General features: G+C 43.0%; 96 protein-coding genes and 1 tRNA gene (1 of these 97 running past the window's edge). 45 read left to right on the forward strand and 52 right to left on the reverse strand.

What is annotated here, in order from left to right:
• From VK179_05205 to VK179_05215, 3 genes are all read right to left on the reverse strand, one after another.
• On the reverse strand, positions 1-627 hold the full coding sequence (locus VK179_05205; protein ID HLO58115.1) for a hypothetical protein: 627 nt from the start codon (positions 625-627) through the stop codon (positions 1-3).
• Positions 628-747: 120 nt separating this feature from the next.
• The gene (locus tag VK179_05210) at positions 748-2955 is read right to left on the reverse strand and encodes a tetratricopeptide repeat protein (GenBank protein HLO58116.1); all 2208 of its coding nucleotides are present in this window, start codon (positions 2953-2955) and stop codon (positions 748-750) included.
• 365 nt (positions 2956-3320) lie between these two features.
• Positions 3321-5513, reverse strand: coding sequence for a cellulase family glycosylhydrolase (locus VK179_05215; protein ID HLO58117.1), 2193 nt, complete (start codon positions 5511-5513; stop codon positions 3321-3323).
• A gap of 377 nt (positions 5514-5890) precedes the next feature.
• On the opposite strand from VK179_05215, the gene VK179_05220 reads away from it, so the two are divergent.
• Positions 5891-6535 carry a MarC family protein gene (locus VK179_05220; GenBank protein ID HLO58118.1) on the forward strand — a complete coding sequence of 215 codons (645 nt, stop codon included), beginning with the start codon at positions 5891-5893 and terminating at the stop codon, positions 6533-6535.
• 76 nt (positions 6536-6611) lie between these two features.
• Here VK179_05220 and VK179_05225 read toward each other — a convergent pair whose 3' ends face one another.
• The 3 genes from VK179_05225 to VK179_05235 form a co-directional block, all read right to left on the reverse strand.
• A complete protein-coding gene (locus VK179_05225; GenBank protein ID HLO58119.1) occupies positions 6612-11111 on the reverse strand; it encodes an ELWxxDGT repeat protein in 4500 nt (1499 codons plus the stop codon).
• Positions 11108-13870, reverse strand: a complete 2763-nt coding sequence (locus tag VK179_05230) for a PKD domain-containing protein (GenBank protein ID HLO58120.1) — start codon at positions 13868-13870, stop codon at positions 11108-11110. Before VK179_05230 ends, VK179_05225 begins: the two co-directional genes overlap by 4 nt.
• 124 nt (positions 13871-13994) lie before the next feature.
• A complete protein-coding gene (locus VK179_05235; GenBank protein ID HLO58121.1) occupies positions 13995-15017 on the reverse strand; it encodes an LLM class flavin-dependent oxidoreductase in 1023 nt (340 codons plus the stop codon).
• A gap of 192 nt (positions 15018-15209) precedes the next feature.
• Here VK179_05235 and VK179_05240 point away from each other — a divergent pair, with 192 nt between their 5' ends.
• Together VK179_05240 and VK179_05245 are read left to right on the forward strand one after the other, a co-directional pair.
• Positions 15210-16346, forward strand: a complete 1137-nt coding sequence (locus VK179_05240) for a methyl-accepting chemotaxis protein (protein HLO58122.1) — start codon at positions 15210-15212, stop codon at positions 16344-16346.
• A gap of 338 nt (positions 16347-16684) precedes the next feature.
• Entirely contained in the window at positions 16685-17308 is a 624-nt protein-coding gene (locus tag VK179_05245; GenBank protein ID HLO58123.1) for a porin family protein, read from the forward strand.
• A 169-nt stretch (positions 17309-17477) separates the two neighbouring features.
• Here the strand turns inward: VK179_05245 and VK179_05250 are convergent, their stop codons facing one another.
• The 5 genes from VK179_05250 to VK179_05270 all read right to left on the reverse strand — a co-directional run bounded on the left by VK179_05250 (position 17478) and on the right by VK179_05270 (position 23589).
• On the reverse strand, positions 17478-17942 hold the full coding sequence (locus VK179_05250) for a hypothetical protein (GenBank protein HLO58124.1): 465 nt from the start codon (positions 17940-17942) through the stop codon (positions 17478-17480).
• Between the two features lie 127 nt (positions 17943-18069).
• Positions 18070-18570, reverse strand: a complete 501-nt coding sequence (locus VK179_05255) for a hypothetical protein (protein HLO58125.1) — start codon at positions 18568-18570, stop codon at positions 18070-18072.
• Between the two features lie 91 nt (positions 18571-18661).
• Positions 18662-20605 carry an alpha-L-arabinofuranosidase C-terminal domain-containing protein gene (locus VK179_05260; GenBank protein HLO58126.1) on the reverse strand — a complete coding sequence of 648 codons (1944 nt, stop codon included), beginning with the start codon at positions 20603-20605 and terminating at the stop codon, positions 18662-18664.
• A gap of 147 nt (positions 20606-20752) precedes the next feature.
• Positions 20753-22693, reverse strand: coding sequence for an SPFH domain-containing protein (locus tag VK179_05265; protein HLO58127.1), 1941 nt, complete (start codon positions 22691-22693; stop codon positions 20753-20755).
• 212 nt (positions 22694-22905) lie between these two features.
• Positions 22906-23589, reverse strand: coding sequence for an outer membrane beta-barrel protein (locus tag VK179_05270; GenBank protein HLO58128.1), 684 nt, complete (start codon positions 23587-23589; stop codon positions 22906-22908).
• Positions 23590-23733: 144 nt separating this feature from the next.
• On the opposite strand from VK179_05270, the gene VK179_05275 reads away from it, so the two are divergent.
• Both VK179_05275 and VK179_05280 read left to right on the forward strand, forming a co-directional pair.
• On the forward strand, positions 23734-25038 hold the full coding sequence (locus VK179_05275; protein HLO58129.1) for a T9SS type A sorting domain-containing protein: 1305 nt from the start codon (positions 23734-23736) through the stop codon (positions 25036-25038).
• Between the two features lie 33 nt (positions 25039-25071).
• Positions 25072-25953 (forward strand): PorP/SprF family type IX secretion system membrane protein, encoded by an 882-nt coding sequence (locus VK179_05280; GenBank protein ID HLO58130.1) that lies wholly within the window; start codon positions 25072-25074, stop codon positions 25951-25953.
• A 35-nt stretch (positions 25954-25988) separates the two neighbouring features.
• Here VK179_05280 and VK179_05285 read toward each other — a convergent pair whose 3' ends face one another.
• Positions 25989-26819: a hypothetical protein gene (locus VK179_05285; GenBank protein ID HLO58131.1), complete on the reverse strand. Its 831-nt coding sequence runs from the start codon at positions 26817-26819 to the stop codon at positions 25989-25991.
• A 186-nt stretch (positions 26820-27005) separates the two neighbouring features.
• Here VK179_05285 and VK179_05290 point away from each other — a divergent pair, with 186 nt between their 5' ends.
• From VK179_05290 to VK179_05315, 6 genes are all read left to right on the forward strand, one after another.
• A complete protein-coding gene (locus tag VK179_05290) occupies positions 27006-27485 on the forward strand; it encodes a T9SS type A sorting domain-containing protein (GenBank protein HLO58132.1) in 480 nt (159 codons plus the stop codon).
• Between the two features lie 6 nt (positions 27486-27491).
• On the forward strand, positions 27492-28829 hold the full coding sequence (locus VK179_05295; GenBank protein ID HLO58133.1) for a hypothetical protein: 1338 nt from the start codon (positions 27492-27494) through the stop codon (positions 28827-28829).
• 208 nt (positions 28830-29037) lie between these two features.
• The gene (locus tag VK179_05300; GenBank protein ID HLO58134.1) at positions 29038-31158 is read left to right on the forward strand and encodes a carboxypeptidase-like regulatory domain-containing protein; all 2121 of its coding nucleotides are present in this window, start codon (positions 29038-29040) and stop codon (positions 31156-31158) included.
• A gap of 11 nt (positions 31159-31169) precedes the next feature.
• The gene (locus tag VK179_05305) at positions 31170-31811 is read left to right on the forward strand and encodes a hypothetical protein (GenBank protein HLO58135.1); all 642 of its coding nucleotides are present in this window, start codon (positions 31170-31172) and stop codon (positions 31809-31811) included.
• Positions 31812-32294: 483 nt separating this feature from the next.
• Positions 32295-33326, forward strand: coding sequence for a histidine kinase (locus VK179_05310; GenBank protein ID HLO58136.1), 1032 nt, complete (start codon positions 32295-32297; stop codon positions 33324-33326).
• Positions 33323-34078 (forward strand): LytTR family DNA-binding domain-containing protein, encoded by a 756-nt coding sequence (locus tag VK179_05315; protein ID HLO58137.1) that lies wholly within the window; start codon positions 33323-33325, stop codon positions 34076-34078. Before VK179_05310 ends, VK179_05315 begins: the two co-directional genes overlap by 4 nt.
• Here the strand turns inward: VK179_05315 and VK179_05320 are convergent.
• Together VK179_05320 and VK179_05325 are read right to left on the reverse strand one after the other, a co-directional pair.
• Positions 34068-35312 (reverse strand): amino acid permease, encoded by a 1245-nt coding sequence (locus tag VK179_05320; protein ID HLO58138.1) that lies wholly within the window; start codon positions 35310-35312, stop codon positions 34068-34070. The genes VK179_05315 and VK179_05320 overlap by 11 nt on opposite strands.
• Before the next feature lie 92 nt (positions 35313-35404).
• The gene (locus VK179_05325; protein HLO58139.1) at positions 35405-36862 is read right to left on the reverse strand and encodes a hypothetical protein; all 1458 of its coding nucleotides are present in this window, start codon (positions 36860-36862) and stop codon (positions 35405-35407) included.
• A 230-nt stretch (positions 36863-37092) separates the two neighbouring features.
• Between VK179_05325 and VK179_05330 the strand changes: the two genes are divergently transcribed.
• Positions 37093-37329: a hypothetical protein gene (locus VK179_05330; GenBank protein HLO58140.1), complete on the forward strand. Its 237-nt coding sequence runs from the start codon at positions 37093-37095 to the stop codon at positions 37327-37329.
• Between the two features lie 405 nt (positions 37330-37734).
• On the opposite strand, the gene VK179_05335 is transcribed toward VK179_05330, so the two are convergent.
• The 4 genes from VK179_05335 to VK179_05350 form a co-directional block, all read right to left on the reverse strand.
• Positions 37735-40128 (reverse strand): ABC transporter permease, encoded by a 2394-nt coding sequence (locus tag VK179_05335; protein HLO58141.1) that lies wholly within the window; start codon positions 40126-40128, stop codon positions 37735-37737.
• Positions 40129-40209: 81 nt separating this feature from the next.
• Complete coding sequence (locus VK179_05340; GenBank protein ID HLO58142.1) at positions 40210-40938, reverse strand: hypothetical protein; 729 nt, start codon at positions 40936-40938, stop codon at positions 40210-40212.
• Between the two features lie 70 nt (positions 40939-41008).
• Entirely contained in the window at positions 41009-42169 is a 1161-nt protein-coding gene (locus VK179_05345; GenBank protein ID HLO58143.1) for a T9SS type A sorting domain-containing protein, read from the reverse strand.
• A gap of 64 nt (positions 42170-42233) precedes the next feature.
• On the reverse strand, positions 42234-42464 hold the full coding sequence (locus tag VK179_05350) for a T9SS type A sorting domain-containing protein (GenBank protein HLO58144.1): 231 nt from the start codon (positions 42462-42464) through the stop codon (positions 42234-42236).
• Between the two features lie 72 nt (positions 42465-42536).
• Here VK179_05350 and VK179_05355 point away from each other — a divergent pair, with 72 nt between their 5' ends.
• Positions 42537-43376, forward strand: a complete 840-nt coding sequence (locus tag VK179_05355; GenBank protein HLO58145.1) for an alpha/beta hydrolase — start codon at positions 42537-42539, stop codon at positions 43374-43376.
• A 4-nt stretch (positions 43377-43380) separates the two neighbouring features.
• Here the strand turns inward: VK179_05355 and VK179_05360 are convergent, their stop codons facing one another.
• Entirely contained in the window at positions 43381-43959 is a 579-nt protein-coding gene (locus VK179_05360) for a hypothetical protein (GenBank protein ID HLO58146.1), read from the reverse strand.
• A 128-nt stretch (positions 43960-44087) separates the two neighbouring features.
• Between VK179_05360 and VK179_05365 the strand changes: the two genes are divergently transcribed.
• Positions 44088-45452, forward strand: coding sequence for a DUF4038 domain-containing protein (locus tag VK179_05365; protein HLO58147.1), 1365 nt, complete (start codon positions 44088-44090; stop codon positions 45450-45452).
• A gap of 5 nt (positions 45453-45457) precedes the next feature.
• Here the strand turns inward: VK179_05365 and VK179_05370 are convergent, their stop codons facing one another.
• The 5 genes from VK179_05370 to nudC form a co-directional block, all read right to left on the reverse strand.
• Positions 45458-45907, reverse strand: a complete 450-nt coding sequence (locus tag VK179_05370) for an SRPBCC domain-containing protein (protein HLO58148.1) — start codon at positions 45905-45907, stop codon at positions 45458-45460.
• Positions 45908-46069: 162 nt separating this feature from the next.
• On the reverse strand, positions 46070-47065 hold the full coding sequence (locus VK179_05375) for a glycoside hydrolase family 5 protein (protein HLO58149.1): 996 nt from the start codon (positions 47063-47065) through the stop codon (positions 46070-46072).
• Between the two features lie 59 nt (positions 47066-47124).
• Positions 47125-48546, reverse strand: coding sequence for an aminotransferase class V-fold PLP-dependent enzyme (locus VK179_05380; GenBank protein HLO58150.1), 1422 nt, complete (start codon positions 48544-48546; stop codon positions 47125-47127).
• 215 nt (positions 48547-48761) lie between these two features.
• Positions 48762-49919 carry a T9SS type A sorting domain-containing protein gene (locus VK179_05385; GenBank protein ID HLO58151.1) on the reverse strand — a complete coding sequence of 386 codons (1158 nt, stop codon included), beginning with the start codon at positions 49917-49919 and terminating at the stop codon, positions 48762-48764.
• 38 nt (positions 49920-49957) lie between these two features.
• Entirely contained in the window at positions 49958-50791 is an 834-nt protein-coding gene (gene nudC, locus VK179_05390) for an NAD(+) diphosphatase (GenBank protein ID HLO58152.1), read from the reverse strand.
• 144 nt (positions 50792-50935) lie between these two features.
• Between nudC and pepF the strand changes: the two genes are divergently transcribed.
• A complete protein-coding gene (gene pepF, locus VK179_05395) occupies positions 50936-52810 on the forward strand; it encodes an oligoendopeptidase F (protein ID HLO58153.1) in 1875 nt (624 codons plus the stop codon).
• A 229-nt stretch (positions 52811-53039) separates the two neighbouring features.
• On the opposite strand, the gene VK179_05400 is transcribed toward pepF, so the two are convergent.
• Genes VK179_05400 through VK179_05410 form a run of 3 tightly spaced genes read right to left on the reverse strand, consistent with a single transcriptional unit; the run spans position 53040 to position 54504 of the window.
• A complete protein-coding gene (locus VK179_05400; GenBank protein ID HLO58154.1) occupies positions 53040-53492 on the reverse strand; it encodes a hypothetical protein in 453 nt (150 codons plus the stop codon).
• 40 nt (positions 53493-53532) lie between these two features.
• A complete protein-coding gene (locus VK179_05405; GenBank protein ID HLO58155.1) occupies positions 53533-53925 on the reverse strand; it encodes a hypothetical protein in 393 nt (130 codons plus the stop codon).
• Positions 53926-53934: 9 nt separating this feature from the next.
• On the reverse strand, positions 53935-54504 hold the full coding sequence (locus VK179_05410; protein ID HLO58156.1) for an RNA polymerase sigma factor: 570 nt from the start codon (positions 54502-54504) through the stop codon (positions 53935-53937).
• 173 nt (positions 54505-54677) lie between these two features.
• Here VK179_05410 and VK179_05415 point away from each other — a divergent pair, with 173 nt between their 5' ends.
• A complete protein-coding gene (locus VK179_05415; protein ID HLO58157.1) occupies positions 54678-55028 on the forward strand; it encodes a hypothetical protein in 351 nt (116 codons plus the stop codon).
• 47 nt (positions 55029-55075) lie between these two features.
• On the opposite strand, the gene VK179_05420 is transcribed toward VK179_05415, so the two are convergent.
• The 3 genes from VK179_05420 to VK179_05430 all read right to left on the reverse strand — a co-directional run bounded on the left by VK179_05420 (position 55076) and on the right by VK179_05430 (position 57295).
• On the reverse strand, positions 55076-55753 hold the full coding sequence (locus VK179_05420) for a sigma-70 family RNA polymerase sigma factor (GenBank protein HLO58158.1): 678 nt from the start codon (positions 55751-55753) through the stop codon (positions 55076-55078).
• 21 nt (positions 55754-55774) lie between these two features.
• Positions 55775-56155 (reverse strand): hypothetical protein, encoded by a 381-nt coding sequence (locus VK179_05425; protein HLO58159.1) that lies wholly within the window; start codon positions 56153-56155, stop codon positions 55775-55777.
• 81 nt (positions 56156-56236) lie between these two features.
• Complete coding sequence (locus tag VK179_05430) at positions 56237-57295, reverse strand: septation protein IspZ (protein HLO58160.1); 1059 nt, start codon at positions 57293-57295, stop codon at positions 56237-56239.
• A gap of 84 nt (positions 57296-57379) precedes the next feature.
• Between VK179_05430 and VK179_05435 the strand changes: the two genes are divergently transcribed.
• A complete protein-coding gene (locus tag VK179_05435; protein HLO58161.1) occupies positions 57380-58696 on the forward strand; it encodes a PQQ-binding-like beta-propeller repeat protein in 1317 nt (438 codons plus the stop codon).
• A 38-nt stretch (positions 58697-58734) separates the two neighbouring features.
• Here the strand turns inward: VK179_05435 and VK179_05440 are convergent, their stop codons facing one another.
• Positions 58735-59709: a glycoside hydrolase family 43 protein gene (locus VK179_05440; protein ID HLO58162.1), complete on the reverse strand. Its 975-nt coding sequence runs from the start codon at positions 59707-59709 to the stop codon at positions 58735-58737.
• A gap of 100 nt (positions 59710-59809) precedes the next feature.
• Here VK179_05440 and VK179_05445 point away from each other — a divergent pair, with 100 nt between their 5' ends.
• The gene (locus tag VK179_05445) at positions 59810-60589 is read left to right on the forward strand and encodes an alpha/beta hydrolase (protein ID HLO58163.1); all 780 of its coding nucleotides are present in this window, start codon (positions 59810-59812) and stop codon (positions 60587-60589) included.
• A 45-nt stretch (positions 60590-60634) separates the two neighbouring features.
• Entirely contained in the window at positions 60635-61108 is a 474-nt protein-coding gene (locus tag VK179_05450) for a nuclear transport factor 2 family protein (protein ID HLO58164.1), read from the forward strand.
• Positions 61109-61114: 6 nt separating this feature from the next.
• Here VK179_05450 and VK179_05455 read toward each other — a convergent pair whose 3' ends face one another.
• From VK179_05455 to VK179_05470, 4 genes are all read right to left on the reverse strand, one after another.
• Positions 61115-61504, reverse strand: a complete 390-nt coding sequence (locus VK179_05455; GenBank protein ID HLO58165.1) for a VOC family protein — start codon at positions 61502-61504, stop codon at positions 61115-61117.
• A 68-nt stretch (positions 61505-61572) separates the two neighbouring features.
• The gene (locus VK179_05460; protein ID HLO58166.1) at positions 61573-61746 is read right to left on the reverse strand and encodes a hypothetical protein; all 174 of its coding nucleotides are present in this window, start codon (positions 61744-61746) and stop codon (positions 61573-61575) included.
• 450 nt (positions 61747-62196) lie between these two features.
• A complete protein-coding gene (locus VK179_05465; protein ID HLO58167.1) occupies positions 62197-63507 on the reverse strand; it encodes a hypothetical protein in 1311 nt (436 codons plus the stop codon).
• Between the two features lie 29 nt (positions 63508-63536).
• A complete protein-coding gene (locus tag VK179_05470; protein HLO58168.1) occupies positions 63537-65963 on the reverse strand; it encodes a bifunctional YncE family protein/alkaline phosphatase family protein in 2427 nt (808 codons plus the stop codon).
• A 258-nt stretch (positions 65964-66221) separates the two neighbouring features.
• Here VK179_05470 and VK179_05475 point away from each other — a divergent pair, with 258 nt between their 5' ends.
• From VK179_05475 to VK179_05490, 4 genes are all read left to right on the forward strand, one after another.
• Entirely contained in the window at positions 66222-66755 is a 534-nt protein-coding gene (locus VK179_05475) for a hypothetical protein (protein HLO58169.1), read from the forward strand.
• 4 nt (positions 66756-66759) lie between these two features.
• A complete protein-coding gene (locus tag VK179_05480; protein ID HLO58170.1) occupies positions 66760-67731 on the forward strand; it encodes a DUF4407 domain-containing protein in 972 nt (323 codons plus the stop codon).
• Between the two features lie 70 nt (positions 67732-67801).
• Positions 67802-68197: an ACT domain-containing protein gene (locus VK179_05485; protein HLO58171.1), complete on the forward strand. Its 396-nt coding sequence runs from the start codon at positions 67802-67804 to the stop codon at positions 68195-68197.
• A 208-nt stretch (positions 68198-68405) separates the two neighbouring features.
• Positions 68406-69827 (forward strand): serine hydrolase domain-containing protein, encoded by a 1422-nt coding sequence (locus tag VK179_05490; protein ID HLO58172.1) that lies wholly within the window; start codon positions 68406-68408, stop codon positions 69825-69827.
• Between the two features lie 57 nt (positions 69828-69884).
• On the opposite strand, the gene VK179_05495 is transcribed toward VK179_05490, so the two are convergent.
• The gene (locus tag VK179_05495; GenBank protein ID HLO58173.1) at positions 69885-70598 is read right to left on the reverse strand and encodes a fibrobacter succinogenes major paralogous domain-containing protein; all 714 of its coding nucleotides are present in this window, start codon (positions 70596-70598) and stop codon (positions 69885-69887) included.
• Between the two features lie 494 nt (positions 70599-71092).
• Between VK179_05495 and VK179_05500 the strand changes: the two genes are divergently transcribed.
• From VK179_05500 to VK179_05520, 5 genes are read left to right on the forward strand one after another with little or no spacing between them, the layout of a single operon-like run.
• Positions 71093-73894, forward strand: a complete 2802-nt coding sequence (locus tag VK179_05500; GenBank protein HLO58174.1) for an aconitate hydratase — start codon at positions 71093-71095, stop codon at positions 73892-73894.
• Positions 73895-73944: 50 nt separating this feature from the next.
• Positions 73945-75183 carry a TolC family protein gene (locus VK179_05505; GenBank protein ID HLO58175.1) on the forward strand — a complete coding sequence of 413 codons (1239 nt, stop codon included), beginning with the start codon at positions 73945-73947 and terminating at the stop codon, positions 75181-75183.
• A complete protein-coding gene (locus tag VK179_05510; protein ID HLO58176.1) occupies positions 75180-76097 on the forward strand; it encodes an efflux RND transporter periplasmic adaptor subunit in 918 nt (305 codons plus the stop codon). The genes VK179_05505 and VK179_05510 overlap by 4 nt, the downstream gene beginning before the upstream one ends.
• Before the next feature lie 5 nt (positions 76098-76102).
• Positions 76103-79153, forward strand: a complete 3051-nt coding sequence (locus tag VK179_05515) for an efflux RND transporter permease subunit (GenBank protein ID HLO58177.1) — start codon at positions 76103-76105, stop codon at positions 79151-79153.
• Positions 79143-79811 (forward strand): hypothetical protein, encoded by a 669-nt coding sequence (locus VK179_05520; protein HLO58178.1) that lies wholly within the window; start codon positions 79143-79145, stop codon positions 79809-79811. Before VK179_05515 ends, VK179_05520 begins: the two co-directional genes overlap by 11 nt.
• A 37-nt stretch (positions 79812-79848) precedes the next feature.
• On the opposite strand, the gene VK179_05525 is transcribed toward VK179_05520, so the two are convergent.
• Positions 79849-80127: a DUF4242 domain-containing protein gene (locus VK179_05525; GenBank protein HLO58179.1), complete on the reverse strand. Its 279-nt coding sequence runs from the start codon at positions 80125-80127 to the stop codon at positions 79849-79851.
• Positions 80128-80544: 417 nt separating this feature from the next.
• Between VK179_05525 and VK179_05530 the strand changes: the two genes are divergently transcribed.
• From VK179_05530 to VK179_05560, 7 genes are all read left to right on the forward strand, one after another.
• On the forward strand, positions 80545-81024 hold the full coding sequence (locus VK179_05530) for an RNA polymerase sigma factor (protein ID HLO58180.1): 480 nt from the start codon (positions 80545-80547) through the stop codon (positions 81022-81024).
• Positions 81021-81602, forward strand: coding sequence for a hypothetical protein (locus tag VK179_05535; protein ID HLO58181.1), 582 nt, complete (start codon positions 81021-81023; stop codon positions 81600-81602). The genes VK179_05530 and VK179_05535 overlap by 4 nt, the downstream gene beginning before the upstream one ends.
• Positions 81592-82464, forward strand: coding sequence for a DUF4097 family beta strand repeat-containing protein (locus VK179_05540; protein ID HLO58182.1), 873 nt, complete (start codon positions 81592-81594; stop codon positions 82462-82464). Before VK179_05535 ends, VK179_05540 begins: the two co-directional genes overlap by 11 nt.
• Before the next feature lies 1 nt (position 82465).
• Positions 82466-83134, forward strand: coding sequence for a hypothetical protein (locus VK179_05545; protein ID HLO58183.1), 669 nt, complete (start codon positions 82466-82468; stop codon positions 83132-83134).
• Positions 83135-83138: 4 nt separating this feature from the next.
• Entirely contained in the window at positions 83139-84203 is a 1065-nt protein-coding gene (locus tag VK179_05550; GenBank protein HLO58184.1) for a hypothetical protein, read from the forward strand.
• 421 nt (positions 84204-84624) lie between these two features.
• On the forward strand, positions 84625-85533 hold the full coding sequence (locus VK179_05555; GenBank protein ID HLO58185.1) for a T9SS type A sorting domain-containing protein: 909 nt from the start codon (positions 84625-84627) through the stop codon (positions 85531-85533).
• 414 nt (positions 85534-85947) lie between these two features.
• Positions 85948-86571: a hypothetical protein gene (locus VK179_05560; protein HLO58186.1), complete on the forward strand. Its 624-nt coding sequence runs from the start codon at positions 85948-85950 to the stop codon at positions 86569-86571.
• A gap of 200 nt (positions 86572-86771) precedes the next feature.
• Here the strand turns inward: VK179_05560 and VK179_05565 are convergent.
• A tRNA-Glu gene (locus VK179_05565) sits at positions 86772-86843 on the reverse strand.
• Between the two features lie 56 nt (positions 86844-86899).
• Positions 86900-87457: a hypothetical protein gene (locus VK179_05570; protein ID HLO58187.1), complete on the reverse strand. Its 558-nt coding sequence runs from the start codon at positions 87455-87457 to the stop codon at positions 86900-86902.
• A gap of 182 nt (positions 87458-87639) precedes the next feature.
• Here VK179_05570 and VK179_05575 point away from each other — a divergent pair, with 182 nt between their 5' ends.
• Entirely contained in the window at positions 87640-87903 is a 264-nt protein-coding gene (locus VK179_05575; protein HLO58188.1) for a hypothetical protein, read from the forward strand.
• A gap of 66 nt (positions 87904-87969) precedes the next feature.
• On the opposite strand, the gene VK179_05580 is transcribed toward VK179_05575, so the two are convergent.
• The 7 genes from VK179_05580 to prmC all read right to left on the reverse strand — a co-directional run bounded on the left by VK179_05580 (position 87970) and on the right by prmC (position 96793).
• Positions 87970-88410 (reverse strand): DUF4190 domain-containing protein, encoded by a 441-nt coding sequence (locus VK179_05580; GenBank protein HLO58189.1) that lies wholly within the window; start codon positions 88408-88410, stop codon positions 87970-87972.
• Positions 88411-88596: 186 nt separating this feature from the next.
• Positions 88597-90738: a methylmalonyl-CoA mutase gene (gene scpA, locus VK179_05585; protein HLO58190.1), complete on the reverse strand. Its 2142-nt coding sequence runs from the start codon at positions 90736-90738 to the stop codon at positions 88597-88599.
• A gap of 6 nt (positions 90739-90744) precedes the next feature.
• On the reverse strand, positions 90745-92622 hold the full coding sequence (locus VK179_05590; GenBank protein HLO58191.1) for a methylmalonyl-CoA mutase family protein: 1878 nt from the start codon (positions 92620-92622) through the stop codon (positions 90745-90747).
• Between the two features lie 63 nt (positions 92623-92685).
• Positions 92686-94071, reverse strand: coding sequence for a class II fumarate hydratase (gene fumC / locus VK179_05595; protein ID HLO58192.1), 1386 nt, complete (start codon positions 94069-94071; stop codon positions 92686-92688).
• A gap of 113 nt (positions 94072-94184) precedes the next feature.
• Positions 94185-95216 (reverse strand): peptide chain release factor 2, encoded by a 1032-nt coding sequence (gene prfB / locus VK179_05600; protein HLO58193.1) that lies wholly within the window; start codon positions 95214-95216, stop codon positions 94185-94187.
• Positions 95217-95339: 123 nt separating this feature from the next.
• Entirely contained in the window at positions 95340-95792 is a 453-nt protein-coding gene (locus tag VK179_05605; GenBank protein HLO58194.1) for a regulatory protein RecX, read from the reverse strand.
• A 143-nt stretch (positions 95793-95935) separates the two neighbouring features.
• Entirely contained in the window at positions 95936-96793 is an 858-nt protein-coding gene (gene prmC / locus VK179_05610) for a peptide chain release factor N(5)-glutamine methyltransferase (protein HLO58195.1), read from the reverse strand.
• 22 nt (positions 96794-96815) lie between these two features.
• On the opposite strand from prmC, the gene ribD reads away from it, so the two are divergent.
• The 3 genes from ribD to VK179_05625 all read left to right on the forward strand — a co-directional run bounded on the left by ribD (position 96816) and on the right by VK179_05625 (position 103537).
• Positions 96816-97868: a bifunctional diaminohydroxyphosphoribosylaminopyrimidine deaminase/5-amino-6-(5-phosphoribosylamino)uracil reductase RibD gene (gene ribD, locus VK179_05615; GenBank protein HLO58196.1), complete on the forward strand. Its 1053-nt coding sequence runs from the start codon at positions 96816-96818 to the stop codon at positions 97866-97868.
• Positions 97869-97982: 114 nt separating this feature from the next.
• Positions 97983-100334 carry a tetratricopeptide repeat protein gene (locus tag VK179_05620; protein ID HLO58197.1) on the forward strand — a complete coding sequence of 784 codons (2352 nt, stop codon included), beginning with the start codon at positions 97983-97985 and terminating at the stop codon, positions 100332-100334.
• Between the two features lie 14 nt (positions 100335-100348).
• Positions 100349-103537, forward strand: coding sequence for a two-component regulator propeller domain-containing protein (locus tag VK179_05625; GenBank protein ID HLO58198.1), 3189 nt, complete (start codon positions 100349-100351; stop codon positions 103535-103537).
• Here the strand turns inward: VK179_05625 and dxs are convergent.
• Positions 103534-105459: a 1-deoxy-D-xylulose-5-phosphate synthase gene (dxs, locus tag VK179_05630; GenBank protein ID HLO58199.1), complete on the reverse strand. Its 1926-nt coding sequence runs from the start codon at positions 105457-105459 to the stop codon at positions 103534-103536. The genes VK179_05625 and dxs overlap by 4 nt on opposite strands.
• 139 nt (positions 105460-105598) lie before the next feature.
• Between dxs and VK179_05635 the strand changes: the two genes are divergently transcribed.
• The 3 genes from VK179_05635 to pyrH all read left to right on the forward strand — a co-directional run bounded on the left by VK179_05635 (position 105599) and on the right by pyrH (position 108121).
• On the forward strand, positions 105599-106591 hold the full coding sequence (locus tag VK179_05635; GenBank protein HLO58200.1) for an OmpA family protein: 993 nt from the start codon (positions 105599-105601) through the stop codon (positions 106589-106591).
• Between the two features lie 71 nt (positions 106592-106662).
• On the forward strand, positions 106663-107226 hold the full coding sequence (frr, locus tag VK179_05640; protein HLO58201.1) for a ribosome recycling factor: 564 nt from the start codon (positions 106663-106665) through the stop codon (positions 107224-107226).
• Positions 107227-107407: 181 nt separating this feature from the next.
• Positions 107408-108121: a UMP kinase gene (gene pyrH, locus VK179_05645; GenBank protein ID HLO58202.1), complete on the forward strand. Its 714-nt coding sequence runs from the start codon at positions 107408-107410 to the stop codon at positions 108119-108121.
• A gap of 207 nt (positions 108122-108328) precedes the next feature.
• On the opposite strand, the gene tsf is transcribed toward pyrH, so the two are convergent.
• The 4 genes from tsf to rplM form a co-directional block, all read right to left on the reverse strand.
• Complete coding sequence (gene tsf, locus VK179_05650; protein HLO58203.1) at positions 108329-109153, reverse strand: translation elongation factor Ts; 825 nt, start codon at positions 109151-109153, stop codon at positions 108329-108331.
• A gap of 20 nt (positions 109154-109173) precedes the next feature.
• On the reverse strand, positions 109174-110052 hold the full coding sequence (gene rpsB, locus VK179_05655) for a 30S ribosomal protein S2 (protein HLO58204.1): 879 nt from the start codon (positions 110050-110052) through the stop codon (positions 109174-109176).
• A gap of 94 nt (positions 110053-110146) precedes the next feature.
• A complete protein-coding gene (rpsI, locus tag VK179_05660) occupies positions 110147-110533 on the reverse strand; it encodes a 30S ribosomal protein S9 (GenBank protein ID HLO58205.1) in 387 nt (128 codons plus the stop codon).
• A 5-nt stretch (positions 110534-110538) separates the two neighbouring features.
• On the reverse strand, positions 110539-110991 hold the full coding sequence (gene rplM, locus VK179_05665) for a 50S ribosomal protein L13 (GenBank protein ID HLO58206.1): 453 nt from the start codon (positions 110989-110991) through the stop codon (positions 110539-110541).
• 164 nt (positions 110992-111155) lie between these two features.
• Between rplM and VK179_05670 the strand changes: the two genes are divergently transcribed.
• Positions 111156-112763: an O-antigen ligase family protein gene (locus VK179_05670; GenBank protein ID HLO58207.1), complete on the forward strand. Its 1608-nt coding sequence runs from the start codon at positions 111156-111158 to the stop codon at positions 112761-112763.
• Here the strand turns inward: VK179_05670 and VK179_05675 are convergent.
• Positions 112735-113268, reverse strand: a complete 534-nt coding sequence (locus VK179_05675; protein HLO58208.1) for a hypothetical protein — start codon at positions 113266-113268, stop codon at positions 112735-112737. The genes VK179_05670 and VK179_05675 overlap by 29 nt on opposite strands.
• Positions 113269-113466: 198 nt before the next feature.
• Between VK179_05675 and VK179_05680 the strand changes: the two genes are divergently transcribed.
• Positions 113467-114546, forward strand: coding sequence for a family 20 glycosylhydrolase (locus VK179_05680; protein ID HLO58209.1), 1080 nt, complete (start codon positions 113467-113469; stop codon positions 114544-114546).
• Positions 114543-115343: the 5' portion of a DUF5009 domain-containing protein gene (locus tag VK179_05685; GenBank protein ID HLO58210.1), read on the forward strand. 366 nt of this gene lie beyond the right edge of the window; only the first 801 of its 1167 coding nucleotides appear in the window; it begins with the start codon at positions 114543-114545; the stop codon falls past the right edge of the window. The genes VK179_05680 and VK179_05685 overlap by 4 nt, the downstream gene beginning before the upstream one ends.

A 115343-nucleotide genomic window follows, 5' to 3' on the forward strand; every position in this document is an offset into this window, starting at 1 on the left:
TTATTTAAAGAAAGGACGGATTTCGTTATTTATTAATTTATTGATGAGGCCTCTCTTGGTATTCATATCCATTGACATCATGGTATTCACTTCCTTTGTCTTCAAAAGCACTTCACCATTTTGCGGATTGATAAATAATGCCCTTCCGAATGTGTCGCCTAATCCGCCAAAGACATAATCAAACCGCAATATAAAATCTGCCTCCTCTTTTTTATTTGTCACAACCCAATAGCCCCACTTCTCTAACCCATTTTTAGCATGCAACACAGAATTCTCATCCTTCGACTCAATATAGACTTTATTTCCTTTTTTAGTCATATCATTTAAAATCTCATCCTTTCGCAACCCCTGATATTTATCTTCCTTGACCGCTCTTTGATTTTTGAATGCTTCAATTTCATTATTCTGATAACGTATATATGAGATTTCACTAATATGAATGACATATTCCGGACCATCGGGATTACTGCTTTTCTTATACCTGACTGTTGAATTATCAATCAGTAATACCTTGCCAATAATTTTTTCACCATTTGTCTTATTGATTGTGTCCTGCGCTTTCACAGGAAAAAAGGCAAAAATAAGGGTAGTACCGAGTACCCATTTAAGTAATACTATTTTGGTCATGTTTTTAGGTTTTGGGTATACTAAGATAGCAAAAAAGGCTTATGAAGAGTCTGTTAGTCTGTAGTCTGTTAGTCTGTTAGAAATTAGCCTGGCAAGGGTTCATATTCACCGCCCACCTTATCAAACCTTGACGCCCAGAACCAATATATCATCAATTTGATTTTCGCTGCCTTTCCAATCTTCATAATGCTTTTCCAATGCGGCTTTTTGCCGGTCTATCGGAAGATTGTTTATTTCGGTGATGATTTCCTGAAAACGCCTTGATTTCATTTTATCACCATGATCACCCCCGAACTGTGAATAAAAACCATCCGAAAAAATATAAAAGGTGTCGCCTTTCTTTACCTGTATGACATGATCGGTGAAAGGCTTTTCTTTAAGATAGATTCCTGCCGGCTGCCTGTCAGCTTTATATTCGATGAATTCGGAAGGCTGGCCTGGCTCCGCGTTTCGGAACAACCATAACGGACTGTAAGCCCCGGCATAATTCAACAGGTTTGTTTCCTGGTCAAGGATACACAGCGCAATATCCATTCCTTCACTTTGTTCACCTTTGCGACCTGTTTGCTGAAGTGCCGATTTTACCTGGGATCTGAGCGCTTCAAGGATTTGAGCCGCCCCATTCTTTTCGTGCTTTTGTATCAGTTCATTCAGGATGGCTATGCCCAGCATGCTCATAAACGCACCGGGAACGCCATGGCCTGTACAATCTGCCGCAATAATGAAAACTTTACGACCCGAATTCTTAACCAGGTAAAAATCGCCGCTTACTATATCACGCGGCATAAACAGGATAAAGCTTCCGGGTAAAAATTGATTGATATACTCATAAGAAGGCATCACTGCCGTCTGAATATATTGCGCGTATGAAATGCTGTCGGTTATTTTCGTATGATCCTTTTCTATCTGTTCTTTCTGTATCGTGATTTCATGATTTGCATCCACAAGAAAGTTTGCCTGTTTCTGAATCTCTTCACGCTGCCTTTTTATTTCTTCATTCTTTTGTGTCAGAATTTTGTTGTCTTTCTTTTTTATCTGCAATGCCTTATAGGATATCAGCAGGATTAACAACAATACCAATATCCCGCCGATGAGGATCTTACTCCTGATGGATGCCAATACCTTGTCACGATTGAGTATCTCAATTTCCTTCTGGTTTTTTTCGGTTTGATATTTTATTTCCAACTCATTGATGGAACGCTGATTTTCGCTCGTATATATACTGTCACTATAAATTTTATGTATCCGGAAATTCTCCAGAGCATTTTTATAGTTTCCTATGGCCATATCCACATCGGCCAGTAAGGAATAAACCTGCATGGTGGTTTCAATGATGCCGGTTTTTTTGGATAATTGCAGCGCTTCATTAAAATTTTTTCTTGCATCTGCATACTTCTTCTTATATAAGCTAATATTTCCCAACCCGATTTTTGAATTGCAGATACGTTGTTCATCCTTTAACTCTAAGGCTACCGCCAAAGCCCTTTTATAATAAAAGTCAGAACTGTCAAGGGCCATATTCTTTTCCTTAAGGTCACCGGAATCGGCCTGGACAAAGGCAAAATAATACTCCCCCAGATTCACAAAATTAATACCCAGTCCATACAGGTCGTCAGCACGCATTTGAAGCGGTATGGCCTTCAGACAATAATCTATGGCACTCTGGTAATTATTCTGAAGAAACTTAATGGTACTGACATTGCTGTATACCTGGCTGAGAAGCATCTCATCATTGAGTTCTTTGCAAATCTTAATTGCCCTGTTGTTATACTCCATTGCTTTTTCATAATTCTTATTGTCCTGGTGAATAATCGCAATATTGTTGCAGCATTGCGCAATGGATTTTTTATCATTTAATTTTTCGGCTATTGTCATCGCCTGGGAAAATGATCTGGCAGCATTTTGATAATCACTTAAGTTTATATAAAGACTTCCCAGGTTATTATAAACTTTGAAAATTGCCATATGATCATTCACTTCCCGGGCTTTTTTCAGAGAAATATTGAAATATTCTATGGCAGTGGCATAATCGGGTTTATAAATGCTGATAATACCCATTATGTTATTGCATTTTATGATGCCCTGTGCATAATCGGCTTTATCGGAAAGCTCAAGGCATTGCTTGCATAATGCTTCGGCCTCTGCAGGGGAATTCCGGCTTAAATAAAAGGCAAGATCCTTTAGGGCAAGTATTTTAACCGTATCTGTTTTTGTGGTGGCAATGATGTTTTTTAAGCTGTCGGGAATAGAAGTCTGAGATAATGATGTATTCAGAAATAACAATGAAACGACGATGGATGGAACAATCCTGGAGAAAAATTTTATCATGGGTGTCGGATAATGTGATCGTTAACGGATACGCCGAAAAAGTGCAGGGGGTTACATGTAAAGGTTATTAGCAGTTTTATGCTATTAGGCTATTAGGAAGAGAGTCTGTTAGTCTGTAGTCTTCATGGCGGCTTTGATTAAGGTAATGCCTTATTCGAAGTACCGTGGGTTGGCCGTGACAAAACGGGAAGGGCGATATGGAGGTGAATGACGCAAGGCATGGAATTTCTTATAAGCGAGCTTGCGTCCGGTTGTTAGAAATTCCTGCCTTGCGGCAGAGCGGGTAGGGATCGTTTTGTCTTGACTTTTCTTGCTTCGTTCTTTTTGTCAAGAAAAAGAATGAAGTGGGGTTAGGGGCAAAGCCCCTATTGATATTTATTAATTATAGCAAATTTAAAGGTGGTCACGGTGTTGTTACAAGCTACTTTGAGTATGTAGGAACCGGGGGATAAACGGGAAACATCAAATGAGATAACCGTTTGATCCGATTGCTGCCGGAGCAATTGTTGGCCGAATACATTGTAAACACTTATATCAACCACACTTCCCATGTTGTGCGTTATATGCAGTACGCCGTTATTTACAGGTACAGGATAAATCATCACATCATGCCCGTTTTCAGTATTCACCCCTGTAATGACCGGGAAGGAAATGATAACCGTGGTGCTTCCTTGAATACCCGAACCATCCTCAGCTAACGCACTTACTGTCACAATACCCTCTTTCCTGGCGGTTAAAAGGCCGTTTTGATCAATTATGGCCAACGAGGTATCATTAACACTCCAACTGACTGTTTTTATGGCTGCATCAGAAGGTTCAACAGTTGCAAGCATTTGCAGTGTACCGCCGACAGTGGTTATACTGTCCGATCCGTTTTCACCGGTTACGGTGATCGCGCTCACGAAAACGAAAACCTGCGCAGTATCCTGGTTTGTTATGGTGATATTATCGAAAAACACATTTTTGCCGGCCATCGAACCCTGTTCAGCCACAAATTCGAATTTATCCACCGCTTTCCAGTCAAAAGCTCCCGCAGAAGGATACCAGGTGCCATTGTCATAGGAGCCCTGGTCAACGAAATTTTTTAACGGTATGTATATTTTATGCCACTTCCCGTCCCACGGTGCTTTTGACTCGGTAATGGTGTAATTCATCCGCCAGGGATGATCAGACGCTGATGTTTTGGTATCGGTAAAGCGAACATCAAATTTTGTTCCCGCAGTATTACCTCTCACCAGGAAACTGAGCGCATAATTTTCAGAAACCAGGGTTGAGAAATCGCGGTCCGGTGCAAGATTGAAGCCTATAGTTCCGTACTGTCCTGATCCTGTCCAGTATATACAATACTTTCCGTTATTGGGCATGTTTGAGAAATAAAAACTTATAGTACCGCCATTGGCATAACCCGATTCAATTATTTTCTCTCCTATATAGTCGTCATAAAGGATCATACCTGTTGTGTCAGGTATCATCTGGTATTCCTTCTGTTCAGGAACGTTAAGGCCGAGAACCCTTACCAGCGCCGTATCCAGGTCATAATCGAACATCTCGCCGGTGCCTTTTTTGAATAACCCGAAGCCACCCTGGTAATCCCATGTAGTCCATGAAATTCCTTTTTCTTCAAGGTATTTCATGACTTCACCATACCAGTAAGTCCTTTCCGCACTCTTGCTGTTTAGGTTATACACCCCAAACTCGCCGCAATATACCGGAACGTGCCGGTTTGTTTTAAAGGCAGCGGCAATGTCAATCAGTTGTTTCACCTTTGCCACGGTTCCATCAACCGGGTAATTGTTGTATGCACTTTGCAGCCATGTACCTGCCAGGACCTGTGGTAAGGCCTGTATGCTGTCGGCATTATAAGGAAAAGGTATGCGGGTAAGGGGTTCCATTGAAGGAACCGGCCAGCTTGCCCCCTGGTGTGTGAACAGAAACGGATCGTAAAAATGAAATGTATAAATGAGTTTTTTATCGGTATAGGCTGGAAGCAGTTGCAAATCGTTATAGCCGTTGTAGGCCGATGCTCCGACCACAATGGTATGCGTAGTATCTGCATTTCGGATGGCATTGATTGCCGTTTGCTGGATCCGTCCCCAATTCTGGGTGGTTATGCCGTTAGGCTCATTCATCACTTCATAAAGGATGAAGGATGACCTGTTTTTGTAGTGTTCAGCCATTTGTTGCCAAACCTTTGAAAGGGCATTTTCAAGATCCGGGTTTTTGCTGGCGATATCATCGGTGGAATGGTTGTCGATGATCAGGTACATATTCAGATCCTCGGCCCAGGATACGGCCTGGTCTAGAAAGTCGTAGAACAACGGATCGATGCTGTAGCCCGGTTTGCCTCCTGTCATGTAAAATAGGTTTATAGGAAGCCGGATCACATCACAGCCAAGACTTTTGATGTTCTCAAAGTCAGTTTTAGTATATTTTTTAAATTGAATTTTCTGCGGCGCTGATGCCTGGAACCACCCTGTGAGATTCACTCCGCGACTGAACTGGGCGTGGGTTAAGGAGAAACTATAAAGCAAAGCAACAGTGATGAGAAAAGCTTTCATGACAAGACGGTTTTGTGCAAAGATGCAAAAAAGGCTATTAGCAGATTAGGCTATTAGGCAATTAGGAAGAAATTCTGTTAGTATTTACGATTTGTGATTTAAGATTTACGATTTGAAAACAGTCTGTTTGTCTGTAGTCTGTTTGTCTGTTAGACTAAAAAGTTTACTGGTCGGATCTATCACAGAGAACCACGGAGAAGGCACAGAGGATCACAGAGAAAAACTCTGTGATCCTCTGTGTTACCTCTGTGAACTCTGTGTAATTTTTGGGAAAGAAAGACTATTAGCAGTTTAGGCGATCAGGCTATTAGGAAGAAAGATAAACTTATTTTAACTTTAGTAAATTGCGCTAAGTTTTCGTAATCAAATCTTTTGCCATGAATTCCATGAACCAGTTGTTTTTGCTGCTGACAACCGTTTTTATCGGTTTCTTCGCTATTCTGAATCCTATTGGTAACACGCCTGTATTTCTGTCGATGGTAGGAGACGCCGATCCGATAATTATAAAAAAGGTTGCCCGGAGAGCTGTAACTGCCGCTTTTGTGATTATTGCGATATTCTGCCTGTTCGGCCATATCATTTTCAAGCTGTTCAACATTACGCTTCCGGCCTTCCAGATCGCCGGCGGCATCATTGTATTTTTTATCGGTTACAATCAATTACAGGACAAAGTCTCCCGGGCACAGAAATCAAAAGTCATCGACACGGACGCACCTTATGAGGATATGGCTATATCGCCCCTGGGCATTCCCTTGCTGGCCGGACCGGGAACCATTTCTACCGCAATGAACTTTGTCGGACAGGGAAAAAGCTTCCTGAATACCATCCTGATCATTCTTGTATTTGCAACCGTATGCGTTATCACCTATCTCATGTTCATGCTGAGCAAGCGGATCGCAGACAGGCTAAAGCCTTCCCTTATCAAAGCCATATCCAGGATCATGGGATTGATCCTTGCCGTAATTGCCGTTCAGATGGTGATCAGCGGGGTATTCAATGTGATAAAGGAGTACCCTTTTTAGGCTATTAGCAGTTTTAGCATATCAGGCTATTAGTAAGAAGGACCACTGGTCTTCTGGTCGAAAAAATTCAGTTTTCTCAATAAACTATAATCTTAGTGGTAGCTGATTTGCTCTGAATGGTTGTTACCAGTGTATATACTCCACGCGGAAAGGTTGAAATATCTATCAAGGCATCAGAACCGTTTATAGTTTTCTTCAGACATACCATACCAGCGCTATTGAAAATTTCAAGCCTGCAATCTTCGACCTGTCCGGAAAACAGGACAAAAAGTTTGTCTGTTGCCGGGTTAGGATAAACTTTTAAAGTACAGCCTGGTGTATGGTCCGTACTAGTTGCTGTTCCTGCCGCGATCACCACAGCTTTTTCTGTTTTTGTCCTGCAACCCTTTTCATCCGTTTGCACCAGTTGTACTAATCCCTTGCCGGGATTGCCCCAATCAACATTTACCTGGCCGGGAACAAGGACTTCCACATACCTGCTGCCTTCTATATGCCACAAGTTTCTTACCTTTTCGATATCCGGCATATATACTACACCTGTTTCACCCTGTGTTACACTGTCTTTCCCAATTAAAACAGACTCTTCAGGCTCAACCGGCACGATGGACTCCTGTCTTGAAATGCCCGATCCGCATCCATTATAAGGCGTTAAGGTAACGGTGATCAATCCTGCAGAATCGGTTTTGACAAGGGCTTCTCCATTTGAATATGTATAAGTACAGTTTCCCTGAATATTCCAGTTAAATTGTGTGTTATAGATAGCTGGTGAGGTAAGCCTGATTGTCTGTCCCGGACAATATCCGTCGGGTAAATTGATATATCCGGCCTCCACAGGTGGTAGCTGATTTCTGTACCTGTAAAAGGAACCACGTTCACCAAATACATAAATTTCACTATTTTCTGATATAACCATTCCCTGCAAGTCGCTGCTTATGGTTGGCATCTGGTGCCATGTCTCGCCGGCATCCGAAGTCTGGTAAAGATTTGTCCAACCGCCACCATTGCTGCCAAGTGCATAGCCGGTATCACTGCCTGTAAAATGAATAGACACAATGTCAACCGGAATAATTGTATATATTTTTCTCCAGTTTATACCTCCGTCCGTTGATTTCAGGATAATCCCGTCATCCCCCCCAAGCAAAATAGTATCTTTCCCAATATAACATACGCCTTTGAACACACGTGAAAGATTATGATCATATTTATTCCAGGTTTTACCCCCGTCATTTGTAGTCACTATGAAATCGAAACCAACAAGCACACCCTGGGAACTGTTCCTGAAATAACAGTAATAATACCATTCATCGTTTGATCGTATGGTTTGCCAATGGCTTCCACCATCAATGGATTTAAGTGCTTCCTGGTATGAGGTGGCATAAACGGTATCAAAATTTACAAAACTGTAACTCCAGCTGTAGTCCATGTAACTCTTGCTATTCCAGCTTAAACCACCATCATAGGTGAAATAAACACTGTCAGCTATGGCAATAATTGAATCATGGCTTACATAGTAACAATTCCTGATATTATAAGCAGCATTAAGGGAAAGTTCTTTCCAGGTTATTCCGTTATCAATGGTTTTATAAGCAATTCCCCTTCCATTGTAGTATCCTCCAAAAAGATAGCCTGTACCATTTTTGAAAAATCGTGTACTGTAAAAATCGCATACACCGTTTAGCTCTGATATTTTATTCCAGTTTTCTCCCGCGTCCGATGATTGCCAGATAAAATGACCTGATTCAGCAGTGCTTCCGTAACCGGAGGTATGGCCTGCAATATAGATGTTATTGCCATCGGAGCTTATTCCTATACCCGAAGGACTGCCAGGCGTTGTTAATACCCCTTTCCATGTTTTTCCTCCGTCAATTGTTTTATATACATTCCCCCATGTCCAGCCACCGCTTATATAACCCGTATTCTGATCGGTAAAAACAATGTTTTCGGCATAATCAGTACTTACCCGGGGGCCTGATGTCCATGTTACTCCCCCATCGATTGATACAAGTATTCTGCCATCTTCGCAAACCAGAAATCCATGATTCTCATCCGTAAATGTAATATCCGTAAACCAGGAAAACTGAAAATCGTCCATATTGATATTGGTCCAGGTTTTACCTCCATCGCTGGTGGTTGCCAGGTAATTATAGCGTCCGATAATATATCCTTTCTGCTCATTCAGAAAAAACAACGAGTATAAATCATCGCTATATCCCTGTCGGATTTTTATCCAATGGTGGCCCCCATCATCCGTCCTGTAAACATTACCATTTTTATCAGCAATGAATCCTGTGGAAGCGGAAATAAACTGCATCTTTGCCGCAGGATAAGAGGGTATCGGAAACCACGTTGTGCCTCCGTTTTCAGTCTTCAGCATGATATTTTGGGAAAGGATATATCCCACATCATTTGAAACAAATTGTATTTCATTTATCGATTGCTTTATCCCGCTTTTCACCAGCTGCCATGTTGTGCCGTTATCACCCGATCGTATAATAATTCCCTCTTCGCCGACAGCAAAAATTTCCTGATTATCTTTCAGTACGATTTTATTTAAGCCATAACTTAGACTATAAAAATCCTTACCGCACCCAAGGATATTTTTCGGTTCATTTTTTATCCTGATTGTGAAATATTTCTCAATGGCGTGTCCTGAATTACTTTCAGCATGCACCCTGATAACATGGGTTGACTGCGTTTCAAAATCAAGCCGTGAACGGGTGATCAGTTTATTATCGCTTATAACAAATTTGTTATTATCTTCATCACCCAAACCACTAACAAGACTAAACGTGTAATCTTCCTGATCATCCTTTACAGTAAATAATCCGACTGTTGTTCCGGGATCAGAAAGTTCACTTATTTCATCTGACGAAAGCTCCAGGGTATCCTGTACAGGTAAATCATGAGTATAAGAAAAATTAAGCGAAGAAACGGATGTTAAATCAGTTGATTCTGCAGCCAACGCATTGCCTTTCAGATTTACACTGATAGTGCTTTCGTTATTGTCATTGCTGGAAATTCTTAAAACCTCTGATTTTGGTCCTTCTGATTCCGGTATATAAACTAATTGAAATGATTTACTTTTACCTGCCTCAATCATACATGGTATTGCATTGGTAAAGAAGCTTTTACCTGAAAGATTTACCTCTGAAATGAATAATTCATTAAGTCCTCTATTGCTGATAATCAAATTTCTTGAATCGGATATATCCACATGACGGTCGCCAAAATCGACAGTTGAACCTGATGAGATTTCACTCCAGCCAATTTCAACATGAATATCAGGCTTGCGAAGAGTATTCCAGAGAACATAATTATAATTTTCAGGCGCTGTATAAAAATATAAAAGGCTGCCTGCATTTCTAAAATTTTTTATGCCTTCATAACTGGCACCCACGTCGGCAAATAACCGGGTACCTGTTGATGTTCCATCGGAATACCATAATTCATTTTCATGACTGAAAAATAATAAACTGTCAGAAACAACCATCCTGCTTCTGTTTTGAACAGATACATCCGAAACCATTTTTGTGCCTACAGAAGTGCCGTCCGATTTCCACAAGGAATAACCGGTTGTTTCACCACCATTAAAAAACAAATTGCCCTGATAGGATATAAAACTCCCAATATCCGATTCATAACTATAGTAAATCCAATTAAAGCTCTTTACAAGGATAGTCCCTTCCTCAGTTCCATCCGTCTTCCAGAGCTGATTCTTATAATTGTCCGATGGCGACTCTACTCTGATTGAGAAGTACAAATCATTACCCACAGTGGTAAAATTACCGATTTGCTGGGAAGATCCTGAGAACACTTTCAACAGAGTAAATTCCGTATCACCGGGATTCAGTACATAAAACCGTATTGTTTCATTATATGTAGTATTCGTAACCAGATACAACTTATTATTGCATGTAGCCACTGGCTTTACAGTATAATAATCATCAACCTGCACGATTTCTGTTCCTTCCTTTGTGCCATCGGTTTGCCAAAGTTCAACAGGCCCCCTGTTTTTTATGAAAAATAACTTGTCACTTGTGGCTGTGAGGTTTGATAATGAAATATAATCCGATATAGCCACACGGTTTGTATTTTCTATTGTACCGTCAGTTTTCCACAAGTTGGAACCGTATAGTGTATCGGCAGCTGTAAAAAAAAGCATCCCTTTAAAGGCAATAAAATTACCGGGATTGGATCCCTTATCATTTGAATACCCTTCCGGACGGAAGTTTTCAAACATTTTAGTTCCTTCAGCGGTTCCATCGGATTTCCATAGTTCCTGTCCGTGTATTCCGTCATCAGCTGAGAAATACAATTCGTTTTTATAAACGAAAAGCCTTGCGGGATTGCTTCCATAAAACCCCTGGTTAATATCTCTGAGCATGTAAGTGCCTTCCGGACTTCCATCAGTTCTCCACAATTCGCTTCCGTTTGTTCCGTCATCAGCTGAAAAATACAGGATATCTCCGATTGCTGCCATTTCACCAACCGATATGAAATGCCTGATCGGATTTTGGCCGTTTGTTGTTAAAGCTGGCAATAAAATAATGGCAAGGATCAGTAACGATTTTTTCATTGCACCGAATATTTTATAATTTTTATGTCCCTCATATTTTGATCAGGAAAGTGCAGAAAGTAGATTCCCGGCTTGAAATATTCCACATTGATTTGGTTATTTCCTTTAACCAATTGCCATTGACCCATTGTATTTCCGCTGATATCATATATTATGACTTTTAAATGGCTCATCAGTGGATTCTCGATGAAGAAAACATTCTCTACGGGATTAGGGTATTCCTTTATCAAAACAGCATTCTGCATGGGGTTAATCTTGGTACCAACATCCAATGTTACCCTGATTGTATCAGAACTCGAACAATTGGAAATTTTTGAAATGACTCTTACGAAATACATATGAGTTCCGGGAGTAATATCGTTTCCGAATATATTCCGGTATTGATCAGTGGAGTAATTGTCCCAGTAATACGACACCGGAGTGTCATAAGCTCCTGCATCAAGAGTAAGGATTGAATTCGGAATTATTGAAATGTCTTCACCCAGGTTAACTTCAGGAAAAGGAATAATCCTGACAGGTTTTGAAACCGTATCGGTTCCGGAACCGGAGTAAATGATCGACGATATATAATATTCTCCTGCCTCAGCATATGTATGCTTTGCTGTTACCTGCCCGGATGAATTGCCGTCACCGAAATCCCAAAAAACGGAATCTGCTATACCAGGTGAACCAAGCAGGAATACCGTCTCTCTTCCTAAGCAATCGTTGTAACATTTTATATCCTGCAAAACAGTGTATTTAACCGTGTCCGTTCCTGTGCAATGGTCCGCATTGGTGACGCGCACAAACACTTTGTATGTGCCGGGTAAAGAAGAACTTCCGTTAATATACTTATATCTGAAGGTTGAATTATCGTTCCACAAATAGGTAGTCGTATGACCAAAAAACCCGGCGTCCAGTGATAAGTAATCAAAACCCGTAAGGGTTGTATCATTACCCAGGTTCACTTCAGGAGCCGGTTTTGTGGCAATATTAATTTCATCTTTAGTGATGCAATTATATTCATTTGTTACCTGAAGCCAGAATTTTCCTTCACCAGTAACCAAAAATGACATTTCTTTTGATCCGTTGTGCCATAAACGATCATTCCCGGCATTATTTTGTCCCGCATTTAACCGGATTACCGAATTACTGCAAATGGTGGTGTCTTTACCCAGGTTTACTACCGGGGAAGGATTCACAAAAACGTTAATTGAATCAGATTGAATACAACCAAAACTGTTGCTGACCTGTACACTATATATTCCCGTATTCTTAGCCTGAAAATATTTCAAATGACTTCCATCGTGCCATGTAATATTGCTGTATTTACCTCTCAGGGTGAATAAATGACCGGAACAAACGGCAGTATCATTGCCAAGACTTACTACTGGTAATTCATGGATAACGACCGGCTTGTAAAGAGTGTCCGTTTTTTCGGGATAATACACGATTAAGCGGGTATTATAATTCCCGGGGTTGCTGTATTTATGAACCGGATTTAACATTTTACCGGATGTATGATCTCCAAAATCCCAATCAACCGAATCAATCCCTATGGTATTCGAAATGATGTAAGATATATTTTCTCCTGGACAGGATCCGTGAACTGAATAATTTGTTTTAAAAAAATAGTTCTGAATATAATGAGGAAACAAATCGGTAATAGCATCAGCACCTTCAAGGTAAAGGCCCAATTCAACTGCTTCACAATGGGCACTGTCTTCATTTGGTTTTGATATCGTGCCTAAATACATAGTTCCGTCATACCCTCCGCCCCCCTTGGTAATATATATAACTCCATCGGGGCCCAGCTGCATGTATTCTAACGATGTAATGTGATTCATTAAAACAACCTTCCGGGAAGCAAGAATGGAATCATAATTATCAGGGTAGACTTTAAACTGGTACAATGTGCCAATGCTTCCGGACTCATATGCATAAAGCTTTACCGCATCAGGCGAAAATTCAATACCATGACAACCCTGGTATGGCAAAAGAAAACTCATGGCATTTGACAATTTGCCCGTTTCATTATTGAAATCAAACAAGTCAAAACCCTCACCCTGTCTCCAGGTATTATAACTTACGGCAACTTTCCTGCCATCGGGCGAACCTTTTAATTGGCCTTCAAAAGATGAATCATGAATTTTGCCGAGAGTGCTCACAACGGGCTTTTCAGATACTCCATCATCGGTTATCAGAAAGGCATAGTAAGAGTTCGATTGAATCCGATGGGTAATAACCCAAACATCATGCCGGTTTGCATGATACAAAGCCGTAATCTGGTTTCCGGTGGAATCAATAAGCCTAATTCCTTTACGCAGTATTTTACCATTTCCTTCATTTGCCGACATGTCTGCTTCTGAGAAATACAATCCCGCAAATTCATTTCCGTTATAGGGATTCATGTTAAATATAAAGTACCTGTCAGCATTTCCGGGTGCAGGTATGATCAAGGATGCCCTGAGAGATGTGCCTAAATAATCCGGATTCAGAAGGCTATCACCATTTTCAATCAGCTCATTATTCCGGTTCCACACATTGATTCCATTCGAATACAGAATAAGGTTGCCATCGGCATCACAAATTGATGCGTATCCATTTGAACGGTAATCAGCAAGGTTATTCCTCTCAACAAAAGCGGAATCTTTTTCGAAGTTTATTGTAAACTCATTAAATACCCATTTACTGGCAAAGTTTTGGGCAATTATGAATTGATTCTGAACCACAAGAAATACTAAAGGAAGTATGCGGCAACAGTAATTTCTGATAGACATTTTCAAATAAGTTATGTTTTGGGTATATAAATATAGCAATTACCCGGCAAAAAGCAAAAGATTGCTTCGCCCCACTAATGACGACTTGTTTTTTCTCTCGCAGATTTCGCAGCCGAGCCCCAGCTCACCTCCAACCCAGCTCCGGGGCGACAAACTTCAGAATGGATGACAATACATGAATATTATACTCAACCCCTAACGTATTGGGTATGGTCAATAGTAGCGTATCGGCTTCCTTTATCGCTTCGTCCTCGGCCAAGTCCTTAATCAGTTCATCCGGTTCTGCCGCATAACTTCTTCCGAAAATGGCCCGTTTGCCTGGCTCAATAAAACCGATTTGGTCATTACGTTCTGCTTCCTGTCCGAAGTAATACCTGTCCTGGTCATTCACCAGCGCAAAAACGGACCGGCTTACCGACACCCGCGGCTCACGCTTATGTCCGGCCTTTTTCCAGGCTTCCTTGTAAAGTCTGATTTGCTCTGCCTGTTGGATATGGAATGGTTTTCCGCTCTCGTCAAATTTGAGTGTGGAGCTTTGCAGGTTCATCCCGTTTTCTGCCGCCCATACGGCAGTTGCATTGGAAGCAGCGCCCCACCAGATGCGGTCGCGCAATCCTTCAGAATGGGGTTCCAGTCGTAACAAGCCGGGAGGATTCGGGAACATGGGACGGGGATTGGGTTCAGCAAATCCGATACCACTCAGCTTATCCAGAAATAGTAAGGCTTTATCCCTGGCCATTTCGGCATCTGTTTCTCCATCGGCAGGTTCATAACCAAAATAGCGCCATCCGTCTATTACCTGCTCCGGCGAACCCCTGCTGATTCCCAGCTGGAGTCTTCCTCCCGATATCAGATCCGCTGCACCTGCATCTTCGATCATGTAAAACGGATTTTCATAACGCATATCAATCACGGCTGTCCCTATTTCAATCTTTTTTGTCCTGGCACCGATGGCAGACAATAAAGGAAACGGAGATCCAAGTTGGGCCGCGTAATGATGCACCCTGAAATATGCACCGTCAAGTCCCATTTCTTCACATGCAACAGCCAGATCAATGGATTGAAGCAATGCATCACTTGCCGTGCGTACATTATAACCCGGCCGGTTGGCCCAGTGTCCGAATGATAAAAAGCCTATTTTTTTCATAGAGTAATTGCAGAACAACAGAGGGCTATGAAAAGTTCATTGAGGGAATTCCCTTATTGCATCTCCGTGATATTCCTATTCAATCCTGTTGTTTTTCCTGATATCCATTCAGCACCTGTTCCGTTTAAGAAAATCGGTAACCCTTGTTACAAATGGACCGGATGAGAAACGCATTTACTAAAAAACATTGAAATGAATAAAATTATATTACAAACGCTGATTACTTTCGGATTGGGCATTCCTGTTTCTGTAATCTTATTGAATTTTATGTTCAGGAAGTCATTGCTTTATAAGATTATGTCATTGTGGGTTACCAATATCTTCGTTGTCATAGCCAATACAAAAATGACTGATGCCTTTCCGGACAGCTATCCGCAGTATTTATCACTGCCGACAGGTGCCCTGATTACCATTTTCCTGGCTTACCAGATATACCGGCTTATAAAGAAGCCTTTCGACAGATCTATAGCCAACGTGGAAAGCCTTGCTGAAGGGAACCTTCAAATTGCCATCTCAAAAAGCATGGAAAACCGCAACGATGAATTGGGAAAACTGGCAAGGTCAATCAGGATGCTGTCTGAAAATCTTAACGGGATAATACAAGGACTTCAGAATAGTTCCAACGAGATTTCCACTCTAGGTCAGCAGTTAAATTCAACATCACAGATGCTGGCCAGCGGTGCAAGTCAGCAGGCAGTATCACTTGAAGAGATAAGCGCTTCAATGGAAGAAATGGCTGTAAATATTGAAAATAGTTCGGTAAATGCCGCGCAAACAGAAAAGATAGCAGAAAATGCAAACGAGAATGTAAAAAGGGGGAATGATTCCGCACTGGTCGCCCTGAAAGCCATGAATGATGTAGTTGAAAAAATCAGGATTATCAATGATATCGCATCCCAAACCAATCTTTTATCGCTCAATGCCGCCGTTGAAGCTGCCCGGGCAGGAGAACACGGCCGTGGTTTTGCAGTTGTGGCAGCAGAGGTCAGAAGACTTGCCACTCTGAGTAAGGAAGCCGCTGATAAAATTGAGGTGGTTTCAAGAAATGGTGTAAGGATTTCAGAAGAAGCAAGCGATCAATTGATAGAGGTTATTCCCCTTATGGAAAAAACAACTGGTTTAATTAAAGAGATTGCCACAGCCAGTGCTGAACAGAATGTCGGAACCGGACAAATCAATCACGCTTTACAGGAATTAAACAACCTCACTCAAAAGAATGCCAAGAGCGCTGAAGAAATGGCTTCAGGTGCAGGAATTCTTGCAGAACAAGCAGAAACGCTGACAAAACTGATGAAGCATTTCCGGACGGCAAAGGCTGTTAGTCTGTAGTCTGTTAGTCTGAAGCCTGTTAGTCTGTTAGTCTGTTAGTAAGAAAACTTATCACGGTATATCAGGCATCCAGTATCCAGTATCCGGCATCCGGCATCCGGCATTCCATTCAATTGCCCCGGACTTCAGGCCGGGGTTTGCTATCCTTTGAGTACCCTCCTGTTTATGGCTTTAGCTATCACAGAAAACCACGGAAAAGGCACCGAAAAAAGTGTAATATCTGTGAGAAATTGTGATATCTGTCAGAAATGTTTTGAACTTATTAAAACTACGCCGGTTGATAACTATAAGAGCGCTGTAAAAGGCGTGGTTACTTATGTTCAACTAAAACCAGTTATATGAAATCTACTATTTTAAAATCCGGCTTCCTGCTTCTGTTCATTATGGCTTGTGCCGGCATTTCAGCACAGTATGCCATTCGTCCTTATGTCGGAATGAATAATTCGACCCTGACGAAAAACCTTTTTACGAATGAAAATCTGAAGTATACATTCGGGTACCAGGTAGGCGTTGACCTGCAGCTGGGAAATAAATTTTATGTCCAGCCGGGAGTCCAATTCGAGTTCCTCAAAAACTCAAATATAACCGGCCCGGTTTCTTCACTGCAGGATTTCGACCTGAAACGCACTTACTTCAGGATTCCCCTGATGATCGGGTATAATTTCAGTGGAATGGACAGTCCTCTTGGTTTACGCGTGTTTACCGGGCCAAACGCTGCTTTTAAACTCGGCGGCAAGGTAGGTGATAACGGGGTTGTCGGTGAAGTTGACCTGGTTGACAATATGCGCAGCATGATCTGGGGATGGAATGTCGGAGTGGGAATTGACGTGATCCGATATGTATTCGTTGACGCAGGATATGAGTTTGGATTATCCGAAGTATTTGACGATCAGCCGGACCTCAATTCAGGGATCAGGAACAATTTGTTTTATGTGAACGCAGGGTTGAGGTTTGTTTTTTAGGTTTATTACAGGCTATTAGCAGTTTTTAGGCTATCAGGCTATTAGCAAGAAAGTCTGTTAGTCTGTAGTCTGTTAGTCTATTAGTAAATCCGGTGTACAGGCAGATTGCTTCCCCAGATCGCAATGATGGGTTTTTACTAACAGACTAACAGTCTAATAGACTAACAGCCTAATATTCCCCCTTAATCACAAAAAACGATCCCCGGATTGTGCCGGCCAGCTTGGATTTCTGGGTGGCAAATTTGAATTTGCCTTCCAGTTCTTTGGGGATTTGCATTCCTTCAGAAAGCTTAAAGCCAACGGCTCTTTTCTTAGGATCGTCAAGGGTATACAGGACATTCACCGATAGCCCGTCTTCGTAAAAAACATAGGTCCATTTAATATTTTCAACCTGGAATTGCGAGGTTTCAAGGGGTCTTGCCGAAAAAACAATACCCCGTTCTTTCTTCAGGATATTATTTACATAATCAAGTGTTTCTTCACTTTGGCTGGCAGGAACCACTTTAAATTCGTGGTTATACTTGTTTTTAAAATAACGGGCTTCATTGGCACGCAGGCCGGCCAGTGCTTCAGCAACAGGTGAAGTTTCCAGTTCAACTGTGGATACCTTTTCAAAATCAACGGTGTAGGACATTTTACCCTCCAATTTAAACTCATTATTTCATGATAACAAAGAAGTATTTTGATTGTTTGAAGACAATATCAGGCTGTTAGGCTATTAAGCTATTAGGGTACGCGGTGATAACTATCTCGTCCGGTTCCTAAATAAGCCCATTTATAAAAAGCTCTAATATTGCAACAACTGCTGAAATAGAACCTACCGTAAGGATAATGGAGGGGGCACGTTTGTATTTAATCGCCTGGATTTCCGCAACCTGGTTAATAGGCACTGATTGAATTTCTAATTGACTATAATAGAGCAGGGAATCGGTTGTACTACTGACTTTATAAACTTTTCCGTCTTTGTTGAATTTAGTCACTTTGTCTTTATTCATAATTGTTTCATCCACCTGGTCTTTAGAAATCGATTTCTCAGCCATAATTTTTGCAATAACAGCTGTGTCATTTAATACACCCGGAAACTTACGGGAATACTTCACTGCAACACCGTTTGTTTTCGTAACCTCCATTACCCAAACCGATTTCTTACCTGAGTAGTTTTTGAAATCCTGAGGTGTGGTTAACATTAGTGGAGAATAACAGGCGCTCTGCAAAAAAAGAACTCCTACCAGCATCATGCTGTTTGTGATAATTTTTTTCATTTTTTCGTTAAAAGGTAATACATTTTGTGAGGTTTGTCAAGTAATTCCTTTCCAACCCACTCAGTATTAAACCGTAAAGGGTATGGCTTGCTTACCTTTTCAACCTCATCACTGTCAATGACATTGCCGGAGCGGAATAGGTGAATGATTTGCCGGGCCTAATCGTTGAAGTAACCGGAACAATATGTCGGGGATTTTCAAATGTGTTCTCCGCATCGGCATCACCTGACAGTACAGTCTGATCTGCTTCTGAGGAAATTTCTCCCAATTTTTTCAGGTTAACTTTAAAAACTTTCCGTTCACTGCCTGCATTTACCAATTTCAGAATAATATCACCGGTCCTACTGTCTTTAACACAGGAGTATGCCACCAGGGTGTCTTTTTCATCTTTCTGTATCACGTTGTCATAATACAGGTCGCCTCTATTCTCACAGAACAGCTTCTGAACATAATAATTTACCGATGGACATATCCTGACATTATCAAAATAAATCATATCGGTATTCCACTGTGTAAATCCTTTTTTCGACAGTAAGGGAGCATAGGACGCCATCCTCACCACATCACCGTTGCGCTCGAGCGATGTCATGTAAGCAGCCTCTGCAATGGCATTCCGCATTTTGTTACCCCATGATGCATATTCACCCAGGTAAACCTGGCCTGCTGAAGCGGAATATTTATCATATCGCTGTTGGTTGGCCAACAGCCATGCGGGATCTACATAATAATGCTCATCCACAACCTGCACTTTCAGATCCCTGGCAAATGCCCATCCCTTATCAAAATCCTCACCGCTGTGAAAGGGACCCGCCGTTCCGATTATTGTAATTTCAGGATGTTTTGCCTTTACGGCATCATAGATCATTTTGAACCGTTCTTTGAATTCCAGTGTGATCTTGTCCTCATTGCCGATGCCGATATACTGCAAGTTGAAAGGTTCCGGATGGCCTGCGGCTGCCCGTTTGGCGCCCCATTCGGAATTTACGGAACCATTGGCCCATTCCACCAGGTCGAGCACTTCCTGAATATAGTCCTGCATCTGGTCCATCGGGATGGCCTGCTGACCGGTTCCCCCGATGCGCCATGTACCGCCTGAATTCTGGCAACTTACTGCAGCCGGCAAAACCGGCAGGGGTTTGGCGCCGATATCTTCGCAGAATTGAAAATATTCAAAATACCCCAGCCCTGCTGTCTGGTTATACCCCCAGATGTTGCGCTGTTCCTTGCGCTCTTCAAGTGGTCCAATTGTATTCTTCCAGCGGTACATATTTCCTAAACCATCTCCATGGGTAAGGCACCCTCCGGGAAAGCGAATAAACGCCGGTTTCATGTCGGCCAGCAATTGCGCCAGGTCGGGACGCATTCCATTAGGCCTGTTTTTAAAAGTATTTCCCGGGAATAATGAAATGACATCAAGGGCCAGCTTGCCTTTTGTAGTGGCAAGAATTACAAGGGTTGCGCTATCACAGCTTTCTGAAGGGATCAGGGTTGCTGTGTATTTCTGCCAATCACCTGATGAAGTAGAAAAGGTTTGTTCGGCCAGGATGGTTCCTTTGGGTGTCTGCAGGCTTGCTGAAACCGCAACAGGATCAGCCGACATCTGACGGATGAACAATGAGAGATTATATCGGTCACCTTTTTTAACTACTATGCCATCAAAGCCGTAGTTTTTAATTCCCACTCCCGATTGGCCTTTGTTTTGACTGTAATTTCCTACAAACTCAACATCAAGCACCACATAATGAGGATTGTTTATGTGGAGAGGGGAAGCGGTTTCGACGCTGATCTTTCCGTATGAAAAGCCAGGTGTCAAATATTCCCAGTAGGAAAGAGGACTCCACTCCCTTCGTTCGGCAGGATTGTATTCAAACGAGCGGTTCTGAACCAGCTCAGCGTATAAACCGCCATCCGCTGCATAGTTTATATCCTCAAAAAACAACCCGAACAAATCGGGACTTATGGATTTGCCGTTTCGCTGGGCGAAGGCACTGAAGCTGATGAATAAGCTCAGGAATAAAAGGAAGGCTATTTTCATGGTTTCGGTCTTTTGGTCTGATGGTCTTCTGCTATTGCTTTTAGTGGACATTAGGGACGATAGGGACAATAGGGACTTACCAGTCACCAGTTACCAGTTACCAGTTACCAGTTACCAGTTACCAGTTACTAATCACTAATCACACTTTTAGTCTCCACCCTCGGTGCTCAGGCTTTGCTTGTTTGGGGGCCAGGGTTTATTAAAGTCGTTTTTAGGATCAATCATTTCCATGAGTTTTAACCCCAGAATTCCTTCCACTGCATTTCCGTTGCCGTTTGCGCCGATCAGTACATCGGGGATCAATTTCACATTGCCCTTTGCCAGCTCTTCCGTGATCTTATACCGGGTGAAATTATCACCGCCAATGGCCTTCACAGCCAGTTCATAGGCCTCAGCCGTGGATTTACCAATAGCCCTGATCTTGGTTGCTTCGGCATTACCGGTTAATGAAATCTGTTCAGCCTGGGCGGATGCTTTAAGCTTAATGGCTTCCGATTCTGCCTGTGCTCTTGCCCTGGTGGATTCAGCCTCGGCATGAGCCCGCATTTTAGTCGATTCGGCCTCGGCACTCACGGCCAGTTTTACGCTGGTGGCATCGCCTTCAGCTTTCTTAACTGTCGCATTTGCAGTCCTTTCGGCAATTTCAACACTCTGCTGCGCTTTTACGATATCTTTCTGCATGTCCGCAATGGCAGTCTCTTTTTCCATTCCCTGCCTGGTTTCCTGGGCTTTTTTCTGGGTTTCGTAGGTTACTTTCTGTTCTTCGGCCAGCTTACGATCGGTTAATGTTTTCATCAGGGTTTCCGGGGGAACGATATCACCGATCAGGGTATCCACCGCATTCACGTTGTATTCATCCAGCACTTTCTTGATATGTGCTTTGGCCGAATCCTGCCGTTCTTTACGGGTGCTTAAAAAGGCAATCACATCGCTGTCCTGCGCCGAGTTCCTGAAATAGTTACCTATAGTAGGCTCAAGCACCTGTGAAACAAGGTTTACCATATTCCCGAAACGGGCTATTACCTTGGGTGCTTCGATTGAAGGCACATGGATAATCCGGGCCACATCCAGGTTAAACGGGAAACCGTCTTTTGAACGAACGGTGATGGTTGACAGGTTTTTATCGAGATTATGCGCTTCACTCCTTGCCGATGCCCAGTTCAGAACCAGGTTGGTTGTGGGCACCAGTTCGATTTTCATAGTGTACTTGTTGATCGGGTATTTTCCCGGACCAAGCGGTTCAAGCCAAACGCCCTTGTAGCCTTTCTCAACAATATTGCCGTGTTTGAAATCGGAACCTGTAAGATCTTTGCCCTCCTGGCCTATATAAGAAATAACAACGCCGACATATCCAATGGGAATTTCTGTCATGGGTGTCTCTTCAACCTGGATGGCCCACGGGTTCAGGTTATAAGAACCTGCCAGGATCACCTGGGGCTGCAATCCCCTGTTTCCGCCATTTTTGATGAAGGTATCAAAATCCTGGAAGTTATTATGGCCTTCGATGATCTTACCTGCAATCTGTCCCCTTTCAATCGGAAGTCCGTCAAGGGTTGTTACTATCCCTACCATACTTTCCTGGATGCGTACCATATCGGTTATTGAAACCTGGAACAGCATGGTATTAATGCGATAGGAACCGGCTGTAATGTAGGAAGCCTGCCTTCCGCGCTGTCCGCCTGCTGTAAGGAACTGTTCGGCATCCTGGAAATTATCACAGCTGACCCGCTGGGCAAGGATGTTACCGGTTGGAATCTCATTCCCGTCTTTTGCCAGGATAAGGCCTATTTTCCCTTCGGGAATAACCGTAAACGATTCCATTTTAATTTCGAATTGCCATATCCATTTCCCGAAGTACAATCCGGGGGCAAGTGTCTTTGCCTGGAAACCGGCTTCACCGTTTGTGGCAATAATGCGACCGCCAGGCAGTTCCTTGTATTTTCCGAATAAAACAAATTTCTTTGTAACTAACCCTATCCTGTCTTCAGGCACAATTACCATCCCCAAAAAGACGCGGGCTATGTATTTCGAAAGAATAACACAGAGGATTACCAAAAGAATCCACCAATACTGAATGAGAATTTCCATGATCAAATAAATTTTAAGAGATTGTTATGGGTGTTGAACTATTAGTTTCGCATATTTCTGAGGTCAAGATAATGAAATTTCTTACGTTTTTGTCCTCACAAATACACATAGGAGAAAAATATGAGAATTGATACCGGTTTTCATGAAAACAGGATTTCATTCAACAAATAAGGTTATTAGTTTATAAGGTTGAATAAATATACTTATTTAATTTACTTAGGCCCTAATTTAAAATCAAATCCCAGCAGAAAATAAGCTGATTTAAAACCGCTATTTTTAACGTTCCGAATGTTAGAACCAACCTGGTTATATTTATACAACCCCAGGTTATACCCTGTCTGAACCACAAACCAGGAAACCTCATCAAATTTTAATCTCACTCCTGTATTGAAAGCCAGTCCATAGTCAAAATCCTCATAATCATTTCTTGCATCCCGGTTTATCTTTCCCTGGTGATGATCACCGTTCACTACAAAAGTTTCGTAGGTTCCGGACTCTTTTGATTTTGCTAGTACACTGAAATAGCCTCCTGCCTTTATGTAAAAACTCTTTTTATTCCCGAATGAAAATTGAGGCATTACATTTAATGCAACAAAACCCAGCGACAGATCGATGTCTTCAATTGTATGATGAGAAGCCGAACTTTCATGGGCAGTAATATGTGAATCCAGCCTGTTGAAGTTTATACCAACAGAATAGGAGAAATGCTTATAAAGAGGTGCTGTAAAAGAAGAACCAACGGTATAGGAGAATTTTGAATCTGCATCAGCAACATCATAGTAAGTGGTGTAGGGAATTACTGAGTAATTTGGCCCTGCAGCCAGTCCAATAACCGATTGACCAGATGAAACATTCAGGTAAAATAAAAAAAGGATAATGAGTGTTACGGTTTTCATTGCTTTTTAAGCAAAGAGAAAAGATAATCAATTTTATAATACCCAATAATCGGTTATAGGGGAAGTTTTTTGCTAGATTTTAATGTAAAGAAGGAACCTTCACATCGAGATCAAAGTATACTATACAACCCAAATTTATCTGCTATGAAACCCTCATTCATTGTATTATTTTCGATAACACTTTTTTTCAACCTGTACCCCTCTTTATTTTCTCAACAGGAAATATCCGGTACGTTTAAAACCGAAATATTTGATATTTCAAATGAGGAATTTACCCCTGACTCGGGCATAACCTATACATATAATTCAAGTTCTGATTCACTTAAGGATACAAAAGTGGTATATGGCTGGGATCAGACAGGCAGAATAACCATGTATGCCAGTTATAAATGGGATACGATCGGGAATTTCTGGAAAGGGGCATACCGGAATGATACAGAATACGATCTTATCGGAAATCGTACCGGTTTAAAATTTTTTTCATGGGACACTTCTTCCGGAGACTGGTCACTTACCAACAAAATTGATTATCTCTATAATGATTCAAATGATCTGAGCCAGGAATCCCAATATTTAATTGAGCCTGATCAGATAAACGGGAATTTGATAAGCCGGCAAAACTATGAATATACTTACAAAGATCATTATACCGAATACATAGTAATATCCTGGATTAATGAAATGATGCAGGAAGAACCGGGAGATACAACCACAAAAACCGAATTATACTATAACCAGGATTCACAGTTGGTTTTAAAGAGGACCAGTTTGTGGCAAAAAGGACATGGCGTGTGGAGATTCGTTACCATGGATTCAATGAAATATGATGAAAACAAAAAGCTTATTGAAGATTCGTATTATTCGTGGGACATTGCCAACCAAAAGTGGACAGGTAATTTCAGAACAGAAATTAAAGAATATACAGGCAATAACTATTCTCTTCTTTTGTATTATTCATGGGAATCTTTAACAGAAAGCTGGAATCTTAATTACCGTGAAGAATTGCAGTATAGTCAATCAGGGAAACAAACATCACTGCTGGGATCTCAATGGAGAAATTCAAGTACATGGGCTAATACATTGAAAGTTATTTTCAATTATGATTATCATGATAACGAATATATGGAATCATGGTATCACCTGGATGAAAATACTCAAAGCTGGTTCATTTCAACCAGGCTGTACTATTTTTATCCGTATTCCATGATAAATGTTACAGAAAATTATTCCCATGATTTCCTGCGGATTTATCCGAGCGTAATGGAAGAGTATTTAAATTTAATTACAGATCAAAACGGGCTTACAGGTGAACTATATGACATGAATGGCAGAATTGTAAAATCATTCCCAATATATAATGGTTTAAATACTCAATATACAGGAAATCTTAAACCGGGCATATATATTTTTAAAACCAATCATTATACCTGTAAGTTAGTGAAAAGATAATTGAGGATTTATATATGTTTGAAAAATAAACCTATGAGTAAACCACTTCAGGCTTGCATCGTTACAGCCTTTTTATTCCTGTCTTCACTGATCTGCCAGGCTCAAATGATAATCCACCCGGTGAGGGTAATTTCTCCTGAATATACAATGTTCTGGAATACCAAATCTCTTTTCAATCCTGCCGCAACTGCTACCGAAAGTATTTACGAGGCTTCAATAACAGGCCGGGGCCAATGGGTAGGTCATAAGGATGCTCCGTTAAATTTAGGCCTGATGCTCGGTATGAAGTCCGACATCCTGCACGGTGGAGCAGGATTCGACTATTCATTTGCCAGATACGGCCAAACACTGATTAACCATGATTTTAAACTCAACTATTCCTATCATATGAAATTGGGAGAAGATCGATTACTGAGTGCCGGAATTTCGGCAGGAATGACACTTATGAAATATGATTTTCCTTTTGATGAACCTCTCATTGACGATAACGGACATGACACCTTTTATGATTTTCAATTCGGTTTATTTTTCAGGTCGACTCACCTCAGGCTTGGCTTAAGTTCAACTCATTTCCAGTATTTCGATCCGTATTCGGAAAAGAATACACTGACTCTTATTCATTGGTATTCCTCTTATGGTTTTGATATTACCGATAAAATTGAGTTCAGACCGGAATTATTGATCCTGTTTCCTGAATTAAAAACAGATGACCTGGCTCTGTCCACCGGATTCATAGCTACATTAAATAAGATTTTCCAGGCCGGTTTCACGTACCGGACAAACAATTCTTACGGGTTTACTTCCGGAGTGAACATAGCAGGTAAATTGCAACTCGGCTATTTATTTGAATACACAATAAACAAGCCCGGACAAGCTCTTGGCAATCATGAGTTCATGATGAGCTTTTTGATGTAAATGGTAATATACTGTCAATGGCCTGACGAAGAAAATTACTTTGAATACAACCTGAAAAACTCTTCCGTATCCTTTATCTTCTCCAGCCCGAAAATCCAGCAAACCTCTGAAAGATCAGAAAAATCAAGCCCTCCGGAGGAAATGGATTCATTTTTATAGCGGCCTTCCATCCCATTGTATCGGTTACATATGTCCACAGCAAGTTGCCAAACGGCAATTAATTTTTGATCTGCAATTTTGCTTTTCCAGGCGGTATATTCCGGCGTACGAAATCCGGGACTTCCGTTCCCGACTGTATTGCCGTCGGGAATTTTATGATAGTCTGAATTTTCTTTTACATACTGAAGACTTTCAGGTGAGGTCGACTGTTCATTCCAGTCAGCGTGCTGAACCACATGAAATCGCTGTTTTGTAATGATTAACGGCATTTCTGACTGAACGGATTTAATGAGCAGCGCTGTGAAATCAGACTGCCCGGCTTCACCAATCCACACATCACCACCGCCTGAAAAGGTATTTTTAATGATTGCCACAACTTTTCGCACGGCAGCCTGCCGGTTTTCATTGGCATCGGTCCAGTTGGTTCCGAAGGCAAGCTGAAACAACTCGTTGGCAGGAACATAAAGTCCCTCCTGGATTCCGTATGTTCCGGCCACTGCATGGTAACGAACCGCTGAAAATCCAGTGTTGCTTAATAAAGTAGCCAGTGCTGCCGCACTCTCCACGTCATCTACATCGGTTTTGCAGTCGAACTGGACCAGGAGCAGATCATTTTGTGTATTGAACCGCCCGATGAATTGGGCATCCAGTGAAAATGTAAGCAAAAAACAGGATGCCGTAATAAGCATGAAAGGAAGACGTTTCATTTTTGCTGATATAAATTCTTATGAATTAAAATTAAAAATAAACCATCAGATTCAACTAACTGCTTAATAGATGTTTTCTGAACAAATGCCATAAACATCTGTTTTGAGATTAATCTCCCCGTCGTTCCGTAATATATGAAGAACGACTTCCCAGTATTTCAAGTATTAACTTAATAGTATCCGTCCTTGAAACATCTTGTTGGATGCGTTGTGATGTCCTTATGCTGGTTATGCTGGTGTTCGGGTCAGCAGTCTTTTGCAGTTTCAGGTTTCGATATTTCCGGCAAGGCAGGTTCAATGAGCGCAACAGTCGGACAGTTCGATTACGGTGTAATATCAGATGAGAATTCTGTTCTTATCGCCGGAGTCCAGCAACCCTTTGACACTCCACTGCAAACGAACTCTGAATCTATACCTGGCGAAGGTGTGATTTTCGACTTGTACCCGAATCCCACAACCAACATGGTAATCCTGAAAACTACCGGAGTAAACACGGGTGATCTTTCCTGGTGTTTACTAAACTCTGACGGGACAGAGCTTGAAGCTGCCCCTGTATTGAAAACCGAAACGGCAATTTCACTCCGTAATTACAAGCCATCGGTTTACATTCTTATCGTGAGGAATCCTTCAGGAAATCTGAAGATTTTTAAAGTCATTAAAAACTAACCTTCTATGAAAAAAATCTTTACCTCAATTGTATTTTTCTGTGTGGTGTTAATCGTTCTTGCCCAACCACCTGAAAAAATTAGTTTTCAGGCAGTAGTCCGCAATGCTGAAGGCGAACTTTTAAAAAGCACACCCATAGGATTCCGGATACAGGTTTTAATGACGAATGAATTCGGAGCGGCAGTGTTTGTCGAGACACAACAGGTGACGACAAATGAAAACGGCCTGGCTATGTTGCAAATTGGTAATGGCACAGCTGTTACCGGCAAACTTGAGGATGTCGACTGGGCAAAAGGTCCTTATTATCTCAAAACTGAAATGGATCCTGCGGGAGGAACTAACTATAGCCTCACTGGCACTCAGCAGATCCTGAGTGTGCCGTATGCCCTGTATGCCAAAAATGCGGCTATGCCTGAAAATATTGTAAAATCTGATTCAGTTCCGGTGAAGGGAAATGTGCTGTATTTTGACGGAACAGGCTGGAAGCCGGTTTCCCCGGGGACTGACGGACAAGTTCTGACTATGGCTGATGGTATTCCTCAATGGAAGAATCCGGTTACCGGGAATGAAATTATTGAATTACACGAGCCGGTTTTAACAACCTCCTTTCCTGATAACAATATCACTCACCTGATCCATCTGGCAACTGATGGCAATTATTATTATACATGCAATGGTGGTAATTATACCAATGGTAACATCAATAAATACACCCTTAGTGGTGATTTTATCAAGGCTTATCCTATTGCGATTGATATGAGGGGACTTATGTACAATAAAGCGGATGGCAATTTTTATGTATCGGGGTTTGAAGCTTCCACTGCTGAAAGAAATATTTATAAAATTACCAGCCTGGATAACGGAACCTTTACAAAAATACTGCCCAATTCTTACGACTACTACCAGTCGACTACCGCCATCAGTGATGACGGCGAATTTTATTATGCGTTCTACAACGGTGTGCTGAAAAAGTATAAATTATCAGACGGGACTCTTGTTGACACCTTTGAAAATATTGAATCGGGCAGCTTGAATGGCTCGAACGGTGCAGTAGCAGTGGATGACCAATATTTCTATACCTGGGACCCGGCAACCGGTACCATTCATGTTTATAAACTGGACGGAAGTTTTGAGAAAAACCTCAAAATTCCTGTCGGTAATTTCGGCTATTCGTTGTCCTATGCCGCCGGTTATCTCTTTGTTTCCATAGATGGTGTCCCCGGAACCTGGTATGGATATAATATACGCAAGATGATTAACCCGGCGAAAATAACACCTGTCGAGGCCAAAATTCAGTCTTCTCAATCAAGAGTACCAAATGGCCCTGATACGGTTATTCCGTAGAATATTACACTGAGTTGCCAGAGCTATCACAGAGGACCAGGAAGTATAATAAGTGATTCTCTGTGGTTCTCTGTGCCTGCTCTTGTTTCCTCTGTGTAATACACTTCTAATATTTGCCCGTTTCACCCCCTGAATTTCCCATTTCATTCACTTCAATTTTCATCCGGGTTCACAGCACCCTATTTTCGGGATAAAATTCAACATCCCGATGAAAACCTTTACGTTATCCTTATTTTTTTTACCGGTTGTCCTGATCTTCAATTCCTCACCGGTACTTTCGCAAACCGTTATCCGAGGCAGCGTTTCCGATCAGAAGGACAATCCCGTTGCGTATGCCAGCGTAGCCATTGCCGGCACGTATGAAGGCACAGTAACCGACGATTCCGGCCGTTTTGAAATAAAGACAAAACTTACAGGTCCCGTTCAGATTACCGTCACTTCCGTCGGACTTGAACCGGCCATCATGGATATTGATCCAGGCAAGCCGGTGTCATTTTTAAAATTCAGGCTTAAAGAGGCTTATGCATCTCTATCTCCCGCTGTGATTACTGCAGGAACATTTGCTGCAGGCGACCAGGGCAAGGCAGAGTTGTTCAAATCCCGAGACCTTGGCACTACAGCTGGTACGGCCGGCGATATACAGGCCACGATTGAAACACTTCCCGGCACTCAGCGTGTGGGGTACACCGAAGGACTTTTCGTACGCGGCGGTTCAGGAAGGGAATCGAAATACATTATGGATGGCCTTATTTTCCCTGATCCTTACTATTCCAATGTTCCCTCGCTAAAGCAACATGGACGTCTGGATCCTTTCCTGTTTTCAGGAACCACATTCAGTGCCGGAGGATATTCGGCACAATATGGCCAGGCATTGTCATCGGTGCTTATACTAAACAGCCGGGGAATGGCTGATTCTTCAAAAAGCGGAGGTGGTATTCATTGCTTTGGGGGCAATGTGTTCCATACCCAACGGTGGAACAAAGCTTCGCTGAATACCAATGTCAGCTATAACGACCTGAGCGTATACCATTCCCTCTCGGGTACAAGAACAAACTGGTTAAAATCGCCTCAGATCAAGGAATTACGCCTTGTTTTCCGGTATAAGCCCGGTAAAAACAGCATGCTTAAAATGTTTGCCGACGTCTCGGAGACTAAAACCGGGATCCGTCTGAACCACACAGAATCATTGAAGCCTGTGGATTTTACTATTACAAACCGGAATTTTATCTTCAACGGAAACTACACGACGTATCTGAAGGACGACCGGAGTTCAGTGTTTGCAGGAGCCTCCCTGTCGGGAAACTTTGATCATATCACTTATGCCGGCACACCCAAAGCACGGTCGACACAACTGGCCCAGGCAAAAGTTACCTTCAGAAACAGCCTTACTAACGATATACGGCTCCTGGCCGGTGGGGAATACCTGGGAACGTTCCTCTATGGCCGGTCAGATACCATTCACTCCGCTGTTAACGACAATTTGCTGGCCCTGTTTACCGAGGCGGAGGCCACAATAAAGGATAAATTCGCATTACGGGCAGGACTGAGATCGGAATTTTCGCAATATGCCGGAAATAACCTGGCTCCGAGAATATCCCTGGCTTACAAGTTCTCCATGGCCAGCCAGGTTTCCCTTTCTTACGGAACATTCAACCAACTTCCCGACAATATGGAAATGTTGTATAATCCACACGGGTTATCTCATGAAAAAGCATCCCATTATCTTTTCAATTACCAGTACCAACTGAACGAAAGGACCCTCAGGGCAGAGCTCTATTTTAAACACTACGGTACACTGCTGTCGGAATATGAGCCAGCGGTTGTCCTAAAGAACAACGCAGGTTATGCAAAAGGATTCGAGCTTTTTTACAGGGACAAGACAACCATTGAAAACCTCGATTGGTGGGTGTCTTATTCTTACTGCGACAGTAAAAGAAAAACAATCATTAAAAATAAGCTGGTCACTCCTGATTACATTTCAGCCCATTCGGTTACAGTGGTGGGAAAGTACTGGTTTGCCGGTCCCGGTTTTATTGCCAGTGCAAGCCTGAGTTATTCGTCACCCCGGTGGTTTGAATACCAGGATGACAGTGAGGCCCGGAAATCATTAGCTATCCCGGCCCGGTATGGGATCGATATCAGCCTCATCAAACCGGCGCTGATATTACATAAGCCTGCCCTAATCTTTCTTTCATGGCAAAACATCACCGGCTACGACAAAGTGCTTGGCTATATGCGGATTCCCAATATGGATGAGCCTTTCAGTGTATACCGGACAGAAAAACGAAGTCTTTTTATCGGAATTTTTATCAATATGTATAACGATTAATAAATCCTGTTATGAAAACAACTATTGCATTCTTCTTTTTAGCGCTAAGTGTGTCACTCAGCGCCAGATCAACCGGTGACGCATATACTGAAAATATGCTGATCGCTAAAATTATGGCTGATACAGCCTCAACCGAACAAACCCTGTTGCAGGCAGCCAACTATTTTATCCGCATTGGCGGTGTAAATACCGATCAATGGCTTCCTCACTATTATGCCGCATGGTGCTTTGCACGCATCAGTCACCTGAACCATGATGAGGATATTTGTGATAAGTGGGTCGACAGGGCACAGGAAGAAGTCGATAAGGCCTTTGACATGGCACCCGGAAATGATGAGGTCCTTGTAATGAAAGCATTTGTACTGCAGGCCCGTATGAACATTAAGCCCTTGGTACGTGGTTTCCAGTTTTTCCAGGAAACCATGGACTATTTCGACAAGGCCACCGGTATCAATCCGGCCAATCCAAGGGCTTACCTGTGGAAAGGGGTAAACCTGCTTCACACTCCCGAAGCCTTCGGCGGGGGCAAGAAAAGCGGATGCCCGCTTGTAAAGGAAGCCATTGCCCGGTTTGAAGCAGTAAGCGTTACCGATCCCATTGCGCCGGCATGGGGCTTGGAGTACGCGAGGGAAGTGGTGAAGGGCTGTGACTAGGAGCCGTCATTGCGATGACCGGTTCCTACGGTCAGAAGCAATCTGCCTGCACAGGCAAAACATTAGAAAAAGCGGCGCCGATTTCTTGGTGAAGTATTTCCTGTGCGGGCAGATTGCTTCGTCGCAATACTTTAGGGTATAATTTAAAACATTATCAAGCTCCTATTAATGACAAATTTTCGTAATTCATTGTATACTAATGAATAACCCTGAAAGGGTTCAATTTGAATAACCGCGGGTGAAACCCGTGGTACGGTGAACGATGACAAACACAACTCTGAAAGAGTTGAATTATGCATAATTTAAATTGAACCCTTTCAGGGTTCTTGTCTACTGGCATCACAATCCACGGGTTTCACCCGCGGTTATTCAGATCTCGCTACTTCGTAGCTTTTATAAAAGCCCATGGTTGTCATATCATTGGGTGATCTTAATTAGGGTTGCTTACTACTAATGACGATATAATTCTTAACTTGCCGTATCATGCACCATAATAAACCTAAAAGTTTCAGTGACAGGTGGATCCTGGTCATCGGCATACCGCTGGTAGGTATCGGCTTTCCGTTCCTTTTCGGGGCCAGACCGTCTGATCCGAATTTCCTGAAATGGATGCTTGTTTCGAATGTTACATCCATAATTACCTGGTCATTTACACGGAATGTTGTAAGCCTGATCTGGCGTTGGTTTCAATGGGAAAAGAACCCGGCCCTTCATATTATTTTCGGATTGCTCATGATCCTCCTTTTCAGCTTGTTTTGTTCCCTGCTTATCTATTTCATGGCCCGCTGGGTATTCGGCTGGGGGCCTGAATACTGGCACAACATGCGGCCTATCCGTATCGGTGTTTTCATTGTCGTCGCTATAGTTCAGCTCATTCATGAAGCCATCCTGCTTTTCTTTAAGTGGAAAGAGCAACTTACAAGAGCTGCCGACCTGGAACGTGAAAATTTGCGATCGAAGTTTGATGCCCTGAAAAACCACGTGAATCCCCATTTCCTGTTTAACAGTATGGGGACGCTCGCTTCACTCATCCGCACCGATCCAGTAAAAGCAGAAAAATATGTAGCTGAATTTTCAGGTATTTACAGGTACTTCCTCGAAGTGAACAGCAATGACCTTGTAACGCTGGGTGAAGAACTGGCATTCATCGATTCCTATATGTTCTTGCAGAAAATAAGGTTCGGGGATGGCTTCGAATACAACAATTCGGTTGAAAAACGATTTCACCCGGCATTTATTCTGCCCCTTACCCTTGAACTGCTCGTTGAAAATGCACTCAAGCATAATAAAACGAATGTTACATCGCCTCTTAAAATTGATGTGTACGTGGATGAAAAACGGAACCTGCTTGTTGTGCGGAATAACTTTCAGCCACGAATTAATCCCGAAACGACGGGTACCGGTTTGAAAAACCTGGAAGAGCGTTATAAGAGTTTCGTCGGAAAGGATATTCATCATTTTACCGATGAAACACATTTTTGTGCCGAGATACCACTGATCGGGGAGGAAAAATGAGAACAGTCATTATAGAAGACGAACTGCCACAGGCTGAACAATTGAAAAGCCTTGTAAAGGAAGTCGATCCTTCCATCGAAGTGGTTGCTATTATTCAATCCGTTGAAGAAGCAGTTGAATTCTTTCAAAGAAATGCAATTGACCTGGTATTCCTTGATATTCACCTGGCCGACGGGTTGTGTTTTGAAATTTTCGACCGTATCACTCTCACTTCTCCTGTAATTTTTACAACTGCCTACGACCAGTATGCCATTGATGCCTTCCGTCACAATGGCATTGATTACCTGCTAAAGCCGGTAACGTTGCCCGACCTGAAAAAGAGTATTTCAAAATATAGGTCGTTTACCCGGCCTGTTGCCGATTATAATGAACTCATCAATTCTATCCGCAATGCGGCGGCAGGATTGAATATGCACAAAAAAAGGTTCATTTCGCGTTCAGGCAAAAAGCTTAAAATCATCCCAACTTCAGATATTGCTTATTTCTATGCGCTGGGTGGTGGTGTTTTTCTGAAGACTTATAAAAACGAAAACCTGCTTACCGATAAAAAAATGGAGGAACTTGAACAGGAACTGGATCCTTATGAATTTTTCCGCCTCAACAGGAAAGTGATTGCCAATGTTTCCTCCATCAGGGAAATGCTTCCGTATTCGAAAAGCCGTATAAAAGTAATCCTACAGCCCCCTTTTGAAGAAGACGTCATCATCAGCTACCAGAACGTGAAGGAATTTATGAGGTGGGTTAAGAAGTAAACCAGCTATACACAAGCCCCGCCAACCCGACCAATATCCCTGCCAATGCCAGTTTGCCCACAAACGGCAGTACAGCGGCTGAGAATATAAGCGACAACCAGGCCAGGGTTTTGGCTTTTCTTCCAGGAAGCAGTTTTATTCCTGCCGCTGAGCCTACGATATAGATGATGATTGCTGCGCTGCTGGGAATAAGGAGTGCCGTTTTCAGATCCACATCCAGGAAATAATAAATCCACAGCATGACCAGTGAACTGCCTGAAAGCATCAACAGGCTTCTGTCAGGAACAGAGGTTTTTGAATTTATATGAGTAAGCCCCCGCGGAAAGCTTCCGTCTTTTGCTGCTGCGTAGATGACCCTTGACATGCCTGCCGTATAAACATTCACGGTTCCAAAAATTATAAATACTGCTACCAATGATGTGGCTACGGCCCCATACCTGCCGAACAAATTTGAAAAAATAGCTGCAAAGGGTGCCACGCTGCTTCCTGCTTTATAAGCTTGTGTGCCAATGGTAACAACCGCCATGGCTATGTAAAGCAAACCGATCAGGATCACACTCCCCACAATACTCCGGTTAAAGTCGCGTTCAGGATTTTTAAATTCTTCCGCTACATTCGATACGTTTTCATACCCCAGGTATGACCAGAATATCAGTGCAGCTACAGTGCCAATCGGGAGTATGCCATGAGGAAAAAACGGATGGAAATTTTCGGCCTGTACTTTTCCGACTGAAATAAAAATGGCACCGGCTAACAGGAAAACAATCGAAACCACTACCACCAGCTGGATATTGCTGCTGAATTTAATGCCCCTGTAATTAATAATAAATGCAAGCAGTATGATCAGGGACGAAAAAACATACAGGCCCATCCTGCTGATAGGAAAGGCGAATGAAACATACGATGCAGCTATGAGCGTAGCTGCCGGTGCTCCGGCAACATACCAAAGGGCAATGAGCCAGGCCGTAATGGAAGAAATATGCGAACCGAAACTTTCCTTCGCAAAAGAATAAATGCCGCCTGATTCGGGGTTTCGGGCTGACAGCGAGCCAAAAGTGAATGCAAAGGGATAGCTTGCCACCGAAAGCGTTATCCAGGCTATCAATGAAGCTGGCCCTGCTACATGCGCGGCGAGCCCGGGCAATACAAGAATTCCTGAACCCAGCACAGAACTCACGTATAGTGCTATGGCATGCCTTAGCGTTATAGTTTTCTGAAGGTTAGCCGAAGTCATACTTTTAAATTATACAAAGATATCGAATTCCAGCCGTTTTAATTTTTGAAACTACGACCCCCGGCATACAAAAAACACTATAGCAGGAACCCTTAAAAATATTGCTTTTTAGCTTTTATGGTAAAACTTTTACCATCTGTGGTACCTGTTAAATAAAGCTCCGAGTTGCCGGGGTTCAGGTAGCCTGATATGTTACCTAATCCGTTGCCCGAACTAATTACATTGATATTATAAAACAGGTATCCGGGAACTTCCGATCTGCCTAAAACAGGGATGTTTCCTTCCTTAACAAACAATGACATCGTTCCACTCCATGTATGCTTGTACATAGTAACAACCACATTTGTCTGGTAGGTTACTTCACTGAAACTGAGAATTACTTCGTTATCCTTAACTTCATTTATCGTAAAATAATCATCAAACTTGTTGCCTGAAGATTGATAGGTTTCATTGCCAACAGTAATTTCAAAGGAATTGAATTTCCCTATATAAAAGGGTTTCTGCGGTCCTAATGCTTTTTCAATCCTTTCCTTATCAGCCAGGTACTTTTTATGATAGATATCTGTCAGAATAGTATTAATAGAATCACTTACCGGAGTCAGATCTGAATTGGCGAATGCAAATCGTCCATTATTCATGTCAAGAATGTAATATCCGTTTTCCCAATAAATGCTGTGAAAGTTGGCAGTAACCTGTTTGAATGTGCTGTCAAGAAGCGCATACGTTAATCTATCGTGATTTTTGGCAACCAGGTATTTGTAACATTCCGAAATACTTTCATAAACACCCGGATGAACAATCTCATTGAGCTTGTTATCATACACGATTAATTGATCATTGGCACGATTATAATACGTGATGTAATCAGGATTCGAGGAATTGTTGATATTTGCAAGGGTGGGCCTGTCAAGGGGGCCGCTGATGCCATATAAATCAGTCCCTTTCCCAAGGTTAATACTCCCTTCAACGGTATCAATAAGGACTCTCAAATCCGAATCAAATAACCCTTCGCGACCGTTGTATGCTTCCTCACTACTCATCGTTCGCACCAGGATAAAATCCGGCCCTTCCATGCTTGCAAAATCTATAGCATCTCCGAGATATTTCACCTTCCTGTTGTTCAGGTTTACATACGTGGAATAATAGTATCCGGATCCATTTTTGGTTTTTTGCCACCGATAGGCAATTCCCTTAAAATTTGACCATAAATCGATTGAATAATACCTGGGTTCAAGAATGAACTTGCCCGAGGGATCGATTATGCCCCAGGCAGCCTGACCTCCTTTAATTACCGGATAGGTATATAAATCGTCAAGTTCTTCGGTTTTTGCCAGTTTATTGTCAAATCCGCCTTCTTTATAAATGACCCTTATCACTCCATACCCATTTTTTAACCAAATCAGTGTGTCTACGGCATCTGTCTTTTCTACATCACCTGTAACAGGATTCAATTGCAGTATGTACTTATTTTTAATTGCAGGCTTTTTTTCCTGGGCAAATGAACCAAAACAAAGAATCAGTGAAATTGTAAAAATGATTACTTTTTTCATGATGAATTCAGAATGAGATAGTTTAATTAATCGGAAGCCCCTGGTAACCTTTTGGAACGGGACTTTCAGTTATTTTTATAAAAATAAAAGAATTTTTTTCTCATCATACCATTCATAATTAATATCATGATCAGAAATTTTAACCCATTCTTAACATACTTTAAAAATTCCTTTCATCATTATCGGAGTAAATTTGTTATCGTAATTAGAAACCTTAATTGTTAATAGAAATGGCAACCACAACTAAAGCACAACCGAAAAGCAAACAGGCAAATACTAATAAAAACCAGGATAGCGGAAATTCCCTGAACAAAAGCAACAGGCCTGCCAATAAGAAAACTCCCAGCGAAGAAGAAATTCGTGAGAAAGCCCAGCAAATCTACAACGAGAGAATGGTAAGAGGCGAATACGGCACTGAACTTGACGACTGGCAAAGGGCGGAAGAGATTCTGATGAACGGGAAATAATTTTATCGGGTGTTGTAGAGACGCACGGCGCGTGCGTCTCTATGACAACACATTTTCACAGAGATACCACAGAGTTTCACAGAGTTTCACAGAGAAAAAATCTGTTTTCTCTGTGGTTCTCTGTATCTGCTCAGTGGTTTTCTGTGTAATTATGGCAGGAAAAACAAGCCGTCACTAGTAGCTTGACAAATCTGGCCGCTGCAATTGAATTGCCCCGGACTTCAGGCCGGGGGTATGCAATATCATAAATAACCCGTCTAATGCCTCTGTTTAGCAGAGATGGCTAAAGCCATTGACATGATGGTACTCAAAGAATAGTATCCCCGGCCTGAAGTCGCGGGGCAACTGAAGAGTCACCAAATCGTAAATCGCAAATCGTAAATCCTAAATCGTAAATCGTAAATCCTATTCATATCTCAACGCTTCCACAGGGTTGCGGCGGGCGGCTTTCCGGGATTGAAGCGAAACAGTTGCCAGTGCAATGATTATTGTAACTGCACCTGCAACAATGAATATCCAGCTGTCAAGCGATTTCTTATAGGCAAATCCCTCCAGCCACTTATGCATTCCATACCAGGCAAGAGGCATGGCTATGACGAAAGATATTAGGATCCATTTAATGAAATACCAGTTGAGCATGATCAGGATTTGAGCCACCGTGGCACCGTTTATTACCCTGATCCCGATTTCTTTGGTACGGCGCTGGGCGGAAAGCAACGACAACCCAAGCAGGCCCATACAGCTTATAAATAATGCCATAATTGTGAAAAGCGAAAGCAACCTGGCCTGTAACAATTCCTGCATATAAACATGATGATAAATAGCGCTTACCGGGCGATATTCAAAAGGATGCTCAGGAAACATTTTTTTCCAAACCCTTTCCAGATCCGATAAACCTTTATTTTCCATTCCGGGCTCAAAGGATATGATAAAATTGATCAGCCAGTAATCGCTCCTTTTGAACATCACAATCGGTTCCACTTTTTTTCTGATTCCTGAAACATGAAAATCCTCAACCACACCAATGATTTTTCCTGCAGGTAATTTCATGCTTTCATCTTCAAATAAAAGTTTAAACGATTTTCCGATAACCTCTTGCGGATCACTATATCCAAGCCGTTTGACAGCTGACTTGTTAATCATATATTCCCCTGAACCCTCATTGTCGGTGTTGGTAGGTGAAAAATCATCACCTGCAAGAAAATCCAGGTTAAACGCACTGGCAAACGAATAATCACAGGGTAAAATGCCGATCCGGTTGGCATCCGTTTCCTTATCGCTTTTCCTGTAATCTTCCATTTCGAAAGCAAACATATCGTTGGCTTCACCACCCGGGGGATCAAGCATGGCCGTGACTGAACGTACAGAGTTATATTTCAGGAGCTCCTGTTTGAAAATTCCGAATTTTGCCTGTACATTGCTGTGCACATCTTCCATACAGATCATATTACCGGCATCGTTGCCCATACTTTCTTTTAAGGCAAAACGCGTCTGACGCGACATTACAATTACCGATACGATAAGGGTAGTTGATATGGCGTACTGAACAACGATAAGACTTTTGCTTATCCCTTTCCGGTAACCGTTTGATTTTTTACTGAAGGTTGATCCCGACTGGATCCGGTTGAACTCATGTTTCAGCAAAATCAGCATGGACATGCATACACACAGCAGCGCAAACAATACTGTGATAACGATTACCACGCCGACACTGCCTTTAAACAGGTTCAATGCGAAATATTTTAAAAGTAAAACCCGGGCAAAGAAGCACAGGATGCTTCCCAGGCAAACTGACAAGCCAATGATGATTAATCCCTCAACCAGGTAATACTTAATCCTGTTAAACCCGGAAGATCCGAATACCTTGCCGATCTGAAGAAAACGGTCGCTGTATACCGCCATGCCAAGGTTCAGGTTAACATAATTGGTGAGGGAAATAAACAAAAGGATAAGTGCTGCCGCCGCAAGTGTTATAATGACAAAAATGTTTCCATTGGGCTCAATCTCCCTGAGCTTATCCGAATGAAGGTGAATATCGGCAATGGGCTGTAAATGGCCTAGCATTGTATCAGGTTTACCCAATTGCATTTTATAGAATTTGGGAAACCCGTTTACAATATCGGATGGTTCCGTTCCCGGGCGAAGCAATAAATAGGTCCATGCCCAGCCGTTAAATTCACCTTTGTCACCGGGAGTGGCAATGAATTCCGGGTGAAGATGACTGTTCTGCGGGAAATCCTGCATGACCGCTTTAACCGTAAAATCCACATTTTTGCCATAAAACTGCCCGGATGGCAAGGTAAGCGTTTGACCAACCGGGTTTGATTTTCCGAATACCTTAGTGGCGAACGTTTCTGAAATCACCAGGGAGGCCGGATCATCCAGTATTTTACCGACATTACCACTCAGCAGTTTAACATCAAAAACATCAAAAAAAGTGCTGTCGCACAGAAATGCTTCATTCACCCGAATGAACCTGTCATTGTGTTTCAAGACCCCACCCCTCACCGGCACCAGGCGTGCATAATTTTCAATCCCGGGAAAATAAGACGCCATGGCCGGGATATAGTCAGCAGTAAAAATGCGGGCAAAATGCTTTCCTTCGAAAATTCCCGGGTTTGTAACCGTAAATCGGTATATGCGGTCGGATTGCCTGTGATACCGGTCAAATGATAATTCGTTGCGGATATACAGGAGGATCAGGATTATACCTGTCAATGCCAGGGCCAGTCCTGCTATTTTTACCAGGTTAAGGAAAGGCCTTTTAAAGAGGTTTCTTAATGCAAAGGTGATATTCATGAAAGTATTCAGCCCGGTAATTTGCAGGCTAAAATGTATACACGGATGATCAACTCACCGTTCAATGGTGACCGGAAATTTTCAATCTAAACAAAGATGATTGTAAACTTCCACCAGGATCAAAAAGTTTTTGAATTTTCTCAAATCCGGATTTTTGGCGATCTCCTGCTCAATGGCGGGACAATCGCCAAAAAATTCAGAGAATACATTTTCATAATTTTCTTTTTCAACCTTAATTGGCCTTACTCCGTTTTTTGATACAAAATAACTGGAATACCTTGTTTTGCTTTCAAGTACATTGTATGAAACTTTAAAAACAGGGCCAACTGTCAATCCTTCTTTTTTGGAATACCTGAATTCAATACCATCGAATTCCGACGTTACTTCGGAAACTTCATTAGTCATTACTGTACTGCTGCGGTTTTGATACACAGCAATTTTACCGTTTATCATGCAGTTAAAAAAAACGGGGCTGCCTTTCTTCATGGAAGGCATGCTCAGATAATGTTCCTCCGGCATTTCAGCTGAACTTTCAAAATCGACAGGAAAAACAACAACTTCTGATACATCCGAAGCGGAATAGATAACCGGTGAACCTTCGTCGGGGATGAATTTTATTTCTGTCGGGTTGTTTTCAACATATTTCATCCTCCAGTTCACCCTGCCGTGCAGAGTATCCCCGTTATGAAGGATCACCAGACCTTCACCGGCAAACGGGTTTACGGGACTATCGAACTGGGCAAAAGTGCTCAAAGAAAACACCAGGCAAAGAAAAACAGCCGGCAAAACAGGTTTATAACGTATTTTCATCGGGTTTACTTAGTTGTTTAATAACGTATGGGAATTATCTATTGTTCAGTCGCAGCAAGTACAGGCGCTTTTACCTGTTAATCAGTATTTTCCCGGTTTGAGAGTATTCATTGGTCATCAGCCTGAAGATGTATGTTCCATTCGGGATTTCACGAACAGAAACAATTTCAGAATGAACCGTTTTATTCATTACCAGTTTTCCTTCAAGGGTATATAATTGCAGCCGGGCACCATCGGTTACCCCGTCAATAATGATGTAATCTTTTGAAGGATTGGGGTAAATCTGAATTTCAGGGCTTTTAATTTCGGATGTTTTGGTTTGTATGGCCGAATAATACGATTGTATGTGCATAAGCGGTTGCCATGATTCACCAGACCATGAATAGGTTACCTGGATGAGCTGATTTCCCGACTGTGTATAAGAATATTCATACTTGTAAAATTCGTCCCATTGAGAATCGTTATAAATATACTGATTAACCACTTTACCATCCTCGGGGTATTCGTATTCAAAGCGCAGATAGTCTTTCCATTGGTCTTCTTCATATTTAAGGAACAGGCTTACTGTATCTCTTCCTGAATCGTCGAAGTAATGCACCGTTTTTTCAGCAGGGCTCCAGGGAGAATCGTTACCGGTACGCTCATAATTAAGCAAAATGGAGTCTTTTCCGAAAATATTAAGCGACAAAAGACTTTTTTCCGCAGTATCCCAACGGCTAAGGTCTATATTCCAATTACTGCTTGTCCAGGCTGTTTGTACACAAGCTTCATTCCAGACAGATTCTTCCAGATTGTACTTTTCCCATTCCCTGCTGACGGTATTAAACTCATAAAGTATACTTCTGAGTTTGTTCCCCCGTTCATCAAACAAGGCATCCTCCTTTTCAGTTGTATCCCAAATGAAAGTTTCGGCATTATAACCTTCACCAATAATCATGTAGGGATAACCATCTTCATCATAAAAATAGGAATCCCTCCAGGAAGGCACCCAATGGTCGGTTTTCCAATTCGAACCCACACGCTGTAATTTTTTGCCGTTCGAATCATAGATGTAAGACTGTTTGCTTGAAGGTTTCCAGTTATCGCCCCCAAGAAAACTGCTCCAGATCATACTGTCGAGCTGCTCTTCCCCGTTTTGTGTTGGTTGCAACGGGATAGCATTTTTAGGATTCTGTGTTTTTGCCGGATAAATAAACAGCAATGAAACAAATAGAGAAAGCAATACTTTCATAATGGAAGGATTTAGGAATTAATATTTATAAGAGTTCGAATTGGCTTCGTGACCAGGTGGACAATTACCGGTTCAGCCTGAGTTTGCCTGCCTGCAGCCTTGTATCGGCCACAAGCTTGTAGTAATAAATGCTTTCCCCGAGATCTTTAATTGAAAGCTTTTCCTTATCCGAAACCTCACTGATGAGTACCATCTTACCGATCATATCGAACAACTTAAAAGTCGAAGGTTCTGAAATACCTGTTTCTATAATGATATAATCGTCGGCAGGGTTAGGATAAATCTTTAATTCCATGGATTAAAGGTAAATATTTTTAACAATTATGTAATTTTATTTAGAATTTTCAAAAACCTGATATACACTGTTATGATAAAACTGATTCTGCCTCTTATTTGCCTTATGCTCCCTTCCACGGTTATTTCACAACCAGTTGTAATACCTTTATGGGAAAAGGGTGCCCCGGGATTTGAAAACCGTAAAAACATTCCCGAGCAGGCGAAAGACTACTGGGTTAAAAGCATCAACAATCCTTCACTTACCGTATTTCTTCCCCCTGAAGGAAAATCTAACGGTTGCGCTGTAATTGTTGCACCGGGTGGAGGTTTCCGTGAACTTGTTTTTCATGCCGAAGGCGAACAGGTGGCCGAATTCCTGAATCCCCTGGGTGTTACTGTGTTTGTACTGAAATACAGGCTTCCCAATGAAGAGGGTTCACCCTATTCGATTCAGAATGTTCAGCAGGATGCTTACAGGGCAGTAAGACTGGTGAGGAGCAGGGCATCGGAATTCCAAATTGATCCAAATCGTTTAGGTATACTTGGTTTTTCAGCAGGTGGTGCCGTGGTGATGATGGTGGCATTCGACAAAGGCGACGGTGATCCGAAAGCCGCCGATCCGGTTGACCGGCTAAACGGAAGGCCAAATTTCCTGATGATGGTGTACCCGGGCGGAGATGCGCCTGCTGTTGTACCTGCCGATACGCCGCCTGCTTTTATGATCTGTGCCAATGATGATGAATACAATTGTGACGATGTAACTTTTGATTTGCTGGATAAATTCAGAAAAGCCAGTGTACCTGTTGAAGCTATATTCTTTGCCCGGGGCAAACATGCATTTAATATGGGCGACCGGTCAGAATACGCTGCCATCCGGAATTGGCCGCAACGGATGGCTGAATGGATGAGCGACAGCGGGTTTATGCAATAAGGAATCAGGGTTTGATATCAAAATAACGGAGCCCGATGACTGTTACCATTGATGAGGCAAGGGTAAGAATCAAAAGCACCCGGCCTGCCCTTTTCCAGGAAAACTGCTGATCCTTGTTGAATGAGTGAAGCCAACCGGCACAAACGGCACCTGAAAAAGCCACCAGCCATGCGATCCCAATTTCGGGCTGATTCTTGCCTAAAAAATATTCTTTGATTGTGGGTAGCGTATTGCGGATAAAAACATAAACAAAAAGATCCAGGATCCAGCTGAATACAACAAGGTATACTCCAAGCCACATGCCGTCCCTTACAGGACTGACTGTTTTGATATACCTGAAATAAACCAAATGTGATAGTAAAAAGACCCCGGCAATGTCATTGAAATTAATGATGAGGTAATACAGGATCAGTCCCTTTTCACTGAAATAAGTAAGACCATTGATCTTTTCAACCGGAAAAGCAAACCACAGGTAGAAGCCAATTATGCTTAATACCGAATAAACCAATATTACAACCATCGACATGAAGGCGAATTTTCTCAACGGGGAACTTTTGGTTCCGTGATTTGAAAGCTGTTCCATTGGAAAGGTAGTATAAAATTGATACTCAAATAAAAGACGAATGAAATGAAGGATTGATGCGTTAAAAAGAAAAATTTTTCGGTACGATTAAATCAACTATCTTAACATGTTATCTGAATTTTACCTCTATGGTTTCTGATTATTTATACCGTGTGCTTGTAGCTTCAATCCTGGTTTCAGGCGGATTTATAACGGCCCTGGCGCAGGACTCCTACGATTACCCTCTTAAAATTTCTGAAAACAACAGGTACCTGACTGACCAGGACAACCGGCCATTTTTCTGGTCGGGGGATGCTGCCTGGTCTCTAATCGCCCAGCCCGACAGTGCGGATGTGAATTTTTACCTTAACGACAGAAACAAAAAGGGATTTACTGTTCTGTTGGTAAACCTGATAGAACACAAATTCTGTTCGCATGCCCCTTCAAACTATTATAACGAACCTCCTTTCACAGGAAAGCCTTTTTCGACGCCCAATGAGGATTATTTCGCATTTGCAGATTTCGTGATAGGATCTGCAGCAAAACGCGGTATGATTGTTTTATTGTGCCCTGTGTATTTGGGATACAATTACAGCGATGAAGGATGGGCTTCAGAGGTGAAGGCAGCCTCAATTCAGGAAATGAAGTCCTGGGGTGAATACCTTGGGCAAAGGTATTCACGCTATCCTAATATAATATGGTGCATCGGTGGAGACGCCGATCCTTCGCCTTTAAAAGACAAGCTTATTGAAGTGGTAAAAGGCATCCGTGAATCTGATACGATACATCTATTTACCTCTCACAATCAACCCGAAGGAGTTCCCTCTGATTTATGGAACGGATCGGAATGGATGCGGATAAATAATGTGTATTCCTATGATAAACCGATTTACAGGCTTTGCAAAAAGGCTTATGAAATGACACCGGTGATGCCCTGGTTCATGATGGAATCGGCTTATGAAAATGAGCATAATTCAACGCCTCAGCAGCTAAGAGCACAGGCATACTGGCCGGTGTTATGCGGCAGCATGGGACATATTTTTGGCAATTGCCCGATATGGCATTATTCATCCGTTACCAATTATTGTGAACTGGTGGATTGGAAAACGCAACTTGATTTGCCGGGTTCTGTCAGTATGGATTACCTGCAGCGACTGTTCAGATCAAGGCCCTGGAATCTGCTGGTTCCGGATTTTGAGCATAAAGTTGTTGTTAGCGGGTACGGCGATTGGGGAAGTGAGAATTATTCGACAACAGCTATAACGGCTGACAGTAGTTGCATGATTGCTTATATTGTATCGGATTCGGATGTGACAGTTAATATGGAAGCTGTTTCGGGTAAAATGGTAAAAAGCTGGTGGTATAATCCGGAAACAGGTAATATCATAAGCAATGAAGAGATTGGTACTACCGGTCTCCATGTATTTAAGAAACCGACAGAAACTGACTGGGTCCTGGTGATTGATGATGCCGCTGCAGGCTACGCGCCGCCAGGTACACAACGAGTTTTTTAGAGAAATCAACCAAGGCTGATCACCGAGTCTTTTTCAATGTAACCGGCCAGTGATTCGTGAATGATCTGGTTCCAGCCGGCTTCAAAATTGACGCGGTTAAAATCCACATTATCCTGTGGAAACGACTCCAGTCCTTCATGTTTCAGACTCAAACGGCTTTCCCCGTTATCATTTTCTATCGCAAAAGTGACCAGTGAATTGCCCGGGTATCCATCATACCGCCATGTATAGGAAAGTTTCCGTTCAAAAATGACCTCAGTTACCCGGCAGATGTGAAGGTATTGCCGTCCCTCTTCCGGTCCGCCATAAAACCGGAATTCAAATCCGGCATTCGGTTTGAATCCCGGAATGTCGAAATACCACTTTTGTATTTCAGATTCGTCGGTAAGGATTTTCCACAATTTCGAAGGGTGAATAGTGAACGTCCGTTCAACAGTAACCGGTTCAGGAATCATGATATTAAAAATTTAACAATACACCAACCGGATTATAACCGTATTGTTCAATATATCCTGAAATCGCTCAAACTCTGACAGATCGCTTTCAGGTTTTCGCTCACCTCTCACCTCTCATAACTCTGCCCTACTCCTTACTCCTTACTCCTTACTCCTTACTCCCTACTTCTTATACTCCCCTCTCAGCACGCTCCTTACCAATACTCCTGAAGGATTGAGCATATCAATGGGCCAGCCGCCTTTGGCATCAGCACCGGGTTTAAGAGCTGCAGAGGATTCTTTTTTATCACAGATCGACCATGTACACCAGCTGATCTGGTTTTTGTCAAGAAAATCCCACCATTTTTCCGATTCTTCATAGTTAATAGCGCCATTACCATTGGCAAACACAGTGCCATATTCACTTACAAACAATGCCACACCATTGTCAAGCGCCTTCTGTGCTTTATCCCTCAGTTCCTGTTTGTGGGTGGATGCATAATAGTGCAGCGAATAAGCAATGTTCTTACCTTTTATAGGATTCAATGAGGCTTCATCCACGTCCTGCGACCAGGTTTTGTTTCCGCATACGATCAGGTTATCCTTATCGTATTTACGAATAGCCTTAATAACCGCTTCATGATATGGCTTGATGGAATCGGCCCATGAAACGTTGTTCAACGGCTCATTATAAGGCTCATAAATGATATTGGGGTACTTGCCGTATTTTTGGGCTATATACGTAAAGAATTCGATGGATTTCGCCGTATGACGCTGGGCATGGTGGTCGTGCCAGTCAACAAGAATGTACATTCCCAGTTTTATTGCAGCAGTCACTGCAGAATCGACCTTAGCTCTTTCCCTGTCGGGATTGGTAAGGTACCCGCCGTATTCAACAGCCATAGCAGCACGGGTAAGCGTACATTTCCAGTCGTCACGCAGCCATTTGATGCAGCTGTAATTGTAATATTTACCTATTTCCTGGCTCCAGAAAAGAGACATTCCTTTAAGCTGAACAGGATTACCGTTTTTATCCACCACCTTATTGCCTTTTACACCAAGATGGCCGTATTTTTCAACGGCAGTTTGAGCCAGCACACCGTTATGATCCATAAGGAAAAAGAATGCGGCAAGGATTGAAATAATGCAGGCTTTCTGCAGGAATTGCGGGGTTTTCATATTGTGAGTATTTGAAATTTTGTAATTCAAATATAACAAATCCCTGCAAAACCGGGTGATTAAACTTTAGTCATGGCCGGCTGGTTTGCATTTACAACCGTCCTACTCATTTCTTCCTTTGCTATCCTTATCATTATTTCAGCACACCGATCAACATCTTCCGTTGTGGTTTGCCATGAAGAAATGCTGATCCTCATAGCCGACTGGTTGTGCCATTTGGTACCTCCGCACCAGCATGTGCCTTCTTCCTGTATTCTACGAATAATCCGTGAATTATCTTCATCGTTACCAAAGGATACCATCACCTGGTTAAGGACTACGTCATTCAGTATTTCAAACCCTGCGTTTTTCAGTTTTTCAGCAAACAGGACTGCTGCATCGCAACTGCTTCTGATCAAATCAGCCACTCCTTTTTTACCCAATCCTCGTAATGCAGCCCAAATTTCAGTTCCACGGGCACGCCTCGACATTTCAGGAACGAAAATCGAAGGATCCCTGCTTCCATCCTGGATGAGGTATGAGGCATTCTGGGTCATGGCAGCTGTAAGCGATTTTGTATCTTTAACAAAAGCCAGTCCGCTGTCATAAGGTGTATTCAGCCATTTGTGGGCGTCTGTAGCCCATGAATCCGCTTTTTCCAGGCCAGCAGTGAGGTTTCCCTTCTCCGGAAGAGTCAGTGCCCACAGCCCGAAAGCCCCGTCAACATGCACCCAGGCATCATACTGATGAGCAAGGTCGCAGATCTGGCCGGCAGGATCAAACGCTCCTGTGTGTATATTTCCCGCCTGCAGGCAAACTATTGCAGGACCATGAAGTTTCGGAAAACAGTCGGGTCGCATTCTTCCCTGGCTGTCACAGGGAACCCTGACAACCCTGTTTCTTCCCAGTCCAAGGTGACTCAGCGCCTTAAACAGGCTCACATGCGCTTCTTCGCCTACTACTACAGTCAATGGAGGAGCTCCGTATAATCCGTTTTCCTCCACATTCCACCCTTCCCTTGCCAGAACAGCATGCCGTGCTGCAGCCAGGGCGGTGAAATTAGCCATGGTGGCACCGGTAACAAATCCCACTTCGGTTTCCTTTGGCAAATGAAGTAAATCAATGAGCCATTTCCTGCTAACCCTTTCGAGAGCAGAGGAAACAGGGGATAAAATCTCAAGACCTGCATTCTGATCCCATACTCCCGCCATTAAATTTGCTCCCAGGGCAGCAGGAAGTGTTCCCCCGACAACAAAACCAAAAAAACGACCACCGGTATTGAGCATCGTTGCAGGGGATCCCAGCGAATGGAGTTCCTTCAGCACATCGTGTGCATCAAGCGGATCATTTTGAAGTTCTGCATCCAGCTTAGACAGATTTTTCAATGCTTCAGCACCCGGAGCTACGCTCCTGGAACCGGCTGTTTTAATATAGTCTTTTGCATTTTCAGAAAACAAATCGATTATTTCTGAATACTTCCGGATTACCTGTTCCTTTTTCATATAAGTTGATTTGGTTTAACGGCCATTTGAAAATTCAAAAAGGATAACAATTGAGACTAAAAAAGGTCGGAAGTTGTTACTATTGTTAAACACAAGGCACCGTAAAGCCTTAGGCTTTGCCCATAGCCGTCAACACTCGCACATGTCAAATCCAACCGCTAACGCGAGTAGCATTATAATCACCTGTTTTCCAAATAGTACCAACTTTAATGCTTTCAGCGAATTACTATTTTTCCGCTGAAAACATCATTCCCCATATGCAATTGATACAGGTATAATCCGTGCGATAAATACGAAACCGGAATGGAATAACCGGAAGTAACCAGCTGCTGCAACATTCTTTTCCCATTCAGATCATATAGCTCAAAAATCGCCGGTGTAGTTGAATCTGTTAATTTAATCTGAATGCATTCACTGGCAGGGTTTGGGAAAACAATCAAACCGGAATTCACAACGTTGTTGTTTTTGGTGGATTCACCTTCATAGTAGTTTTGATCCTGAAAAACCGGCACCCATTTATCCAGGCTGGTATCCCAACTAAACCATGTGCTCAATACTGTTTTGCCATTGGTGCCGGGTATATATTCTGTCCGTGCGACTTCCTGCCAATCCCCGTCAATCCATTTGTAGGTTGTCAGTGAAGTTCTGAATCCGTTTTCATCAAATTCGCTGTGGTCAATAAATTCTGTTTCCCCATAATTATGATAGGCAATAAGGGTATCATTCCCATTCTCATCATAATAATAATCATATGTATACCAACTCTCCCAATTGCTACCGGATGTGTTCCATTTGAAGTATTCGCCTGTTGAATCTTTGCCCGAACTGTTCATCTTCATTCTGCACAGATAACTGGAATCCCATGCAGAAGCCTGTGCATTCCAGTTAAATGTAATATACGTGATCTCATCTCCGGATTCATTATAATCATACTCACCTTTCATGGCATGATACCATTCATGATTTGCCGGATCCCAGCTATCATAAACCCAACTGTAAATGGCATTATTAATATATAACCGGGTATAATTCGATACCGTATCCCACTTGTCTGTGGCCGGATTGAGCGCGAAACGGAATTCCGATGTCATATTTCCATTCGCATCATAGCTATGATATGTATGAATCATTTGTTGCCAGGATATGGCTACAGTATCCCAATAAAATTGCATCGTTTCGGTCTTTCTTCCATTCTCATCATATGAAAATACCAGTTTGGAAGAAGGCATCCAGGTATTTTGTTTCTGAACGCGTGATATAGTGCTGTCCGGATTGTCATTAGATTCATTTGCAGTTTTGTAAGGAGAGAGGGTCTGTGTCTTTACCGGAAATGAAAGCAACAGAAGTACAGAAAAAAGGATTATTGGTTTCATAGTTTTTGAGATATGGGGATTTAAAAATATAAAAATTTTTAAAGCTCCCCACTTTCAAATCTCTCAATCATTTCACCTGCAATACTAATTTCCGAAGGAGAATGCTGCGGCAGTGAACCGCGTTCAAACCACGCCGCGCCGGCGATCTCTTTTTCATCAATAGTTATAGGCCGGGTATCGTCAGCCTCTGCAATAAAACCAATCATCATGGAACCCGATAACGGCCATGGCTGGCTTTTGTAATACCGGATATTGAACACATCAATCCCGACTTCCTCCTTTACTTCCCTTACAACCGTTTCTTCTAGCGATTCGCCAATATCGGCATACCCGGCTATAAGCGAATAGAACCCTCCCCTGAAATTTACTCCTTTAGCTAACAGTATTTTATTTCCACAAATTATGGCCACTATGATCGCGGGTGATATCCGCGGGTAAACTGTATTTTTACATTCAGTGCAAACCAGTGCTCTTTCATCGGTTTTATGCGACATAGAAGATCCGCATTTCCCGCAAAATTGGTTTTGATCGTACCAGTGCATAATTTGATGCGCCACAAGTGAAGCCCATGCAATTTCTTTTTGCCGGGCTGTACGAAAGAATGTCATTTCATAGAAAACAAAACTTTCATCCTCCGGCAATACAGAATCCCCGGCCAGGTAGCACCTCGAGTTGTCAAGTGAAAATAAATATACAGCGGATTCTAAGGTACCCTTGAAATATTTTTTGGTGGGTATCTCCAACTCATCGCCGGTTTGTCTCAGCAAAATTTTATCATTTCTGAAAACGAATATAAAATCATTGTCATTGGTTGCAATTGCAGCTTCTGTGAATCGGTTGTTTAAAAAATGCGGGTAGATGTCCTGGATCATGTATTGATGCTTTCAGTTTTTACAAAATTAATATCTTCCTCTTTTTAAGCTATTTTTCATGTACAGAACAATTTCAACAAACAGAGGTTATTTAGATATTTATTGCAATTTTGTGGTATTCAAACATCATTCAAATCCGAATTTATGCAAAGGAATATTACGGGCATTGCCCTCGGTGCATTGCTAATTGTATCAGTTTCCCTGTCGGGCCAGACCAGGGAAAGAAGTAAGATCGATCCGAAATACACCTGGAACCTGGCTGAGATTTATCCTACCGAAGCGGCATGGACAGCAGCCAAGGATGAAGTGGTAAGTAAAATCCCTGTTTTAAAGTCTTATAAGGGAAAGCTGGGTTCATCCTCTCAAACCCTGCTCGAATTCATGAATACCTATTTCGATTTCTATAAGTTATATAACCGGGTATATTCGTATGCATCCATGAAATCGGATGAGGATCTTGGCAACAACAATTATCAGTCGATGATCCAGATTATGCGCCAGGTAGATCCCCTGATCGGGGCAGCCACAGCCTATTCAAGGCCTGAACTACTCTCCGTCGGAAAGGAAAAAATTGACAGGTTTGTTGCTGAAAATAAAGGATTAGCTGTTTACCGGATGTACTTTGATGACCTTTTCAGACAGCAGAAACATATGCTGTCAGAACCTGAGGAAAAAATCCTAGCTCAGGCTTCGGCAGTACTTAGCGCACCACAAAGCATTTTCAGCGTATTCATTAACAATGACCTTCCATATCCCGAAGCGATACTGTCAACAGGTGACACGGTGCTTGTCAATATTGCCGGATATAACAAATACAGGGCATCGCCGGTACGATCCGACCGGGAACTGGTTTTCAGAACTTTCTGGTCGACTATGCAGAAATTTGAATCCACGTTTTCAGAGCAATTGCTCGGCGGTGTTAATGCCAATATTTTCATGGCCCGTTCCCGCAATTATGAAACAGCCCTGGAAGCCGCAGTAGACCGTTATAATATACCACCGACCGTTTACCGGAAACTTATTGAAAACGTAAATAAGAACCTGCCTGTTTTCTACCGTTACCTTGAACTGCGGAAACGGCTTCTGGGCGTTGACACGTTGAAATACTCGGACATTTACGCCCCGGTTGTGGGCAAAATTAACCTCGAATACAGTTTCGACCAGGCAAAGGATCTTATCGTAAAATCGCTCTCGCCATTGGGACCGGATTATCAATCTATAATCGCAAAAGCGTTTAATGAACGATGGCTCGACGTGTATCCTACCCCGGGTAAAAGATCAGGCGCTTATTCAAACGGATCGGTGTATGACGTGCATCCTTATATGCTGCTTAACTTTAACGGGCAATATACCGATGTAAGCACAACGGCACATGAACTGGGCCACACCATGCAGAGTTACCTGTCGAATAAAAACCAGCCTTACCCGCTTGCCGATTACCCGATTTTTACTGCCGAAGTCGCCTCCACATTCAACGAGGTCCTTTTGAATGATTACCTGGTTAAGAACATCACGGATGACAATACCCGCCTTGCTTTGCTGATGAGCAACCTCGACAATTTCAAGAGCACCCTGTTCAGGCAGACCCAGTTTGCCGAATTTGAGCTGGCTATCCATGAGCTTGCTGAAGCCGGCAAGCCATTGACAAGTGATGTGCTGAATGATACATATGGTGCGATTATCCGAAAGTATTACGGTCACGATAAAGGTATCTGCATCATCGATAAACTTTATAATAACGAATGGTCATTCATTCCTCATTTCTACTATAATTTTTATGTTTACCAGTATGCCACTTCATTCACCGCGTCAACAGCCCTGGCAGGAAATGTAATTAATGGCGACAAGGCAAGCACTCAGAAATACCTGGCTTTCTTATCGGCAGGCGGATCGAAATACCCGATTGACCTGTTAAAGGACGCCGGTGTGGATATGACAACCGATATCCCATTCTCCAAAACCATTGAAATGATGAATAAAACAATGGATGAGGTGGAGAAGATACTGGATAAGAAGTAGAAATCAGTATTCGGTATTCCGTAATCGGTATTTTCAGTTCGGCTTAGGCTGTGCCAGGCGAAGGCTGTGACTTCGTCTCAGTTCGGCTAAGGCTCTGCCTTAGTCGATTTTATCTATGCAGGCTATGCCTGCATCAAGTATAAAAGCCAGGCTGAGCCTGGCAGGATATGTTCGACTAAGGCAGAGCCTTAGCCGAACCAGGTCTGAACGAAATCTCCGCTCAGAATGACTACTGCTTTACGTATACCTCAATATTCAGCCGGTTCACGCCTTTTTCAGGAATGACTTCCATACCTTTCTGAATGAGGGTATCGTTTTTAACGGTCACAACGAAGGAGAAATCATGCCCTTCCCAGCCCCTGTCGTTGCAATACTCGAGATGTTCGGTATACAGGCTGTCCTTTAGAGTATAAGCACCTCCGCCTGCCACAAAAACAGCTGATGAATCGGCCCCATGGTTCAGATCGTGCTGCAGGAAAGCAAAGTGATCATCATTGATAATCTTAATGAATGATACGCCGGTTGTATATTGAGTCACCGTTGTATCACCGTTTTCAATGAGTGTGCCGGATAACAGTTTCCAGGTGCCGTTAAGGACTGAAGTCTGTTTAGTTGATTCAGATTTGGGGTCGCAGGATACAAGGATCAGGCAGCATGCAAGAAATGACAATACGGTTTTCATGGCTCGGGTTTTTTGTGAAAATAGGAATAAAACCAATGTCTTATCCTATCCGGCTCAACTTTGTATTCAATCCGTTGCTTTTAATCCGGTTGATATATTTGAATATCAACTGATCGAATAAAACAATAACAAATACGGATGCCAGCAATACTACAATCAGCTGCTTGTATTTCATGCCGAAGCCAATGATTTGCTTCACCAGTTGGTTTTGTCCCATCCAATACAGAACACCAGTTAGTATTCCCAGGCTTCCTGCCACAATACCTGTTTTTGCTGACAATTCAATCACAAGTTCACGCCACATCAACCTTCTTTCAATTTTCCTGATTGTGGCTTCAGCCAGGGAAGAAGGAATTTTATAACCGGGATCCGATCCCAGTGCTTCCCTGATCAGGGCATTCATTTCAGTGTTTGAATACGGTTCGGTTTTCATATTCTTTCCTTAAAACTGGTTCATAATTTCTGCAATGTCAGGCACAGCCTGTGTGAGAATTTGCCTCAGCGAGTCACGGCCCCTGCTGATGTAACTTTTAACAGTGCCTTCCGGCATACCGGTAATAATAGATATATCCCTATATGAATGATCATCCAGGTGAAACAGGGTAATTACGGTTCTGAATGCCGGTGGCAATTTTTCAATAGCCGATAACAGCAATTTGTTTAAATCCTCATGCTCATTTGTAGCGAACTCGGATTTTATGTTCTGAACGGCTTTAAAGTCATTCTCAATATCGGTGTAAATCGAATTCAGTTTTTTCTTTCTCAGGTAATCCACACAAACATGGTGCGCAATGGATCCTATCCATGTTGAAAGTTTGGCTTCCTCCCTGAATTTCCGGATTCCTTTAAATACCCGTAAAAACACTTCCTGGAAAAGATCCTCATTGTCGGAATTCCGCCCCGTCATCGAAATGATAATATGCCAGATCAAATTCCGGTGATTATTCACCATCTGACTGACAGCCGATATATCCCCGTCTTTAATCCGTTGTATTAATAAGCGATCGTCCATATGTTTAACCTGACAGCGTCCGAAATTTTAAAACGCTGACAGGTCTCCGACGCTGTCAGGTTTTAAAATTAGTCTGCCGACCTGTAAAAAAGTTGCATGAAATTTAAGAATGTTTTCTGCAACTTTTGTGAAATCTTTCCGACTCATACTTCAAACATTTAAATCATAAAAAAATGGAACAAGTATTAGGAATTGCAGTTGTTTTCACAGGCATTTATATGATTATTAAAGTCTTCACCGATTTCCTGCTGAGAAGAAAGCTGATCATTAAAGATCATATTGACAAAGCCGGCATTCTTGAACAGCATGTGGTTGAAGAAAGAACGTACCCGACATTAAAATGGGGTTTAATTGTACTTTTCGGAGGATTGGGCTTGCTGATCATTGCGCTGACAAACCCGACAGGATTGCATGAATACGAATTTGATGCAAGAACTTCATTCCTCAATATGGGGATTGAACTGATCTGTATTTCCGCCGGTTTCCTGCTGAGCTTTGTGATAACCAGGATGATGAAGAAGTAATGATTCAGATCCCGGAAGGTTTATAACAATCTTCCGGGATCTTGCTTTCAGAATTTATCTTTCTGATTGATCAATATGGAATTCATCACCCTTTTAACCATCCGGTCGCAGAATACCTGGTTAAACTCAAAAATTTCTTCCGGGCTGTAGGTCTTTTCAATTTCTTTCCTCAACATAAGCCTTGCACGGTTTAAACGGACTTTTACATTCGCTTCGCTTAACTTCAGTATTTCCGCTGTTTCAGCAACACTCAGTCCGCTTAACTCCCGCATCGAAAACACAAGCCTGTAATCTTCAGGAATTGCGGAGAGCGCTTTTTCAATAACAGCATTCAATTCTTTATTCACAACAATAGCATTTACATCATTTGATTTTGGAACCGTAAATACCGGATTGTTATTGAAATCCCGGGCCTCTTCAAAAAGATAACTGTGTTTATGCGTCTTCCGGTAACAGTTATTCAGCATAATACTAATAATCCATGTTTTAAAGGTTGCCCTCCCTTCGAACCGCGAAAGATTCACAAAGGCATCTATAAATGTGTCCTGCATGAGGTCCTGGGTAGTTTCATGATCCAGGTTATAGGACCGCCCGGTTTTATAAAGATACGGGTTGTACCTTCGGATAAGGATTTCAAAAAGCCCTGTGTGGCCATCCAGGATCTTCCTTATAATTTCATTGTCGGATAAGGCAGTCGTTGTCATTTCCAATGATTCTTTCATCATAAAGAACAATTTAATACTGAATTATTCAATTAACCGGGCTAACCGCGACGCGGAGAATGCACTGATTGCCATGACAAGGTCACGGACCGCCACATCAAGATAATTTCCGCCTGTAATCAAAGAAAGGGCAATAAGCACAAGCCATGCGGAAACGATGAGCGTGCCAGTGACCGGTTTGATCAGCACCAGGATGCCGGCAATAATCTCAATAATTCCAACCAGGTACATAAATGTGTGTCCCGAAAACGGCAACATACCGGTTAATGCAGGGTTCAGATAATGATCCCATCGGGTAAGGATATTAGTGAATTTATCCAGTCCGGCCACAATGGGGACAATGGCAAACGTATACTTCAGAAGCGTATAAACGCCTCTCAGAGAGGGATTGATTGTTGTTTCCATAATTTACTGTTTAAAATTTGACAACTTGTTTCAATCCTCTGAGTAGATCAGAACGAAAAGGTTACAAACGCAGTGTATTTTTCAGAATTTTACCAGGAACCTTTTGAATTCTTCTTCAAAGTTAGGAGTGAATATTCCTTTGCCCAGCGATGCTTTTATATCCGGAACAGTCCAGAATCCGGCTCCTGCCAGCTCCTTTTTGTGTGGATTTATGGGACCGTTATGACGGGTGATAAAACAGAAAACGAATTCGCGCTCCACATCGGATTCCCAGATATAATTGGCAACCAGTTTCGGATCAAAATCGTGCAGGCCGATTTCTTCTTCACTCTCTCTTTTTAGCGCCAGCTCAATCGTTTCATCAAATGCCACATGACCTCCCACAGCCGTATCCCATTTGCCCGGCTGTATGGTTTTGGTAAGCGGCCTTTTCTGCAGCACTATTTCGCCTTTGTCATTGATTACATGAAGGTGCACCACCGGATGCAGGTATTTTTTATCGGAGTGACATACACTCCGGGGAGCTTTTCCGATAATTTCGCCTTTCTCATTCACGAGCGGCAGCCATTCTTCGTTTTGCTGCTGCTTTTTCATCCGCCAGATTTTAGCCATTTCGAATAAAAAATAAACGCCGAACAGGATATAAAACAATCCGCCGCTGATAAACGCCCAGGCTTCCTTGCTCATGAACCATACTGAATAAAATACAAGGATTGTATAGGCAGAAAATATCCAGAAAAGTGTCCGGAGATTTTGCCTGAATTTCAGGTATTGCTGATCATTCATTTCAACGCCTTTCATATAGCGTTTCGACATCATCAGCAGGTAATTATTCGGAGTGAATGCAGATATCCCCAGAACGGCACACATCAATACCCCGATCAGTGCGGGCTTCAGCTTAAAAAAGACATCATTGTCGAGAATGATTGAAATAACACCAAGGATGACAATCAGCAGTGTATCCAGCAAAATGAATTTATCAAATTTACCGTCTCTTACCCTGTAAATAATAAGTTCAATAATCCCGGAGGCTACGGCCACCAACAATCCTACTTTGGTTCCCCATATTTCATCTGCAACAATGAAGATAAAGAGTGGTATAAAGCCCGGAAGCAGCTGAAGCAAAAGTTTTCGGTTCATCGGGAAATTTTCAACGGCAATATTACTAAATTGAACGAGGGTAATTCGTACTTTACGGGTCAAATATAAAAAGTAAAATCCGTCATGTCAATTCGCAATAACTTCTTCATTGTGCTCTGCACCGTGCTTGCTTCATGTAATACAAGCACCAGGCAAACATCCATGTTTTTCAGAAACGATACCATTCATTCCGGTTATTTTGATTCCTGGGGACCTGACAGCCTGACTGTTACAGCGTGGACCTTTAAAACAGGGGGAAGAGTTTTTTCATCCCCGGTAATTGCCGATGGCCGGCTGTTCATAGGCAGCGATGACGGCAACCTGTATGCCCTTAACGTAAAAGACGGATCTTTATTCTGGAATTATAAGACAGAAGGCCGTGTGAGCTCCACTCCCGCCGCATTTGAAAATAAAGTAGCATTTATGAGTTTTGACGGAAACGTGTATTGTCTCGAACAGAAAACGGGAAAAGAAATATGGAAATTCAAGACGGCCGGTGAAAGAGTTTTTTCAGCGCCTGGTATTCATGGCATGCCTGAAAAGGACAGGAAGCTCGATGATCCCTGGGATATGTTCCTGTCATCACCTGTGGTTGCCAACGGCGTGTTATACATTGGCTGCGGCGAAGGAACTTTCTATGCACTCGATGCCAATACCGGTGAAAAGAAATGGGAATTCAAAACCGGTGACGTCATCCATTCCTCACCTGCCTATGCCAGCAAAACGGTTTATTTCGGAAGCTGGGACAGTTACCTGTATGCCCTGAATGCCGAAACCGGTTCGCTGAAGTGGAAATTCAAAACAGGCATTGATACGGTGTATTACAACCAGGTCGGATTTCAATCCTCACCTGTAGTTTATAAAGGCGTCGTCTATTCAGGCTGCCGTGATGCTCACATCTGGGCTGTTGAGGCGGAAACCGGCGATCTGAAATGGCAGTACTATAATAATGGATCGTGGGTTATTGCTACACCGGCCATACATAACGATACGCTTTATTTTGAAACATCGGATTCGCATAAATTCATAGCGCTTTCAGCAATAAGCGGCAAGGAATTGTATACGGGCGACTGTAAGACGTATGGATTTTCATCACCCTCGGTGGCAGGCAGCGTTGTATACCTGGGAACCCACGGAGGAAGCCTGTATGCGTTTGAAACAAGAACAGGGAAAACGTTGTGGCAGTTCCGGACTCCTGCAGCCATTGCAAACGCTGATTCGGTAATTGCTCCAAACGGGGAATTCAACTATCCGAAGATTTTTACCGAGAATACCTATGAAGCCAACATGAAATCGGTGGATAAAATATACTCTGTCGGATCCATCCTGTCTTCACCCACGGTTTACAACGGCATGGTTTTCTTTGGCAGCGCTGATAGTTGTGTGTATGCGATAAAATAATTTTAAAACCATCGCAGAGACGGCCAAATTGGCCGTCTCTACAATTTCCTTTTATTCACTCCTTCGTTCGTTATCTTCACCGGCAAAATAAACCCGTCTTTATCAAAATACATCCTGTCAATGCAGGTTTGCCGGTCGTTTGCACCGGTTTTATCAAGCGGCCGGCGATGGTAAACTATATACCATTCATCCTTTCCCGGAATCTGAATCACTGAATGATGTCCTGCGCCCTTGCCAATTTCAGGATCCTGCTCCAGTATGGTATTGAGTCGCTTGAAAGGCCCTGAAGGAGAATCCGCAATAGCGTATGCCACCCGGTAATCCGAACCGCCCCACGATCCTTCCGACCACATGAAGTAGTATTTTCCGTTCCTGGTAAACATAAAAGGCCCTTCCACATAACCTTCCGGTGTGATTTCCCTGAAAACGGTACTGTCATCAAACGGTACAAACCCTGTAAAATCACTGTTCAGCTTTACAATATTACAATGCCTCCAGCCCCCGTAAATCATGTAATATTGTGAATCCTTATCCTTAAAAACAAACTGGTCAATCGGCTGAGCGCCATTATGGAACTTGTCCAGCAAGGGTTTGCCGAGGTAATCTCTGTAAGGTCCTTCGGGCTTTTCAGCAATGCCTATGCCTATGCCGCCCATTGCACTGTCATTCTGTATATCATTGGCAGCAAAAAATAAAAAGTAGCTGCTGCCCTTTTTCACTATAGCCGGTGCCCACATGGCGTATTTTGCCCATTTCACAGCAGATGTATCAATGATGTGCTCATGTTTGGTCCAGGTAACCAGGTCAGTTGAAGAAAAGGCATCCATAAAAACCTGTTCTTCGTAAGGAGCTGAGAAAGTGGGATAGATCCAGTATTCATTATCAAAAACGGTTGCCTCCGGGTCGGCGTACCATCCCGGGAAAACCGGGTTGCCGGATTTCTTTGAACAGGCTGTAAGCAGAACAGCACAAAAAATGATACCGGTAAAAATTCTGAGGAAATGTGAGTTCATTATAGTACAAAGTTGATACTGCTAAAATTAATAACTTCTGTTATGGCTTGAACTGCCCGTAAAAATAAATGTTATTACCTGAAACATATAATCCGTTATTATGCAAAATGCAACAGGCAATTACGCTTCAGTGAACGGTCTCAATTTATATTATGAAATTCACGGGGAAGGATTTCCACTGGTATTGCTCCATGGAGGAGGATCAACTATTTACTCCACTTACGGGCGCATTCTGCCTGATCTTGCAAAAAAACACATGGTAATTGCCGTGGAATTGCAGGCGCATGGCCACACTCCCGATATTGACCGCCCCCTTACTTTTGAACAGGATGCAGATGATGTCGCTGAATTACTGAATGAACTGCGTGTGGTAAAAGCAGACTTCATGGGATTCAGCAATGGGGGAACAACCTGCATCGAGATTGCCATCCGGCATGCCGAGCGGGTTAATAAACTGGTACTGATTGCTGCCCTAGTTAACCGCAACGGAATGCCCGCGGATTTTTGGGAGGGTATGAAAAAGGCGACGATTGAAAACATGCCGGAGCCTTTAAAACAGGCATACCTAGAAATAAATCCCGATCCATCCGGACTGATGGCCATGTTTAACCGTGATCGCGACAGGATGCTTGAATTCCGGGATATTCCTCCGGAGAAGATTTCCGGAATTAACAGGTCGTCACTGGTAATAAACGGTGACCGCGATGTTGTAACCGTTCAGCACGCACTTGAATTATCTGCATTGTTAAAAGGCCGCCTGGCTATAATTCCGGGCGCACATGGCGAATACATCGGTGAAATCTGCTCGGGAAATAAAATCGATACAATTCCAATATTGGTTAATGAATTGATTGAAGAGTTTCTTTATGCAGCGAATTAATCAAACGAACGTCAATTTTCAATCACTAATTATTCAGAATTAAAAATGAAAAATTTTATACTGCTTGTTTTCATATGCCTTATTAACCTACAGGCGTTCTCACAAAACATCATACAAAAAAGCATACCGGAATACAAACCTGATGATCAGAAACTCTATGACACCATTGTATACCTGGATAGCATTTTTTTCAATGCCTATAATACTTGCGATATTGATCTGCAGGCGGATTTTTATGATGATAACATTGAATTCTACCATGACCGGGGCGGTCTAAGCACCTCAAAAAGTGATATTCTTGAGTCGATTAAAAATAATATCTGTGGCAAGGTTACCCGCACGAGAGTCAAGGCAAGCCTTGAAGTATATCCTATTGCCAATTTCGGGGCTGTTGAAATAGGATATCACTATTTCCATAATAAAGCGGAAGGAACAACGTCACAACCTTCCAAATTCATTACCATCTGGAAATTAAGCCAGGGCAAATGGAAATTATCGAGGGTTATAAGCCTGCATTGATCCTGTTTACCAATCCGGCTGCAATACGCTCATACGGTTGCCTTCGGTGTCAAAGAAAGAAGCATATTTTCCTACCCCGGGGATCGGAACAGGTTCTGAAATTACTTTACCACCTGCTTTTTTAATATTTTCAATTGCTTCCTGTATGTTACCGACCCCGATAACGAGTGAAGGATGCTGATCGCCGGCATCATCTGTGCGCGGATACAAACCGCCGTTAATAGCTCCGGGCTGCGTCGGACGGCCCCGCTCATCGGTTTCAGTGGTGCTGACTGTAACATAATTACCCATATCTTCACCCATAAACTGGGCTTTCCAGCCAAATACCCTGGAGTAGAAATCGGCCATACGCTGCCTGTCATTGGCGGGTAATTCAAAATGTACTACCGGATTCATGGTTAGTTTTATTATTGTTATAGTTGTTCAACAAAGCCGGAAAAATATTGTTTACCCCGCAGGAAAATTCAGCGGTTTCGGCGAACCATTACTGTAATTATCACTATAATTACAATAACAACAATAACGACAAAAACGCCGACACCCATACCTGCCTTAAAAATATTCCCGAGAAAATCACAGCTGCTGGCTGACAGCAAGAGGAGCAGCATAGAACTTAAAATCAGTATCCTGTTTTTCATTTGGTTGGTTTTCTTTCACTAACCAATGAAAAGGTTCAATTGTTTGAGGTTTCCAAAGCAAACCACGGAGTGGTTGAATTTGAATAACGCCGGCTGAAAGCCGGTGTAAGCGAATGTCTTATAAATATAGCTTATAACCACGAAGTGGTTGAATGTGAATCACAATGGTTGAATACCGTTGAATGCAAAGTTACTGTATGTTCAAATTCAACCGCTAACGCGGTTGTGAGAACTATGAACGCCTAAACACCGGCTTTCAGCCGGCGCTATTCATATTAATCCGCTAACGCGGATTGCAGCTATGGGTTCTGCCTTAGTCGGACCTAATCAATCAGGCTTTGCCTGTATCATCCTGAGCGGAGTTGAACCTGACTCCCTGGACTTCTGAAACACTGAACTTCTGAACCTTTGAACCTCTAAACTTCTAAACCTCAAACTACAAACCCCAAACTATTTACTGAACTCAATCACATACTCCGAAAGATACTCGCTGCGCTCTGGCTTAATATTCTTAACAAAAAGCCTTGCCCGCTGGCCCAGCTTTAGACAGGTGCGCTTTGAGGCAATGTCCTCTGCCGTATTCATCGGCTGAAGCGACGGGTACCAGAGGAAATAACCCGGCTTATCCAGCAACAACTGAGGTTTAGTCCATTGCTGTGAGTTGTTACCTTCACCCAACTCCCTGTTTTTATTAAAGGAGATGAAAATTTTGCTGCCAGCCCATGAAGGACCTGTTACATGCCCCATGAGCATAACCCAGCATCCAAGGTATTCATTCCAGCTTACTGAAGGTCCCCAGTGAAAACCTCCGGTTGGTGACGAAGCAGGACCACCGCCTTCGCCCATCGGTATCTGCAGCGAATCTACCGGCTTGCCCACACCATTATGAGGTGCGTTAAAACCCGTTCCATCCCATCTTTTCGCTTTTCCTTCAGGATTTTCAAGGTCATTAAGACTGATCCGGGCAACGCTAATGCACTGACCGCTCCATTCTTTCTGCGGATCGTAATCCGCTTCACTGTATTCCCCCGGGTAACCATATTCTCCATAGAACAGGTAAAGATACCCGCCCGAAGACACGGCTGAGGGATCACCCACTCCTCCTGCAAAGGTGTTGGATGTATTGTAAGGTTTCAGGATCATGCGGGGCTGCAGGTCCTCAATAAACAGTCCCTTGTTTTCCCAGCTCCTGCCCCCGTCGGTTGATTTCATTATTCCAATGCGGCAAACAGCAGCCGCCGATGTCGGACCTTTCAGTCCCTGGGGCCATTTCTCATCAATGTATCCTTGTCCGGTTGCTTTATCATACGGCAGCGTGGAGGGGTAATTTTCGTTATGATATACTGCGTAAAGTGTTCTTCCCGATTGATCCGAAGTATCCTGGTAAATGGTTTCAAACCACGCCGCACCATGCAAACCTGATTTTCCGATGGGTGCATTTAACGGCATCCGGGGCTCTCTGAAATCTTCCGGCTTGCTTAAAAAGGCCTCATCGGCATTTTTTCCGCTTGCATATTTCAGATCACGGGCATTTCCCCATAGCGGATCTTCTCCGTATTTCCCCGGGAAAATCCTGAAGGTATCGCCAATCCATGCCTCTGCCATATTGCAATCGACAAATGAATTGAAGAAAAACGTATCGGAAGGCATCAGTTTGAAACCCGGGTTAAATGCAGTCGTATCTGCGGTACCTTTATTTCCCGTTGGTTTACACGATGAAACCAATATGGCTGTAAGCAAGAAAAAAATCTTGATTCGCATGACGGTGGTTTTATATCTGGTTATATTCTTTAATCCTCATCTTCTATTTCCCCTGCGGTAAAAAATGCCGAATGCACAGGGGCAGGGCATTCCGCTTCAAGACCCTTCACAGCTTTCCAGATCACTGTATTGAAATCAGCATCGGGTACCCTGTCTTCTTTTGCAAAATTAAATGAATCCGACATTTTAGACCATTCGCTGATTTTCATGTTTTTATCATTCAAATCTACTGAAATAGGCCTGGCGTCAAAAGATCTGTGTGCTGCCGTTGAATTAAAACAACGCCACATGGGAGTGGCTGAAGCATCGTACTGGCTCATAGGAGGAATTCCCAGGATGAGTTCAATGGTTCTGAGCATGGACGAGGTGGAATACAGGGTATGATCCACATATCCATCCTTAACAAATCCACCTGCCACATAAGCGGTAGTACGGTGCGCATCCACATGATCAGGACCGTTCTGGGCATCGTCTTCCACAATGAATATGGCGCATTCGTTCCAAATTTTACTGTGACTCAGGTAATCGACAAACATTCCGACAGCCAGGTCGTTGTCGGCTGCATGGGCAAACGGGGTTGGCCGGCCGAAGCTGAGGCCTTCGGTATGATCATTGATAAACCGGAGGGAATTGAATTTCGGAACGGCATTAAAAGCGAGCAGTGAGTCGAAGTCGCGTTTCCACTGCCCGAACCTTACCGTATCTCTTACCCTCTGGTCCCAGCTTGTGAAAAAAGTACAGAAATGTCCTTCAAGCACCGGTATATTGGCCTTATAGTCATCCGCAAATTCTCCGTAGGTGCGATAGCTCACTCCGTATCTTTTGCAGATATCCCAGATAAAATGCTTGTTATTGGCGATTTCACGGGTGCCTTCCGAATCATACGTTCCACCCCTGTCGCTGTAATTGGTCGGCCAGTTTTTTTCGAGATAATCAGTTGCATAGGCTCCAAGGCTCCAGTTATGGCCGTCGGCACTTACTTCACCGTTCACGTAAAAATTATCAAGCAGCACAAATTCACGGGCAATGGCGTGCTGGTTGGGAGTTATATTTTCACCGAAAAGTACGAGTGAAGGATCCCCATTACCCTGCGGAATATCGCCCAGAACCTGGTCATAGGTACGGTTTTCCTTGATGATATAAAACACGTATTTGATGGGTGAAGCATCGCCGACCCGCATGGGAATAGGATTTCCCTCCTCACCTTCTGAAAGGTAATCGCTAGTCTGGTTGTAGGGTGAATTATGATATACTGCCTGTGAATACGCTGACAGCTGTGCCTCATCCGGCTCGGGTAAAATGCTCAATGTTCCCCGGAACAGTCCTCCGATATACTGTTCTTTGACTTTTTTACCTGCTTTCTGGTATGCCACATCCTCATTTTTTCCCGCAGGGTTGGGACCGAACGGGTTGGGTTTTGAAGTGAGTCCTTTACCATTGGCTACCAGAATGGTTTTACCAATTACCCTTACGCATGTTGGGTACCAGCCGGTTGGAATAAACCCTTTGCTCCGGCTTTTTCCCGGTTCGCTTATTTCAAAAACAGCAAGGCAATTGTTATCGGCATTGGCAGCATATAATGTTTTTCCGTCTTCGCTCAGAGCCAGCCCGTTTGTCGTAGATCCTTCAGGTGCATTCGGAAACAGGGCACAATTGAGGGTTTCAATTACCCTGCGCTCCTTTGTGCTGATCACTGAAACCGTATTGTCATTGGCATTGGCCACGAACAGCAGGTCGCCCTTTTCTGACAGGCAGAGTTCGTTCGGATTGTCGCCCACCGCTACAACTCCGCTGAACTGCATTTTATCCGTGTTAAACATCATCACTTTATTACAACCCCAGCATGAAATATAGAGCATCCGGCGGTCAGGTGAAAGCAGGCATGTATACCCTTCGCCGCCCAGCGGGAAAACGCCTTTAATTTGCCGGGTTGCCATATCAAAAACATAAAGTGAATTATTCTCTTTAGTTACAGTGTAAAGGATTTTACGTGAGTCATCCACTGCAATTCCTGCAATGGAAATTTTCACCGGCCATGGTTTGCCAAAAACGAAGGTATCGGCAGGCACCAGTTTATTGCGGACAATTAAGAACCGGATAATAAAGTTATCATTCCCGCCCGAAGCGTACAAGCTTTTACTGTCAGAAGAGAATACAAGCCCAAGCCATGATTTGTCCATCACCACAGTATCGAGAATTTTCGATGTCGGAACATCTATAAGCTCAACCATCTGGTCACTCTGGCCGTTGTTGGTCACCGCAACGAGTTTCTTCGATGGAGATACAGCTATATTGAGAGGAAGATCTCCTAGAGGAAGCAAATTCCCTACAGGAGTGAGTTTCCAGCCATTTGGAAGTTCAACACGTTTGCTTTCAATCTGGGGAAGTGTTTGGGAAGAAAGTTGAGACCAGCTACAAGCAAGTAACGCCAGGCATAAACTAATAATTCGTGACATGGGTAAGAATAATTGATTTATTATATAAAGATCAGAAAAATCGCAATTAATTAAACAAAACAACCGGTTTAATGCTTAAGACTCTGAAAGGAAGTATTTTTTCAAATTGATAACCAGTGCAATATTTTTTAAAATAATTATGTTTCCGATACGTTTTAATCCTAAATTGCAAGTCTATCCTCCCTGAATCAGCTTCCCTTCATGCATCTTTTTGATGCCCCGAACGTCTTTTATATCAACCAGAATTATTAATACAACATGGGACTTTTTAGTTTTTTAAAAAAGAAAAACCAGGCACCGGCAGATACGGCCAATCCTGCGGATGTACCTGTCAATGGTGATCACAACTCATTGTTGCCCGAACCGGGCTTTCATAACAACGGGGCAAGCATTGATACCGTTTATTCATTCCTTCAATTCGACTATGAGTCGAGGGGATATAACGATGCCCTTACGAATCCGGACGACAGCTATCGCAATGACAATGTAAACCTGCTGAAACAGGATCTTTTTATCCTGTTTGACAAATCGCTTACTTATTATGAGGGACTTCAGAAAGAAGTGGATTTCCATATAACAAGCCGTGAAAGGGCCGGTTTGATCGACCTTGTTGAAGAACTGAAAATCCGTCGTGAAATGGTGAATGATCACCTTTCAAAAGTGAGAACCATGCGTGAAGAAGCTTTGCAGGGCAACGGCCCTGTACAACGCATTACCCTGTCGTACCAGCGGGGATTTATGAGGGGACTTTCAGCCATAACACATACCCATATCCTCCAAAAAAAGTTATAGCTATATGAAGAATCTTTGGCTCAGGACCGGTTGTTATCTTACCGGCCATAATTATGAAATCATAAGCAATTCAAGCGAGGCCAGTTCCAAGACTGTCAAGAAATTTCTTTCTGCTATTCTCATCGTGGGAATCCTCTGGGCCTTTATAGGATACAGTTTCGCCAAACGTTACCTGCACGGGGATATCCTCGTATCTTCGATTGTGGCGCTTATTATGGTAATCATTGTGATCCAGATCGAGAGGCAAATTATCATGTCGGTGGGCCGGAATAAAATGGTTATCCTTTTCCGCGTACTAATAGGAATAGTAATGGCTGTTATCGGCTCGGTCATCATTGATCAAATCATATTCAAAGATGATGTGGAGAAGAATAAAATCAGCAAATTACAGGAAGAGGTGAACGCCATTCTCCCTGTAAAAACCAATGAGCTGGATTACCAGATTAAACAGATCGATTCAGTAATTCTGGTTAAAGAGGCCGAACGGGCTGCCGTGATTGAGGAACTCGCAAAAAAACCGTTTATTAAAAGCGCATCCACAGAAACAAGGCACCTCAGCACGAATTTTACCGACAGAAAAGGGGTCACCCGTGATACAATTGTAAAACGTACGGATTATACGTTAACCGATGTGCCGAACCCGAAAGCTGATCTGCTTCCCGGAATCAATGATCAGATTGATCAACTGAGAAAACAAAAGGTAGAGAAAGAAAACAGCAAGATCAATATCCGGCAGGAAATTGAGGCCGATCTTAAATCGAAAACCGGTTTTCTGGATGAACTCCAGGTGTTGTTTAACCTGCTGCTTTCATCTCCTATCGCACTTTTTGTCTGGATCATGTTTTTTCTTTTCTTTATGTCGCTTGAAATCCTTGTGCTTGTCAACAAATTCGGTGAAGGGCATAATGATTACGACAAGATCATTTCGCACCAGATGGAAACACGGATCAGCATGCTGGATAAAATAGGGAAATAACAGGAAATCAGCTCCGCATCATGATTGAATTCTGAAATTATATTAATTTCGGTTGTTAAAATGATTCAGTATGTCGGGGGAAGCGAATTTTTCACGGCTCATCAAATCCATGAAGCCTGTATTGAACGAGGGCGAATATGTATTTTGTTCTTTCAGTGACGCAAGCCAGGTTGATCTGAAAGAAGTGATTTGTATTTTCAGGGAAAAAGAAGGTTTTTCGGTCATTTTCCCTAAAACCCTTGCCGACGAAAAAAAATACCCCTATACATTCGTTTCCTCCTGGATCACACTCACCATACATTCTTCGCTTGAAGCAGTAGGCCTTACGGCAGCTGTTTCAAGGGCCCTGGCAGAAAACAACCTGAGCTGTAATGTCGTCGCCGGCTACCACCACGATCACGTATTTGTGGCACGGCGGGATACGGAAAGAGCGATGAGGATTTTGATGGATGTAGGGAGGAAGTAAAGAAAGGCTGGTGAGTAGTTCGGCTAAGGCTCTGCCTTAGTCGAACATATCTTGCCAGGCTCCGCCTGGCTTTTAAACATTATGCAGGCAGCAGCCTGCATGGATAGATTCGACTAAGGCAGAGCCTTAGCCGAACGCATCCAGTTCTAGTTTTTTCCATTTTTTTTATGGAATTTCGTGTGGTGGTGAATCCATTAATAAACTCTACATGAAAAAAATACTTGTTGCAGCTTTTTGCCTGGCTGCATTGATCATTCCTTCCCATGCCGTGAATCTGACACCTGAAAAACAAGCAGAGGTAAGGAAAGCTATTGACAAGCTGGCTGAATCGTATAATATTCCTGATTTTGCCATTGTGATCGTAAACAGGGATTCCGCTTTAATGACCTATGAAAAAAACCCTGAAAACGCAGGTAAAAATTACCTTATCGGCTCCTGCTCCAAATCGTTTACGGCACTGGCCATCATGAAGCTTGTTAATGAAAAGATTATTGACCTCGATGCACCCGTAAAACAGTACCTTCCATGGTTCACTATGAAGAATCCTGAATATGCCAAAAAGGTAACAGTGCGTAACCTGTTGAACCAGAAAAGCGGCTTCAGACGTGAAAACGGGTTTTTCGACAGAAGAACGGCAACAGTTTCCGAATTTGAACTGAAACTGACGAATTATATAAGACGGATCGATGTGAAATCGGAGCCGGGTAAGACTTTTGAATATTCAAATCTCAATTATGTATTGCTTGGCCTCATTGTAAGACATGTGACCGGCCATCCCTATGCTGATTACATAAGCCAGTATGTTATGCCGGAAGCGGGAATGACGGATACATGGCTGACCGAAAAGGAAAACAACCAGCATAATTTAATTCAACCCTACCAGTATAGTATTTTCATGATGCCTTCCAAATCAAGGTTCTACTTTTATTCCGATTATATTCTGCCTGCAGGTTATATCAGCAGTACAATCAATGATATCGGTAGTTACCTGCGGTATATGCTCAACCGTACGGTTTCCGACAAGGGGGATACCGTCCTTTCCGCTCAGAATTATGATCTCCTCACAGGCGCAGGGCAATCAGGTTATGCAATGGGATGGTTCCGGTATAAGGATGACTCAATAGACATAGTGAACCATTCGGGTCTTGATGAAAATTATGCTTCATCTTTTCTTTTCATGCCTGAAACCGGTATAGGCATAGGCATTCTGAGCAATATCAATACAATGGAATTCTGTGCCAGGGCTGATCAGCAAATCCGGTCAATTCTGCTGAAAGGAAAACCTGCTGTCACTCCCTCGTTTTCAATGGAAAAATTCATGAGGTGGACAGCCTGTATTCTGCCCATACTGATCCTGATCCTGCTTATTTACAATATGGGGAGATGGATTAAAAATGATTTCCAGGCAGAGTTTGTTCCCGGCTGGAAGCCTAACGTCCGGCTGATTATTGGTGTGGGGCTTAGTTTATTCCTTCTGTTTACTGTTTTGGGTGCTTTCCAGATGCCATTGGGCAAAGCCATTCGTTTTGCACCTGATATCGGCTGGGGATTGATCCTGATAGCCGCTTTAGGGGTGTTCAGCTCCTTGGTGAGGTATTTCAGCAATATTCCTAAATATCGTGAAGAGTAACAAAAAAAACGACCTGTCAGCGTCGCAGACCTGACAGCGTCGTTTTTATTATACTTCTTAATCCATCACACACCGGCAGGATTTGCCTATTGTAATGGGACTATCATAACGATATATCTTTTCAAAACTCTTATTGAGTTCATGAGTCCATGCATTCAGTCCCATGCCCATAGTGGTTGTCCAGAATGAGGCATAATCTCCCATTCCGCCCGCGCCGCTGTTCATTGTATATGCGCCTGCCGGAAGTGCAGTGAATCCACTTTCATTTGTAGCTCCGGTATTGGGCTCTTTCCAATGAGCGGTGCCGGCTTCCTTCATTTTCCCGCCTTCATTGGTGCCAATCTGGCCACTCTGCGGCTGGTCGTAAACTAATCCGAGTTCCTTTTCCATCTGAATAAACTCAGCATCCGAAGGGGCATGCCATCCTTCAGGACACACACCGCGACTGTCGGTTAAAACAGCCTGGGTATATAATCTTCCGTATAATTCTACATTCGCTTCATCTCCACCGGCAGGCCATTGATAAACAGGATAATTGCCATCAGGAAAATGGTCCAGGGTAGGAATCTCATCACCATTCCTGAAATGCTTTGTTTTCAGGTTTTCAGCAAACCAGGTTTGTGACCCGATAGTGACTGTTTTGTAAGTGTTACCTTCGGTGTCGGTTATTTTATTGCCGTCACCTTCATCATCGCTGTCTGAAGGTTCACAACTAACACTGATTAATGGCAATGCCATCAGCACTGCAAAGCGCAAGAATTTGAACATCATGTGAATTGAAAATTAATACTTTAGCTACTCTTGAGATTTTCGCTATCCTCTCTGTACTCTGTTAGGTTTTCCAGTCAGCCCCCGGGTTTGTTTGAAGGGTTTATTTACGATACGGAGATTTTTTTCAGAGGGTTACTTATTCAGACTGAATAAATTTATTTTCCCCGACTAACAGTAACAGCCTAACAACTCAAGTTGCTATCATAGACGTTTCGGCTCCGGTAGGATCGACATTATGGTGAATGTAATATTAATAACGATAATGTCGCTCCTGCCGGAGCTCAAGGTATATAAGGATTGTATTTAGCTACCATAAATGTCGGCCCTAACGGGCCTGTAGCTTAAACCTCCGGCTTAAGCCTCATGTAAACCAATAAGTAATAAGTAGCAACGTGAGTTAGTAGCCCAGTAGCCAGCCTAATAGCCTAATAGCCTAATAGCCTAATAAACAAACCCCTTCTTCCATTTGTTAATCCGGTAAAATCCTTGGAATTATGGCCGGAATAGATGATCATTTCAAAATACTTACCACCCAGCAGGGTAATTTTAAATACGTTGACCTTATCAAACTGAATAGCGAAGGCTATGGCGTTGATACCTTCCCTTTTTCCATCCGGATATTGCTCGAAAATATTATCCGGAATTACAACGGTAACACTTTCAACGATCAGCATTTAAAGAATATTCTCGGTTGGACACCGCAGCCGAAACAGGTTGAGATACCGTATCTGCCGGCCAGGGTGCTGATGCAGGACTTTACCGGAGTACCGTCAATTGTGGATATTGCTTCCATACGGTCAGAAGTCGCCCGCAAAGGCAAAAACCCGCAGCTCATCAACCCGCAGGTACCTGTTGATCTGATCATCGACCATTCTGTTCAGGTTGATTTTTTCGGCACCATGTATTCCTATGAAAGAAATGTCGAACTTGAATATGCCCGGAACCATGAACGGTATTCGCTCCTCAAATGGGCCAAATCGTCATTCCAGAATTTCAATGTGCTTCCCCCCGGAATGGGTATCTGTCACCAGGTGAACCTTGAATACCTGGCCAAAGTGGTGGTCATTAACGAACATATGATATACCCCGACACCCTGGTGGGCACAGACTCTCATACTCCGATGGTAAACGGAATCGGTGTAGTGGGCTGGGGCGTCGGCGGCATAGAAGCTGAAGCAGTCATGCTCGGCCAGCCTGTATATTTTATGATGCCGGAAGTGATTGGGTTAAAACTCACGGGGAGGCTTCATGAAGGAACCACATCCACTGACCTTGTGCTTACGGTTGCCGAATTACTCAGAAAAAAAGGAGTTGTAGGTAAGTTCGTCGAAGTCTTCGGTGACGGGTTGAATCTTCTTACCGTACCTGACAGGGCTACTATCTCCAACATGTCGCCTGAATTCGGGTGCACCATTACCTATTTTCCGCCAGATCATAAAACTATGGAGTATCTTAAAGTCACAGGTCGCGATCCGAAACACATTGAAATGACCGAAACCTACCTGAAATCAAATCTCCTGTGGCGTGAAAACGAAGATAAGATCAATTATACCGAAGTGCTTGAACTGGACATGGGCACTGTGGTTCCTTCGCTGGCGGGACCAAAGAGACCGCAGGACAAAATACCCCTGAACCATGTGAAGGACAGGTTTATTGAAATCCTGGACACTAATTATAAACGCGGTTATGTGATATATGACGACCGCGGTGAATCAAGGTGGACCGATGAAGGAGGGCATCCGGAGGGATACCACCCTGTGCGGGATGAAGACCCGAAACAGCTTGAACAAACCGGTATCGAAGTACTTGAAAGGACGCAGGTCAAGCAGCACGGGATGAGAAGTGTGAAGATAAAAGTTCCGGATTCCGAGTACCTTCTGAGCGACGGATCGCTTGTAATTGCAGCCATAACAAGCTGTACCAACACATCCAATCCGAGTGTCATGCTGGGAGCTGGTCTCCTGGCAAGGAAAGCCGTTGAAAAGGGACTTGACACAAAGCCCTGGGTTAAAACCAGCCTGGCTCCCGGGTCAAAAGTAGTTACTGAATATCTCCAGAAAAGTCATTTGCTTCCGTTCCTTGAAGCTCTTGGCTTTCATGTGGTGGGCTATGGTTGCACTACATGTATTGGAAATACCGGTCCTCTACCCGTTCATATCAGTAGGGCAATTACGGATCATGACCTGATTGTCGGTGCAATCCTTTCGGGAAACCGTAATTACGAAGCCCGTATCCATCCGCTGATCAAAATGAATTTCCTGGCTTCCCCCATGCTGGTTGTCGCTTATGCCATTGCCGGAAGGATCGATATCAACTTTAAGGAAGAGCCCGTCGCCCTTGATAAAAACCTGGAACCGGTTTACCTGGGCGATATATGGCCTTCATCAGATGAAATCCAGGAATTAATGGGCAAAGTAGTAACTGCCGGGGATTACCTTTCAAACTATTCGCACATTTTCCAGGGCGATGAAAAATGGCAGGCCCTTGAAGCCCCTTCAAGCCAGGTATACCAGTGGGATGAAAATTCGACCTACATAAAAGAAGCACCGTTTTTTCATATCAGTGACAGTCCCGAAAAAATTAAAAATATTAAAGGAGCCCGGATTTTCCTTAAGCTGGGCGACTCAGTAACCACCGATCACATTTCACCTGCAGGTTCAATAGGAGAAAATTCAGCGGCCGGTCAATACCTGAAATTAAAAGGGATCGACCGTGTTGATTTCAATTCTTATGGATCAAGGCGCGGTAATCATGAGGTGATGGTAAGAGGAACATTCGCCAATGTGAGGTTAAAGAATGAACTGGTTAATAAGGAAGGATCTTTTACTGTCTTTTATCCCACCGGCGAAACCATGTCGGTATATGAAGCCTCTGAAAAGTACAAAGAAAAAGGAATTCCTCTTGTCATCATTGCCGGTAAGGAATATGGCAGCGGATCTTCGCGCGACTGGGCTGCCAAGGGCGTTTCCCTGCTGGGGGTAAAAGCGATTATTGCTGAAAGTTTTGAAAGAATACACCGGAGCAACCTGGTGGGCATGGGAGTACTTCCTTTGCAGTTCCAGCCCGGAGAGAGCATTACATCCCTTGAACTAAAGGGTGATGAAACGCTTGATATTGAAGACCTGGATGAAATAACTCCCGGAAAGGTGATGAATGTGACTGTTACCAAATCAACCGGAACGGTGAGCGTTATTCATGTCATTGCCCGACTGGATTCTTCGGTTGAAGTGATGTATTATCGCAACGGCGGAATACTCCAGTATGTGCTGAGAAACTTCCTGGACCGTACGACCTGACAGAGTGCCATTTTTTTCGTAGCTTAGCTGTTACGACAAATAAACCTTCTATGCGGGTTAATTACCTTATTTTAGCCCTGGCCATTTCAATTAATCTGTGTGCACAGGAAATAAACCTGCAGTATTTCATCAATCAGGCACTTCGAAACAATCCGCAGTTAAGCGATTACCGGAATCAAATCGGGATAAACAAAATCGACAGTTTGCAGATACATGCCAAAAACGGTTTCCAGGTAAGTGCTGTAAGTAATAATTACTACGCACCTGTAATTGATGGCTGGGGTTATGACGAAATTGTTACCGACATTGCGAATATTACGGCACAACTATCGGTCAATAAAGAAATTACCGGCCGGTCAAACCTGATGAACCAGTACCGGTTATTGCAAGCCGAAAATCAATCGCTGGTTAATTCATATATCCTGGCTGAAAAAGAAATTATAAAAGATATTACCATACAGTATATTAACGCTTACGGCTCCTACAGGGAGTATTTATATAACCGGGAGGTGCTGAATCTTCTGCAACAACAGGATGTTTTAATTAGAAGGCTTACTGAACAGAACACTTTCAGCCAGGCCGAATACCTTACGTTTTTAATAGCGCTCGGACAGCAGAAATCCAAAACCATTGAAGCAGCCGGACAATACAGGAATGACCTGTCTTCACTGAATTACCTTTGCGGAATACTGGATACCACTTCAGTTATTTTACCTGAACCCTTAATTGACAGGCTGGCTTCATCTGAGGCTAAAAATTCGGAGTATTACAAGGCTTTTATAAACGACAGCCTTAAACTTTCCATCCGGGACAGACAGGTTGATTTCTCTTACCGTCCTAAAGTAAGTCTTTTCGGCGACGCCGGCTATTATTCATCCTGGATGTTTCAACCATGGAAAAACTTTGGCGCAAGCGCCGGAATCAGTTTCACCATGCCCATTTATGACGGGCGGCAACGAAAAATGGAGCATGATAAAATATACCTGCAGGAACAAACCCGGCTGAACTACAAAAATTATTTCGTCAATCAGTTTAGCCAGCAATTGTTTCAACTTTCAGCACAAATCAGTAATAATGAAAAAGTCTCAACAGTACTTTCCAACCAGGTTGATTATTCAAAAGCCCTTATTGATGCGGATCACAAATTACTTGAAACCGGTGACATCCGGATCACCGAGTATATCCTGGCTATAAACAATTACCTGGAAATTCGCCAGGCGCTTATAAAAAACTCAATTGAGAGAAATTTACTTATAACTCAATTTAATTATTGGAGCGGGTCAAAATGAAAAATCACTGTCTATTGATTCTTATTCCTGCGCTGTTTGTATTTTCATGTAAACCGGCAAATGAACAGGCCGAAGAGAAAGCAACAGAAACAGTCACACCCGTTACAGTCACAGGCATATCATCCGGAGCACTTGCCGATACTGTATTACTGAATGCCACATCAAAATTCCTTGTAAAAACAAATGTGAATGCTTCTGTAACCGGGTACCTGGGCAGTATGAACCTGGTGCCCGGTCAAAAAGTAGCAAAGGGTCAGACTCTGTTTCATATCCGGTCAAAAGAATCCGTATCCGTTGGAAACGTCATAAGCAAACTTGACACATCCTTTCATTTCAACGGTATACTTGAAGTAAGATCACCGGCAAACGGGTTCATCACTGAAATTGCACATCAACAGGGCGATTATGTACAGGAAGGAGAATCCCTGGCCGTCATCAGCGATGCATCAAGCCTTGCATTTCTACTTCAGCTTCCTTATGAACTTACACCCCTGATAGAAAGAAACAGAAATATCAACCTGGTTTTACCTGACGGGAAAAAATTAACCGGTTTTCTTGATTCATCCATGCCCTTTTTGGATGAGGCTTCACAAACGCAAAATTATATCATCAGGTTATCTGATCGCATTTCTCTTCCCGAGAATCTGATTGCCACGGTTTTCTTCATGAAACAGGTTAAAAATAATTCCGTTACTCTGCCTCGTGAAGCTGTTCTCACCAATGAACAGCAAAGTTCATTCTGGATAATGAAATTGACCGACGATTCAACGGCTGTTAAAGTCTATGTTCAAAAAGGCATTGAAACTCCGTCAAGGGTTGAAATCCTTTCCCCTTTACTCAACAAGAATGATCGAATTGTGCTGAACGGAAATTACGGACTGCCGGATACAGCTAAAGTCAGCGTTGAAAAATAGTGCGTATGAAGAATGTGTATTTCGCATATAGGAACCCTTTATCTGTTGCCATTGCCATAATCATTCTCGCCGGTATTTTTATCTTCAGCCGGATGCAGACTTCACTTTTCCCGGAAATCACTTTTCCAAAAATAAAAGTTATTGCCGAATCCGGTGAACAGCCTGTAGAACAAATGATGCTCAGGGTTACAAAGCCTCTTGAAATGGCCATGAAAAAAATCCCCGAATTACAAACCGTACGAAGCATTACAAGCAGGGGCAGCTGTGAAATATCGGCCTTTATAAACTGGGATGCGGATGTAGATCTGAGCAAACAGCGTATTGAATCGGGAATTAATGAAATAAGGAACAGCCTGCCGCCTGAAACAGAGATAACGGTCGAGAGAATGAATCCTTCGATATTGCTTGTCATCGGCTACACACTTGAAAGCAATTCACGAAAACCGGTAGACCTGAAGTATCTGGCCAATTACACGGTCAAACCTTTTCTTTCACAGGTTAACGGGGTTTCCGAAATTCAGATTATGGGAGGCAAGGATAAAGAATACAGGGTGGAACTCGACATTGCCCGGATGAGCAGTATGGGTATAACACCCCGGATGGTTTCGGATGCCCTGAACGAAACGAACTTTATCCGGTCGAACGGCTACCTGAACTCTTACCGGTTTCTTTACCTGTCGGTTACCGATGCCATGGTCGGTAACAGGGAAGAACTGGCAAAACTGGTTATAAGCAATAACGGAAAACGAATTGTGACACTGGGTGATATTGCGTCGGTAAGCATAGGCGAGGCTAAGGAATATATTAAAGTAAGTGCAAACGGAAAGCAGAGTGTGCAGGTTGCAGTAATTAAACAACCTAACACCAACCTGGTAAAGCTTTCGGATGAAATGGCCGGTAAAATCGTGGAGCTGAAGAAGATATTGCCATCAGATGTTACTATAAGCCCTTATTATGTGCAGGCCGATTTTGTGAATGATTCTATAAAAAGTGTAAGTGACAGCCTCTGGATCGGGATCATGCTGGCCCTGGTGGTAGCAGTTCTATTCCTCCGGTCGGCTAAGGCCAGTGCAGCCATTTTGCTTACAATTCCGGTTACCTTATGCCTTTCTGTCATTATTCTTTACGCCCTTAATCAGACATTTAACATAATGACCCTGGGTGCTTTCGCTGCCTCCATTGGGCTCATCATTGATGATGCCATTGTGGTAGTGGAGCAAATACATCGCACCAATGAGGAACATCCGGGAGAAGGCTCTGTCCAACTGGTTCATAAAGCCATTCATTACCTGTTCCCGGCCATGGTAGGATCATCCCTGAGCACCATTGTTATTTTTCTGCCCTTCGTTCTCATGTCGGGTGTGGCAGGGGCTTATTTCAAGGTAATGACAAATGCCATGATCGTCATCCTGGTTTGTTCATTTTTTGTTACCTGGATCGCCCTTCCTGTAATTTTCCTCTTATTGACGCGCAGTGACGCGATAAATCGCGTTTCAGACATAAAATCAAAGGATCAACCAGCGCATAACGTAAAAAAACAAGGCTGGGTATCCTGGTTTATAGACCGGCCGTGGATGAGCCTGGGATTTCTGTGTTGTCTTGCAATTGCATTTGCCCTTCTCTTTTCGCGTCTTGAAACCGGGTTCCTTCCTGAAATGGATGAAGGCAGTATTGTTTTGGATTACTGGTCGCCACCGGGAACTTCACTTGAAGAAACCGACAGGATGCTGGGAGAAGTTGAAAAAATGCTTGCTGAAATTCCTGAGATAAAAGCCTATTCACGGCGAACCGGCGCACAGATGGGCTTTTTCATTACAGAGCCCAATACGGGTGATTACCTGATCCAGCTAAAAAAGGATCGAAAAAGAAATACAAATGAGGTGATTGACGATATAAGGCTGAAAATTGAATCGACGCAGCCGGCTCTGGATGTGGATTTTGGCCAGGTGATCGGCGATCAGCTCGGAGATCTAATGGCCTCCGTTCAGCCGGTTGAGGTCAAAATTTTTGGTAATGACAACCGTACGTTGCAACAACTTGCATCGCGGGTGGCGGATATAGTATCGGGAGTAAAAGGTACAGCAGATGTTTTCAATGGTCTTGTCATAGCAGGACCCTATGTAAGGGTGGTCCCGGACGCCAACCGCCTGGCTTTGTTCGGATTAACCCCATCTGAATTCCAGTTCCAGGTTCAGACCGCACTTGAAGGCAACCTGGCCGGGGAAGTTCATGATAAAGAGCAATTCACTCCCGTAAGGCTGATGTATACGGGCAATACAACGAGAGACATTGAAGGTATAAAACACATCCAGGTTTTCCTGCCCGATGGCAAGCTGAAACCGGTAACTGAGCTCGCCCGGCTTGAACTTACTGAAGGAGATCCTGAAATTCAGCGTGAAAATCTGCAGAATCTTGCAGCCGTTACCGCCCGGCTCGATAACCGGGACCTCGGGAGTGCTATGGGTGAAATCAGGAAAAAAGTAACTGAAGGAATAAGCCTGCCCGAAGGTTACAGTTTTGTATATGGCGGCGCGTATGCTGAACAGCAGCAATCATTCAGGGAGTTGCTGGTTATCCTTATACTGGCATGCCTGCTTGTATTTTGTGTGATCCTTGTGCTGTTTAAAGAAATCAGGATTGCACTGACTGTCCTGGGAATATCCATCCTGGGTATATCAGGTTGTTACTTAGCCCTTTATGTAACAGGCACCCCTCTCAATATAGGCAGCTATACCGGACTCATAATGATTGTGGGTATAATCGGTGAAAACGCCATTTTTACATTTCTCCAATTCCGCCAGGCAGTGAGAGATATGACAGCCCGCGATGCCATCGTTTATGCCATTTCAACACGGTTAAGGCCAAAACTGATGACTGCACTGGGAGCTATCATTGCTTTGATGCCTATTGCACTTGGAATTGGTTCAGGTGCTCAGATGCACCAGCCACTGGCAATTGCCATAATAGGGGGTTTTATTGTTGCTATGCCATTATTGCTAGTTGTATTACCCACAATGATCTGGTTATTGTATAAAAATGAATCGTATGAAAATTAAAGTGATCCTTACAGGGGCTACCGGAATGGTAGGCGAAGGTGTACTTTTAACCTGCCTTGAATGCCCTGATGTGGAAGAAGTATTGATCGTTAACCGGCGGCACGCCGACATTTCACATCCGCGGCTTAAGGAAATCATTCTTAAGGATTTCTTTAATCCGGAAGGATTGGAATCGCAGCTTACCGGATATGATGCCTGCTTTTTCTGCGCGGGAGTGTCTTCAATAGGTATGAGCCAGGATGACTATAAGCGGGTAACGCGGGATATGACCCTGAATTTTGCGCGGTTTTTATGGAAGCTCAACCCTGAAATGACATTTTGTTATGTTTCAGGGGCAGGAACCGACAGTTCTGAAAAAGGAAAACTGGCCTGGGCGCGTGTCAAAGGGGAAACCGAAAATTTGTTGATGAAAATTTTCAAAGATGCGTATATGTTTCGTCCTGCTTTCATGAAAGCCAGGGAAGGTCAGAAATACCTTCCGTCCTTCTATAAATACCTGTCGTGGATCTATCCTGTCGGGAAGGCCGTTTACCCATCCGGTTTCTGCACATTACTCCAGGTAGGCAAGGCCATGATCCACTCCGTCACCCGCAAATACCCGAAGAAAATTCTGGAAGTAAAGGATATCGTTGAATTGGCTAAGGACGAAGCTAATTAAACTAAAGAGACGCGATGAATCGCGTCTCTACCAGTGTTTAATGATGATGTCCGACAGGTACCTCAACATCTCCTTCAAGGACCTCTACGATTTCATCGGCCACCAGTCCATGCGATTCACGATGAACAGCTATAGCAGATTCTTTATCGGGTGCTTCAGCCAGGCAAAATATTTTACCCGAATTTGTATCATACCAGTATTTCAGGTAACGTACGTTGTATTTACCCTGGATTTCAAGGTCTTTGGCATGTGCTTCCTCAATTCCCTCTTTCGTCAGACCCGGAACGTGCTGGTGGATATCCAAAAATAACGGCATATTAACCTCCTTAGATTTAGTTTAACAATGAAAATACCGGAAATCCCGGTATCCATTAATGGATATCGGATGAGTTTAAAACATTGCGGCTAATGATTAGTTCATACCTTTTCCGGATATAAATCTGGTCATTCTTAGAAAGAAGAGAAACAGTAATACTAAAATAACAGATGAAAGAAAATCTACTACATCTATAGTAGCAAATCTTAGAAGGTCATTTTTATATCGACAAATGCCGCTCTAAGCTTGTTTTTTTGCTATTTTTATAAGTTATTTAATTATCAATCAATCGTTTCGTCTGGTCCGACCCCGAAATAAAACTTGGATACAACCTTTCTGTTTAAATTTTCCTCTTTATTGCAGACACCCTTAAATATGCCTCTTTTTTCACAGGATAAAAAATTAGTAAGCCGTTGTTTGGAGAACAAGCGGAACGCACAGAAAGAGCTTTTCGACAAATATTACAGGGCAATGTTTACGATTGCACTGAGGATTGTGGGGAAGGAGGAAGAAACATATGATGTGGTCCAGGACACCTTTATAAGCGTTTTCAATAATCTGCATCAATTCCGTTTTGAAAGTACACTTGGTGCCTGGATCAAGAAAATACTGATCCGGGAGGCTCTCCGGAAGATAAGACCTTCATTTCAAGAATCGCAACCTGGCAAACCCGTTGATCCGATAATATGGCCCGACGATCTGTCAGGTGACTACCTGCATAAAGCTATACTGGGGTTACCTGACGGATTCAGGCTTGTTTTTACACTTATCGAAATTGAAGGATATTCTCACAAGGAGGTGGCTGAAATTATGAAAATCTCAGAAGGGACTTCGAAATCTCAGCTTTACCATGCAAAGAAAAGTCTGCAACATAAACTGGCCGAATTTAAGCCATGAAAAAGATAAGGAAACATATCAATCGTTTATCTGTGGCTAAACCAGACGCAAAGAAACTGTGGCGACAGATTGAATCAGGATTGCTGACAGACGGTTTATACAGTGAGATCAACCGTTCATCACTTGAAAAAGCCATTCAGAATCTTCCTTCAGTTGACCCACGAAGATATATATGGCAGAAAATTGAGAAGGGAATTGATCTTCCTGAATTAAAAAAGAATTTCCGGGTTTATGACACACGGCTTATTAAATTCGCTGCAACTATCCTGTTGCTTTTGATTTCATACGCTGTAATCAGGATTATACTTCCTGAAATCCGTCAGCATGAACTGGATACATTAAAAAAGCAGCCTGTCGAATCGTTCCTTGCCACTCTTTGCACACGATATCCTAAAAAATGCCAGGAGCCGGATTTTATTGAGTTGAAGACAGAGATTATCAGGCTTAACGACGAAAAATCAGAGATTGAAAACTCCATGTTTTTCAATCCCGAAGATGCCAGCATTTCAAAAATCACTGATCGTATTGATTATCAGATGTCAAGTCTTAGAACGCAAATGATGGATTATGTGGAATAAAACCGTCATATTCCTCCTACTGATTTTTTTTGCAGCGATTCCCGTTTTATCTCAAACGGTAGTGAAGGAATACGTCGATTCGGTTCCGGTAAGCCGGAATATGACAATTACAATCAATTCTAAAAAAAGCAATCTTGAGATTACACGCTGGGAAAAATCAATGTTATGGCTCAAAGTAAAAATTGCATTTACAAATAATGATGTGTCTATGGCCCGACGGGAATTACAGTACAGCAGATTTAATTTAACCAGAACATCCGCCGAAGTCAATATAAACAATTTTTTTGCTTTGCCTGTAGGAACAGACAAGATTCAATCCATTATATCAATTGATTACAAAGTTTACATTCCTGATAAAGTAATTCTGATTATTAACAATGATTATGGAATATGTCGGTTGTCGGGGGTGAACGGCTATATAAACATTAATAATAAATACGGCGAAATATACCTGAACAGGATTTCCGGAACAACCAGGATATATTCTACTTTGTGTGACATACACGCTGATTACATTTCAGGAATAACACAGCTTGAAGCCTCTAATTCAAATATCTTTCTTAAAAGCATGAATGGCCAAATGGCAATCACTAACAAGGTCGGGAAAATTCACTTTGAAGCCGGTACAGAATTGGATAGGCTTAAAATAAACTCTTCACATTGCGACATAGATTTAATTATAAATGACCCGAAAAGATTCAATTATAATATCACTGTAAAAAACGCCACTATTGAATTCAGTCAGAAATTCAATGATATTCCCTTTACATCGATTACAAAACAAAATCTTCTGTACCAATCACCCAAAATTGCACATGATATATATGTTTCATCAAGTTATAACAGTATAAAACTTCATTGAAATGAAAACCTATGCTTTTTCTATTATATTAAGCTTACTGGTCATACATCCTCCAGCCTATTCCCAGTCAAAATCAGATACAGTTGAATTTAAAATTCAGAAAAAATTTATAGACAGGAAAATGGCCTGGTATTTAAATGTAACCGGTTTACTAATGAATACAGGTAGGGAGGATTTCTTCGGGGTTGGAGGCGGAACGACAGTGGAAAAGAAATTATGGAATAGTTCTTCTATATCTGCAAGCCTAAATTTATTCCATGTGTCACATGATTTATGGTTCATGAACAATTCCTCAGGTTATACAAGCTTAAACCTTGATTTGAATTACAGGTATTACCTTAATCTTAAGAACAGAATGCGCACCGGGCTTACGGGTAATAATTTTAATGCAAATTATATAGTTCTGGCACCTTATTTCCTGTTTTTTTATAAACCGTACCGATCTAATTCGATTCAATGGGATTTTGAGAAAGGTGAATGGATAATTAAGACTTCGCGAAAAATTGAATTACAGCCCTATTTAAAGGTTGGTTACGGAATTCAAAGAAGTATATGGAAAGACCTTTATGTAGATATAAACTCGGGATTTCAAATCAATCAATTGCCTGATTTCGACGATCCATTTTCGCTGATGTACCTGAATTTTAATCTCAAATACATAATAAAATAGTATTATGAAATTAACCAATCTGATTTGCATTGTAGCAGGTCTATTATTATTCTCCTGTGAAATTGAAAAAACTGAATATAGAAAGTTCCTTACTGATAAAGATTATGATATGGGATTTGGAACAGGTATGTTTATTGTTCATAAGCAATCCATCAGTTTTTATTCGCCCGGGCAAAACAAAGTCTTCAGTGATATTTATTATAATCAGAATGGTGTTCAAATTTTGAACCCTATCCATTCTTTTGTTTCTAACGGGTTTATTGGAGTGATTTCATTTGAAAACGATAACACCTTAGAATGGATCAGGTTGAAAAACTTCACTACAATAGCTACCCTTTCAATAAATGGTCCGAAAAACATAACTTCAAATAATTTATTATCATACGGAGGCAAAGATAGTGCTGGTGTTTGCTTAGTAGATTATGACAAAACCATAATTAAAAATATTCCTTTAAATATTGATCCTGGTAAGATTTTCGGTACGAATGGCTTCATTTATGTTTTTAGTTCAGGAAATAATATGAATGATTCGATAATATATCGCTTATATACACCCGACAGCTACCACTTAAACATGATTCATAAACTTGACAGTTTTGTAGTCGGCAAAAGACCAATCGATTGTGTGAATGTAATGATTGAATATTCTGGGTATTTTCATCCCGGTCTATATATTCTCTGCAAAGGAAATTCAAAAATACCCCCGTCGATTGTTGAATTTGACCTGGTTACCAATAAAGTAGTCAGAACGCATTACTTTGAATCCACTGATTACAAACCTGAGAACTTATTTTGGATTTTACCTTATACTGAGAATACTAAACTGGTATCCTATATCAATAATAAACTGTATATTATTAATCTGGAAAATGGAATTGCTTTATCCCTGCTTACCAATAAAAATGTAAGTGAACTTGTAGGCTATAATAACTACTACATAGGCGTGTCAAGAGATACAACTTCAAGCACATCGTATTTATACAGATTCAAAATCCCAACATTTGAGATAGCTGATTCATTGGTTATTGATGGCAAGGCACTCAACATAATAGGAGATTATTACGAGTAGAGATTACTATCTGATATCTGCTGTCTTATAATCTGATTGACCTATTCTCTCGCCCTTTCAGGGCTGAATGTAATTGACAAACATTTAGCACAGGGTTTGCACCCTGTGCTGGGTTATATCGCCCTTTCAGGGCTTTTCGCGAAAAAAACAAGGACGTGATAAGGATTCAAACCTGAAGTGGTTAAAGGTACCAGCATAGGGTTAAACCCCTGCATCGAATCACCCTGAAAGGGTGCAAGATACCAGCACAGGGTGTAAACCCTGTGTTAATGACCGCATTCAACAATCAGCCCTGAAAGGGCGCAGGAAATATGCTTAGTATTGGAAAACCTCCTTCCAAGCTTCAATTATATCATTTTTTTAATGATATTTAATTATAATTCACCTTCAATCGTTTGGCAAAATCTGAAAAAACCATTATATGTATCAAAGACATTTTATAACCATTCTTTTTCTTTCCGGATTTGCGATTACAATGTACAGTCAGCAAAAGCCTCAATGGGAAATGCCGCTTTTTTTCGAAGATGCAACTGGAGCAAGGGACACTGTTTATATTGGATATGATTCTGCTGCCAGCAATGAAGTATATGTTATAGACACTGCCTTTGATGAGGGCTGGATTAGGATTGATACTACAAAGTTCAATGCATTTTTATGGATATATCCCAGTTATCTCCCGGCAGGTGCTTATCTTCTGACCTCAGACTCTGTAAGGGTAAAAGATATATCTTCTTTCCCTTATCCATATGCGCGTATAGGTTTTACAGGTGGTAAAATGCCTATAGTTGTAAAGTGGGTCGACAGTCTACTAAATAGCCCCGCCTTACCATTTCCGGATATCTCTCCAAGGCCGAGGGCCAGAATTGACTTTTATTGTGAAAGCGGGGAACCCGGCTATATTAATTGTCCTATTGAATATGATCCAATTTCGTTAACATCCTATAATACACCGGATTTAAAATATGTGGCTTCAGATAGTTTAGTGTTTGAAGGATCTGGAAATTATAGTCCATATAAAGCTATATTTAATGTATTCTTGCAAATTGTACCCCACGATTACCTTCTAACTAGTCTTTCAAATCAGCCGTATGCTCTTAATTGTACTATATATCCAAACCCGGTTACAAAATATCTCAACATCAGCAATCCATCCAATGATAACATAAAATTGACATTGTACAATTTAGTTGGACAAGCTATAATTCAAAACATTTCATCGCATCTTTTAATCTCAATTGATTTATCATATTTTCAGGATGGTATTTACATTTTGAAATTATCGAATGAAAAATATATTTATACTTCTAAAATTCTTAAAACACACAATTGACATAATCTTTCGCCCTTACAGGGCTGAATGTGCATGACAATCATTTAACACAGGGTTTGCACCCTGTGCTGGGTTATGCCGCCCTTTCAGGGCTTTTCGCGAAAAAAACAAGGACGTGATACAGGATTCAAACCTGAAGTGGTTAAAGGTAACAGCACAGGGTGAAACCCCTGCATCGAATCACCCTGAAAGGGTGCAAGATACCAGCACAGGGTGAAACCCTGCAGCGACTCACCCTGAAAGGGTGCAACGATACCAGTTCAGGGTGCTAACCCTGTGTTTCATGGCGTATTCAACATTCAGCCCTGAAAGGGCGCAGGAATAAATCTTAAAGCATGTTAAGAATATTTAATTAAATACAAATTCCGGTAAAATATTTCAGGGCTTGCATAAATTAGTGATAAACCCGACCTGATGAAAACCGGATTATATTTCCTATTCTTCATTTTTTTACCTGTTACTTCTTTTTCACAGGATTCTCAAAAAAGGATCTTATTAATAGGATATACTTACGAATCGAATTCGCTGAAAATTCTTCCGAATATTACTATTTCAGTTAATGGTAAAATTCAATTTATGTCGGATCAGATAGGTCATTTCAAAATCACCGTTGAAAGAACAGATACAATAAATTTCTCAGGGATTGGTTATAAAACAGCAACTTTGAACCTGGGTGATGCTTCATATGATGTGGATACCCTGATTCTTGACATTGTAATGGAACAACAGCCCTATGATGTGGCAGAAGCCAGAATAGTTCCCTTTCACTCATATGACGAGCTGAAAACAGCGATAATTAATATGGAGCCGGATCCTGCCAATTTATGCCACCTGTCTAAAGAAAATACAGACCTGATTTTGAAACAGAATAAGATCGTCGAGGGGCCCGGCCTTGATGCCTATGGAAATTACCGGTATGTTATGAAACGTTTTACAAATGATGGTAGTCCCGTGATCCTTATTTCAACCGATCCAACCAAGGGTATTTTCGCTTTGCTTCGTCAATTTGGAATAACAATGCCATGGGCTAAAAAGTGATATAATAACAAAGCCCGCTTTCGTGGGCTCCGATTCTCTTATGTAGTCCGTAGGAGGACCGAGCGTTAAGAAAAGCTCCGGTGGAGCTTTTTAGCGAAGGAGCCAGGATGCGCGATGGCCGAGCGCAGGCCAGGGATTCGATTCCCCAAAGGAATTATACAATAAAAAAGCCCGCTTTCGCGGGCTCCGATTCTCTTATGTAGTCCGTAGGGGAATCGAACCCCTGTTACCAGGATGAAAACCTGACGTCCTAACCCCTAGACGAACGGACCAAATTGCATTTTGGGAATGCAAAAGTAAAATAATTTTTTAACTCTGCAAAAAAATATTATTTCTTCTGCCACTTAACCATGATCTCCGTGAACGGATCACCCTGGGTAAGCGATTTTTCAAGTGTAACCCACACTTCCACACCATGAATTTCCATCGCGCGCTCAATCCATCCGCAAATCCGGGCTTCAACCAGCTTGCTCGGCTCCTCAAAATGGGTAATATGCAACACCACAAAAAGATCTCCCTTATTCACCACTTCCATGGTGCTCGGCTGGTAATAAGTCGAAAATATCCGGCCGGCACGCTCAATGACAAACTGCGGCGAAGCCGCTTTGATAAAGAACTTGTAAATACCGGTAAGCGCCGTTTCTGCACTGAAACGCCCGCATTGCCAGGCGCCTTTTACTGCATCGCTGTAAAGGATCTGACCCAGCACTTCCGTAGGAATGATGGCTGCGTCCTGCAACGAATACCAGTTAGAAGGCAGAACCGGTTCTGTAAAGATTTTCTTCGATTTCTCAGGTAACGCATCCAGCCAGGTTGAATATTTATCCGGGTGGAACTTTTTTAGATAATCCGGTATGGATTTAACTGCTGAGCCTTTGATTTCCATGGTGAGAGGTTTAATGGATAATGCTACAAAGAAAATAGTCTTTTCATAAACTTCATAATTAACTTATTAACAGATCAGGCTGTAGGCTGTAGACTGCAGGCTATGGCCTTTTGTCAATAGATTAATGAACAAATATTACTAGCCAGTAATACAAGAAAGGCCAGAATAAAAATAAAAAGAGGATGAAAGTTATTACAGTATCTGCAATGATAATTGCCGGTTTGAAAGGAAGTTTTGCCAGGAACAAACCTGATATACGCATAAACAATTGGATCAGGAAAAACATGAAAATCCGTATTCCAAATGGGTTAAAGGAAAGAGCATCATTGAAGCGAAAATGCATTATGGCAGAAAAACTCCTTGATAAACCGGTGCTTATTGATGATTTTCCGGTCATCATCCCTGAAACAGAAGGAACAGGATGTACCTTTCCAGGCAATCCATAATACCAGGAATAGAAGAAAACAAAAAATATGATAACAGCAAAAACCAGGTTGATTACCCTGTACGGATCACCGGATGCTGTCTTCACCTTCAAGGGCTTTCAGGGTATCTGTCATATCACCCATATCGGTCCCCTGGTCGGCAGCCGTATCCACTATGATATCCTGGTACACATTCTCATCATGCTGGAAATCTTCGAACCTCGGAGGACCGTTTCTGAACATCTCCCTTATAACCGGTGAGCTTATTTTTGAAAATGCGAATCCCCAGACCGAAGCAAAGGTCAAACCCACAATGGAACATACAAGCGCAGCTATTATAAGACCTTTAGGACCGAAACCACGGTTGGCCTGGGAAAGGGCAACCAGACTGAGAACTATACCGATGATGCCGAATAATATTCCGACAACAAAGGTACAGGGAATAATTCCCATGGGAATAGCAAGGATACCTAATATAAGTCCTGCAATGCCTAATCCCTGACCTGCTGAGCTTTTTGGTTCTTCCATGGTGTGATGTGTTTAATCAAATATACAATTTTTACTGTTCCTGACGTAATAATCTTCTAAAATCAAAAATCAGTGTTCGTTGTTCGATGTTGCTGGGACCTATAAGACCTTTGGGACCAATGGGACATTGCAAATTCTGAAACAACTCTGACAGGTCCTTCTGACTCTGTCAGGTTGTTCCATACCTTAATTATGCAGCGTATCCAGCAGCACTTCAAGTATTTTGCGTGCAGCGACGGATACAGAGGTACCGGGGCCAAAAATGCCCACTACACCCGACTTATAAAGAAAATCATAATCCTGTGCAGGTATTACGCCTCCCACGATGACCATGATATCTTCGCGACCCAGGTTCTTCAGCTCATCTATTACCTGCGGAACAAGAGTCTTATGTCCGCCGGCCAGACTGGAAACACCAAGCACATGAACATCATTTTCAACAGCCTGGCGTGCAGCTTCTGCAGGGGTCTGGAACAACGGGCCGATATCCACATCAAAACCGATGTCGGCATAGCCTGTGCTCACCACCTTGGCCCCGCGATCATGTCCGTCCTGTCCCATCTTGGCAATCATGATCCTCGGCTGACGGCCCTCCTGCTTTGCAAATTGGCCGCAAAGATTGCGGGCTATTGTATAGCTTTCTTCGCCTGCCGATTCGGATGAATATATACCTGATATCGACCTGATGAAAGCTTTATACCGGCCGCTGACCTTCTCGATGGCATAGGATATCTCGCCCAGGGTTGCCCTTACTTTGGCAGCTTCGATTGACAATTCAAGCAGATTGCCCGTGTTGTTTCTGACAGCCTCTGTTATGTTGTTCAAGGCAATCTCAACAGCCTGCTGATCGCGTGAAGCCTTTACTTCACTCAGCCTCTTCAGCTGTGCCTCACGAACTGCCGTGTTATTCACTTCAAGGATGTCGATGGGATCTTCCTTATCAAGCCTGTACTTGTTTACCCCCACAATGATATCTTTTTTCGCATCAATACGCGCCTGTTTTCTGGCGGCCGCTTCCTCGATGCGCATCTTCGGTAGTCCGGTTTCGATAGCCTTCGCCATTCCGCCCAGCTTTTCGATTTCCTGGATCAGGTCCCATGCTTTACGGGCTATTTCATTTGTGAGATATTCAACATAATAAGAACCTCCCCATGGATCCACGGTTCTTGTGATATTCGTTTCCTCCTGGAGGTAAATCTGCGTGTTACGGGCAATACGGGCTGAAAAGTCAGTTGGCAGAGCTATTGCTTCATCGAGGGCATTGGTGTGCAGACTCTGCGTGTGACCCAGCGCAGCGGCCATGGCCTCAATACATGTGCGGGCCACATTGTTGAATGGGTCCTGTTCCGTGAGGCTCCATCCTGATGTTTGCGAATGAGTCCGCAATGCGAGTGACTTCGGATTCTTCGGGTTGAACTGGCTTACAATTTTTGCCCACAGCATACGGGCGGCGCGCATTTTTGCTATTTCCATAAAATGATTCATTCCGATTGCCCAGAAGAACGAAAGCCTGGGAGCAAAGGAATCAATATCAAGCCCTGAATTCACTCCCGTTCTCAGGTATTCCAGTCCGTCAGCCAGTGTATAGGCCAGCTCAATATCAGCAGTTGCACCGGCCTCCTGCATATGGTAACCGGAAATGCTGATCGAATTGAACTTAGGCATATGCTGCGAGGTAAACCTGAAAATGTCAGCAATGATCCGCATTGACGTTTCAGGCGGATAGATGTATGTATTGCGGACCATAAACTCTTTGAGGATGTCGTTCTGAATGGTTCCGCTGAGCTCTTCGAGTTTGGCACCCTGCTCAAGAGCAGCAACAATGTAAAAGGCCATTACAGGAAGAACGGCACCGTTCATTGTCATGGATACCGACATCTTGTTGAGCGGAATCTGGTCGAACAGGATCTTCATATCGGCAATTGAATCAATCGCCACACCGGCTTTGCCGACATCTCCCACTACTCTTTCATGATCCGAATCGTATCCGCGATGAGTTGCCAGGTCAAAGGCAACGGAAAGACCTTTCTGTCCTGCGGCCAAATTCCTCCTGTAAAAGGCATTGGATTCCTCAGCTGTTGAAAAGCCCGCGTACTGCCTTATCGTCCAGGGCTGCATCACATACATAGTGGAATAAGGTCCGCGAAGGAAAGGAGGAATACCTGCCGCATAGGAAAGATGCTCCATGTTTTCGAGATCCTCCTTTGTAAATACGGGCTTCACCTGGATATGCTCTGCAGTAATCCAGTCTTCCTTCTGTTTCGGCTGCGAAGCAACAGATGGCCTTGTATTGGTGCTAATCTTTATATTTTTATAATCAGGTTTCATGAGATGTTACTGTTTAATTTGAATACCCAGTTTGCTGTGGAAATGCCTCAGCGTCTCCAGCACATTGGAACGCATATGGATGAACTCGGTGATTCCTTTTTGCTTCAATTCTTCCATCGAAGCCGGGGCACCGGCAACAACCACAATTGCCCTGTCACCAACAAGTTGAGCCACTTCAGGGGCAAATCCGGTGTATTCATCATCGCTGCTGCAAACTACAATGATATCAGCCTTCGCAGCAAAAGCTGCATCAACACCCTCTTTTTCATTTTTGAATCCCAGGTTGTCGATCACCTCGTAACCTGCACAGGCAAAGAAATTGGCCGAAAACTGCGAACGGGCCAATCGCATCGCCAGGTTACCATAGGTAAGCATGAAAACTCTCGGACGATGACCGGGATATTTTTCAACAGAAAGACGTAATTTTTCGAATTCCGCTGCAGCTCTCCTCGGCATAACCGGTTCAGTAAGTTTTTCCGAATTCAGGTTAGCTGCCGGAAAGGCAATTTCCTCATTGATGCATCCGTTCACGCTTTCATTCACTGCCGGGTACTGATTCGTTCCGAGCAATGATTCGCGCCTTGAAGCAATCAGGTCAAGCCGCTGGCGTGCAGTTTTTTCGAGTTCACCATTAATGAATCCTGAAAGGAATGATTTTGTAAATCCTCCCTGTTCATCAATCTTTATGAAAAGTTCCCAGGCATAATGAATCAGCGAATCCGTGAGCGATTCAATATAATAAGAACCCGCAGCAGGATCCACCACTTTGTTGAAATAGGATTCCTCCCTGAGGATTATCTGGATATTTCTTGCAAGTCTTTCTGATAAATCGGTAGGTTCATTGTATACCGTGTCAAAGGGCATAACTAACAACGAATTGCAGCCGCCCAGCACGGCTGACATAGCCTCGGTGGTTAACCGCAGCAGGTTTACATGCGGATCATATAATGTCTTGTTCCAGGTTGTCGTTATACTGTGGATAAATACAGGTGTTATCCGGGTGGTCGGATTAAATGCGCTCACCAGGTTTGAAACGAGCACCCTGGCAGCCCGCACTTTAGCAATTTCCATGAAGTAATCCGATCCGGTACCGAGGTTCCATTGCATGTGCCTCAATACTTCGGTTGCCGGCCGCTGTTCGTCAGCAAGGTTTACAAGATAATCGGAAATCATCGACAATCCGAAAGCCAGTTCCTGAACCACTGTTGCACCTGCATCACTGAACAGGTGGCTGTTTGCAGCAAGCGTGCGAAGAGAGGGAGCTTCCCTGAGAACGATGTCCATCATCTTCCGGGCGGCTTCCATATCATCCTGCTCCGAATAATAGAATCCTCCTGTAGCCGCAAGGTGACCCAGCGGATCAAATTCAACAGCCCCTTTGAAAGCCTCTCTTTTATTTCCTGATTCATCAAGTGCTTTAAACAGAAAATCGAGGATTTGAGGGGCATCATTTCCTGTAATGAAGTTTAACTGAACAGCTGAAGAATCCAGGCCTGTAACCAGTTTTCTGAATTCATCATAATGTATGCCGCCTTTGCGTTTCAGATCAAAACCGATTGAGCCGGCACCACGGCTTGCGGCTGTAAAAGCCTTCTCAACGGCGGCTTCTGTTTCGGTAACTTTGAAATCCTGCCTTATAAGCCAGCTGTTACAGCATGTCCTGTTTCCGCGCGCAAAAGGAAAAGTAGCAGGCGCGTGGTCAAGATATTTCAGCTTTTCAAGGTCTTCACGGGTATAATACGGTTTAATGCTGATATTTTCCGGTGTCTTCCGGATAAGTTTTTTGGCATAATCAGCACCTTTAAGGTCTTCGTGGATTTTTGCCTCCCATTCCGCCACGGTAACCGGTGGAAAGGAAGAAAATAGTTGTTGCTGTTCGTCCATTTTATGTTGGTTAATCTTTTTTTATCAATTGAGATGCGATAAATCGCGTCTCTACGAGCGTATTTAAATCATTTTAGCGGGATTTACCCACTGGTCAAACTGTTCGGCGGTCACCAGGCCAAGTTCTATAGCGGTTTCCTTCAGTGTCTTTTTCTCCTTATGCGCTTTCTTCGCAATTTTGGCGGCGTTCTCATAACCGATATGCGGGTTAAGTGCAGTTACAAGCATCAGAGAATTATCAAGATGCTCCTTTATCACTTCGTAATTCGGAACAATGCCTTCTGCGCATTTTTCAGTGAAAGATACGCATGCATCACCAAGCAGGCGGGCCGACTGCAGCACATTGGCTGCAATGAGCGGTTTGAATACATTGAGTTCAAAATGACCGGTCATTCCGCCGATTGTTACTGCCACATCATTGCCGGCTACCTGGGCACAAACCATAGTGAGTGCTTCAGGCTGGGTGGGATTTACCTTTCCCGGCATAATGGATGAACCTGGTTCGTTATCGGGAATCACGATTTCACCAATCCCACAACGCGGACCGGAGCTCAGCATTCGAACATCATTTGCGATTTTCATCAGCGCCGTTGCTGCTCTTTTAAGGGCTGCGCTCAATTCCACCATGGCATCATGAGCTGCAAGGGCTTCAAACTTGTTAGGGGCAGTGATAAACGGAAGGCCCGTTAATCCGGCAATCTTTTTTGCCACCAGTACATCATAGCCCTTAGGCGCATTTAAGCCAGTTCCAACAGCTGTACCGCCAAGAGCAAGCTCACGAACGGCTTCCAGCGCATTCCGGATGGCACGTATGGAGTTGTCGATCTGCTGTACATATCCCGAAAATGCCTGTCCCAGCGATAGAGGCGTGGCGTCCATAAAATGCGTACGGCCGGTTTTCACCACATCCTTAAATTCAATGGCTTTCCTATTCAGCGTTTCACGCAATTTCTGCATTCCGGGGAGAGTAACTTCCACTGCCATTTTGTAGGCGGCAATATGCATGGCGGTAGGGAAGGTATCATTCGAGGACTGCGACTTATTCACATCATCATTCGGATGCAGAACCTTCTTGTCATCTGTGAGTTTTCCCCCTGAAAGGACATGAGCACGATAGGCAATAACCTCATTCACGTTCATGTTCGACTGGGTACCTGAACCGGTTTGCCAGATCACCAGTGGAAATTCATCATTCAGCTTTCCTTCGAGTATTTCATCACAAACCTGCGAAATAAGATTCAGCTTATCCTTCGGAAGCACTCCCAGTTCAGCGTTTGCCAGGGCCGCGGCCTTTTTCAGGTAAGCAAAAGCATGGATGATTTCACGGGGCATACTGGCTTCGGGACCAATTTTAAAATTGTTTCTAGACCGTTCCGTCTGCGCTCCCCAGTACCGTGTTGCCGGTACCTTTACTTCTCCCATTGTGTCGTGTTCGGTTCTGTAATCCATATTAATTGTTTGATAGTGTTTGAATTAGTTTGAATAAGTTTGAAATGCTTGTTTTGACAAAGATTTATAACCTTTTCAAACGATTTCAAACGTCCTCAAACCGTTTCAAACGGTTATTTACCAGCAAATTCCATCAAATACGCCTTTATAAATGCATTAATATCGCCATCCAGCACTCCCTGAGTGTCGGATGTTTCATAGTCGGTCCTGAGGTCTTTCACAAGCCTGTAAGGATGCAGCACATAACTCCGGATCTGGCTTCCCCACTCGATTTTCTTTTTCTGGCCTTCGATCTCGGCCTGCTTTTCCATTCTTTTCCGCAGCTCCATTTCGTATAAATGCGATTTCAGAATTCTCATTGCATTTTCTTTATTCTGAAGCTGTGATCTCGTCTCTGTATTATCCACGGTGATACCGGTAGGCAAATGCCTTACCCTCACACCGGTTTCCACCTTGTTTACATTTTGTCCGCCTGCACCGCTCGACCGGAAGTAGTCGAACTCAATATCGGCGGGATTTATGACGATTTCGATTGTATCTTCAACAACAGGCGATACAAACACTGATGCAAAAGAAGTGTGCCGTTTATGATTGGAATCAAACGGTGAAAGCCGCACCAGCCGGTGTACTCCGTTTTCTGCCCTAAGATAACCATAGGCATACTCGCCGTCGAATTCAAGTGTAACCGATTTTATACCGGCATCATCTCCTTCGAGGTAACTCACTTCGCGAACTGCATAGTTGTTCCGTTCTCCCCAGCGGATGTACATACGCATAAGCATCTGCGCCCAATCCTGGCTTTCGGTTCCACCGGCACCCGAATTGATTTTCAGAATGGCCCCCATGCGGTCTTCTTCACTCCGGAGCATATTCCGGAATTCCAGATCCTCAACAAGGCCAAGCGTTGAAGCATATTGCTTGTCAATTTCTTCTTCCGTGGCTTCCCCTTCCTTATAAAAATCAAACAATACAGTGAGGTCATCAACATCTTTTTTTAGTTGATGATACCCTGTAGTCCAGCTTTTTAAGGTGGAAATGTCCTTCAGTTTTTTCTCGGCGGCTTTGGGATCGTTCCAGAAATCGGGAGCATGTGTCTTCTCCTCTTCTTCTTTTATCCGGGCAAGTTTATGATCGATGTCAAAGATACCTCCCCAGGGCGTCTGTGCGCTCTGTTAACGCTTTAATCTGTTCAATGGTAACCATGAACTGCAGTTTTGATTAAGGGGACAAATGTATGAAAAAAAGCCTATATACGGCATAGCAATTTCTTACTCGCCCTGGTCGCCCAGAAACTCCCGCATATCGTCAAACGCGTACCCCCTTGAAGCACCATACCTGGCCAGTTTGGCCCAAATCTCATAAGGCGCTCCCTTAACTGATTTCCGCTTTTTCGAAATCTCATGCCCGATCATGCTTCTGTATTCACTGCGATCGATTTCATTAAATGCTTCTTCAATGGTTTCATTTGAAATACCTTTCTGCTGCAACATGAGCCTGATTTTCACAAGGCCCCAGTGATCAAACCTGATTTTATCGCTTGTATAGGCAATGGCAAAACGGGTCTCATCCAGGTACTTTTCATCCTTCAACGACTGCAGGATTTGTTGCCGGTCATCTTCAGGCACATCCCATTTCCTGAGCAATGCCATAATGTCTGCAGGGCTCTTCTCCTGTCCGCTGCAGATGTGTTTCAACTTATTAAGAGCTACTTCCTGATTCATTTTTGTATTGTTTGATAGCTTCGCTGTTTGAATGTTTCGCGTTTGAATGCTTCGCTGTTTGAGAAAGTTTGAAAAAGAGTTTGAAACTGTTTGAAAACTCAAACTACATCAAACTACTTCAAACTACATCAAACTACTTCAAACTACTTCTTCGCTTTAATCATTCTGAATTTCCCGTTCAGATCCTTCCTTACTTCCACTGCATACAATCCTGCTGATTTAAGAAGCGTGGAAACCTCATCGGGAAATTTCTCATTGATCTCAAGGTACAGTGAACCGCCATCCAGGAGGTTTTTACGGGCCAACAATGCTATTCTTTTATAAAAAACAAGCGGATCGTGATCCGGCACAAACAAAGCTATGTGCGGTTCAAAATCAAGTACATTCTTTTTCATCAGAACAATCTCTTCCGGTGTCACGTAGGGAGGATTGCTGACCATTACCTGGTACCTGCCCGGCAACGCATCATTATCATTTAAAAGATTGAAGTTGAAAAATTCAACAGAAGCCTTGTTGAGCCCGGCATTCTTTTTGGCCACAGCCAGGGCACCCGCAGAAATATCACATGCTGAAACCGCAGCCTTTTTCAAATTTACAGACAGGGATACCGCTATGCAACCACTTCCCGTAGCCAGGTCAACAATCCTGCACTGGTTCTCCGGCTCTGAATTGATAATCCAATGTACCAGTTCCTCAGTTTCCTGACGCGGTATTAACACATGCCTGTCTACTTCAAATGTCAGTCCATAAAACCAGGCATAACCAAATATGTACTGTATAGGCTCCCATTTTTTCAGCCTGGCTAATATTTCGTCGAATTTCCTGAGGCTTGCATCTGAAATCGGTTGATCCGACTTAAGAAAAGTGTCAATTTTGCTGTAATTTAGCACATGTTCGGAGGCCAGTAAGAAAATCTGACTGATTTCCGCATCAGGATAGTAACCTGAAAGCCCTGACCGGAACTGCTGCCTGATCTCTGAAAGTACGGTTGTGGTTTCCATCAGGTAAATTTAAATAAAGTACATGACACAGAAGTCAACGGCGGAAACATATATGCAAAGATGTCTTGATCTGGCGGTTACCGGATTGGGAAAAACAGCTCCGAATCCAATGGTCGGAGCGGTGATTGTTCACAACGACCAGATCATCGGTGAAGGATATCATAAAGCTTTCGGAGGTCCGCATGCTGAAGTCAATGCCGTGAATGCAGTAAGGGATAAAAAGATGTTAAAGGATTCCACTCTTTATGTAAACCTTGAACCCTGCTCCCATACCGGAAAAACTCCACCCTGTGCTGATCTTATCATAAACAGCGGCATCCCGCGTGTGGTAGGCGGCATGACTGATCCCAACCCGGTTGTGGCAGGCAGCGGATTTTCAAAATTGCGCAGTGCCGGTGTGGAAGTCGTTACTGATGTCCTTCACGATGAATGCCTTGAATTGAACAGGAGGTTTATCCTGTTTCATACCCGGCGCCGGCCTTATATTATTCTGAAATGGGCACAAACAAGCGATTGTTTTATTGACGTGCTCAGGGGACAGAAAGAATACCCCCAGCCAACCTGGATTTCAAATGAAATTTCAAGGATGCTGGTTCACAAATGGCGGAGTGAAGAACAATCGATCCTTGTCGGCACCAACACCGCCATCATGGATAATCCGCGGCTAAACGTAAGGGAATGGCCGGGCAGTTCACCATTGCGAATGGTAATCGATAAAACACTTAAATTGCCTAAAATTTTGAATTTGTTCGATAACAGCAATCCTACAGTTGTTTTCAATTCACTCAGTGATGAACAGTCAGGAAATACCCGTTATGCAAAAGTCGCTTTTGACGATACTTTCCTTGAAAATATGCTGAGCTGGCTATTTGAAGCCGGGATTCAATCTGTACTGGTTGAAGGCGGAAAAATTCTCCTCAACAGCCTGATCCGTAAGAACCTGTGGGATGAGGCCAGGGTGTTTAAAGGCAATAAACTTTTCGGGCAGGGGGTTACGGCACCTTCCATTCCTTTGTCGAATCCCGAAGAATATCTTATCCGCGAAGACCTGCTTATGATTTACCGAAACAGGTAAATTCAATCCTGTACCTGCTAAAAACAACCATTTTTAAAATAATCCGTATCAATACTTTACCATAATTATAAATACTTTCAACCTGACATTTATCGTAAAGTAAATCAACGGATTATGAAAACCGCTACAATATTAGCATTTCTACTGGTCACCGGAATTTTCTCACAAAACATTTCTGCACAAAATGCCCGCCAGTATTATAAAACAGGGCTTACTTTCGTAGAGGCAAAGAACCACAGGGATGCAATAGCCCAGTTTACAAAAGCGATTGAAATCGATCCGGAATACGCACAAGCGTATGTTGAAAGGTCCAGGTCATACGAGGCAATCAATGATCTTCAGAATGCCGCCGATGATTTGAAGAGGGCGCTTACCTTCGAACAGAAGGAACCCGAAATCTATTATGATGCCGCCAGACTGAATTACCAGCTTGGAAATCACCAGGCAGCCCTTGAACTGATCAATAAATGCCTTTCGATGGAAAAGAAATCCGAAGTGGCCCACCGGTTGCTGGCCCGCATCCAGATGGCACTTGAAGATTATTCCAATTCACTGGTTACGATCAACAAAGCCATCGAACTAAAGGATAATGCAGAAAACAACTTCTACCGTGGTGTTCTTTCAGAGAAAATGAAAAACTACAACCAGGCAGAGATAGATTATAAATCAGCCATTTCAAAAAAACCTGACTATACAGAAGCCCTTCTTTCGCTGGCTTCACTTAAACTTATGCTGAACAAACCGCAGGAAGCTCTTGAATACTGCAACACTGTTATTGCAAAGGACCCCAATCATAAAGAGGCACTACTGATTCGCAGCCGTATACATGCAAAGCTCACAGAATACCCTGCCGCTATTGATGACTTGTCAAAGATTCTATACAACAACCCTGATGATAAGCAAATGTATGTTGTAAGGGGTAATTATTACCAGGAATTCACCCAACACCAACAAGCGATCAATGATTTTTCAAAGGCGCTTTTGCTTGATCCCAAATATTCGGAAGCCATATATAAAAGAGCATACTCGTACGAGCAGGTAGGAGATTTCAAATCGGCCATAAAGGACTATGAATCGCTGACCACTTTATCGTCAGAGGACCTTGTTGCGCAGCAGCATCTGAATAATGCACGCAAAAGGCTCTTTGAACTCAACCGGGAATCGGTAGCTCCGAAAGTATCACTTATCGAACCACAGGTTTTCAACGATTCCACTTTGAAAATTGCCAGGAATAAAATTTCAGTGTCGTTACGGGGAAGAATTTCAGATCAGAGTGAGATCAGTAAAGTTACAGTAAACAAGAGACCGGTTAATATCTTCAAATCTGGTGAAAACTACGAATTTACAGCGGATATTGAAATTAATCTGTCAGACGTGATAATTATTCAGGCAATTGATGTGTATGATAATATCCGAACGGTCAACTACAGTATTACCCGCACTGAAATTGATCCTCCAGTCATATCCATTCTTGCACCGTATGCTTCGGATAATGGCGAGATTTACCTCGATACGGACAATTCGAACCTATATGTGGAAGGCACAATCAGCGATGAAAGCACAATCAAATCAATCCTGATTGACGGCGTTGCTGCCAGTTTCACACTCGATGACCTGAATCCCCGGTTCACTGCAACCATTAACATTGCCAATAAAAACAAATTCAACGTTACCGCAACGGATATTTACGGGAACGATACAATTGAAACATTTACACTGAACCGCGAAGGTGTATCCTTGCTTGAAGCCAATCCGATGGGCCGTACATGGGTTGTTTTTATTGAAAATTCAAACTATGAGACGTTCCCAAGCCTTGACGGACCTTCGAAGGATGTTACCCTGATGCGCTCTGCCCTTGCCCGCTATGACATTCAGAAGATCATACACAAGCAGGACATGACCAAAAAAGAAATGGAACGATTCTTTTCAATTGAGCTCAGGGATTTGCTCAGGAGCAACAAGGTAAATGCTTTGCTTGTTTGGTACGCTGGGCACGGCAAATTTTACAACGAAACCGGATACTGGATACCGATAGATGCCAAACGCGACGACGAATTCACCTATTACAACCTCAACGCCCTCCGGGCATCATTGCAGTCGTACACATCGTACATCACTCATGATCTTGTTGTGACTGATGCGTGCGAGTCGGGCCCGACCTTTTACCAGGCCATGCGAGAAACACCAAAGGAAAGAAACTGCAACGACTGGGAAGCAGTGAAATTCAAATCATCACAGGTATTTTCTTCCGCCGGTTATGAGCTGGCTGTTGATAATTCGCAGTTTACGAAAACTTTTGCCAATACACTGGCTAACAATCCGAATGCCTGTCTTCCAATCGAATCCATTGTGAATAAGGTCACAATGGCCGTTACACAGAGCAACCAGCAGAAACCAAAATTCGGTAAGATCACAGGACTTGAAGATGAAGACGGAACGTTCTTCTTCATGTCGAAAAACAAGTAACAGGGATTGTTCCGATGATGCCAATGGTTATATTACAGGTCAAACGGCTGCCTTTACTGATTATTGCAGCGGTTTCTGGCATCGCAGGATCCGCACAGACGTACTTTTTCGATAATTACAGCACCCAGCAGGAATTTGAATCCAAAGTATACTGCATTGTTCAGGATCGCCAGCATTATGTGTGGCTTGGCACACCGGCAGGTTTATGGAGGTATGAGGGAAAAACTTTTACAAATGAATCACAGGCAAAAGGATTGCCTGATGGCAGTGTAAGAGCCCTATTTATCGACGACAATCAGAACCTCTGGATCGGCTATGAAGGAGGCGGTATTTTCAGGAAAACAGGAACCCGCTATGAACGTATTGCATCCCTCGATTCTGTTCTTAAATCAAATATTACTTCGATCAATGAAGATAAAGACAAGAGGCTCTGGATCACCTCAGAATCCGACGGTGCCCTTGTTATTGAGAATCCAGGTGCGCCTGTAAAAACACTGAAATATGAGCATTTTCTGAAAGGCAAAAGCCTGGGTGACCAGGTTTTCAACAGCACGGTTACATCCAACGGGAATCTCTATTTCATAACGAATATTGGCATCAAAAAATACAATAAGGAGGGACATAGGTTTGAAGTATTTAAGCCTACCGGCTTATCCACGTATTTCAGCATCTCCGTCTTTTATGAAGACAGTAAGGGCAATCTGTGGTTTGGTACCTATAACGGCGGTTTATCCAAAATGGACGCCCGGGATAAATCATTTACTTATTACGACACAGGTGACGGCCTGGCTTCGAATTGGATCACGGCCATTACCGAGGATAAATCAGGAAACATCTGGATCGGCCACTGGAAGGACAATGTAAATACCGGGGGAATATCCCGGATTGATCCTAAAGGTAACATACAGGTCTTTAACACCGGCAACGGTCTGCACGATGACCATATATGGTGCATTACGGAGGACCATGAAGGAAATCTGCTGATAGGAACCACTGATATGGGACTTGAAATTTTCAAGGGTGAAAAATTCGTCAGCTACATGAACACCCCCGGTGTGATAGGTAACCAGGTGAATGCCATTATAGAAAGTACACCGGGTGACATATGGTTCGGCACAAACCAGGGCATATCGGAATTTCACCGTGAGAAAGACAGGGCCACAGTAACGCAGATAAACCAGTCGAATCACTTTATCAGCAACCAGATACGATTCTTTAAGAAAGACAATAACGGAAATATTTGGATTGGCACCGGCGACGAAGGCGTGCTGCTTTATAACACCCGGAAACGCCAGTTCATATCGCAACCCGGCATCAATAGTTACATACCCTATTACCAGGTTCTTACTAAAGGAATTACAGCACTCGAAATTACAAATGACGGGCACTTATGGATAGGAACCATTGAGGGGCTTGTTGAATTCGATATTAACAATAACCGGTATGTGGCCACTTATACCCAGGGTAACGGAATTGCAGGCAATGAAATAAGCGCTCTTTACGCGGATACGAAGGGTTTGCTGTGGGTAGGTTCAGGCAAGAACAAAGGCCTTGCCCTGTTGAAGGACAGAAAATTCACAATTATCAAGCGACTTGGAGAGATCAGCCCATCCTGCATTACGGAAGACAGGTCAGGAAATATCTGGATAGGCACCGATTCTAAAGGCATTTATGTGCTGAAAGAGAGTACCGTGATTCATTACGGTATAGTCAACGGACTGCTTTCGAACCATATTAACCTGCTTTGCTGTGATGAGCACGACAATATATTTGCCGGTTCAAACCTGGGACTAAATAAGATTGATCAGCGAAACCAGAAAATCATTTCCTATACACGCAAACTCGGCTTTACGGGCATTGAAACCAAACCAAATGCCTGGTTTGCCGATGACAGGGGTTATATGTGGATAGGAACAGCCAATGGTGCTATGCGGTGCGACAGCCGGTTGCTTGCTGAAGAGGATACCATAAAGCCCGGTATCCGGATAACCGGAATTCTTATGAAAGGCGCTTCACTTGATAGCAGCAGCACAAGACGATTTTCAAGCACTGAAAATGATTTCACTTTTAACTATGCCAGCATCAGCTTTGCCAATCCCGAAGGCATTACCTACCAGGTTTTATTACAGGGATATGATGAAAAATGGCAGGATGTAAAGAATGAAACCAGGAAAATCTACAATAAACTGGCTCCGGGACGCTATATCTTTAAGGTAAGAGCAAAAAATGAATACGGGGAATGGACCCTGAAACCTGCCGAATATAGTTTCCGAATCCTGGCGCCTTTTTACAAACGGGGGTATTTTATCATTTCAGTCGTTCTGATCATACTGGCTTTCATTATCGTTTATATTAAAATTCGTGAAAGGAATCTTATCCAGGAAAAACGGGTTCTTGAAGCCAGGGTCAATGAAAGAACCCAGGCCCTTCAGGAAGCCAACCTTTTGCTTTCGATGAAGAACAAGGATATTCTCGACAGTATCACGTATGCCAAACGGATCCAGTTGGCCATTCTTCCGACAGAGATCCTGTTCGAGAAGACCTTTATTCTTTACAAGCCCAAGGATATCGTTAGCGGTGATTTTTACTGGATGAATGTGGCAGGCGGTAAAGAATTTGCCGCAGCCGTTGATTGCACAGGCCATGGAGTACCGGGTGCTTTTATGTCGTTCATCGGGTTTACCTCACTGAACAAGATCATCATTGAGCAGGGAATCTATAATCCTGCGGCAATACTCGACAGGCTGAATATTGAAGTTGCTGTAACCCTTCATCAGAAAGGTGAAGCTATTGTCAATGACGGTATGGATATTTCATTAATATGTTATTCCCCCGATACCGGAATCCTTGAATTTTCAGGTGCTTTTAACTCGCTCGTCATTATCAGAAACAAGGAATTGATCGAAATTAAGGCCGACCGGTTTGCCATCGGCCGCTCTACCGGTAATGAAAAAAACTTTACCAATCATACATTCAAGGTTGAAAAAGGCGATTCGGTGTATATGTTCTCCGACGGTTATGCCGACCAGTTCGGCGGCCCCGACGGGAAGAAATTCAAAACATCGACTCTTAAGGAGCTTCTCCGTAATATAAGCGAATCCGATACGGAAACCCGGTTAAAAATTCTTGACTCTGCTTTTGAGAACTGGAAAGGTAACGGAGAGCAAATAGATGATGTGCTTGTTTTCGGACGCCAGTTTTAACTTACTTTGGAAAGAACCCTCCGAGGGATCATAGATTTAATGGCTTCATAGATGCTGTCGGCATCAAACCCGCATTCTTTATAGAGTTCCTGCTGGGTACCATGGTCCACAAAGGTATCGGGAACTCCCAGGCGTTTTACATTGGCCTGGTAACCGTTGTCGTTCATGAATTCGATCACCGCGCTTCCAAATCCGCCTGCAAGCACGCCGTCTTCAACGGTGACAATATTTTTAAAAGTGCGGAATATACTGTGCAGGCATTCTGTATCCAGTGGTTTCACAAATCGCATATCCCAGTGTTCCGCTTCAATATTCTCGCTATCAAGACGGTCAAGTGCATCGCTGGTTAGGTTTCCGGCGTTCCCGACAGTCAGTACGGCTACTTCCTTCCCCGGTCTGATCATTCTTGCCTTACCTATTTCGATTTCACGGAAAGGCATCTGCCACTCATTATTCCGGCCTCTTCCCCGTGGATACCGGATAGCAAAAGGACCCTGATTTTTAAGCTGGCTGGTATAAAGCATATTCCTCAAATCCTGTTCATCCATGGGAGCTGCAACAATCATATTGGGTATGGAGCGCAGGTAGGCTAAATCGAAAATGCCCTGGTGGGTGGCGCCGTCGGCACCCACAATCCCTCCACGGTCGATACAGAAAACAACAGGAAGTTTCTGAAGGGCCACATCATGAATTACCTGGTCATAAGCCCTTTGAAGAAAGGATGAATAGATATTGCAATACGGAATAATTCCCCGGGCGGCAAGTCCGGCCGAAAATGTGACTGCATGCTGTTCGGCAATACCCACATCGAAAGCTCGGTCAGGCATCTCGTCCATAAGAAATTTCAATGAGCATCCCGAAATCATTGCAGGTGTAATGCCCACAATCTTATCATTCATCCTTGCCAGTTCGAGGAGTGTAATTCCGAATACATCCTGGTAAAGTGGCGGTTCGTGCCCATCTGATGCCGAAGGCACCAGTGCACCGGTGTTCCTGTCGAACTTACCGGGAGCGTGATATACTGTCTGATTCATCTCGGCCAGGGGGAATCCTTTGCCTTTCACCGTCATCAGGTGAAGCAGTTTTGGACCGGGAATGCTCTTCATGTCCTCCAGAACTTCAGCCACATGCAGCACATCATTGCCGTCGATAGGACCGAAATACCTGAAATTAAACGATTCAAAAAGATTACTCTGGTGCATGAGAATCGACTTCAGCCCGTTTTCGAGCTTCTGTGCATATTCTCTTGCATGAGGTGCTATTTTATTGATCTTGCCGAACAGGTGCCAGAGATCACTTTTAACCCGGTTGTAGGTGCGTGACGTAGTGATGTCGGTAAGGTATTCCTTGAGGGCGCCAGTGCCTGGATCGATTGAAATATTATTATCATTGAGAATGACAAGAAGATCGGTCTTTTCCATTCCGGCATTGTTCAATCCTTCGAAAGCCATTCCTCCTGTCATGGAGCCATCGCCGATTATGGCCACCACATTACGTTTTATGCCCTGCAGGCGGTCGGCAACAGCCAGTCCAAGTGCTGCCGAAATTGAAGTGGATGAATGGCCTGTGCCGAAAGCATCATATTCGCTTTCGCTCATCCTCGGAAATCCGCTGATCCCCTTGTACTGTCTGTTAGTGTGGAAGTTTTCCCTTCGTCCGGTCAGAATTTTATGGCCGTATGCCTGGTGACCGACATCCCAGATCAGCGCATCATGCGGCGTATTGTAAACGTAATGAAGTGCAACAGTAAGTTCCACAACACCAAGGTTTGCACCAAGATGACCCGGATTGGAAGCACAGGCATCAATTATAAACTGGCGCAGTTCATCGCAAACCTGCGGAAGCTTTTCTTTTTCGAGTGTTCGCAGGTCTGACGGGTATTTGATCTGGTTAAGTAGCAGTGATTCCCTGTTATCTTCCATCTTAAGGAAATGTCAGCCTTTAAAAGGGTTGTGGTTACAGTTAGTTTTCAAGGTCTCAAAGTTAATAATTAATTGGTTATTTAACTTGATATTGTGGCTGTGCGTAGTAATTTAGGCTTGTTTTAATGTAGAATTGAATATGAGGAAAATTTCGTGTTTCTGTGTAGTGGCGCTCATTGCCTTTTCATGTGTTCCGCCTTCGAAATTCAAGGCTTTGCAAAAAGTTAATGTGAATTGTGAGCAGGAAAGAGATGATCTGAAAGCTGCCAATGAAAAACTTACTGTTGATAATACCGAATTAAATGCACGCCTCCTGAGGGCAGATAAACAGCTTGCAAAAGCGGGTGAGGATACTGTAAGGTGGCAGGATGAAGTGACTCGCCTTTCCAGGGAAAACATGATGCTTTCAAGGGATTACAACGATCTTCAGCAGGCACAGCAGGCTTTGGCAAAAGGCAGTGAAACAGAGATTAAACGGTTAATGAATGAATTGCAGGCTTCGCAGAAAGATCTCCAGCAGAGAGAAGCCGACCTGAATAAGCTTTCCGCTGACGTAAATGCACGTAAAACGGAGCTTGACAGGGTTCAAAAGGAACTTGATCAGCGAAACCAGCGACTGACTGAACTTGAGAAAGGGTTGGAGGAACAGCAGGCATCTGTGGCCGAATTACGTAAGAAGGTTTCTGATGCCCTGCTTGGTTTTGAGAACCAGGGTCTGACGGTGACTCAGAAAAACGGTAAGGTATATGTTTCTCTTGAGGAGAAGCTCCTGTTTAAAAGCGGAAGTACCGTGGTAGATCCCAAAGGCATTACCGCTCTTAAAAAGCTTGCGGGAGTGCTTGAACAAAATCAGGATATCAATGTCATGATTGAAGGGCATACGGATGATGTGCCGGTAATTGCCGGTTCAAACTATAAAGATAACTGGGACCTGAGCGTTTTACGGGCTACAAGCATCGTGCGTATTTTACTTGACGGAACAGGGATTAACCCGAAACGACTGACAACAGCAGGCAGAAGCCAGTATTTACCAGTTGATCCGGCAAAAACCGCAGAAGCCCGTCAGAAGAACAGGCGAACAGAAATTATCCTTTCACCGAACCTTGAAGAACTCTATAAGTTAGTAGAATAGGATTTTCATAACATTTGGCATTTTAAAATCAATATTTTAAATTTGTTACCGTTACTCAAAACCGCTTAACAATGGAAGAAGAAGCACGCTTTTGTGTCGAAATGGCGCAGGAAAAAATGGATAAGGCTATAAAACATCTCGAGGATGAACTTGTGCATGTCCGCGCCGGTAAAGCAACTCCTGCAATTCTCGACGGTATAACCGTGGATTACTACGGGGCTGTGACACCGCTTGCCCAGGTATCCAATATCGGAACACCTGATCCGAAAACCATTGTTATACAGCCCTGGGATAAATCAATGCTACAGGTAATTGAGAAAGCCATTTTGTATGCCAATATTGGTTTGACTCCCAATAATAACGGCGAGATCATCCGACTGAACATACCTCCGCTTACCGAAGAACGCCGCAGGAACCTTGTAAAACAGGTTAAAACAATGGGCGAAAATACAAAGGTAAGTATCCGCAATGCACGCCGTGATGCCAATGAAGAACTGAAGAAACTTCAGAAAAACGGATTGCCCGAGGATGTGGAAAAGGAATGTTTTGATGAAGTGCAGCAGGAGACCGACTCCTCAATTGCCAAGGTTGATGTGATCGTTACCGCCAAGGAGAAGGATATTATGACGGTTTAGTGTCACCCTGAGCGGAGTCGAAGGGTTTTCGCTTCGCAAGCTCAGCGACCAGATTTTTTAAATAACAGGCATGCCTTCGGCAAGCTCAGTCATGCCGCTCAATATCCAGTATCAAGTATCAAGTATCCAATATCCAGCATCTGATACCAGTCACCATTCACTAATCACTAATCACTACACCATGTCACTCAAATACAAACGCGTACTGCTCAAACTCAGTGGTGAAGCCCTGATGGGAGATAAAAAATCAGGCCTGGACGAGGCAATCCTTGAGTCGTATTGCAGGCAGATAAAGGAGGTGCAGGACCTGGGAGCCGAAGTTGGAATCGTAATCGGGGGAGGAAATATTTTCAGGGGACTTTCAGGCCTGAAATCAGGATTTGATCGCGTGACAGGTGATTACATGGGTATGCTCGCTACCGTGATAAACGGACTGGCTTTGCAGACATTTATCGGACAGGCAGGCGGTAAGGCACGGGTACTTACGGCAATTGAGATGCTTCCCGTTGCAGAACGGTATACAAAAACACTCTCAGAAACATTACTTTCCCAGGGCTATGCCCTGATCTTCACTTTTGGTACCGGTAACCCGTTTTTTACAACCGATACGGCGTCGGCATTAAGAGGGGTTGAAATAGAAGCCGAAGTAATTTTAAAAGGTACCCGGGTGGATGGTGTCTATACCGCCGATCCTGAAAAAGATCCTGCTGCTGTTAAATACAAGGATGTTACATTTGAGGAAGCTTACAACAAAGGTCTGAAAATAATGGACCTCACAGCTTTCACCATGTGCAGGGAAAACAATGTACCTATAATTGTTTTCGACATGAATACTCCCGGGAATCTTAAGAAGCTGCTGCAGGGCGAGGATGTGGGGACACTGATTCATAACTAAGAACATCCAGTATCACTCTTTGCGATGCCATGCCTGTGCGGGCAGATTGCTTCGTAGACAGGCAATCCGGTAATAATCAAAGATTTATCACGCTCCTCGCAATGACGAGCTTTTGCAGCATCCAGCATCCAGCATCCAGTATCCAGTATCTAATAAAAAAGCCGTTCCTTTTGAGAACGGCTTTTTTAATTTCAATTTATTAAATAATTACTGGTTAAGCGAATAGCGCATAAAACCGGTAACTTTTACGTCTTTGTCCACTTCCTGGAGATATTGCCTTACGGTTTTGGTGCTGTCTTTTGTAAATTCCTGGTTAAGCAGGGTGCTTTCCTTAAAGAACTTGTTCAGCTTGCCTTCGGCAATCTTATCCAGCATGTTTTCAGCTTTTCCTTCGTTGCGTGCCTGTTCACGGCCAATTTCCTTTTCCTTTTCGATAACTGAAGGAGGAACATCAGCTTTATCAACAGCAACCGGATTCATAGCGGCAACCTGCATGGCAATGTCGCGTCCGACTTTTACATCAATTGCTTTGCTTAAGCCAACCAATGTTGCAAGACGGTTTCCCGGGTGAATGTAAGGAACAACCTGAGCAGCTTCGATCTTCTCATAATAAGAGAGTTCAAGCTTTTCACCAATGATACCGATTTGTTCGGTAACCCGTTCGCCAATGCCCCGGCCGTCGAGCTTAATGTTCTTAAGCGCTTCAAGATCGGCAGGCTTATTCTGAACGGCAGCATCAAGGATACTTTCAGCCAGTTTAATGTAATTTTCATTCTTGGCTACAAAGTCGGTTTCGCAATTTAATACGATGAGTGCACCGAAAGTTGCATTGCTATTGGTTTTTGCTATAACAACACCTTCCATTGCATCACGATCGGCTCTTTTGCTTGCTACAAGCTGTCCTTTTTTGCGGATAATTTCGACTGCTTTTTCAAAATCGCCATTTGACTCTTCAAGCGCGCTTTTGCAATCCATCATGCCGGCACCTGTCATTTTTCTGAGTTTGGCGACTTCTGCTGCTGTAATTGCCATAATTTCTTATTTAATCGTTATTAAACTTCTTCTTCTTCCTCTTCTTCTTCCTCAATTTCGACATTCACGCCTTTCTTGGCAGGAGCTTTAAGAGCAACCGTTTTATGTGCGCCTCTTCTTTCCTGTTCTTCATCGAAATCCTCATCACCTTCTTCGACATCCCCCTTATCGCCCTTCTTGCCTTTTACATCGCCTTCTTTCTCACGTTCCATCTTGCGTTCATCGAGGCCTTCCTGTATGCTTTTGCAAATAATTTCGAGAATGAGAGAAATCGATTTTGATGCATCGTCATTTGCCGGGATCGGGAAATCCACCAGGTTAGGATCCGAATTGGTGTCCACCATGGCAAAGATCGGAATATTCAAACGGCGGGCTTCGTGCACGGCAATGTGTTCCTTGCTGATGTCAACAATAAACATGGCAGCCGGAAGCCTTGTAAGATCGGAGATACTGCCCAGGTTCTTCTCAAGTTTGGCCCGTTGACGGGACACCTGCAGTTTCTCACGTTTTGAGAGGTTATCAAAAGTACCATCGGTGGCCATCCTGTCGATGGATGACATTTTCTTTACAGCCTTACGGATTGTCGGGAAGTTGGTGAGCATTCCGCCCGGCCAGCGTTCCGTAACATAAGGCATATTAATTATTTTCACCTGTTCGGCTACAATGTCTTTAGCCTGTTTCTTGGTGGCTACAAACAGGACCTTGCGTCCTGATTTGGCTATATTTTTTAGCGCTGCTGCAGCTTCCTCAAGTTTTACCAGTGTTTTCTGTAAATCGATAATATGAATACCCTCTTTCTCCATGAAAATATAAGGAGCCATAGCGGGATTCCACTTTCTTCTCAGGTGACCAAAATGTACACCTGCATCCAATAATTGCTGAACTGATGTTTTAGGCATGTTTTAAATTTGTTTACGTTCTATAAAAATCAATTGATGAGTAGCCAGCTCCACTGAGTCTCATCAATTTAGATACTAAACCAGATAAGAGATACTAACGCTTGCTGAACTGGAATCTTCTCCTGGCGCCGGGCTGACCGGGTTTCTTACGCTCAACCTCACGGGGATCCCTGGTGAGCATCTTATTACTCTTAAGGGCATCTTTGCTCTCGGGCTTAACAATTGTCATTGCCCTTGCAATAGCCAGACGCAATGCTTCGGCCTGACCCTTAATTCCGCCACCCTGAAGATTTACGGTAATATCATATTTATCAGCAACTTCGGCAATGTTCAATGGCTGAAGAACAATATACTGAAGCTGTTCAAGCGGGAAATAATTCGCTAATTCGCGATCATTAATAACAATTTTGCCTTTGCCTTCTTTTAAATAAATTCTGGCGACTGCACTTTTTCTGCGTCCAATGGCATTAACTATTTCCATACTTGTTATTTGTAGTTTAATTTAAGTTCTTTAGGTTGCTGTGCGGTATGAGGATGCTCGGTTCCGGCATATACATAAAGGTTGCCGTATATCGCATTACCCAGCCTGTTGCGGGGAAGCATCTTCTTTACAGCAGTTTCAATAATACGGGTCGGATCAATAAGAGCCATATCATGCGGAGAAGTAATACGCTGTCCTCCTGGATAACCTGTATGCCGAACATATTCCTTATCGGTCCATTTCTTACCGGTGAGCCTTATCTTTTCAGCATTTATGATAATAATATTATCTCCACAATCTACATGGGGAGTATAGCTGGTCTTGTGCTTTCCCCTGAGAATGCTGGCTACCTGTGAGCTCAGTCTTCCCAGTACCTGATTCGTGGCATCCACTACAAACCATTCTTTCTGAACAGTAGCATTATTTGCAGAAACCGTTCTATAACTCAGTGTATTCACGTCGTTTGTTATTGTTAAATTTCGCTGCTTATTATATACTTTACCCTTAAAATAGGGAGTGCAAAAATACAATTTATTTTAATTTTACAAGATATTTTCAGATTTATTTTCTTATGAATCACTAACCCTGTATTCATTATGAAGCGGTTGGAAAAAATCAAGATATGAATTATTCTGCAGGAAGGGAACCACTTCACAGGACTGTATATTTGTTCGGACTTGCCCTGCTTGTCAGCTGTCTGCCCCTTTCACGCTACCTTTTGAGTATTGCGCAATTCACAATTGTTATTAACTGGATTGCAGAAGGAAATTTTAAGAGGAAGTTCTCAATCCTTCACAAGAACCCTGCCATTTTGCTTTTCGCCTCTGTATTCATTGTATATGCTGTCGGATTACTTTACAGTGAAGATCTTAAAACCGGGTTTGAAAAGATTATCAATACGCTTCCGCTCTTAATACTGCCCCTTGTGATAGGTACTTCGAAACCTTTGAGTACAAAGGCTTCGAGAAGATTATTGATCCTTTTCACAATTGCCGTTTCAGCCGCTTCAATGGTTTGTTTTATCCGGTATGCTGGTTACGGACTTCCCCCAGGAGCGGATTTCAGGGAAATTTCGGTTTTTATGTCCCACATCCGGTTTGCTCTTCTTATTGATATGGCTATCGCTATTTCGATTTATTATGCAATTCGAAAGCATGGGGATGAACCCCTGTCGGTTTTACGCTCACCCTGGTTTTTTATAATACTATCCGTATTCCTGACCGCCTTTCTATTTTTTCTCCGCTCTGCAACCGGGATTGTTATATTCTTCATTATCCTGGGCGTTTTTGGTGTTAACAGGGCTTTCCACTCTAAAAGCAGATTTATACGATATAGTATTTTAGGAGCTACAACCGCATTTTCATTGACGGCTGTGCTAACTGTGTACTTTACCTGGAATAGGAATTTTAGTCCGAAACCTTTCAACCCTACCCGGCTTAAGGATAAAACAGCAAATGGCAATTTGTATACACATGATATAGAAGCCGGAATACTCGAAAACGGCAATTATACCTGGCTTTATATTTGCGAACCGGAACTGGAAAGGGAATGGAACCGGCTAAGCCCGATTCATTATGATGAGTTTGACCACAGACACCAGGCCATCCGTACCACTATAATCCGGTATCTGACTTCAAAGAACCTTACAAAAGATTCAGCAGGGATTCATCATTTGAGCCAGGCAGACCTATCAAATATTGAAAAAGGACTTGCCAATTACAGGTTTTCTGAACACCCCGGCATCCGGCAAAGGCTCTATGAAACTCTTTATGAAATCCATATCATAAGAAAATCAGGATTTGCCGAAAGCCATTCGCTGGGCCAACGATTACTTTTTTATAAGGCGGCGCTCCCTGCTATAAAAGAGAGTTTCTGGTTTGGTTACGGTACCGGGGACGCCTACAACATTATGGCAAACCAGGCAAGATCTGAAAACCTGGCGATTGACAGTGCATGGAAAGGAAAACCGCATAACCAGTTCCTGTTCTTTCTGCTGGCTTTCGGAATCACAGGATTTTTATGGATCGTTTTCAGCTGGGTGTATACAGTGATCTTTTCGAAAGCATACACCCAACTGCTGTTTAATCAAATGCTTCTGATAACAGGAATTTCAATGATGGTGATAGATACGCTTGAATCATACGACAATATTGTTTTCTTCTCCTTTTTCTTTTGCCTGTTTGCTTTTAATTATGGGGATATTACTTCTTATAATGAAAAGATGATATAATATCGTCGAATTCCGGTTTAGCCCTTGGATATGCAGTATCAACGGATACAAATGTAAAGTTGTAACCAAAATCGTTGGCAATAAAGAAATACCTTTCGGTTACCATTCCAACGGTATCTGTATCCGAAGCATGGAAGTACTGTTTAAATTCATGCGATACCATTTTCATGAAATCGGTAGCATCTATAACAGTGTCTGTAACATATGTAAGTGAGTCATAGGGTGTATCTGTCTGAATTTGTTGCTTCAAAGTAGCAAAATATACTGGCAGGGTATAACCGGGTATACTGTTTTTAAAAATCACAAGCGCCTCGGCCATTGTATCCTGCTGGTCCACCGGGTTACGGTGTGCCTCATATATATAACCAATATCATTGTAAACGTAGCCTGACCAGTTATCGGGAAGTGACAGATCAAAATCAAGTTCCGTTTTTTCATCTTTTTTGCACGATGTAAAAAGGCTAGCTACAACAAGTAAACTCAGAACTATGTGATACTTCTTCATATTATTGGTTTTTTTAAGTTTCAGAAATATTTCGGCGCAAAGGTAATACAATAATATATGGTGGCAAACTTATAAAATACGAGTTACCAACACGGGAGCAGACGAAAATGGTTATCTTTAAAAATGAATACATCTTTTACAGGATGATCGAATCTGAAAAAAGGTTGCGTCTGGTATACAAATTCAATAATTACGTCTATGAAAAATAATATCCTGTTTTTATTCGCACTATCTTTCTTTTATTTAATCCCGATCCAAACACCCTGTCAGTCCTTACCTGTCCGTGGATTCAGCATCGGTGCACCAGCCAGAGAAAATCTCGGTGCTTTCATTGATTTTATACATAACGGCCTTGCATCCAGGTCAGTAAATACGCTGATTCTTCAAATTGATTACGGTTACCGGTTTAAATCGCATCCTGAACTAAGCGATAGCGGAGCACTCACCCATTCTGATATTAACAAGATAGTAAAAGCTTGTGAAGAAGAACATATTCGTTTGATTCCCATGATTAACCTGCTGGGTCACCAGTCGTGGGCCGGAAAAGTCAACAACCTCCTCAGGGTCTACCCACAGTTTGATGAGACTCCATATGTAAAGATGCCTGAAAACTATGTATGGCCGAATGAAGAGGGACTATACTGCAAAAGTTACTGCCCGCTACATCCCGATATTCATAAGGTGTTATTTGATGTAATTGATGAAATTTGCGATGTCTTTCAGTCGGATGCCTTTCACGGAGGCATGGATGAGGTTTTTTATATAGCCCACGACAGTTGCACAAGGTGCTCGGGTAGCGATCCGGCAGAACTATTTGCAGGCGAAGTAAACCTCATAAGGAATCATCTGGCTGAAAAAAACAGGGAACTGTGGATTTGGGGCGACAGGCTTATTGACGGGAAATCAACCGGCATGGGAATGTGGGAGGCAAGTATGAACAATACGTTCAGGGCAGTTGACCTGATCGCAAAAGATGTTTTCATTTGCGACTGGCATTATGAACGACCTGACCAGACAGCAGTATATTTTGCCATGAAAGGACTCCGTGTGGCAACATGTCCCTGGAGGGACCCTGAGGTGGCTGTAAAGCAGGCCCGTGACATGGTGAAGTTCAGGGAACATTCAACTCCGGAAATGAAAGACCGCTTTTGCGGCATTATTCAAACCGTATGGTCATCGCCTGACCAGTTTCTGAAAGAATATAACAGCACTGAAAATAAGAACAGTGCAGCCGCCAGCTTTAAGGCTGTATATGAATATATGAACAGCCTGAAATGAAGAACCGCATTGTTTCAATTGATATATTCAGGGCGCTCACAATGCTCCTGATGATTTTCGTGAATGACTTGTGGACTCTGCATGGCATACCGGGTTGGCTTGAACACACTGAAGCTCATGAAGACGGTATGGGTCTGGCTGACATCGTTTTTCCAGCATTTCTTTTCATCGTCGGACTTTCAATTCCTTTTGCGATTAAAGCCCGCCTTAATAGCGGAGATTCAAAACAAAAAATCCTGATCCATATAGTGAAACGATCACTGGCGCTTATTGTGATGGGATTTTTTATGGTGAACAGTGAAAGTTTAAGTTCCTCGTTTTCTCCCCTGTTTCGCACGCTCTGGGAGGTTTTTATGATTGTGGCATTTATACTGGTATGGAATCAATATGACAAGGAAAAGATTTCTCCTATGTTCAGCCTTCTGCTCCAGATAGCCGGTATTGCATCACTTATTCTGCTGGCAGTGCTTTATGTGGGCGGACCACCTGAAAACCTTCACTGGATGCGCCCTGGCTGGTGGGGAATCCTGGGCCTAATCGGCTGGGCTTATTTATTGTGTTCCTTATTATACCTTTTCAGCGGGGGAAAAACGACAATCATTCTCCTGGCAGTTCTTGTATTTTATGGTTTAAATACACTTGAATTCATTCATCTTAAAGGTGTTCCTCATTTCCCCTTTATTGTAAGCTCATCCAATCATGCCCTTATCATGAGTGGTGCATTAGCTACCAGGCTTTATCTTGGCACCCGCGATTCCAAACCGGTAAGGTTTTTACTTTATTTGTGGACTGCGGCA

This window comes from Bacteroidales bacterium (assembly GCA_035299085.1).
In the GTDB taxonomy this organism is placed as follows: domain Bacteria; phylum Bacteroidota; class Bacteroidia; order Bacteroidales; family UBA10428; genus UBA5072.

Coding starts and splice junctions, on each gene's coding strand:
- VK179_05625 (HLO58198.1), top strand. CDS start 100,349: ATGATGCCAATGGTTATATTACAGGTCAAACGGCTGCCTTTACTGATT.
- VK179_05525 (HLO58179.1), bottom strand. CDS start 80,127: ATGCCGTTATTTTTGGATATCCACCAGCACGTTCCGGGTCTGACGAAA.
- VK179_05230 (HLO58120.1), bottom strand. CDS start 13,870: ATGTCTATCAGAAATTACTGTTGCCGCATACTTCCTTTAGTATTTCTT.
- VK179_05680 (HLO58209.1), top strand. CDS start 113,467: ATGAAAAATAATATCCTGTTTTTATTCGCACTATCTTTCTTTTATTTA.
- VK179_05355 (HLO58145.1), top strand. CDS start 42,537: ATGATAAAACTGATTCTGCCTCTTATTTGCCTTATGCTCCCTTCCACG.
- VK179_05505 (HLO58175.1), top strand. CDS start 73,945: ATGCGGGTTAATTACCTTATTTTAGCCCTGGCCATTTCAATTAATCTG.
- VK179_05420 (HLO58158.1), bottom strand. CDS start 55,753: ATGATGAAAGAATCATTGGAAATGACAACGACTGCCTTATCCGACAAT.
- VK179_05315 (HLO58137.1), top strand. CDS start 33,323: ATGAGAACAGTCATTATAGAAGACGAACTGCCACAGGCTGAACAATTG.
- VK179_05320 (HLO58138.1), bottom strand. CDS start 35,312: ATGACTTCGGCTAACCTTCAGAAAACTATAACGCTAAGGCATGCCATA.
- VK179_05325 (HLO58139.1), bottom strand. CDS start 36,862: ATGAAAAAAGTAATCATTTTTACAATTTCACTGATTCTTTGTTTTGGT.
- VK179_05520 (HLO58178.1), top strand. CDS start 79,143: ATGAAAATTAAAGTGATCCTTACAGGGGCTACCGGAATGGTAGGCGAA.
- VK179_05340 (HLO58142.1), bottom strand. CDS start 40,938: ATGAAAATACGTTATAAACCTGTTTTGCCGGCTGTTTTTCTTTGCCTG.
- VK179_05360 (HLO58146.1), bottom strand. CDS start 43,959: ATGGAACAGCTTTCAAATCACGGAACCAAAAGTTCCCCGTTGAGAAAA.
- VK179_05245 (HLO58123.1), top strand. CDS start 16,685: ATGAAATCTACTATTTTAAAATCCGGCTTCCTGCTTCTGTTCATTATG.
- VK179_05490 (HLO58172.1), top strand. CDS start 68,406: ATGAAAAAAATACTTGTTGCAGCTTTTTGCCTGGCTGCATTGATCATT.
- VK179_05335 (HLO58141.1), bottom strand. CDS start 40,128: ATGAATATCACCTTTGCATTAAGAAACCTCTTTAAAAGGCCTTTCCTT.
- dxs (HLO58199.1), bottom strand. CDS start 105,459: ATGGAAGATAACAGGGAATCACTGCTACTTAACCAGATCAAATACCCG.
- VK179_05370 (HLO58148.1), bottom strand. CDS start 45,907: ATGATTCCTGAACCGGTTACTGTTGAACGGACGTTCACTATTCACCCT.
- VK179_05205 (HLO58115.1), bottom strand. CDS start 627: ATGACCAAAATAGTATTACTTAAATGGGTACTCGGTACTACCCTTATT.
- rpsI (HLO58205.1), bottom strand. CDS start 110,533: ATGGAAATAGTTAATGCCATTGGACGCAGAAAAAGTGCAGTCGCCAGA.
- VK179_05590 (HLO58191.1), bottom strand. CDS start 92,622: ATGGACGAACAGCAACAACTATTTTCTTCCTTTCCACCGGTTACCGTG.
- VK179_05280 (HLO58130.1), top strand. CDS start 25,072: ATGAGTAAACCACTTCAGGCTTGCATCGTTACAGCCTTTTTATTCCTG.
- fumC (HLO58192.1), bottom strand. CDS start 94,071: ATGGATTACAGAACCGAACACGACACAATGGGAGAAGTAAAGGTACCG.
- VK179_05415 (HLO58157.1), top strand. CDS start 54,678: ATGGAACAAGTATTAGGAATTGCAGTTGTTTTCACAGGCATTTATATG.
- VK179_05470 (HLO58168.1), bottom strand. CDS start 65,963: ATGTCACGAATTATTAGTTTATGCCTGGCGTTACTTGCTTGTAGCTGG.
- VK179_05295 (HLO58133.1), top strand. CDS start 27,492: ATGAAAAAAATCTTTACCTCAATTGTATTTTTCTGTGTGGTGTTAATC.
- VK179_05560 (HLO58186.1), top strand. CDS start 85,948: ATGAAAACCGGATTATATTTCCTATTCTTCATTTTTTTACCTGTTACT.
- VK179_05480 (HLO58170.1), top strand. CDS start 66,760: ATGAAGAATCTTTGGCTCAGGACCGGTTGTTATCTTACCGGCCATAAT.
- VK179_05465 (HLO58167.1), bottom strand. CDS start 63,507: ATGCGAATCAAGATTTTTTTCTTGCTTACAGCCATATTGGTTTCATCG.
- VK179_05450 (HLO58164.1), top strand. CDS start 60,635: ATGAAAAATTTTATACTGCTTGTTTTCATATGCCTTATTAACCTACAG.
- VK179_05675 (HLO58208.1), bottom strand. CDS start 113,268: ATGAAGAAGTATCACATAGTTCTGAGTTTACTTGTTGTAGCTAGCCTT.
- VK179_05485 (HLO58171.1), top strand. CDS start 67,802: ATGTCGGGGGAAGCGAATTTTTCACGGCTCATCAAATCCATGAAGCCT.
- VK179_05410 (HLO58156.1), bottom strand. CDS start 54,504: ATGGACGATCGCTTATTAATACAACGGATTAAAGACGGGGATATATCG.
- VK179_05220 (HLO58118.1), top strand. CDS start 5,891: ATGAATTCCATGAACCAGTTGTTTTTGCTGCTGACAACCGTTTTTATC.
- VK179_05635 (HLO58200.1), top strand. CDS start 105,599: ATGAGGAAAATTTCGTGTTTCTGTGTAGTGGCGCTCATTGCCTTTTCA.
- rpsB (HLO58204.1), bottom strand. CDS start 110,052: ATGCCTAAAACATCAGTTCAGCAATTATTGGATGCAGGTGTACATTTT.
- ribD (HLO58196.1), top strand. CDS start 96,816: ATGACACAGAAGTCAACGGCGGAAACATATATGCAAAGATGTCTTGAT.
- frr (HLO58201.1), top strand. CDS start 106,663: ATGGAAGAAGAAGCACGCTTTTGTGTCGAAATGGCGCAGGAAAAAATG.
- VK179_05225 (HLO58119.1), bottom strand. CDS start 11,111: ATGAAAAAATCGTTACTGATCCTTGCCATTATTTTATTGCCAGCTTTA.
- VK179_05435 (HLO58161.1), top strand. CDS start 57,380: ATGTCAATTCGCAATAACTTCTTCATTGTGCTCTGCACCGTGCTTGCT.
- VK179_05260 (HLO58126.1), bottom strand. CDS start 20,605: ATGAAAATAGCCTTCCTTTTATTCCTGAGCTTATTCATCAGCTTCAGT.
- VK179_05275 (HLO58129.1), top strand. CDS start 23,734: ATGAAACCCTCATTCATTGTATTATTTTCGATAACACTTTTTTTCAAC.
- VK179_05250 (HLO58124.1), bottom strand. CDS start 17,942: ATGTCCTACACCGTTGATTTTGAAAAGGTATCCACAGTTGAACTGGAA.
- VK179_05545 (HLO58183.1), top strand. CDS start 82,466: ATGAAAACCTATGCTTTTTCTATTATATTAAGCTTACTGGTCATACAT.
- VK179_05620 (HLO58197.1), top strand. CDS start 97,983: ATGAAAACCGCTACAATATTAGCATTTCTACTGGTCACCGGAATTTTC.
- pyrH (HLO58202.1), top strand. CDS start 107,408: ATGTCACTCAAATACAAACGCGTACTGCTCAAACTCAGTGGTGAAGCC.
- VK179_05430 (HLO58160.1), bottom strand. CDS start 57,295: ATGAACCGAAAACTTTTGCTTCAGCTGCTTCCGGGCTTTATACCACTC.
- VK179_05385 (HLO58151.1), bottom strand. CDS start 49,919: ATGAAACCAATAATCCTTTTTTCTGTACTTCTGTTGCTTTCATTTCCG.
- VK179_05330 (HLO58140.1), top strand. CDS start 37,093: ATGGCAACCACAACTAAAGCACAACCGAAAAGCAAACAGGCAAATACT.
- VK179_05555 (HLO58185.1), top strand. CDS start 84,625: ATGTATCAAAGACATTTTATAACCATTCTTTTTCTTTCCGGATTTGCG.
- VK179_05265 (HLO58127.1), bottom strand. CDS start 22,693: ATGGAAATTCTCATTCAGTATTGGTGGATTCTTTTGGTAATCCTCTGT.
- pepF (HLO58153.1), top strand. CDS start 50,936: ATGCAAAGGAATATTACGGGCATTGCCCTCGGTGCATTGCTAATTGTA.
- scpA (HLO58190.1), bottom strand. CDS start 90,738: ATGAAACCTGATTATAAAAATATAAAGATTAGCACCAATACAAGGCCA.
- VK179_05285 (HLO58131.1), bottom strand. CDS start 26,819: ATGAAACGTCTTCCTTTCATGCTTATTACGGCATCCTGTTTTTTGCTT.
- VK179_05380 (HLO58150.1), bottom strand. CDS start 48,546: ATGAAAAAGGAACAGGTAATCCGGAAGTATTCAGAAATAATCGATTTG.
- VK179_05235 (HLO58121.1), bottom strand. CDS start 15,017: ATGAAAAAAATAGGCTTTTTATCATTCGGACACTGGGCCAACCGGCCG.
- VK179_05210 (HLO58116.1), bottom strand. CDS start 2,955: ATGATAAAATTTTTCTCCAGGATTGTTCCATCCATCGTCGTTTCATTG.
- VK179_05240 (HLO58122.1), top strand. CDS start 15,210: ATGAATAAAATTATATTACAAACGCTGATTACTTTCGGATTGGGCATT.
- VK179_05375 (HLO58149.1), bottom strand. CDS start 47,065: ATGAAAACCCCGCAATTCCTGCAGAAAGCCTGCATTATTTCAATCCTT.
- VK179_05570 (HLO58187.1), bottom strand. CDS start 87,457: ATGGAAATCAAAGGCTCAGCAGTTAAATCCATACCGGATTATCTAAAA.
- VK179_05605 (HLO58194.1), bottom strand. CDS start 95,792: ATGAATCAGGAAGTAGCTCTTAATAAGTTGAAACACATCTGCAGCGGA.
- VK179_05270 (HLO58128.1), bottom strand. CDS start 23,589: ATGAAAACCGTAACACTCATTATCCTTTTTTTATTTTACCTGAATGTT.
- VK179_05540 (HLO58182.1), top strand. CDS start 81,592: ATGTGGAATAAAACCGTCATATTCCTCCTACTGATTTTTTTTGCAGCG.
- VK179_05305 (HLO58135.1), top strand. CDS start 31,170: ATGAAAACAACTATTGCATTCTTCTTTTTAGCGCTAAGTGTGTCACTC.
- VK179_05345 (HLO58143.1), bottom strand. CDS start 42,169: ATGAAAGTATTGCTTTCTCTATTTGTTTCATTGCTGTTTATTTATCCG.
- VK179_05215 (HLO58117.1), bottom strand. CDS start 5,513: ATGAAAGCTTTTCTCATCACTGTTGCTTTGCTTTATAGTTTCTCCTTA.
- VK179_05350 (HLO58144.1), bottom strand. CDS start 42,464: ATGGAATTAAAGATTTATCCTAACCCTGCCGACGATTATATCATTATA.
- VK179_05475 (HLO58169.1), top strand. CDS start 66,222: ATGGGACTTTTTAGTTTTTTAAAAAAGAAAAACCAGGCACCGGCAGAT.
- VK179_05300 (HLO58134.1), top strand. CDS start 29,038: ATGAAAACCTTTACGTTATCCTTATTTTTTTTACCGGTTGTCCTGATC.
- VK179_05440 (HLO58162.1), bottom strand. CDS start 59,709: ATGAACTCACATTTCCTCAGAATTTTTACCGGTATCATTTTTTGTGCT.
- VK179_05405 (HLO58155.1), bottom strand. CDS start 53,925: ATGAAAACCGAACCGTATTCAAACACTGAAATGAATGCCCTGATCAGG.
- VK179_05400 (HLO58154.1), bottom strand. CDS start 53,492: ATGAAAACCGTATTGTCATTTCTTGCATGCTGCCTGATCCTTGTATCC.
- VK179_05365 (HLO58147.1), top strand. CDS start 44,088: ATGGTTTCTGATTATTTATACCGTGTGCTTGTAGCTTCAATCCTGGTT.
- VK179_05425 (HLO58159.1), bottom strand. CDS start 56,155: ATGGAAACAACAATCAATCCCTCTCTGAGAGGCGTTTATACGCTTCTG.
- VK179_05310 (HLO58136.1), top strand. CDS start 32,295: ATGCACCATAATAAACCTAAAAGTTTCAGTGACAGGTGGATCCTGGTC.
- VK179_05445 (HLO58163.1), top strand. CDS start 59,810: ATGCAAAATGCAACAGGCAATTACGCTTCAGTGAACGGTCTCAATTTA.
- VK179_05575 (HLO58188.1), top strand. CDS start 87,640: ATGAAAGTTATTACAGTATCTGCAATGATAATTGCCGGTTTGAAAGGA.
- VK179_05495 (HLO58173.1), bottom strand. CDS start 70,598: ATGATGTTCAAATTCTTGCGCTTTGCAGTGCTGATGGCATTGCCATTA.
- VK179_05515 (HLO58177.1), top strand. CDS start 76,103: ATGAAGAATGTGTATTTCGCATATAGGAACCCTTTATCTGTTGCCATT.
- nudC (HLO58152.1), bottom strand. CDS start 50,791: ATGATCCAGGACATCTACCCGCATTTTTTAAACAACCGATTCACAGAA.
- VK179_05500 (HLO58174.1), top strand. CDS start 71,093: ATGGCCGGAATAGATGATCATTTCAAAATACTTACCACCCAGCAGGGT.
- VK179_05670 (HLO58207.1), top strand. CDS start 111,156: ATGAATTATTCTGCAGGAAGGGAACCACTTCACAGGACTGTATATTTG.
- prmC (HLO58195.1), bottom strand. CDS start 96,793: ATGGAAACCACAACCGTACTTTCAGAGATCAGGCAGCAGTTCCGGTCA.
- VK179_05510 (HLO58176.1), top strand. CDS start 75,180: ATGAAAAATCACTGTCTATTGATTCTTATTCCTGCGCTGTTTGTATTT.
- VK179_05580 (HLO58189.1), bottom strand. CDS start 88,410: ATGGAAGAACCAAAAAGCTCAGCAGGTCAGGGATTAGGCATTGCAGGA.
- VK179_05535 (HLO58181.1), top strand. CDS start 81,021: ATGAAAAAGATAAGGAAACATATCAATCGTTTATCTGTGGCTAAACCA.
- VK179_05550 (HLO58184.1), top strand. CDS start 83,139: ATGAAATTAACCAATCTGATTTGCATTGTAGCAGGTCTATTATTATTC.
- tsf (HLO58203.1), bottom strand. CDS start 109,153: ATGGCAATTACAGCAGCAGAAGTCGCCAAACTCAGAAAAATGACAGGT.
- VK179_05455 (HLO58165.1), bottom strand. CDS start 61,504: ATGAATCCGGTAGTACATTTTGAATTACCCGCCAATGACAGGCAGCGT.
- VK179_05255 (HLO58125.1), bottom strand. CDS start 18,570: ATGAAAAAAATTATCACAAACAGCATGATGCTGGTAGGAGTTCTTTTT.
- VK179_05460 (HLO58166.1), bottom strand. CDS start 61,746: ATGAAAAACAGGATACTGATTTTAAGTTCTATGCTGCTCCTCTTGCTG.